Source organism: Pseudoclavibacter sp. JSM 162008 (genome assembly GCF_041366455.1).
In the GTDB taxonomy this organism is placed as follows: domain Bacteria; phylum Actinomycetota; class Actinomycetes; order Actinomycetales; family Microbacteriaceae; genus Pseudoclavibacter.
In genome coordinates this window covers 53,822-166,449 of sequence record NZ_JBEWYX010000004.1, presented here as the reverse complement: position 1 = coordinate 166,449, position 112,628 = coordinate 53,822, and the positions used below count along the sequence as shown (strand labels likewise).

Sequence of the window (112,628 nt, the reverse complement as noted above, 5' to 3'; positions counted from 1 at the left end):
TCGTGCACGCGGCGAGCCCCCTCTTTCTGGGATCGCAGGCGATCGCCGCCGCGAAGCGACGAGGCATCCCGAGCGTCGCCGTCTTCCAGACCGACGTCGCCGGGTACACGAAGCGCAACCGCCTGAGCGCCATGGAGGGCTTCGCCTGGTGGTTCATCCGCTGGCTGCACAACAACGCCGACCTGACGCTCGCGCCGTCGAGCGCGGCGCTCGGCGATCTGCGTCGCGCGAAGATCACCAACGCCACCCGCTGGGGTCGAGGGGTTGATCTCGAGACCTATCACCCGCGGAACAAGCACGAACAGGCCGTCCAGAACAGCCGCCGACGGCTTGGCGCCGAGTCGCGCACGATCATCGGCTACGTCGGCCGACTCGCGCCGGAGAAGCAGGTCGAGCGCCTCGCCTCCCTGCGCGACCTCGACGGGGTGCAGCTCGTCGTCGTGGGCGATGGGCCTTCCGAACCGAGCATCCGCAAGGCGCTCAAGGGCGTGCCCGTGCACTTCGCCGGCAGGCTCGGTGGCCGCGACCTGGCTCTGGCCTACGCCAGCTTCGACGTCTTCGTGCACACGGGAACGGAGGAGACGTTCGGCCAGACCATCCAGGAGGCGCACGCGAGCGGCCTCCCCGTCGTGGCGCCGTACGCCGGTGGGCCGATCGACCTCGTCGAGCACGGCGTCGATGGCTTCCACTTCGATCCGGACCGAGCGGGCGACCTCGACCTCAGGGGCATGCTCGAGCAGCTCGTCGATTCCCCGGGTCTTCGAGCACGCATGGGCGAGGCGGGCCGGCGGCGCGTGCTCTCCCGTTCGTGGACGAGCGTCTGCGACGAGCTCCTTGCGCACTACGCTTCCGTCATGACGGATGTGCGGCAGCCGAGCGTTCTGCCCCACGTCTGAAGGGCCAGGTCCCGCCCACGCGGCCTCGCACGAAGGAAGGTAAACCTTCCCAGCTGAAAAGCGCGGAAGGCGTAGTCTAGGCGGGTATCAACATGCCCAACGCAGTGTAGTTGGGGCCTGCCGCTCATCTTCACCTCCTCGGCGCAAGAGTCCTGAGCGGAGAACGCAACGCGACAGAAGGGCAATCCCGTGTCAGCCGTACAGACACCAGCTCCGGCGGGCTCGACAGCCCCGAAGAAGTCAGCGAAGAAGCCGCATCGCGGCGGCACGCTGTACCGGGGGAACGAGGGCATGTGGTCCTGGGTTCTCCACCGCATCACCGGCGTCTCCATCTTCTTCTTCCTGATCGTGCACGTGCTCGACACGTCGCTCGTGCGCGTCAGCCCTGAGGCTTACAACGCGGCCATCCACACCTACCAGACGCCCATCATGGGCATCGGCGAGGTCGGACTCGTGGCAGCCATCTGCTACCACGCGTTCAACGGCATCCGCATCATCCTCATCGACTTCCTGCCCGGCGGCGCGAAGTACCAGAAGCTCATGTTCTGGATCGTCATCGGCCTCTGCGTCGTCACGATGATCGGCTTCACGCCCCGCCACCTGATCAACGTGTTCAGCCACTAGGAGGGAGCTGCCATGACTATCGAAACCATCGAGTACCCGCGCTCGGCAGCTGCCGCCAAGAACAGCACGAACTGGGAGCGCATCGGATGGGCGTTCATGCGCGTCTCCGGCGTGCTGCTCGTCATCCTGATCTTCGGCCACCTGTTCACGAACCTCATGGTCGGGCAGGGCGTCGCAGCGATCGACTTCGCCTTCGTCGCCGGCAAGATGGCCGACCCGTTCTGGGTCGTCTGGGACACGCTCATGCTCGTCCTTGCGTTCATCCACGGTGCCAACGGCATGCGCACGATCATCAACGACTACGTGTCGAAGGCCAGCACGCGCCGCGCGCTGCAGGTCACGCTGTTCATCGTCACGACGGTGCTCATCGTCCTCGGCCTCCTGGTGATCTACACGTTCGACCCGTGCCCCGCCAACGGCGCCGCCGAGAACCTGCCGAGCTTCTGCCCGGCCTAGCCGCGGCGCTCGGCCACACGACTTCCACCACCTGAGAAAGAAGAGCCACAGACATATGGCAGAGAAGCTCGCTCCGACGCGCACCGTCGACGGCGTCCACTACCACCAGCACGAGATCGTCATCGTCGGCGCCGGTGGTGCAGGGATGCGCGCGGCCATCGAGGCCGCACAGGGCGCAGACACGGCTGTCGTCACGAAGCTCTACCCGACGCGCTCGCACACCGGTGCGGCCCAGGGCGGCATGGCTGCGGCCCTCGCGAACGTCGAGGACGACAACTGGGAGTGGCACACCTACGACACCGTCAAGGGCGGCGACTACATCGTCGACCAGGACTCTGCCGAGATCCTCGCGAAGGAAGCCATCGAGGCGGTCATCGACCTCGAGAACATGGGCCTGCCCTTCAACCGCACGCCAGAGGGCAAGATCGACCAGCGCCGCTTCGGTGGCCACACACGCGACCACGGCAAGGCGCCCGTCCGCCGGGCCTGCTACGCGGCCGACCGAACCGGTCACATGATCCTCCAGACGCTCTACCAGAACTGCGTCAAGCACAACGTGAAGTTCTTCAACGAGTTCTACGCGCTCGACATCGTCATGACCGAGGTCGACGGCCAGGAGGTCCCCGCGGCCATCGTCGCGCTCGAGCTCAAGACGGGCGAGCTGCACGTCTTCCAGGGCAAGGCCTTCATCTTCGCGACGGGCGGCTTCGGCAAGGTCTTCAAGACCACGTCCAACGCGCACACGCTCACGGGTGACGGCATGGGCATCGTCTGGCGCCGTGGCCTCCCGCTCGAGGACATGGAGTTCTACCAGTTCCACCCCACCGGTCTCGCTGGCCTCGGCATCCTCCTCACCGAGGGCGCACGCGGCGAGGGCGCGATCCTGCGCAACGCATCCGGTGAGCGCTTCATGGAGCGCTACGCGCCCACCATCAAGGACCTCGCACCCCGCGACATCGTCGCCCGCTCCATGGTGCAGGAAGTCCTCGACGGTCGCGGCGCCGGCCCGCACAAGGACTACGTCTACCTCGACTGCACCCACCTCGGTGCCGAGGTCCTCGAGACGAAGCTCCCCGACATCACCGAGTTCGCTCGCACGTACCTCGGCGTCGACCCCGTCACCGAGCCCGTGCCCGTGTACCCGACCGCGCACTACGCGATGGGCGGCATCCCCACGAACAACGCCGGCGAGGTGCTCTCCGACAACGAGACCGTCATCCCCGGCCTCTACGCGGCCGGCGAGTGCGCCTGCGTCTCGGTGCACGGCTCGAACCGCCTCGGCACCAACTCGCTGCTCGACATCAACGTCTTCGGCAAGCGAAGCGGCCGCAACGCCGTCGAGTACGTCAAGACCGCCGAGTTCGCTCCCCTGCCCGACGACGCCGCCGCGTTCGTGAAGAGCATGGTCGACGACCTCCAGGCATCCACCGGCACCGAGTCGGTCGCCGGCCTGCGTCGCGAGCTGCAGGAGACGATGGACAAGAACGCCCAGGTGTTCCGCACCTCGGAGACGCTGACCGAGGCGACCAAGGTCATCCACTCGCTGCGCGAGCGCTACACGCAGATCGCCGTCTTCGACAAGGGCAAGCGCTACAACACGGAGCTCCTCGAAGGCATCGAGCTCGGCTTCCTGCTCGACCTCGCCGAGGTGCTCGTCTACTGCGCCCTCAACCGCGAGGAAAGCCGTGGCGGCCACATGCGCGACGACTTCCCGAAGCGCGACGACGTCAACTGGATGCACCACACCATGGCGTACCTCACCGGCGACCGGAAGTCCCCCGACCCCGCCGACCACATCCGACTCGACAAGAAGCCCGTGCGCGTGACGCGCTACGAGCCGACCGAGCGCAAGTACTAGGAAGGGCTTCACAGAATGACTGCTGCAACAACTGAAGCACCCGAGGCGCCCATCGAGGCTCCCAAGCCGTTCACGGTGACGCTCAACGTCCGCCGCTACAGCCCCGAGACGGACACCGAGCCGTACTGGGAGGCGTTCGACGTCGAGATGTACCCGACCGACCGCATCCTCGACGCGCTGCACCGCATCAAGTGGGACCAGGACGGCTCGCTCGCGTTCCGTCGCTCCTGCGCGCACGGCATCTGCGGGTCCGATGCCATGCGCATCAACGGCCGCAACCGCCTCGCCTGCAAGACGCTCGTCAAGGACCTCGACATCTCGAAGCCCATCTACGTCGAGGCCATCAAGGGGCTCCCCCTCGAGAAGGACCTCATCGTCGACATGGAGCCGTTCTTCGAGGCGTACCGCGAGGTGCAGCCCTTCCTGAAGGCACAGGCTGAGCCCGAGAAGGGCAAGGAGCGCTTCCAGTCGATCGCCGACCGCGAGCGCTTCGACGACACCACCAAGTGCATCCTGTGCGCCGCGTGCACCACGTCGTGCCCCGTGTTCTGGACCGACGGCCAGTACTTCGGCCCCGCCGCGATCGTCAACGCGCACCGCTTCATCTTCGACTCCCGTGACGAGGACGCGAAGGTCCGCCTCGACATCCTCAACGACCGCGAGGGCGTCTGGCGCTGCCGCACGACCTTCAACTGCACCGAGGCCTGCCCCCGCGGCATCCAGGTGACGAAGGCCATCGCCGAGGTCAAGCAGGCCATGCTCAAGGGCCGCGTCTAACCGACGAGCATCCACACGCGAAGAGGGGCAGCCGAGTTCGGCTGCCCCTCTTCGCGTGTCGGCCCGTCACGTCGACGTGACTCTTGCTCCCGAGCGCGCGCCCTCCACCCTCGACCCACCGCCCCACCTAGCCTGCTCCTATGACCACACCCGGCTCACCCCACGAGACCAGCGTCGTCAAGGCGCAGACGGCCCCGGATGCGCGGGACCCTCGCAAGCCGGAGGGACTCAAACCGGTTCTCGGCCCAGCCTGGCGGTACATCCTGACGCGCGCCATTCGCGAGTTCCTCCGCGACAAGAGCACGGTGCTCGCCGCCGCGCTCACGTTCTACATGCTGCTGGGGGTCTTCCCCGCGCTGTTGGCGCTCATGTCGGTCATCGGCCTCTTCGGGCTGACGGAGGAGGCGGTGTCGTTCATCGATGAGATGTCGACCTACCTGACCGATCCGTCCTTCGCGGAGACGCTGCGGAACACGGTCGAGCAGCTCGGCGAGTCCAGCGGCGCGGGCACTGCGTTCGTGGTCGGTCTGCTCGGTGCCCTCTGGTCGGCGTCCGGGTACGTGAACTGCTTCTCGCACGCCATGAACACGGTCTACGAGATCGACGAGGGTCGCCCGTTCTGGAAGCTCCGCCCGATCATGATGATCTGGACGATCGTCCTCCTCGTGCTCATGCTGCTGATCTTCGGGATCCTGGCGCTGTCCGGACCCGTAGCCGCTGCGGTCGGCGGCCTCATCGGCCTCGGCGACGCATCGCTCGCGGTCTGGAGCTTCGCCCGCTGGCCCATCGTCCTCGCTGTCGTGATCGTGATGATCGCGGTGCTCTTCTACGGAACGCCCAACGTGAGGCTGCCGAAGTTCAAGTGGATGACGCTCGGCGCGTTCATCGCCCTCTTCGTGACGGTCGTCGCAAGCGGCGGGTTCTTCTTCTACGTCGCGAACTTCAGCAGCTACGAGCGGCTGTACGGCAGCGTCGCCGGAGTCATCATCGCGCTGCTCTGGCTGTGGATCGTCAACCTCGCTCTGCTCTTCGGCGCGCAGTGCGACGCTGAGATCGAGCGGGTGCGGGAGCTGCGCGGGGGCATCGAGGCTGAGCAGAGCATCCAGCTGCCGCCGCGCGACACGAAGGCGAGCGCGAAGAGGCTCGAGCAGATCGACAGGGACATCGCGAAGGGTCGCGAGCTGCGAAACGGTGTCGGGCTCGACTGAGCGTCTCCGCGCCGGGATGCCCACCCCGGGGTGACGGTGCGCGCGCGGCGGAGGGAACCCGCTGGGAGACGCCCGACACGGCACCCTGCGCACGCCTCAGCCGCACAGAGGTCCGCGACCTAGAATCGTGTGGTGCCCATCACTCGCACGCTCATCGACACCGCCGCCCGCTGGCCGAGCCGTACTGCGCTGGCCGGCGACGGCGAGCGCCTCAGCTACAGCGAGCTGTCCCGCTCCTGCGCCCAGGTCCGGGCAGGCGTCGAGACGCTGCTCGGCTCGTCGGAGCCCATCGCGAGCGGCGCGTCCGCCGCCGAGACCGCCGGCGTGCCGATCGTCGCGCTCTCCCTGTCGCGCGCCTTCGACGCCGCGCGCCTTCTGACGGGAGTCCTCAGCTTCCGCGCCGTCGCCGCCGTGCTCGACCCGCACTGGCCGCTCGAGCACCGACTCGAGATCCTGCGCCGCGTCGAACCGGCGCTCATCATCACCGACGACCCGGAGTTCGCCGAGCAGCTCGACGCCGCAGCCTGGGGTGCGACGGTGACGTCGCTGGCGTCGTTCGACCTGGCCGCCGCGGAAGCGCTCGCCAGACGAGGCGAGGCGGCGCCTGGCCCCGAGGTCAGGCCGCGTGACGAGCCCTTCCTGGTGCTCTTCACGTCGGGCACCACCGACCTCCCCAAAGGGTTCCTGCGCACGCGCGGCAGCTGGGACCACAACGTCGGCATCAGCCGACGGTACCTCGGCACCGCCGACGGCCGCTCGACGATCGCGCCTGGCCCACTCTCCTACAGCCTCACGCTGTACGCGCTTGTCGAGGTGCTCGGGACGGGTGGTTCGCTCCACCTGCAGAGCGGGTTCGATGCGCGAGCGGCTTCGCGCACCATCGCGGAGGAGCGCATCGAGCGTTTCGTCGGTGTACCCGCCATGCTGCTCGCCCTCCTCCAAGCAGCACGCCGGAGCGAGCAGTCGCTCGCTTCGCTCGTCGAGGTCATCACGGGCGGAGCCAACCAGCCGGAGCACATCCGCAGCGGCTTCGAAGAGGCCGTCCCGACCGCCCACCTGCGCAGCTACTACGGAGCCTCGGAGATCGGGTTCATCGGGTACAGCGACGAGGGCGACGGCACGAACCTCGCCCCCTTCGCTGGCGTCGAGGTGAGTGTCCGCGATGAAGCCGGGGGCGAGGTGCCAGCTGGCGAGACCGGCACGCTGCACATCCGCGTGGGGTCAGCCGTCGAGCGATACCTTGCGGCGACAAGCGCAGACCGCATCACGGACGCCGAGGGGTGGGCGAGCGTCAACGACCTCGCGTCGTTCGAGGACGGGCGCATCCAGCTGCTCGGCCGCGCCGGTGACGTGGCCGTCTCCGGCGGGCACAAGGTGTCGCTCCCCCAGGTCGAGCGCGCGCTCGCCTCGCTGCCCGGCTGCGAGCAGTGCTGCGCCGTCGCGCTGCCGGACGACGGCCTCGGATCGCTCGTGGCGGTGGTGATCGAGGGCGATCCGGATGCACTCCCCACCAAGGCGCAGATGCTCGGCCACCTGAGGGCACGGCTCGCGCCCCAGTTCGTGCCGCACCGCCTGTACCGCGTGCAGCTCCTGCCGCGCACCGCCGGCGGGAAGATCCGCCGCGCGGCGGCTCTCGAGCTCGTCACCTCCGGTGATGCGGACCGCCTGTGAGGCGCGCGGTCGTCACCGCCGTCGGCGCGGTCACCCCGAACGGGCTCGACGCCGCCAGCACCTGGGCGTCGCTGCTCGCGGGGCGCAGCGGCATCCGACGGATCGAGAGCATCGACGTCGCCGACCTCACCGTGCGCGTCGCGGGCGAGGTCCACGGCTTCATCGCAGCCGACCACCTCCCCAAGCGGGACGTCGCCCGCCTCGATCGGCACGCGCACTACGCTGTGGCCGCCGCCGACGAAGCCATGCGCTCGACGGGCATCACGCCAGGCTCGCTGCCGTTCGACTCGACCAGGTTCGCTGTGACCATCGCGACCGGCTCCGGTCCCGTCTCACTCACTCAGGACGCCGCGCGCATCCTCGACAGCTCCGGGCCTCGCCGCGTGCCACCAGGCGTCGTCGTGTACGGCGGCCCGGACGCAGCCGCCGCCTACCTCAGCGAGCGCTACGGCGCGCGCGGCGCCACCGCCGGGCTCTCCGCGACCTGCGCGAGCGGCACCGTCGCCCTCGGAGAGGCCATGCGCACCATCAGGCACGGGTACGCCGACGCCGTGCTCGTCGTCGCGGCCGACGACTGCCTGAACCGCGTCAATCTCGCTGTCAACGCAACCCTCGGCGCCCTCGCGATCGGGCACGAGGATGCGCCGCACACCGCGAGCAGACCCTTCGACCGCGCGCGCCACGGGTTCGTCATGTCAGCGGGTGCTGCAGCGCTGCTCGTCGAATCGGAGGAGAGCGCGATCGCGCGGGGCGCCGAGATCCTCGGCGAGGTCGCCGGCTACGGCGCCACGTCAGACGCATACCACCCGACGGCGCCCCGCCCGGACGGCAGCGGCGCCCTCGCGGCGATGCGCTCGGCTCTGGACGACGCAAGGCTTGACGCGAGCGAGCTCGAGCACGTCAACGCGCACGGAACGAGCACGCCGCTCAACGACGCCATGGAGACGTCCGCGCTGCGCGAGCTCCTCGGCTCACGTCTTGGCGAGGTTCCCGTGACCGCGAACAAGTCCGCCACGGGCCACCTGCTCGGCGCCGCGGGGGCCCTCGAGGCGGTCATCTCGCTGCTCACGATGCGCGACTCCGTGATCCCGCCGACCCTCAACCTCGATGACCCGGAGTTCCCGGACCTGGACGTCGTCCCGCACGAGGCCCGCCCAGCGCGCATCCGCACCGTGCTGTCGAACTCGTTCGGCTTCGGCGGGCACAACGCGTCACTGCTGCTGCGCGAGTTCAGCGCCTGACCACCGCGCCAAGCCCACGGCTCCACTCCCCGCCGCCCGCGACGGCCACCCGCCCTCTCGTCCGCCCGCGAACGCTCGCCCGCTCGCCCTCTCGCCCGCTCGCCCCCGAACGCTGCCAGCCAACTGGCCCGAATGACGCCCCGAGAAGGGCACATCGACTGGCGGTGATCGCCTCAGCGAAGGCCGCCTGGGACATTTGCCTGGCAGCGATCCGCGACGGTGAACCTGCTCATTAGAAGGCCGGCGGCACGTCCAGCGACTCGAGCGTCTCCCGAACCTTATCGCTCGTGAACGCCTTCTCGAGTGCGGTGATCTCCGGAGTGCCGAGCTTGTCCTCGCGCGTCACGAGCGTCACTGCGAACTGCTCATCCTGCTCGACCGCGAGGCCGTTGTCGACGGGCGTCAGCCCGAGCTGTCGCGCGAACGACGGCAGGTTGAAGACCGCGTCTGCCTCCTCGTAGGCCGTGTTGAGCTGCAGCAGATCGACCTGCGTGATGGCCAGCTCGCGCGGGTTCTCGGTGATGTCCGCCACCTTGGCCGTGAATCGTTCGACTCCTTCATCGAGGGTGATGATGCCGCCATCGGCAAGCAGCTGCAGCGCGCGTCCCGCGTTCGCGCTGTCGTTGGGGATCACGACGCTGCCACCCTGCGGCAGCTCGTCGAGCGAGCCCAACGTCTTGGAGTAGAACGCGACGACCGTCGAGTAGATCGGCGTGACGCCCGCGAGCGACGCGTCGTTCTTGGTGTTGAACTCCTCCATGAACGGCACGAACTGCACGAAGTTCGCGTCGATCTCGCCGTTCTCGACGAGCACGTTCGGCTGCACGTAGTCGGAGACGGGAACGAGTTCGATCTCGTAGCCGTCCTCGATGGCCTCGGCCGCCGCTTCGACGACATCCGTCATGGGCGTCACGGTGGCGGCGACCTTGATGGTGACGACATCGCCACCGCCGCTCGCCCCATCGGCGGTCGGCGCGCATCCCGCGGTGAGGAGGGCGAGGGATCCGACGGCGAGCGCCGCCCCGATCGTGCGGAGTCGAAGTGTCATAGCTGGTGGTTCCTTTTCGGTGCGTTCGCGGGGTGGATGCAGGGGAGAGATGCGCTCAGCGGCGGTCGAGCGCCACCGAGAGCCGGTGGCCACCGGTCTGCAGCAGCTGAACGCACACGATGACGATCAAGATCGTCGTGTACATGAGCGGGTAGTCGTACTCCTGGTAGCCGTAGCGCAGAGCGAAATCGCCGAGGCCGCCGCCGCCGACGACGCCGAGCACCGTCGAGTACGAGAGCAGGCTGATCGCTGCGGAGGTGAGCGCGTAGACGAGCCCGCTGCGCGCTTCGACGAAGAGGAACCGGGTGACGATCTGCCCGGTGTCGGCCCCCATCGACCTTGCCGCGTGCAGGACGCCGGACGGCACCTCGAGCAGGATCTGCTCGACGAGCCGCGCGTAGATTGCGACACCGACGAAGCACAACGGGAACGTGGCCGCCTGCGTACCGAACGTCGTGCCGAACACGAGGCGCGTGAGTGGGATGAGGAAGACGACGAAGAGCAGGAACGGGAACGAGCGCACGACGGTCACGTAGAGGTTCGCTGCCCGCCAGATGACGCGGTTCTCGCGCACTCCGCCGGGGCGCGTCAGGAAGATGACCACGCCGAGCGGCAGCCCGAGCACGATCGCGGCGGCCAGGGAGAAGACGAGCATGTACCCCGTCTCGCCGAGCGCCTGCCAGATGGCGTCGGCGTTGGCTGTGAGAGAGGTCACGATGCTGTCGACGAGCTCCATCACGATCCGAGCACCCGCTTGGCGTGCTCGACGTACGAGCCGCGGTCGTCCCGAGCGCTGTGCTCGACCGCCACGATGCCCTGCAAGTGGCCCCTGTCGAGGATCGCGGCCCGGTCGCAGATCGCTTTCACCGCGGCGAGCTCGTGCGTGACGAGCGCGATGGTCGTACCGAAGTCGTCCCTGGTCGAGGCGAGCAGTCGCAGGATGTCGCTTGTCGTGCGCTCGTCGAGCGCGGAGGTGGGTTCATCGCAGAGCAGCAGCGGGGGCCTCGTCACGAGGGCGCGCGCGATGGCGACGCGCTGCTTCTGTCCGCCTGAGAGCTGCGCCGGGTAATCCCCGCCACGGTCGCCGAGCCCCACGTAGTCGAGCAGCTCGTCGACGAAGGCCGGATCGCGGCGATGCTGCAGCCGAAGCGGAAGCTCCACATTCTGCCAAGCCGTGCGATTCGCGAGCAGGTTGAAGCTCTGGAAGACCATGCCGATGCGGCGGCGCAGAGCCCGACGCTCTCGTTCGCGCATCGCAGACGGGTCGGCGCCCTCAATGAGCACTCGGCCCTCGCTCGGCGTCTCGTCGGCGTCGAGCAGCCGCAGCAGTGTCGACTTTCCCGCGCCCGACTCCCCCACGATGCCGATGATCTCGCCGCGGCGGATCTCGAGGTCGATGCTGTCGAGCGCTGGCACACCCGCTCCGTATCGCACCGTGACGCGTTCGAGAGCAGCCACGGGGCCGGGGTCTGACATGCACACTCCATCGTTTCTGGATTCTGTACAACTATACGCGCCCGGTGCTCGCCGTGCCGATCAAGCGGAGACACTCGCGATCGAGCGTCCGCCCTCGACTCGGGATGGCTTCCTCGCTTCCGGATGGGTTGCAGCCCATCCCGAGGCGCGCAACCCATCCCGAGACCACGGGTCGTGAGCCCGCCCGCGGCTGGCGCGGAGAACGAGCGCACAGCGAAGCGGGGTGCATCCGGAAGACTCCGGATGCACCCCGCTCGGGATCAGCGCGGCCGCGCGGCGACGCGCTCGGCCTCGGATCGAGTGGCTAGACCTCGACGACCGGCACGGCCGTCGTGATGACGCCGCGCGTCGCGAGCGCGTCGATGACGCGGCCCTTCGCGCCCTCTGCCGACTTCGCGAAGATCGCGAGGTGCGCGATCTCCTTCGCCTGCTCGAGCGTGACGCGCTTGAGTGCCGCGCGGACCTCGACGAACGCGGGCGGCGCCATCGAGAGGGAGCGAACGCCGAGCCCGACGAGCACGATCGCGAGGTTCGGGTCGGCCGCGGCCTCCCCGCACACGCCGACATTCTTCTGGTGGTGCTCGCCAGCGTCACCGATGCGCTCGATGAGTCGCAGCACGGCCGGGTGCCACGGGTCCTGGAACGCCGCGACGCTGCCCAGCAGGCGGTCCGCGGCCAGCGTGTACTGCGTCAGGTCGTTGGTGCCGACGGAGACGAAGTCGCTGGTCTCGAGGATCTGCTCGGCGAGGAGTGCCGCCGAGGGAACCTCGATCATGCTTCCCGCGGTCATGAGGCCGTACTCGCGGGCGAGCGACGTGAAGTGCTCGCTCTCGTGCGCGTCGGAGACCATCGGGGCCATGACCCAGACCTTCGCCTCGGTCGCGGCCTGCGCGTTGGCGAGCGCCTGGAGCTGGTCGCGGAGGATCTGCTCCTTCTTCATGAGCACGCGGATGCCGCGGAGCCCGAGAGCCGGGTTCGGCTCGTCGGCCTCGGTGAGGAACGCGAGGGGCTTGTCCGCCCCGGCGTCGAGGACGCGCACGACGACCTTCTTGCCCGGGAAGTGGGCAAGTGCGGCCGTGTAGTCGGCCGTCTGCTTCTCGACCGTCGGGGCGGTGTCGCTGTCGAGGAAGAGGAACTCGGTGCGGAAGAGGCCGACGCCCTCTGCGCCGAGTGCAGCTGCACGCTCCGCGTCGGCCGGCTTGCCGATGTTCGCGAGGATCTGCACGGGTGTGCCGTCTGCGAGCTCGCCGGGCTCGACTGGGGCCGCCTTCATCGCCGCGACGCGGTCGATCTCGGCCTGCGCCTCAGCGATGCGCTCCGCGCTGGGCTCGGTGATGACCTGCCCCTTGGCGGCGTCGACGACGATCGTCATGCCGTCGAGCAGGCTGTCGGCCTCCTTGACGGCGACGACGGCGGGGAGGCCCTTCTCGGCCGCGAGGATGCCCGTGTGCGCCTTCGGGCTGCCGTCGCGCGTGACGAGTGCGAGCACCTTCGACAGGTCGAGCTTCGCCGTGTCGGCCGGCGCGAGGTCGTGCGCGACGAGGATGAACGGGGTGTCGCTCGAGGGGACCTCGGGGGCGGGGACGCCGCGGAGCAGGGCGATGACGCGCTGCGAGACGTCGCCGAGGTCGGTGGCGCGCTCAGCGAGGTAGCCGCCGAGGCTCTTCAGCATCTCGGCGAAGGAGGAGAAGGACTCGAATACAGCGCGCTCGGCGGTCTTGCCGGCTTCGGTGGCCGACTTGATGCTGTCTGCAAGCGACGGGTCCGCAGCCATCATGGCCTGCGACTCGAGCACGTTCTTCGCGGCGCCGTCGACCGTCGCCGCGCGAGCGGTGAGGGCCTCGCCGGTTTCACGGAGTGCCTCGATCGCTCGCTCGTACTCGGTCGCGGCGTCGCCGGTGGCGCGCTCGTCGGCCGGCTCGGGGAGCGGATCAGGCATGCGCAGGACTTCACCGAAAGCGACGCCGGTCCCGACGCCAAACCCCGTGTATTTCATAGCAACTCCTTCGTGCTGGTAACTCAGACAGCGTATCGGCACAGCAACGTAGGCTTCGACCGTGACCGAGCAAAACTCAGGCAAGAGTTCGCGCAGTTCCACGTTCGCGCCGCCGTTTCCGAAGTTCCCCCCGGAGGCGCCGTTCGGCGAGCGCATGAAAGCGCTGATCGCCTGGGCTCAAGCTACTCGCCCTGCCCGAGTCTTCGCTCATTTCGGGGCAAGAAGCGCCTCGGTACTCGCCGGCGGCATGGCGTATTCCGCTATCTTCTCCATCTTCGCGGGTATCTGGCTCCTCTTCTCTGTAGCGGGCATCTTCCTCGCGACCAGTCCGGAGCTGCGCGACGGGCTCATCGGAGTGCTCAATTCCTCGCTTCCGGGCCTGATCGGGGAAGACGGCGCCATCGACCCGAGCCTGCTCGAAAACACCGGCGCATTCGGCTGGGCGAGCGCCATCGCGCTGGTCGGTACCCTCGGCACCGCGCTCGGCTGGCTCGCCCAGGCGCGCACGGGCATCCGCACGATCTTCGACGTACCCGTCGCCACGAAGCGCAACTTCGTCGTGCAGAAGCTCATCGACCTGGGCTTCCTCCTGGCGTTCGCGATCGCGCTCGCCATCTCGGCGGCGCTCACCGTGCTCTCCTCCACGTTCCTGTCGTCGCTGCTCGAGACCGTGGGCATCGATGAGTCGAGCGGCTTCGCGCTGGTCGTCATCCGCATCGTCACGGTGCTGATCCTGCTCGCGTTCGACACCGTCGTTCTCGCCGGTATCCTGCGCATCCTCGCCGGCCTGCGCATCCCGACCCGTTCCCTGTTCTTCGCCGCATTCCTCGGGGCGATCATCATCGGCATCCTGAAGCAGATCTCGACCGCGCTCATCGGCGGCGCGACGAGCAACCCGCTCGTCGCCTCCTTCGCCGTCCTCCTGGGCCTCATGATCTTCCTCAACCTGCTCTGCACGGTGCTGCTGCTCACCGCCTCGTGGGTCAAGGTGACGATGGATGACATCGGAGCGTCTCCGAGGCTCCTCACCGCGAAGGAAGCCAGGGAGGAGTCGACCGACACCATCCTGCGCGCCGAGCGTCAGAAGATCGCGACCGAGGTCATCGAGGCGAGGGAGCGCCTCAACGCGGCGCCGCGCTTCTTCCGCTGGAAGGCGATGGCCGAGTACCGCTCCCTGCTGCGCGAGCAGCGTCGCGTCGAGGCCGAGGCCCAGCGTCGCCGCTTCGAGGGCGGACGGGTCTAGCGTCGGTCGCAGCGACGGCGCCCGGGACCCCGTGTCGGTGGTCGCGTCTAGACTCGAACCCATGCCAAAGACCATTCGCATCGCGTCAGTGAACGTCAACGGAGTCCGTGCCGCCTACAAGAAGGGCATGGGCGAGTGGCTCGCTGAGCGCGACGTCGACATCCTCGCGCTGCAGGAGGTGCGTGCACCCACCGAGGAGCTGCACAAGCTCATCGACACGGCCGACTGGGAGCTGCACGACCACCTGGCCACCGCGAAGGGGCGAGCCGGTGTCGCGATCGCGTCGCGCATCCCGATCCGCGAGGTCCGCACCGACCTCGGGGCGGACGACTTCGACTCGGCCGGCCGCTGGCTCGAGGCCGACTTCGACATCGACGGCACTCCGCTGACCGTCGTGAGCTGCTACGTGAACTCGGGTGAGGCAGACACGCCGAAGCAGGACGAGAAGTGGAAGTTCCTCGACGCCATGAGCGCGAGACTCCCCGAGCTGCAGGCGCACAGCGCGCACTCGCTCGTCGTCGGCGACCTCAATGTCGGGCACACGAAGCTCGACATCAAGAACTGGAAGGGCAACGTGAAGCGAGCAGGCTTCCTGCCGCGCGAGCGCGCGTACTTCGACCGCATCTTCGGGGAGAGCGGTGCCAGCGTCGAGGGTGCGGACGGCTCCACCGGCACCGGGCTCGGCTTCGTGGATGTGGGCCGCCGCCTCTCCGGCGAGGTCGAGGGCCCGTACACGTGGTGGTCGCAGCGCGGCCAGGCCTTCGACAACGACACGGGCTGGCGCATCGACTACCACGTCGCCACCCCTCACCTCGCGCAGCGGGCCGCCACCTACGCCGTCGACCGTGCGGCGAGCTACGACACTCGCTGGTCGGACCACGCGCCCGTCGTCGTCGACTACACGTTCTGAAGCACCTTCCCACTCGCGTCACCAACCGCACGACCCCGAGGAACAACAGATGACCAAGCCCGTGCTCTTCTCCGGCATGCAGCCCTCAGCCGACTCGCTCCACCTCGGCAATTTCGTGGGCGCGCTCAGCAACTGGGTGCCCATGCAGGAGGACCACACGGCCATCTACTGCGTCGTCGACCAGCACGCCATCACGGTGCCGTTCGAGCCGGCGTCTCTGCTCGAGCGCACCCGGGTGACGGCGGCGCAGTACATCGCGGCCGGGATCGACCCCGAGCGCTCGATCCTCTTCGTGCAGTCGGCCGTTCCCGCGCACGCGCAGCTGCAATGGGTGCTCTCCACGATCACCGGCTTCGGCGAGGCCAGCCGCATGACGCAGTTCAAGGACAAGTCGCAGCGCTACGGCACCGACACGACCACCGTCGGCCTCTTCACCTACCCCGTCCTCATGGCTGCCGACATCCTGCTCTACCAGGCAGCCTCCGTGCCGGTCGGTGAAGACCAGCGCCAGCACATCGAGCTGACGCGCAACCTCGCCGAGCGCTTCAACTCTCGTTTCGGAGAGACCTTCGTCGTGCCGGAACCGCACATCATGAAGGAAACCGCGAAGGTCTACGACCTGCAGAACCCGACCGCGAAGATGTCCAAGTCGGCCGAGTCCGACGCCGGACTCCTGCGGCTCCTCGACGACGAGAAGGTCACGCGCAAGAAGATCATGCGCGCCGTGACCGACGCCGACGGCGAGATCCGCTTCGACCGCGAGGCCAAGCCCGGCGTCTCCAACCTCCTCACGATCGCCTCCGTCCTCTCCGGATCGACGATCGACGACGTCGCCGCCCAATACGCTGGTGGTGGGTACGGCGACCTGAAGAAGGGCCTCGCAGAGCTGGTCGAGTCGACCTTCGCGCCCATCCGCGAGCGCACCAACGAGCTCCTCGCCGACCCGGCCGAGCTCGACCGCATCCTCGCCCGAGGCGCTGAGCGCGCCAACGAACTCGCGCTCAGCACGCTCGATCAGGTCTACGAGCGGGTCGGGTTCCCGAAGCCGATCCGCTGAGTCTCCGCACCGCCGGGTCGCTGCATCAGGGCGCTCTGCACAGCTCACGAGATCGCATCATTTCCGGCTCCTCCCCGCGCTAGGATGACGCAATGCCCGAAACGCTCGTCATCATCCCCACCTACAACGAACGCGAGAACGTCCGCTCCATCGTGGACCGCGTTCTTGGTGCCGACTCGCGCATCCATGTGCTGGTCGTCGACGACAACAGCCCGGACGGCACCGGCGAGATGGCCGACGAGATGGCCGCGGCGGATGAGCGCGTCAGCGTGCTGCATCGCGCAGGCAAGCTCGGGCTGGGCACCGCCTACCTCGAGGGCTTCGCCATCGCAGCCGAGCGCGGGTACACCTACGTGTTCGAGTTCGACGCCGACGGATCGCACCCGCCGGAGCGGCTGCCCGAGATGATCGATGCGCTCGACGCCGGCGCTGGCCTCGTCATCGGCACCAGGTGGATGCCGGGCGGACGCACCGAGAACTGGCCACTGCAGCGCCAGATCCTCTCCCGGGGAGCGTCGATCTACGCGCGCGTGCTGCTGCAGAGCAAGATCCGCGACATCACGGCCGGGTACCGCGGCTACCGCGTCGCCCTCCTTCAGGGCTTCGACCTCACCCGCATCAAGAGCGCCGGGTACTGCTTCCAGATCGAGATGGCCTGGCTCTTCGAACGATCCGGCATCCGCGTGAGCGAGGTGCCGATCACGTTCGTCGAACGCCAGGAAGGCGCCTCCAAGATGTCGAGCGACATCATCGTCGAGGCAGTCTGGCGCGTCTTCGCGTGGGGCCTCGGCTACCGACTCGGCGCATTCTCGCGTCTAGCCGCTCGGTAGAACGAAAGCTATTCCATGAGCGATTCCCCAGCGTCCATCACCTTCGAGGCGGAGACCTCGATCCCCACCAGGCACGGCGTGCTGCGCTTCCGTGCCTACACCGATGACGCCAACGGCCAGCTGCACCTCGCGATTATCTCCGGCGAGCCGGAGAACGGTGCCATCGTGCGAGTGCATTCCGAGTGCCTCACCGGGGAAGCCTTCGGCTCGCTGAAGTGCGAGTGCGGGCCACAGCTCGACGCTTCCCTCGAGGCCATCGGCAGAGACGGTGGCATCGTGCTGTACCTGCGCGGCCACGAGGGTCGAGGCATCGGCCTCCTCAACAAGCTCCGCGCCTACGCCCTCCAGGAGCAGGGGCTCGACACCGTGGATGCGAACCTCGCGCTTGGCCTGCCCGCCGACAGTCGCGCCTACACGGCCGCCGCGCAGATGCTCGACGACCTCGAGATCTCCCGCATCCGCCTGCTCACGAACAACCCAGCGAAGGCTGAGGCGCTCGAAGCCCACGGCATCACCGTCGAGGAGCGCGTGCCCCTCGAGGTCGGTCGCGAGGACGCGAACCTGGCCTACCTCACGACCAAGGTCCAGCGCATGGGGCACATCATGAGCGAGCTCCCACAGCTTCCGGGTGACGACGCCGCGAGCTGACCTGCGCCACGCCGTCGCGTCCGGGTGGCCGCGCGCTGGGTAGGGGGCCAGCGAACGCGACGAATGCGGTGTAACCTCTTCTCGGCCGGAAGCCACAAGCATCCGGTCGAACTCGCGTCAGCAGACCTGCAATCAACCGGGCCGGGCGCGTTCCATCCACCGCTGCTCTGAGTTCCTGCACCGCGCAACCCGCACCGAAACCGCGTCTCACCAGCGAGCCAGCTGTCTCAGGAGCAACGTGTCATCCCCCAGCAAGACCACGCCAGGTGCATCGGCCGAGGAGTTCGAGGTCAAGAACTCCCGCGGGAAGGTCCTCACCGCGAGCCTCGTCGGAACTTCCATCGAGTTCTACGACTTCTACATCTACGCGACGGCGGCGAGCCTCGTCTTCCCCGCTCTCTTCTTCCCGAACGACAACGAGACGACGGCGCTGCTCGCCTCGTTCGCCGTCTTCGGTGTCGCGTTCATCGCGCGCCCCATCGGCTCCATCCTCTTCGGCCACTTCGGTGACCGCATCGGCCGCAAGGGCACCCTCGTGGCGACGCTCCTCACCATGGGTATCGCGACCTTCGCGATCGGCCTCCTCCCAACGGCGCTCACGCCGGGCTGGGAGATCCTCGCGCCGACGCTGCTCGTCATCATGCGCTTCTGCCAGGGCCTCGGGCTCGGCGGCGAGTGGAGTGGCGCCGCCCTCCTCGCCACCGAGAACGCACCGGCGGGCAAGCGCGCCATCTACGGCACGTTCCCGCAGCTCGGCGCCCCGATCGGCTTTATCCTCGGCAACCTGCTCTTCGTGCTGCTCTCGCACTTCATGAGCGACGAGACGTTCTTCGCGTGGGGCTGGCGCGTGCCGTTCCTCCTCAGCGCGATCCTCGTCATCGTGGGCCTCTGGGTGCGCATCAGCCTCATGGAGACGCCCGCGTTCGAGAAGGTCGTCCAGGCCGGCGAGGTCTCCAAGGTCCCGCTCTTCGCCGCGTTCAAGAGCAGCTGGCGCCAGATCATCCTCGGCACGTTCATCATGCTCGCCACCTACGTGCTCTTCTACATGATGACGGCGTTCACGCTGTCGTTCGGCACCAAGGCAACGCGCGAGCAGGCTGCCGCGAAGGCGGCCGAAGCCGGGGAGCCCTTCGACCCGAGCACGTGGGTGCCGGGGCTCGGGTACCAGCGCGAGACGTTCCTCATCATGCTCATCGTGTCCGTCGTGTTCTTCGGCATCTTCACGCTCGTCTCCGGCCCGTTGGCCGAGAAGTACGGGCGCCGCAAGATGCTGCTCTGGACAACCGGCGCGATCTTCGTCTTCGGCTTCGCGATGACGCCGCTCATCGGCCTGCACGAGTTCTTCGGCCCGCAGGCGATGCTCATCATCGGCATGACCCTCATGGGCCTCACCTTCGGCCCCATGAGCGCCGTCCTCCCCGAGCTGTTCCCCGCCAACGTGCGCTACACGGGCAGCGCGATCGCCTACAACCTGTCGAGCGTGTTCGGCGCCGGCTTCGCACCCACCGTCTTCATCGCCCTCTGGGCGTTCGGCGACGGCAGCCCGTTCTGGGTCGGCGTGTACCTCGCCGGTGCGGCCGTGCTGACCTTCGGTGCGCTCCTGCTCTCCAAGGAGACCCGCGACATCGCCTACGTGACCAACACGAAGTAGCTCTCGCACCTCGCCGACGGGGCCGCGCATCCATTGCGGATGCACGGCCCCGTCCTCGTCGCTCGCCCGCGCTCGGCCAGGCGAGCCGTTACAGGTCGCGCCGGGTACCCTTGGCGGGTGCGCGCACACGACTGCGCGCCATCGGCGTGCGCGCACTTCAGCGCGCTGCGGGCGAAAGGCCAGGAGTTTGGGCGACAAGACAGTGAGTTCAGCATCGGTCGGCGGCGAGGACACGACGCAGAAGAAGCGGGGTGGCTTCCTCGGGCGTCCACCTCGCGAGGCATCCGGTGCGCCGAGGGCCACGTTCAAGCAGCTCCTCCCCCACCTGCTCGTGAACAAGCCGCTCCTCGCCGGCATCATCGCGATCAGCATCTTCAGCTCGGCGTTGAGCCTCGCGCAGCCGCTGCTCGTCAACGTGCTCATCGGGCAGGTCGAGGTCGGCACGATCGCCGCCTGGGTCGTCTGGGTGCTTGTCGGCGCTGTTGTCCTCGGTGCGATCGCGAACGGCGTCCAGCACTTCCTGCTGCAGCGCACTGGCGAGTCGATCGTCCTCAACACCCGCCGTCGTCTCGTCGCGAAGCTGCTGCGACTGCCCGTCGCGGAGTTCGACGCCCGCCGAACGGGTGACCTCGTGTCGCGCGTCGGCAGCGACACCACGATGCTCCGTGCCGTGCTCACGCAGGGTCTCGTCGAGGCCATCGGCGGTGCGCTCACCTTCATCGGTGCCGTCATCGCCATGATCGTGCTCGACGGCGTGCTCTTCCTCATCACCTTCGCCGTCGTCGTCCTCGCGCTCCTGCTCGTCGTCGGCATGTCGATGCGCATCCGCGAGGCCAGCGCCGCGGCACAGCAGAAGGTGGGTGACCTCACCGCATCCGTCGAGCGGGCCATCTCCTCCGTCCGCACCGTGCGGGCGTTCGGGGCGACCGAGCGCGAGGAGCGCCTCGTCGACGCCGACGCCGTCGGGGCGTACCAGCGCGGCCTCGACGTGGCCCGCATCTCGGCGTTCATCGTGCCCGTCGCGGGCTTCGCCATGCAGGGCGCGCTCATCGCGGTGCTCGGCGTCGGCGGGCTCCGCGTCGCCGCCGGCGACCTCAGCATCGCCAACCTCATCGCCTTCATCATGTTCCTGTTCATGATGATCATGCCCCTCGGCCTGTTCTTCGGCGCCCTCACGGCCGTCAATACAGCGCTCGGCGCCCTGGGCCGCATCGAGGAGATCATCGCCATTCCTGAAGAGGGGTCAGGCGACCGAACCGAGGCCCCGCTTGTTGTCCTCGAAGGGCCGGCGAACGAGCACGGGGCTCCGGATGCGCCCGCCGTCGAGTTCGACGCGGTCTCCTTCCACTACCCAGAGGACGTCGTGCGCGCCCGCGCCGCCCGCGAGCGTGCCGCCGCGAGACTCGAGACGATCCGCCGCGAGGCCTCACGCGGCGGCATGGCAGCGGCCATGACGGGCGCCGCATCCGATCCCGACGCCCGGCTCTTCGCCGAGGACGGCGCGCAGGCACGAGTCGAGGCGCCCCTCGTGCTCGACGGCGTCAGCTTCGCGCTGCGTCGCGGTGAGCGTCTCGCCCTCGTCGGCCCCTCAGGCTCCGGCAAGTCCACAGCCCTCGCCCTGCTGGAGCGCTTCTACGACCCGACGGGCGGAAACATCCGCCTCGGCGGCGTCGATCTGAGGTCCATCGACCGGCAGCAGCTGCGCGCGCAGCTCGGCTACGTGCAGCAGGATGCGCCGGTCCTCGCCGGCTCCCTGCGAGAGAACCTGCTCCTCGGGCGGCCGGACGCCGACGACGTCGCCTGCGAGCAGGTGCTGCGCGAGGTGAACCTCGGCGACGTGCTCGACCGCAGCGACGACCGCCTCGACACCCAGGTCGGCGAATCAGGCGTCATGCTCTCCGGGGGCGAGCGGCAGCGCCTCGCCATCGCGCGCGCGCTGCTCTCAGCCCCGCCCATCCTGCTGCTCGACGAGTCGACATCCGCCCTCGATGGGGCCAACGAGCGACTCATGCGCGACGCGCTCGACAAGGCGTCCGAAGGCCGAAGCGTCATCGTCATCGCCCACCGCCTCTCGACCGTCGTCGACAGCGACGAGATCGTCGTCCTCGAGCACGGCCAGGTGCTCGGCCGCGGCAAGCACCTCGAGCTCGTCGACACCGTGCCGCTCTATCGCGAGCTCGCGCAGCACCAGCTGCTGCTCCCCCGCTGACTCCGCGGCGGCCCGCGCCTTCGCCCCCTCGGCCACGCCCACGCCCACGGTTCCGGGATGGAAAAGTCGCTCCGTGCTGGGAAACTTTCCAGCACGAAGCGACTTTTCCATCCCGAATGCCTGAGGTCGAGACCCGATCAGCGCGCCCGGGGCGGCGGCGCACGCGGCACGAGCGGTGCTCGGCATGCCAGTTTCGGGATGGGTTGCGCGCTTCGGGATGGGGTACAAGCCATCCCGAAGCGTGCAAGCCATCCCGAAATGAGGTGCCTGTCCACGCCGCGGACGCAGATGCAGACGGAGACGCGATCCGTTCCGATCCGACCGCCATACGCCGTCTCGGGATGGGATAGTGACGTCGCTCGGGGAAACTCTCCAACACGAAGCGACTTTTCCATCCCGAAAACCCGGAGGTCGGGACCCGGGCAGTGCGACGAAGAGCCGGCCGCTACTCGACGGTGATGCCGGCGGCGCGGAGCTCTTCGAGGGCAGCCGCACGCGTCTGAGGGCTGACGGCGGAGGTGAGTCCGTCGATGACGCGCACCGCGAGCCCGGCCCGCTGGCCGTCGAGCGCGGATGCACGCACGCAGTGGTCGGTCGCGATGCCGACGACGTCGAGCTCGTCGACGCCGCGTGCGCGCAGCGCGTCGGCTAACGTCTCGCCGTCAGCCGTTGCGCCGTCGAACGCGGAGTAGGAGGGCGTTCCCTGGCCCTTGAAGATGTGCAGGTCGACGAGCTTCGTGTCGAGCGCGGGGTGGTAGTCGGCACCTGCTGTCCCCGCGACGCAGTGATCCGGCCAGCTGTCGACGAAGTCGGGCTGCGCGTGGAAGTGCCCGCCGTTGTCGCTGTCCGCATCGTGCCAGTCTCGGGACGCGGCGACGACGTCGTACTGCTCGCGGCTGCTCGCGAGGTGCTCGGTGATGCCGGCGGCGACGGCCGCACCGCCGTCGGTCTCGAGGGCGCCGCCCTCGGTGAAGTCGTTCTGGACGTCGACGATCAGCAGTGCACGGCTCATGTCACCAGTCTGCCGCAGGCCACCTGGATGGGCCAGGCGCACGGGGACCGCGCACGGCGTGCGTCACCAGTTGGCGAGGGACGCTCCGCACGAGTAGGTGCGCGCGGCGATGGTGTCGAGGGCGTCGCGGTTCGCGGGCGTGACGGCGCCGACGACGAAGAACGCGAACGTGAGCCTGCTGCCGTCCGCGGCGGTCAGGTAGCCGGCCAGGCCGTAGACCTCGTTGATCCAGCCGGTCTTCGCGGTGATCGCCCCCGGGGGCACTCCGAGCGGCGTGAGGCGCGACTGCAGAGTGCCCGTCTGGCCTGATGCGGGGAGGTCGTCGAGCAGCTGGGAGGCGGCGATGTCGGGCTGCGAGATGGTCTGGAGGAGCTCTGCGACCAGCTCGGGCGGCACCCGGTTGTCAGCGGAGAGGCCGGATCCGTCAGCGAGCACGAGTCCGCTCGTGTCGAGGCCCAGCGTCGTGAGCGCCTGGCTCGTGGAGTCCTGGATTGCGCCGAAGTCCGTTCCGACGCCCTGTTCGATCGCCACGAGGCGCGCGAGCATCTCGGCGACGTTGTTGTCGCTGTCGATGAGCGCGTAGTGCACGAGTTCGGAGACGGGTTGCGACCAGACTTCGGCGAGGAGCTTGGCGCCGTCCGGCGCAGACCCGCTCGCTCCCGTGGTCGCGGCACCGAGCCTCGTGGCGAACGCGGCGGCCGCGGCCCCGCTCGGGTCCTCTGTGCGGGGCGAGACGAGGCTCGCCGGGTCCTGGCGTCCGCCGTCGACCATGAGCGCGGAGATGGGGCTGATGTAGCCGTCCGTGCGGTCGGCCTGGGACCAGGAAGGCTGCCATTCGGCGCCGCTGAAGGCGGATTCGTCGACGAGGACCTGGGTGGGCGCCGTGCCGGACAGGCTCGGGTCGTTCGCCCATGCCGTCCGGGTCTGCGCTGCGAGGTCCGCGAGGGTGCCGGTCGCTCCGGAGTAGTAGCTGCCGGCGCCGCTGTCGGTGGAGGCGAGCGTCACGTCTCCCCCGCCGACGATGACGACCGTTCCGGGCTCGCTGCCGGCGTAGACGCGGGTCGGGATGCGGAAGTCGGGGCCGAGCACCTCGATCGCGGCAGTCGTCGTGAGGAGCTTCATGACGGAGGCCGTCGGGACCGCATCCGTCGCCTTCCGCTCATAGACCGTCTCGCCGCTCTGGGTGTCGACGACGACACCGTGGAAGTCGAGGGCCCCAGCGGCACTGGCGACGTCTTCGATTGAGCACGTGCGCACGGGCTCTGCGGCGGCGGCCTCGACGGGGGTCTCCCGGACGGCACCGAGCGTCTTCGGGGCGAGCTCCTGGGCCTCGCCCGCGAAGGCAGGGGCCGCGACGGCGAAGCCGCCTCCTCCCGCGGCGAACCCTGCGCCGAGCGCGAGGACGCCCGCGAGGGTGAAGCCGATCAGGCGGCCAGCACCTGGGCGCCGCGTGCGCGCGCTGCCTGAGCCGGCCATGTCACCTCCGAATGGAACCTGGGCGCCCCGCGTCTCGTGACGCCGCGCCAAGGTGCCAGTCTAGCCAGCGCTCGAGTGCGTGCCGTCTGACGTCGGGCATGCGACCCAGGCCATCGGTCACACAGTGCGATCTCGAGATCGGGTCAGCTGAGCCCGGCCGAGCGCCGGTAGTGGAGCAGCAGCGTGTGATCGCATTCGAGGACCCCGGCGAGGGCGAGCGGATGCTGCGCGAGCGTCTCCGAGTGCGCGATGCGCCCTTCCTGGCCGCCCACGAGCGCGGGCGACACGGTGAGGCAGAGCTCGTCGAACGCGCCCTGGGCGTTGATCTCGCCGAAGAGCGTTGGCCCGCCCTCGCAGAGCACCTCGCTGTGGCCGAGCTCGCGCAGCATGGCGCGCAACTCGGTGACGTCGAGGGTTCCGGGGCGGTCGGGATGCTCTGGCACGGTCAGCACGGTCGCAACCTCTCGGAAGGGCGCGAGCCGTTCCGGGTCGGAGACCGGAGTCACGACGATCGGCGGAACGGCTGCGTCGGCGAACATCTCATGCTTGGGGTCGAGGGCGAGCCGACTCGAGACGATGCCGAGCGTCGGGTGCGCCGGTCGTCCCCGCGCCTCTCGCCACGCGACGGAGGCCTCGGAGACGCGAAGGCCGACGTATCCCTCGTCTCTGAGCGTGCCTGCCCCGACGAGCACGAGGTCGGCGAGGCGGCGCAGCAGCTCGAAGACCCGGTGGTCGGCTGCCGTGCCGAGGCTCCCCGACCGGCCGTCACCGCCCATGGCGGCGCCGTCGACGCTTGCGACGAAGTTCAAGCGGAACGCGCCGTTGGAGGGGTAGGCGTAGTGGGTGAGCAGCTGCTCGTCGTCGAGCCACCCGTGCTCGCCTTCTGGGCCGAGCAACGAGCGGATCGCCGCTGATGGAGCGTTCATGGTGAGAGCATGCCACGGCGACGTGCGCGGCAGTGGTGAGTTGGATGCGAGCGGGGTGGGCGCTAGAGGTTGTGGCGCGTGTACGCGGGAGCGCGCAGTCCGAGGATCGCTTCGGTCATCCTCGTCGCGTCCACCGCTTCTGGGACGTTGTGCATGCGGACGATGCGAGCGCCGAGCAGGATGCACGCGACGGCGGATGCAAGCGAGCCCGAGACGCGGTCCCGCTTCTCCCGATCAAGGGTCTCCCCGATGAAGTCCTTGTTGGAGACGGCGGCGAGCACGGGGAAGCCGATCGATGAGATCTCGTCGAAGCGCCTGGTCAGCTCGAGTGTGTGCAGGGTGTTCTTGTTGAGGTCATGCCCCGGGTCGATGATGAGCTGCTCTTCCCCGACGCCGAGTTCGATGGCACGTTCGGCGCGTGCTGCCAGGAACGCCCGCACCTCGCCGACGACGTCGTCGTAGTGCGGGCGCGCGAGCTCCGCCCTCGGCGCTGCGACGCTGTGCGTGATGACGAGCTGCACGCCGGAGTCCGCCACGACGCTCGCGAGGTTCTCGTCCCGGAGGCCGCTTGTGTCGTTGATGATGCCCGCGCCCGCCTCGATGCAGGCCTCCGCTACGCGCGCACGGTACGTTTCTGCGGAGATCGGCACGCCGGTGCGCTCTCGGACAGCACGGATCACCGGCACGACGCGGGCGATCTCATCCGCTTCCGAGAGCTCCTCGCCTGGCGCGAACGGCTGCCCGCCGATGTCGACGATGTCGGCACCTGCGCGTTCGGCGGCGAGCACCGCGTCCACGGCGCTCTGGAGACCGAACGTCGCCCCGTCGTCGTAGAACGAGTCTGGAGTGCGATTCACGATCGCCATGACCGCGACCCGACGCGAGAAGTCGAACGGCTCCACAGTTCCCAGCTGGTGCACGGGGCTCCGCAGCGGCGGGAACGCGAGAGGCGGGTGCTGATCGGGGTCGTGGTGCCTGCGCTCGAGCATCTGCTCAGCGTACGGGAGGCGGGGCGCCCGAGAAGACAAGAGCCCCTCCGCACCGAAGTGCGGAGGGGCGATGGGGCCGCCTGCGAGAATCGAACTCGCGACCTATTCATTACGAGTGAATCGCTCTGCCGACTGAGCTAAGGCGGCCTGCCTGCAGCTCAACTCCCTGGGGTGCTGAACTCGACACCAAAGCATAACGCACACTTTGCTCAAGTGCACATCGGGGTGTCGCGGTCAGCAGACCAGCCCCTCGGCGGGCACGGTGCCGTCGATGAAGTAGGCGTCGACGGCACCGGTGATGCAGCTGTCGCCCTGCGTGTAGGCGAGGTGTCCCTCGCCCTCGAAGGTGAGCAGCGTGGCCGATTCGAGCTGCTCGGTCACGGCCTCCGCCCACGCGTACGGCGTGGCCGGGTCGCCGGTCGTGCCGATGACGAGGACCGGGTCGGCTCCCGCACCGGTGACGGGTGCGAGCTCGTTGGTGGACGGGAACGCCCACTGCTGGCAGGTCGTGTCTCCGAGCGCTTCGGGTCCTGGAATGCCGATCGGGGTCGACTCTGCGATCTGCCGGTTGAAGTCGGCGATCTTGGCGGGGTCGGTCTCGACCGGGTAGTCGAGGCAGTTGATGGCGGTGAAGGCCTCGAACATGTTGTCGGCGTAGGTGCCGTCTGGCCCGCGACCGTAGTAGGAGTCGCTGAGCGCGAAGAACCCTGCAGGGTCGCCCGCTGTCTCATAGGTGGCGAACGCGTCGCTCAGGTACGGCCAGCTCTGGTTGTTGTAGAGCGCCGAGCTGATGGCCGTGTCGATGACGCCGCTCGTGAGCTTCCGGCCGTCTGCGTTCACGGGGAGGGTGTCATCGGCCTCGGCCATGAGGGTGTTGATCTTCGCGATCGCCTGGTCCACTGTGCCGGTGAATGGGCAGCTCGTCGTGGTCAGGCAGTCTTCGAGGTAGGTGCGGGTGGCTTCACCGAAGGCGCCCTGCTGGGCGAGCACCACCTGGAACGTCGACAGGGTCGGGTCCGTGGCGCCGTCGAGCACGACGCGGCCGACCGTCTCCGGGAACATGTCGATGTACTGGGCGCCGATGTCGGTGCCGTACGAGAACCCGAAGTAGTTGACCTTCGGGTCGCCGACGAGCGCGCGCAGCAGGTCGAGGTCCTGCACGGTGCTCTTCGTGTCGACGAACTCGAGGAGCGGTCCCGTGTTCTCGAGGCAGTCGTCGGCGAACTCCTTCGAGTTCGCGGTGACCTCCGCGATGATCTGCTCATCGGTCGCGGTGTCCGGATCGAGATCTTCGTTGACGCCATAGAACCACTCGTCCATGCCGGCATCGTCACGGCACTCGACCGCGCTCGACTCACCGACACCGCGCGGGTCCCAGCCCACGATGTCGAAATCCTCCATGAGCTCAGGCGTGAAGACGAACTGGGCGCTGTCGCGCACGAACGAGACGCCGGATGCTCCGGGACCGCCAGGGTTGGTGAAGATCGTCCCGATCGGGTTGCCGCTCGACGCGGGTACCTTCACCATGGCGAGCTCGATCTGCTCCGAGGTCCCGTCTGCCCAGTCCATCGGAGCTTCCGCGGTTGCGCACTCGAGACCGCCGCCGCACGCGTCCCAGCCGAGGTCCTGCTCGTAGAACGTCTGGATGCTGGGGTCGAGGCCGGTCGGGATGACGTCGACGTCCTCCGTCTGCACGCCGCCACCGGAGCCTCCGCCGGCGAGCGTCGTCACGAGCGTGCATCCGCTGAGCAGGAAGACGACTGCTCCGGTCAGGAGCGAGGCGCCGATGCTGCGCGTTGCCGCGTGACGGGTGGTCGGTCTGGTCATGATGCTCCCTGCTGCGATGGCGTCCAGCTGATCAAGAATGCCTCGAGGACGAGCGCCACAGGAACGTTTGCGGCGAGTCGTGCTCTGGCTTTGCTCGCCGCGTCGATGCTCGTGAGCACGTCGTCGGAGCTGCGCGAGCTCGTTGCGGATTCCAGTTCGTGCCGCCGGTGCTCGTTGACGAGCTCGACAGGGAGTGCCAGCTGCAGCATGAGCAGGTCTCGCAGCAGGGAGACCGAGTCGGTCAGGATGCGATCGATCGCATCGACCTGACCGCGCTTCGCTCTGCGCTTCTGATGCTCTTCGAGCTCACGGATCTGTCCGCGGAGCTGCCTCGGCACTGCCTGGCCCGGCGTGAGGCCGAGGGACCGGAATGCGGCTGCCCGCTCCTTGTCGTCGCGGTCTGCCGCGTTGGCGGTGGCGTCCTCGTCGGCGATCGCGACGAGCTGTGCTGCCTTCCGGACGGCGTCGCCGGTCGTGCGGATGTCGAGCAGGCCGTCGAGGGACGCGTCACGGCGACCCCACGCGTCTTCGCTCGTGGCGAGTCGTTTGGCCATGCCGACGTGGCTCTGCGCTTCGCGGGCGGCTCGCAGGGCGACTTCCGGCTCGATGCCGTCGCGACGCACGAGCAGCCCGGCGACGTCTCGAACCTCCGGCACCCGAAGCCGCACGCTGCGCACGCGTGAGCGGATGGTCGGCAGCAGGTCGGCCTCGCTCGGCGCGCAGAGCACCCACACGGTTGACTCCGGTGGCTCTTCGATGGCCTTGAGCAGCGTATTCGAGGTGCGTGCGACCATGCGGTCGGCGTCTTCGACGAGGATGACCCGATAGCGCCCGGTCATCGGCGACATGGATGCGCGCTCCACGAGTTCGCGTGCCGTCTTGATGTCGAGCTGCACGGTTTCCGTGACGACGGCCGTGAGGTCGGGGTGCGAGCGGGCGCGCACCTGAACGCAGGACGGGCACACGCCGCATCCGTCGTTCGGGCACAGCAGTGCCGCCGCGAAGGCGTAGCCCATGTTGCTTCGACCGGAACCGGGTGGGCCGGTGATGAGCCACGAGTTCGTCATGCCGCTCGTGTCCACTGCACCGCGTTTGGAGGCCTTCGCCGCGTTCGAGAACAGGGCGATCGCGTCGTCCTGACCGGAGAGGTCGTCCCAGACGGTCATGGCTACTCGACGTCCGGGCGCCGCTCGAGGAGCTCGGCGACGCGGGTGCGGATGCGCTCAGCCACGTGCTCTCGCGGCTGGGTCGCGTCGATCACGAGGAACCTGTCCGGGTCGGCGGCGGCAAGGCCGAGGAAGGCGGAGCGGACGGCGTCGTGGAAATGCTTCGATTCGGCTTCGAGCCGGTCGTAGGTGCCGCGGGTCGCGCCGATACGTCGGCGCCCTTCGTCCGGATCGAGGTCGAAGAGCACGGTGAGGTCGGGGAGCAGGCCGCGCGCGGCCCACAGGGAGAGGTCCCTGACCTCGTCGGCGCCGAGCTCGCGCCCCGTGCCCTGGTAGGCGATCGAGGAGTCGAGGTAGCGGTCCTGCACGACGACGTCGCCGCGTTCGAGCGCGGGCCGGACGATGGTAGCGATGTGGTGTGCACGGTCGGCGGCGTACAGGAGCGCCTCGGCCCTGGCATCCATGTGACCCTTGCGGTGCAGCACGAGTTCCCGGATGTCGGCGCCGAGGTCGGTGCCGCCCGGTTCGCGCGTGCGCACGACCGTCTGCCCGAGGGCCGCCAGCCATTCCTCGAGCAGGGCCGAGTGCGTCGACTTGCCCGCGCCGTCGCCGCCCTCGAGCGTGATGAAGAGGCCCGTCATTCGCTGCTTGCTGCCCCGCTGGCCTTGGCCGCAGGCTTCTTGGCAGGCGCGCGCTTCGCGGCAGGCTTCTTCGCTGCGGTCGTCTTGGTCGCCGCCGCCTTGGAGGCAGCTGGCTTCTTGGCGGCGGGCTTCTTCGCTGCCGGCTTCTTCGCTGCCGTGGTCTTGCGCTTGACAGGACCCTTGGCACGCTTGTCAGCGAGCATCTGCACGGCTTCCTCGAACGTGACGTCCTCCGGGTTGGCGCCGCGCGACACGGTCACGTTGGTCTCACCGTCGGTGACGTACGGACCGAAGCGACCGTCCTTGATCTTGATCGGCTTGCCGCTCACGGGGTCGGCCTCGAACTCCTTGATGGCCGCCTTCGTGGTGCGTGCCCCGTACTTGGGCTGCGCGAAGAGCTCGTGCGCGGCCTCGAGCGTGACGGTGAAGATCTCGTCCTCGCTCGTGAGCGACCGCGTGTCGGTGCCCTTCTTCAGGTACGGCCCGTACCGGCCGTTCTGGGCCGTGATCTCGGCACCCGTCTCGGCGTCGACGCCGACCACTCTGGGCAGCTCGAGCAGCCCGATCGCCTGCTCGTAGGTGACCTGCTCTGGGATCATCGACTTGAAGAGCGACGCCGTGCGTGGCTTCTCGGCAGCGGCGGCCTTCTTGGCGCGCGGCTTCTTGACTGGACGCCCCTCGGCAGCGGCGGCTTTCGCCTCGGCCTCTTCGGCGAGCGCCTTGGCCTTGGCCTCAGCCTCTGCGGCGGCCTCCTCGGCCTCCGATGGAGCCTCGGTCACGTACGGGCCGAAACGGCCGTCCTTCACGACGATGCGCTTGCCGGTCTCGGGGACGACGCCCAGCACGCGATCCGTCTGGATAGGTGCTTCGACGAGCTCGATCGCTTTCTCTGCGGTCAGCTCGTCAGGGGCCAGGTCTTCTGGGACGTTGACGCGCCTCGGGGTCTCGCCTTCCGTCTCCGGAGCGACCTCGAGGTAGGGGCCGTAGCGGCCGATGCGCAGGACGATGCCGTCGGCGAGCGGGGTCGAGTTGATCTCGCGGGCATCGATCTCGCCGAGGTTGTCGATGACGCCGCGGAGACCCTTGTGGTCGTCGGTTCCGAAGTAGAACCCGCGCAGCCAGTCGTTGCGCTGCTCGGTGCCGGCGGCGATGCGGTCGAGGTCGCCTTCCATCTGCGCCGTGAAGTTGTACTCGACGAGGTCGTGGAAGTGCTCTTCGAGGAGACGCACGACGGAGAATGCCGTCCAGCTGGGGACGAGCGCGCTGCCGCGCGGCGCGACGTACCCGCGGTCGATGATGGTGGAGATGATGGATGCGTACGTCGACGGGCGGCCGATGCCGAGCTCGTCGAGCGTCTTGACGAGGCTCGCCTCCGTGTAGCGCGGGGGCGGGCTGGTCTCGTGGCTCTTGGCGTCTGCCGTCTCCGGATCGAGCTTCTGCCCCTTGGTGAGCGGCGGCAGCTTCGCTTCTGCGGTGGTCGAGTCGTCGCGCGCCTCGTCTTTCCCCTCCTCGTAGGCGGCGAGGAAGCCGCGGAAGGTGATGACGGTGCCGGACGCCTGGAACTCGGCGACGCGGCTCGTGACGGTGCCCTGCGCATCGGAGACGTCGATGGGCGAGGCGTCGATCGTGACGGTCGCCGTCTGCCCCTTGGCGTCGGCCATCTGCGAGGCGATGGTGCGCTTCCAGATGAGGTCGTACAGCTTGAAGTCGTTGGGGCTCAGCTTGGGCCGAAGCTCGCTTGGCAGCGTGAACGTGGAGCCGGCCGGCCTCACGGCCTCGTGCGCTTCCTGCGCGTTCTTCGACTTCGAGCCGTAGAGGCGGGGAGCCGATGGAACCGTCTCGGCCCCGTAGAGCTTGGCGGCCTGCGTGCGTGCAGCGTTGAGCGCCTGCGACGACAGCGACGAGGAGTCGGTACGCATGTACGTGATGTACCCGTTCTCGTACAGCGACTGCGCGACGCTCATCGTCTGGCGTGCGGTGAAGCGCAGCTTGCGGGCGGCCTCCTGCTGCAGGGTCGAGGTCGTGAACGGCGCGGCGGGGCGTCGAGTGTACGGCTTGGACTCGACGGAGGACACCGTGACGGGAACCGTGCCGGCCGTGAGCTGCACGGTCAACGTGGTCGCCTCGGCTTCACCGAGGATCACGGACGAGTTCTTGAGCACACCGTGGTCGTCGAAGTCGCGTCCGGTGGCGACGCGCTCGCCGTCGAGCTTCGTCAGACGGGCGACGAAGGCCGACCCCTCCTTCCCCTGCTCGGGCGCGAAGCGGGCTTCGACTCCCCAGTAGCTGGCCTTCACGAACGCGAGACGCTCGCGCTCGCGGTCGACGATGAGGCGTGTCGCCGCTGACTGCACGCGGCCGGCGGAGAGTCCGGGGCCGACCTTGCGCCACAGCACGGGCGACACCTCGTAGCCGTAGAGGCGGTCGAGGATGCGCCTGGTCTCCTGCGCGTCGACGAGGTGCACGTCGATGTCGCGCGTGCGGTCCTTCGCGGCTTCGATCGCCTCGCGGGTGATCTCGTGGAACACCATGCGCTTGACGGGGACCTTCGGCTGGAGCACCTGCAGGAGGTGCCAGGCGATGGCCTCTCCTTCGCGGTCCTCATCAGTTGCGAGGATGAGCTCGTCGGCGTCCTTGAGCGCCCGCTTGAGCTCGGCGACGGTCTTCTTCTTCTGGTCGGAGACCACGTAGTACGGCTCGAACCCGTTGTCGACGTCGACGCTGAACTTCCCGAGGGAACCCTTCTTGAGCTCTGGCGGGAGGTTCTTGGGCTCGATGAGGTCGCGGATGTGTCCGACGCTGGCGAGCACGGTGTAGTCATCACCGAGATACTGCGAGATGCTCTTCACTTTGGTCGGCGACTCGACGATGACCAGTGTGTTGCTGCCTGACACAAGCGTTCCTTGGATGGGTCTGCGTGCTCTCGCACGACGATTCCGGCTGGCCGGAGTTATGTGGGGGCTGTTGCCACCCGTCGGCGCCCATTATATGGATGGGCTGGTACATGGACGGGGTGGCTGGGCGGAAGGCCTCCGACTGCCGGCGGCTCCGCTTCACGGCTTCTCAGTGAGGTGGCGGTCCTGCCCTCGACGGTTCCGAAAAGACGAACGGGCCGGACTCTACACGAACTCGCACAACGGCCTCACGGCCGCTGACCGTGCAGGCTTCGAGCGAGGCACCGTTCGCGGCGACGATGCGGGTGGCTTCGGCGCACGGGTCCCCCGGCTTCAGCCCGGATGCGACGTCGGCCGCGGCCAGCGCGCCCGCGTCGGCTGCGGCGTGCGCGGCCTGTCTTGCTGGGAAGGCGGCGAGCACGCTGACGGCTCCGACGGTGAGTGCAAGAAGGAGGAGCGAGACCGCCAGCACGACGACCCCGCCAGCGCCCCGGTCTCCGCCCAGGCAGCGGAGAGGTGCCGACGCTTCGGCGCTCATCGTCCGCCGCCGAGCGCGCACGCGCGGGCGCCGACATCCACGGGGAACACGCGCTCCCCGAGGATGAGTGGCGTGGACGCCCGCGCACAGACGAGGCCGTCCGCGCGACTGATCTCGAGGTGCGCGTCGGGTACGAGCGAATGCACGTGCTCGCGAGCGATGGCCTCGTCGTCCCCACGTGCGACGAGCCTGACGGCGTCGGCGACGGCGTCCTGCAATCGGACCTGCACGACGACGCCCTGCAGTCCCGTGAGGCAGAAGGCGAGCAGGAGGACGACGGCGGGTGCCACGATGGCGAACTCCGCCGTCGCCGAGCCACGCTGGGAGCTCGCGGGCAGGAGCCATCGGGGCACCCGACGCATCATTCGTCCAGCGTGAGGGCGGTGCGGATGATGTTCTCGAGCAAGCCCCTGACCTCGTCGCTCTGCATGATGACGACGAGGAGCCCCGCGAACGCGACGGCTGCCATCGTCGCGATCGCGTACTCGGCCGTCGCGGCCCCCTCGTCATCGCGCATCCGCTGCCGGAGTCTGCTCAGCAGGCCGCGGGATGCGTCGCCGAAGGTCGTGATCTGGAACATGGGTGTTCCTCTCTTATTACGTATTGACGGTTGAAATGCGGCACGGGCGTATCGGGCGGCTCAGAGCCGCGAGATGGTCTGGGTCACGACGGCGAGGATGAGCGGAGCGACGCCGAGCAGGAGAAAGGCCGGGAGCACGCACAGGCCGAGCGGCAGCATGAGGCGCACGCCGAGTTCGGCCGCTTTCCTGCTCGACGCGGCGCGCGCGTCGCGTCGCTCGAGCGCGGCTTCGCTGCGCAAGAGGGATGCGGCGGGCACGCCGGCGTCGCGGGCGAGCTCCAGCACTCGGTCGACGCGCCCGCCGCCCAGGCCGGTTCGAGCCGCCGAACGCCCGTCGGTTCCGAGCGCCGCGTCGTCGAGCGCGCGTTGCACAAGCGGGCGGACCGCGGCGACGGATGTGCCTCCGAGCATCCCGAGCGCCGTCAGGTCCAGGCCGAGGCCTGGCAGCTGCTCTCGTCGGGAAGCCGCTGAGATGAGTGCCCTGTTCCAGAGGTGCGCGGCGACCATGAGGGCGCCCCCTCCCCCGAGACAGGCGAGGCCGATCGGCGTGCCGAAGAGCATCCCGAGGCTGTCGAAGCCGAGTGCGAGCCCGAGGAGGACTCCGACGGCGGGCAGCGCCATGACCAGCCGCGCGGCGCTGCTCGGGCCCGCGAGCGCGAGTTGCACCTCCCGCTCGGAGGCACCGAAGTCGCGGAACGTCTGGGCCAGTTCGCCGAGGCCCCGGGCAAGCGGGGCCCCCGTGGTCTCGGCGAGGGACCAGGCGCAGCCCAGGGCTCGCCAGCTCGGCTCATCGTGCTCCCGGAGCATCACACCGACTCGCCTGCCAGCGCGCACGCCTCTCGCGATGGTGAGCTCGACGGGATCGCTGGTGGCGGCGCGCCACCGCGCGGGGCGAGGAATCCTCAGGCGGAGCCTGCCCTCTACCCAGGATGCGAGCCGCCTCCAGGCGATTCGTCCGGACCTCGGTGATTCTTCGGAGGCGGCGAAGCTCGCCACGTGCTGCCACGCGGAATCCGCTGTGGTGCCGCCTGCGAGCAGGGCTGCGAGTCGCTCGACGACCACCGCGGTGCGCTCGGCAGCGTCGACATCGTGCTGGGTCATCGCCGGCCGAGACCTCGGTGACCCGGATCGTGTCGGCGGTCATCTCCGCGACGGACATCAGCCTCGCCGGCGGTGGCAGACGCGAGGGCCGTGACGTTCTCCGCCTGGCCAGATTCTCGACGCAGGACCGACGCGATGGCCAGGTGCCCGGCCTCATCGAGGCAGAACTCCCCGATGTCGGCGAGCCGCCGATGCCCGACGGACGTGCGCTCGACGTGCATGACGAGGTCGATGGCGCTCACGGTCTGCCTGGCGACCGCATCCTGCGTCATGCCGGCAAGCGCGCCAAGCGCCTCGAGGCGCGAGGGCACATCGGCGAGGGAGTTCGCGTGGAGCGTGCCCGCGCCGCCGTCGTGCCCCGTGTTGAGTGCGGCCAGGAGCTCCCGGAGTTCGGCCCCGCGACATTCGCCGAGCACGAGCCTGTCCGGGCGCATCCGCAGCGACTCGCGGACAAGACGCTCGAGCGGCACGCTCCCGGCCCCCTCGATGTTCGCCTGTCTCGCCTCGAGCGAGACGCTGTGGGGATGTGCGATGCGCAGCTCGGCGACGTCCTCGATCACGACGATGCGGTCGCGGGGGTCTGACTCCGAGAGGAGCGCGGACAGGAACGTCGTCTTCCCGCTTCCGCCGGCACCCGTGATGAGCACATTGGCACGAGCCCGCACCGCTTCCCGGACGAGCTCCTCCGCGCCAGGAGAGAAGAACGCCTGCCGGTCGAGCTGCTCGATGGTGAGCTGGCGGACCCGCGGTGCCCGAATGGACAGGAGCGTGCCGGAGATCGACACCGGAGGCAGCACAGCGTGCACGCGGATGCCGTCAGCGATGCGCACGTCGACGCACGGCGCGGATTCGTCGAGGTGCCTGCCGCCGGCAGCGACGATACGGACGGCCAGTTCGCGCAGCGCCCGCTCGCTCGGCGCCACCCAGGAGTCTTCCCGCTCCGCGCCGCCGCCTCGATCGACGAAGAGGCCGTCGGTGCCGTTGACGAAGAGGTCCGTGACCTCGCCATCGGCGACGTACATCGCCAGGGGACCGAACGCGTCCGCCTGACCTCGAGTCAATGTCCGAACGGATCGCGGCGTGCTCTCCGCGGTGCGCGGCGGCAACGGCAGCGAGGCCGCGCGCTGCGAGGCCGGACGAGCGACGAAGCGCTGGCCTGATGTCGATTCGAGAGCTGAGCCGTGTGCCATGCACGAAGCGTACGAACGCCGGAGGCCCACGCGTCCGATGGCCGTCGCGCCTGTGCATGGGCCACTGTGCACAGGGCACACGACGACGGAGTCGCGCCGGACCGAACCGGGGCCGCGGGAGAATTGGAGAGGCGCCCGGACAGGGGGATATCCGAGCGCCTCAGCTCATGCAGCGTTCAGGGGGGGTTGATTGCTGCAGAGCGACGATAGTTGCGACAGAGAGCGAAACCATCGAGGTCCATGGTAGTGCATATTTCGTCCGGAAAACTAGCCGCTCGGCTGTCTATCGAAAAATGTTCGGCTACAGCCCGCACTTCCGCGCGAGATCACGGTTTACGCCACATTTTTCACCCCCGACACGCCGGGCACTCACGCCTGCGCGTGGCATGGACTGCGCCACGGCTGGCACAAGTTCGGACTCACGTGCTCCCCGAAGCGAGGTGGCCCCGGGAAGCCCGCGGACATTCCCCCCGAAAGGCGGGAGTCGCGGCACATGCTGGCTCCGTAGACTTCTGGCACGCTGCGCCGCATTGAGGCGGTGCCGGATCGCAATGACGCGAAAGGACCTGTGGTGGCTGACAAGATCGAACACCTCCTGGAAGACCTCGAGACCTTCCCGCCAAGCGACGAGTTCACGGCCTCCTCCCCCGTGCCAGCAGACCTCGCGGCGCGGGCCGAGGCGGACAGGCTCGGCTTCTGGGCCGACCAGGCCAGGGAGCTGCACTGGTCGACCCCCTTCACGGAAGTCCTCGACTGGAGCGACGCCCCGTTCGCGAAGTGGTTCGGCGACGGCACGCTCAACGCCAGCTTCAACTGCGTCGACCGCCACGTGCTCGCCGGCAACGGCGACCGGGTCGCGATCTATTGGGAGGGTGAGCCCGGTGATAAGCGCACCATCACGTACTCGGACCTCCTCGGCGAGGTCAAGCGCGCCGCGAACCTCCTGGAGAGCCTCGGTGTCACGGCAGGGGACGTCGTCGCGATCTACATGCCGATGATCCCCGAGACCGTCGTCGCAATGCTCGCCTGCGCGCGCATCGGCGCCGTGCACTCGGTCATCTTCGGCGGGTTCAGCGCCGACTCCATCCGCAGCCGCGTCGAGGACGCGAACGCCAAGCTCGTCATCACGAGCGACGGCAGCATCCGCAAGGGCCGCATCTTCCCGCTCAAGGAGACCGTGGATGCGGCGCTCGAGACTGAGGGGCACACCGTCGAGCACGTGCTCGTCGTGCGTCGTGCCGACAACGAGGTCTCGCTCACGCCGGGCAGGGATCTGTGGTGGGACGAGGAGATCGCGCAGGTCGGCGCCGAGCACGTTGCGAAGCCGTTCCCCGCCGAGCATCCGCTGTTCATCCTCTACACCTCGGGCACCACGGGGAAGCCGAAGGGCCTCCTGCACACGACGGGCGGCTACCTCACGCAGACCTCGTTCACGCACCGCACGATCTTCGACCTCAAGCCGGAGCAGGACGTGTACTGGTGCTCGGCCGACGTCGGCTGGGTGACGGGGCACAGCTACTTCGTCTACGGGCCCCTGGCCAACGGCGCGACGCAGGTCATGTACGAGGGCACGCACGACACCCCCGACCTCGGCCGCTGGTTCGACATCATCCAGCGCTACGGGGTCACGATCTTCTACACGGCGCCGACGGCGATCCGCGGCTACATGAAGTCGGGCAGGCAGATCCCCGCCAAGCACGACCTCTCGTCGATCCGCCTGCTCGGCTCGGTGGGCGAGCCGATCAACCCTGAGGCGTGGGCCTGGTACCGGGAGGTCATCGGCGGCAACCGGGTGCCGGTCGTCGACACGTGGTGGCAGACGGAGACGGGGGCCATCATGATCTCCGCGATCCCCAGCCAGGTGGCGCTCAAGCCCGGTGCCGCCCAGGTGCCGGTGCCCGGTGTTGTCATCGAGGTCGTCGACGATCAGGGCGAGCGGGTCGACCCGGGCGAGATGGGGCTGCTCACGATCACCGAGCCGTGGCCCTCCATGGCGCGCGGCATCTACGGCGACCGCGAGCGGTTCATCGAGACGTACTGGTCGCAGTTCCCCGGGCGCTACTTCGCGGGCGATGGCGCGGGCGTCGACAAGGACGGCCACCTGTGGCTGCTCGGTCGCGTCGACGACGTCATGAACGTCTCCGGGCACCGACTTTCGACCACGGAGATCGAGTCGGCGCTCGTCGACCACCCGTTCGTCGCCGAGTCGGCGGTCGTCGGAGCGAGCGACGAGACGACAGGCCAGGCGGTCGTCGCGTTCGTCGTGCTCAAGGAGAGCAAGAAGGCCGAGATCGAGGCGGCGGACGCACCCCAGGTGCTGCGCTCGCACGTCTCGACGAAGATCGGCGCGATCGCCAGGCCGCGCCAGGTGTATGTGGTCGCCGAGCTGCCGAAGACGCGTTCCGGCAAGATCATGCGCCGCCTGCTTCGAGACGTGGCGGATGGCAAGGCCGTGGGCGACACAACAACGCTGACGGATGCGTCCGTGATGTCCGCGATCTCCGCGGGTGTCGCATCCGGGACCGCCGACGACGACTGATCCGCACGGCGAGACGAGCGAAGCCCTGCACCTCTCGGAAGAGGGATGCAGGGCTTCGTGGTGTGCGGATGCTCGCGAACGAGCTCGCTACTCGTAGGCGACGATGAGGTCGACCTCGACGGGCGAGTCGAGCGGCAGGACCGCGACGCCGACCGCGGCGCGGACATGCTTGCCGGCGTCGCCGAACGCGAGGCCGAGCATCTCGGAGACGCCGTTGGCGACCAGGGGCTGCTCGGTGAAGTCCGGAGCGGAGGCGACGTAGACCGTCACCTTCACGACGCGCGTGACGCGGTCGAGGTCGCCGATGACGGACTTGATGGCGGCGAGCGCGTTGAGGCCGGCGAAGGCGGCGAACTCGATCGCATCGTCGCGCGGGACCTCGGCGCCGACCTTGCCCTTCTCGGGGATCGCGCCCTCGATGAACGGCAGCTGGCCGGACGTGTAGACGAGACCGCCGTGCTCGACCGCCGGGACGTAGTCGGCGACGGGAGCTGCGACGGGCGGCACCGCCATCCCCATCGCGCCGAGACGCTCTTCGACCTGGCTCATGACTGCTCCCCCGCGATCGGACGCTTCATGTAGGCGACGGAGCCGCCCTCAGCATTGGTGGAAACCTGGACCAGTTCCCAGCCCTGAGCACCCCAGTTGTTGAGGATGACAGTGGGGGTGTGCAACGGGAGCGGGGTGATGAAATATTCCCACTTCTGCATGGACGTCCTCCTGTGCGTGAGCGCTCAGGCGCTTCATGGGGTTCTCATTGAACACTCCTGAAGACGCCGAGAGCGGGTGTGACTTACCCTTGATCCTATGTCTGTCACGAATCCAGGGGCGCCCAAACGCAACATTCTGGGCGGCCTCCTAGGGCTGCTCGGTATGAGCGGAGTCGCGGGCGTGCTCGTCACGGCCATGATCACGCCGCTCATCGCCGTCACCGGTGTGGCCGCGAACAGCACCATCTCGCTGTTCGAGAACCTCCCGACGTACCTCGAGATCGGCTCGCTGCAGCAGAAGACCGAGCTGTATGCCTCCAACGGACAGAAGTTCGCCGAGTTCTACAACCAGAACCGCGAGGAGGTCTCGCTCGACCAGATCTCCCCGTACGTCGCAGCAGCGGCCATCTCGGTGGAAGACCCGCGCTTCCGTGAGCACGGCGGCGTCGACGTCATCTCCGCGGCACGAGCTCTCGCGCAGTCCGTCATCGGCGACGGCGCGGCGGGTGCATCCACGATCACCATGCAGTACGTGCGCAACGTGCGCGTGCAGACGGCCGAGGCGATCCCGAACCAGGAGGAGCGCGACAAGGCCTACCTCGAGGCGACCGAGACCACCACGGGCCGCAAGCTCCAGGAGATGCGCCTCGCGATCGGCGTCGAGAAGCAGTTCTCGAAGGACGAGATCCTGCAGGGCTACCTCAACATCGCCCTCTTCGGCGGAACGACGTACGGCATCGAGTCGGCGGCGCAGCGCTACTTCGGCAAGTCGGCGCTCGACCTGAACCTGCAGGAGTCGGCGAGCCTCATCGCCATCGTGCAGGAGCCCAACGCCTACCGGCTCGACGTGCCAGAGAACATCGAGGCGAACAAGATCCGCCGCGACTACATCCTCATGCGCATGATGGAGGAAGGCGCGATCGACCAGGCGACCTACGAGGCGACCATCGCGACGCCCGTCGAGCCCCGCCCGACCGAGCCGAGGCACGGTTGCGGCGCGGCCGAGGGCAACGCGCAGTACTTCTGCGACTACGTCCGGCTCATCATGGTGCAGGACCCGGCCTTCGGCGAGACCTACGAAGAGCGGCAGTTCAACTTCCAGACCAAGGGCTACCAGATCAAGACGACCCTCGACCTCGACATGCAGGCGCAGGGTCAGGCCTCGATGGCCTCCGCGGTTCCCGCGTACGTCGAGGGCATGGACATGGGATCAGCTGCCTCGATGGTCGAGGAGGGCACGGGCCGCGTGCTCATGATGGTGCAGAACACCGCCTTCGGTGACACCGAGGAGCTTGCTGCCCAACCCGGCTACACCTCGGTCAACTACAACACCGACTACGAGTACGGCGGCTCCACCGGCTTCCAGGTCGGGTCGACGTACAAGATGTTCACGCTCGCCGAATGGCTCGCGTCGGGCAAGTCGCTCAACGCGTCGGTCAACGGCAAGGACCGCGCCTTCAACCTCATCAACTTCCAGAACTCGTGCCTCGGCGCCGACGGCGGCTCCTGGTCCCCGACGAACGACGGTGGCCAGAAGGTTAACAACGTCTCGGTGAGGCAGGCGACGTCTTCCTCCATCAACACGGCCTACGTGGCGATGGCTGAGCAGCTCGACCAGTGCCGCATCCGCGACACGGCCATGGCCATGGGCGCGCACCGCGCCGACGGTGCGGTCAACGAGTCGAACCCGGCAGCCGTCCTCGGCACGAACACCATCGCGCCGCTGTCCATGGCGACCGCGGTAGCCGGCTTCGCGAACGGCGGCGTCACGTGCTCGCCCATCGCCATCGACAGCATCACGCTGCGTGACGGCTCTGCCCTCGAGGCGCCGAAGTCGACGTGCAACCAGGCGGTCACCCCCGAGGTCGCCGCGGGAGTCACCTCGGCGCTCCAGGGCGTTGCAAACGGCGGTACCGGCAGCGCGTCCAACCCCGGCATCGCACCGCTGATGGGCAAGACCGGCACGACGGACAGCGGCCTCCAGACGTGGATGGTCGGCGCGACCTCGAAGGTCGGCCTCGCCGTCTGGGTCGGCAACGCGAGCGGCCAGGTGCCCATGTACGGCGTTGACCTGCCCCGCGCCGTCGGCAGCCAGACCCGTCACGTCATCTTCAACGACGTCATCGCGCAGGCGATGCGCGTCTACGGGGGCGACTCGTTCCCCGAGCCCACCGGCAGCGCCGTCCAGAACGAGCAGGTGACGGTCCCAGACCTCGCCGGCAAGTCGACGGCAGAGGCGAAGACGTCGCTCGAGGGGCTCGGCTTCAGCGTCTCGGTCGGCAACCCCGTCGAGTCCGACCAGCCCGAGGGGACTGTCGCGAGCACGCTGCCGAGCGCCAACACGCGCGTCACGCAGGGCACGACGATCACGATCAACCCGTCGCGCGGACCGGACACCGCGCCGACGTCGGACGCCCTCGCCGCCCCCGACCTCGCGGGCCAGACCCAGGAACAGGCGCAGTCGACCCTCTCCCAACTGGGGTTCAACGGCACGATGGCGATCCTGACCGAGAAGAGCGCGACCGTTCCGAGCGGGCAGGTCATCCGCACCGACCCGGCCCCCGGCGCGGAGCTCGAGCGCACCGGGTCCATCCAGGTCTACGTCTCTTCCGGCCCCTAACGGGTCATCGCACTGACTGAAACGAGTTCCACCATGGCGAATCCTGTCGCCACCTCGAGCTCCGGGAGACCTTCCCGACTCGGACCAGGCTCTTCATCTCTCGGAGCCGCAAGCGCCGTCGCCCTCACCCTTCTCGGGGTGGGGGCGGCGACCGCCGTCTACGGCACGATGATCGAGCGCCGGGCCTTCCGCCTGCGCCGCGTCGAGTCGCGCATCCTGCCGCCAGGCTCGGCCCCCTTGCGTGTACTGCACCTCAGCGACTTCCATGTCGCGCCGTGGCAGCGCAAGAAGCAGGACTTCGTGCGAGGCCTCGCCGCGCTGAAGCCCGACCTTGTCGTCGGCACCGGCGACAATCTGGGTCACGTCGACGCCATCCCCACGGTCGCGCACATGCTGGAGCCGTTCGAGGGCATCCCCTCGGTGCATGTCTACGGCTCGAACGACTACCTGGGCCCCGTGCTCAAGAACCCGTTCACCTATTTCGGACGCTCCGCGCACGTCGCGAAGAAGGCCCCGCACCTCGACACGAAGACCCTCACCGGGCACTTCAATCGCCTCGGATGGACGCCGCTCAACAACATGGCGGCCGTGCTCGAGGTTGCCGGCAGGCGCATCCGCTTCTTCGGTGTCAACGACCCGCATATCGAGGCCGACGACTTCGCGGCGGCGGGCAAAGCACTGCGGGAAGCGTCGGAGGGCCAGGACTGGGACCTCACCATCGGGCTCGCGCACGCCCCGTACCAGCGGGTGCTCAGCGGCCTCGTCGACCTCGGCGCGGATGCGATCTTCGCCGGTCACACCCACGGCGGCCAGGTCTGCGTGCCCGGCTACGGCGCACTCGTCACCAACTGCGACATCCCACGCGAGCAGGTCAAGGGCCTGAGCGCCTGGACCTCGCGCGGCCGCACGGCCGCACTCCACGTCTCCGCCGGCCTCGGCACGTCGATCTACGCTCCCGTGCGTTTCGCGTGCCCGCCGGAAGCGACCCTCCTGACCTTCCTACCCCGGGTATCGTGACGCCATGGCAACAAAGAAACGTGGAAGCTGGAAGCGCGGTCCGTTGACGCGCGTCCTCGGCCTGGTCGGGGTGAGCGGCCTCGCCGCCGTCCTGATCACCGCGCTCGTGACTCCGCTCGTCTCCGTCGCCAACATCGCGGAGAACAGCTCGATCAACCTCTTCGAGAGCCTCCCCGACTACCTGGAGATCAACGAGCTCCAGCAGGTCACCGAGCTCTACGCGAAGCAGGGCGGGCAGGACGTGAAGTTCGCCCAGTTCTACAACCAGAACCGCGTCGAGGTGCCGCTCGACAAGATCTCGCCATGGGTTCCGCTCGCGGCGATCTCGGTGGAGGACCCGCGCTTCCGTGAACACGACGGCGTCGACGTCATCTCCGCGGCCCGCGCGCTCGTCACGTCCGTCATCGGCGACGCCTCCGCAGGCGCCTCCACCATCACCATGCAGTGGGTCCGCAACGTGCGCGTGCAGGAGGCCGAGGCCATCCTCGACCCCGCCGAGAGCGAGAAGGCCTACATCGAGGCGACCGACCCGAACACGGGGCGAAAGCTGCAGGAGATGCGTCTCGCCATCGGTGTCGAGCAGCAGTACTCGAAGGACGAGATCCTCCAGGGCTACCTCAACATCGCCCTCTTCGGCGGCACCACGTACGGCATCGAGTCGGCCGCCCAGCGCTACTTCGGCAAGCCGGCGATCGACCTGAACCTGCAGGAGGCCGCAAGCCTGATCGCCATCGTGCAGGAGCCGAACGCCTACCGCCTCGACCGCGAAGAGAACATCGAGGGCAACAAAGAGCGCCGCGACTACATCCTGATGCGCATGATGGAGGAAGGCGCGATCGATCAGGCGACCTACGAGTCGACCATCGCGCTGCCTGTCGAGCCGAACGTCAAGGACCCGAACCACGGCTGCGAGTTCGCGGAGGGCAACGCCAAGTACTTCTGCAAGTTCGTGCAGCTGTCCGTGCTCCAGGACGAGGCGTTCGGCGCCACCGAGGCTGAGCGCAACTTCAACCTCGCCGGCAAGGGCTACAAGATCTACACGTCCCTCGACCTCGACATGCAGAGCGTCGCGACGCAGTCCATGCAGAACGCGGTGCCGTCGACCTACCCGGGAACCGACCTGGGCGCCGCGGCCTCCATGGTCGAGAACGGTACGGGACGCATCCTCGCGATGGTGCAGAACACCCAGTTCAGCGAGGTCGCAGAGAACCAGGAGCAGCCCGGCGTCACCTCCGTGAACTACAACGCGGACTACGAGTACGGCGGCTCGACGGGCTTCCAGACCGGATCGACGTACAAGATCTTCACGCTCGCCGAGTGGATCGCGTCGGGCAAGTCGCTCTACTCCTCGGTGCCCGGCCAGAACCGCACCTTCTACCTGGAGAACTTCTCCAACACGTGCGAGGCCGAATCCGACGGCCCGTGGGCACCGACCAACGACAGCGGCCAGCGCGTCGGCACCGTCTCCGTGAAGTCGGCGACGGCGTCGTCGATCAACACCGCCTACGTGACGATGGCCGAGCGCCTCGACCAGTGCCGCATCCGCGACACCGCGATGGCACTCGGCGGCCACCGCGCTGACGGGGCCATCAACCAGTCCGTTCCCGCCGCCATCCTGGGCGCCGCCAACGAGATGGCGCCGCTGTCCATGGCGACCGTCATGTCCGGCCTCGCGAACAACGGCGTCTCCTGCTCCCCCACGGGCATCGACCGCGTGACGCTGCCCGACGGCACGGAGGTCACCGGGCCCAAGTCACGCTGCATCCAGGCTGTCTCCCCGCAGGTCGCGGCCGGCGTCGACGAAGCCCTTGCTGGCGTCGTCAACGGGGGCACCGGCTCCCGGTCGAACCCGGGCATCGTGCCGCTCATCGGCAAGACGGGCACCACCGACAACGGCCTGCAGACGTGGATGGTCGGAGCGACGACGAAGGTCGGCCTCGCTGTCTGGGTCGGCAACGCCAACGGCCTCCTGCCGATGTACGACGTCGACCTGCCGCTCGCGGCGGGAAGCCAGACACGTCACGTGCTCTTCAACGACATCATCGGGCACGCGATGAGCACCTACGGGGGTGGAGACTTCCCCGAGTACGTCGAGGATGAGGACGCCCTGGTTCTCGCCACGATCCCAGACCTGACGGGACGCTCCACGGAAGAGGCGCGCCAGGTGCTCGAGAGCCTCGGCTTCGGCGTCTCGATCGGTCCTTCGGCCGACTCGGACCAGTCGCCTGGAAGCGTCGCGAACACCCTGCCGACAGCAAACACGCGTGTCGACAAGGGGACGACCGTCACCATCCACCCCTCCGCGCTCCCCGATGATTCGACGACCGGCCTGCTGGCTCCGGACGTGACCGGGAAGACGCAGGACGAGGCGACCTCGCTTCTGGCCGGTGCAGGGTTCACCGGAACAGTGACCGTCATCTCCGAGGCGAGCGCCACCGTTCCGAGCGGCCAGGTGATTCGCACGGATCCTGCAACGGGTACGCCGATCGAGCCGACCGGGCAGCTTCGCCTGTTCGTCTCGTCTGGCCCCTAGAAGTTTCCGTGGCTCGCGCCCTCGGTTGGCGGCGCGAGCCAGCTTCGGGTACTCTTGGGGAGTTCGCCGCTCGGCGGTGAGCGATCGGGGTGTGGCGCAGTTTGGTAGCGCGCTTCGTTCGGGACGAAGAGGTCGTGGGTTCAAATCCCGCTACCCCGACAGATTGGTCCGAGTTCGCAGTGCGAACTCGGACCTTTTTTGTGCGCGCGTCAGCGTATGCCTTGGCGGTCCGCGTCCTGGCAGTTCGCCAGCGCGAATCAGGTCATCTCCGGCGGAGCGTCCGGTTCCGTTCGACACGATCGGATCCGGCGGCGAGCTGGCGTTGCAGCATCCAGACGAAGGCGGCGGCGACGCCGATCCCAGGCACGTCGCGGAGGACGCTCATGCGAGACAGTCGGTCCAAGAGCTCCGCGATCTCGTCTGGGCTGTGGCCGGGTGCGTCCAGCTGCGCTTGGAGCGGGAGTGCCATGGCCGCGGTGACTCCGCAGATCGCGAGCTGGGCCGCGAAGGTGGCGACCACCAGGCCGCGCGGGACACGGGTCGGGCACCAGCGGATGAGAAGGCCGTTGAGCGCGGTAGCGGCCAGCAGCGGCACGGGCAGCCATGGGATCAGCCGCTTGCCGAAGTCTGCGTGGTAGGCCGCGAAGTCGTCGATGGCGATCAGGTTGTACCAGGAGGGGTAGGTGACATGACCCTCGAAGAGGCCGATGCCGGTCACGGCGAAGGTGAGCGTGAGCGCGCGCGGTCGAACCGGACCTGGACGAGCAGAGCGTGCTCGATCTGGTCTGGGTGCTCAACTCGCCCGAGGTCTACCTCCTCCAGGTCCGCGAGAACGGACTCACAGACGAGCAGTACCGCAACTGGCTGACCCAGACGCTGTTGGACAGCCTGACCGACCGACGCGGGACCGGTTCGGCAGGATGACCCTCGCCTGACCCGCGATGGCCTCCGGATGCGCTCGCCAGAGCCCCTCGGCGGCCATGGTGTAGCTTCGGCGCATGTCGAACGCGTGGGCGAAGTGCTGATTCCGGACGACCTCGTGCGGCGCCTCTCGGGGCGGCCCGCGGACATCGGAGATGACGGCGACGCCTGGCTGCGCCGACTGCCCTCGCTCATCGACGAGCGGCTCGACGCCTGGGATCTCTTGGTGGCTGGTGATACCCGCAATGGGCACAACGCGATCGTCATCCCGGTCACCCGGCGCGGTGAGCCGCAGATGCTGAAGCTCAGCTGGCCGCACCGGGAGGCGGCGTCCGAGCACCTCGGCCTGCGTCACTGGAACGGTGGAGGCATCGTGCGGCTGGCGGCCGCCCACCCCGCGGACTTCGCGCTGCTTCTCGAGCCCCTCGACTCCGATCGGAACCTGCACGGGATCGAGACCGATGACGCGTGCCTCGTGATCGGCGGCCTGCTGCGTCGGCTGAACGTCGCTCCCCCGCGCTCCGTTCCCGACTTCCGCGCGGAGGCGCGCGGGTGGATCGAGCCGCTGCGTGCGCATCCGCCGTCGGTGCCCCGCCGCTGGGTGGACCGGGCGCTCGACACGTTCGACGCCAGACCCTACGAGCCGAGGCTGCTGCATCTGGATCTGCACTTCGGCAACGTGCTCGCGGCGGGTCGGGAGCCGTGGCTGGCGATCGACCCGAAGCCCGTGGCGGGTCCGGCCGGCTTCGAGGTGTACCCCGCGCTGCGCACCCGCGTCGAGGACTACCGCGGCGGGTCGCTCACGCACGCCGAGGTGCGAAGCCGAGTCGAGCTCATCTGCGGCGAGGCCGGCATCAACCTCGACGATGCGAGAGAGTGGTGCATCGCGCACGCCGTGCTGAACGCCCACCAGGTCGCCGAGGAGGGATGGCCGACGCTCGTGACCATGCACCTGGCCATCGCGAAGGCGCTGTCGGACCTCTGAGTGCGCGCACCGCCCGCAGATGGGTCGTTCTCGCCCCGTTTCGAGCGTCGAAACGGGGTGAGAACGACCCATCCGGAGAGGATGCGCCGAGCGCAACCTCAGCCGCGCAGGATCCCTGCCGCGTAGGCGGCCTGACCGATGTGCTGGGCCGCGTCGTCGATGATGCTGACGAGGCGGGCGGCTCGCGTGACGGGCGGGTCCCAGTCCTCGTCGATGACCTCGCCGAGGGCGTCTGCACTGAGCGAGCGGATGTGCGCGCGCAGCGCATCCGTCGCGGCACGCAAGTAGTCGAGCAGCAGCGCCGCGTCGTCGACGGCCACGGCCCGCGCCTCGGCGGGCGTGTGCCCGTATCCGACTGAATCGCCCAGCTCGCCGAGCCCGAAGCGGGTGTCGAATCCTTGCGAGGACCAGACTTCCTCACCCTCGGTGAGCCCGGCGACCTGCGCGTCGATCTCGCGTCCCGTGTGCCAGAGCAGCCAGGCGATCGAGTTGTCGTGCCCGCCCGGGTGCGCGTTGAGCGCGTCGGGGTTCAGCTCGCTGGCGAGTCGCTCCGCGGCCTCGAGGGGGCGCCCGGCGAAGTCGTCGAGCACGTCGACCACGGACGCGCTCATGCGTGGGACCGCCCGAGGTGCACGAGGTCGTGGCCCGCTTCGATGGGCTCGAGGTTGGGTCCCGGAGGGGTGCCGTCGCCGAACGGGGAGCCGCCGAGCTGCTCGCGGAAGTGCGGCAGGTTCCAGTTGTGCAGCTCTGGGCCCGCTGGCACGATGCCGCTCGGATTGATGTCGCGGTGCACCTCGTAGTAATGGCGCTTGATGTCGACGAAGTCGGTGGTGTCGCCGAAGCCGGGGGTCTGGAAGAGGTCCCGCGCGTAGGCCCACAGCACCGGCATCTCGCTGAGCTTCTGCCGGTTGCACTTGAAGTGGCCGTGGTAGACGGCGTCGAAGCGGGCGAGCGTCGTGAAGAGTCGAACGTCGGCTTCGGTGATGGTGTCGCCCATGAGGTAGCGGCGGGTCTCGAGCCGTTCGGAGACGATGTCGAGCGCCGAGAAGAGCCGGTCGTAGGCCTCGTCGTAGGCCTCCTGCGAGCCCGCGAAGCCGCACCGGTAGACGCCGTTGTTGATCTCCGTGTAGATGTGCTTCATGACGGCGTCCATCTCGTCGCGCAGCGGCTCCGGGTAGAGGTCGGGCGCCCCGTCGCGGTGGAACTCGGTCCACTCGGTCGAGAAGTCGAGCGTGATCCACGGGTAGTCGTTGGTGACGACTCCGCCGCTCGGCACATCCACGATCGCGGGCACCGTGATGCCGCGCGGGTAGTCGGGGAAGCGAGTGAGGTAGGCGTCCTGGATGCGCGGGATGCGGAGCACGGGGTCGAGACCGTCCGGGTCCTTGTCGAACGTCCAGGAGCGCTTGTCGTGCACGGGTCCGCAGACGCCCATCGAGATCGCGTCCTCGAGGCCGAGGAGGCGGCGGACGATGATGGCGCGGTTCGCCCAGGGGCAGGCGCGGGCCACGACGAGTCGGTAGCGGCCGGCTTCGACGGGCCAGGTCTGGATGCCGTCGCCCACCGGGCGTGCGTCCTTCGTGATGCGGTCGCCGATGTAGTTCGTGTCGCGGTCGAAGGGCTGACCCGCTTTCGAGTACACGCCCTGCTCTGCCGCTTCTTCGCGGGCTTCTTCGCCGTCTGGCCGTGCATCCTGCGTCGCCTGAGTCATGTCGCAATCCTAGGAAGCGGATGTGGATGCTCCCTGGGGGCGAAAGTGCGGGGTGGTAGGGCGTCAGGCTGCGGGAATAATTTCACTGGCCCAAGACATAACTAAAGTGTCGTCCTGCGCCTGCCGGGCGATGCGATTCAACGAAGGAGCAGCATGTCCCGGTTCACCAACAAGGTCGTTCTGATCACTGGCGGAGGGTCCGGCCTCGGCCGCGCGACCGCCGTCCGCGTCGCGAGCGAGGGTGGGAAGCTCGCGCTCGTCGACATCTCCGAGCAGGGTCTCGAGGCGAGCAAGGCCGCCATCCGCGAAGCTGCGCCAGACGCCGAGGTCTTCACGACGACCGCGGACGTCTCGAGCGAAGCCGAGACCGAGGCGTACGTCGCGGCCACCGTGGAGCACTTCGGCCGTATCGACGGCTTCTTCAACAACGCCGGCATCGAGGGCCGCCAGAACCTCACCGAGGACTTCGGCGCCGAGGAGTTCGAGCGGGTCGTCTCCATCAACCTCCGCGGCGTCTTCCTCGGTCTCGAGAAGGTGCTCAAGGTCATGCGCGAGCAGGGCTCCGGCTACGTCGTGAACACGGCTTCCGTCGGCGGCATCCGCGGCGTCGGCAACCAGTCCGGCTACGCCGCCGCGAAGCACGGAGTCGTCGGCCTGACCCGCAACTCGGCCGTCGAGTACGGCCAGTTCGGCGTGCGCATCAACGCCATCGCGCCCGGCGCGATCTGGACCCCGATGGTCGAGAACTCCATGCGTCAGCTCGACGCCGAGAACCCCAAGAAGGCGGCAGAGCAGTTCATCCAGATCAACCCGACGAAGCCTACGGACAGCCGGAGGAGATCGCGTCCGTCGTCGCGTTCCTCCTCTCGGACGACGCGAGCTACATCAACGCGGCAGTCGTGCCGATCGACGGCGGGCAGTCCGCGAAGTACTAACCGGGCGCTGATCTCGGAACGGGGCGGCGGGCCCGACCGTCAGCAGGCCACGGGTCTACGCTGACGGCATGACCGCCGCCCCGTCCCCAGATGTCGACGCCTACTTCGCCGAGCTCGAGCATCCGCAGAAGGACGTCGCGGTTGGCCTGCGCGAGTTGCTTCTCGACGCGCATCCCGCCGTCGTCGAGAGCATCAAGTGGAAGGCACCGAACTACGAGGTTGCCGACGACTTCGCCACCCTCAACCTGCGGCGCCCGAGCGCCGTGCAGCTCGTGCTCCACACGGGCGCGAAGGTGAAGCCGGAGCATCCGGAGATCGTGGTTTCCACTCCCCCGAAGCTGCTCACATGGCCCGGCCGGCACCGGGCCGTCGCGTCGTTCTCGAGCCTCGCCGAGTTCGAAGACGCCCGCGAGGCGCTGGCCGGCATCGTGCGGTCCTGGGCCGAGCAGGTCGAGGCCTGACCGACCGCGGACCCTGCAGCGTGCGGCCCCAGAGCACCGCCGCTCAGCGCGCCGAGGTGTAGCTGTTCCCCGCGGCCGGGACGCCGCCGAAGATCTGGTCGATGGTGACGAGCACGAACCCTCGGTCGTGCAGGCCCGTGAGGATCTCGGGCACCGCATCCACCGTCGAGTCGTGGATGTCGTGCATGAGAATGATCGAGCCCGCCTCGGCTTCGTTCGCTCCGCGGTCGACGATCGTCTCGTGCGGCGGCCCCTCCCAGTCGAGGGTGTCGATGTCCCAGAGGATCGAGGGCATGCCGACTTTCGTGAGCACACGCGCGTCGACGTCGCCGTACGGGGGCCGGAAGACGCTCGGCCGCTCGCCGGTCGCGGCGAGGATGGCGTCGTTCGTCTTCTTGACCTCTTCCTCGATCTTCTTGTCGTCGAGGGTCGTGAACTGCGGATGCGACCACGAGTGGTTGCCGAGCTGGTGCCCGTCGTCGTCGATCTGCCGTGCGATCTCCGGATAGCGCTGCACGTTGGGGCCGACGAGAAAGAAGGTGGCGGTCGCGTCCTGCTCGCGGAGCTGCCCGAGCAGGGTCTCCGTGATCGGCGCTGGTCCGTCGTCGAAGGTGAGGGCGACGCACGCGAACAGCTCGCAGTTGACATCGCGCTCCCCCGCCGGCGGCCGTTCGCCAGCGAGCAGCGGTTGCGGCGTCGCGGAGGCCGCGACGAGCTCGCGGCCGAGGTCGGTGAGCATGGGGGCCGCCGCATCCGGTGCGATGTGGATGCTCGGGAAACGGTGCGAGATCGGCTCGCCGACCACCAGCGTCGTCTCACCGTCCGGGGAGACCGGCGGGGCCGCGTCCGCGCCGCCGGACACATCCATCTCGGGGGTGAGCAGCCCGGCGGGGATGCCGATGCGCAACCCGCCGTCTGGCGTCGGCGTGACGTCGGCGAAGCCCTGCGCGAGCACGGCGGCGTTGGCCTCGCTCGGCGGCGCGACCTGCGTGTCCCAGAGCGCTCCGAGCTCGCGGCGCGCGGCGAGCACGAGCTCGTTCCAGATCGAGAGCGCCGCGTCTGCCGTGATGACGTCGGCCCCGCCTGCTTGCTGCGCCGTGGCCGTGTCGGCGAAGAACACGAAGCTCTCGTCGCGGGTCACGGCCGGCGTCGCGCCGACGGTGCCCTCGACGACGCGCACGCGCTCGCCGAACTCGCTGCCACTCGCCACCACGATCTCGCAGGTGATGACCAGCGCCTCCCCTTCGGCGGCGCCTCCCTGCGCGAGCACTTCCGCCGCGGGGGTACTGCTCGAACCTGCTTCGCAGCCGCGGCTGCCGAGCCCGGCACCGGCCGCGGCGGCCTCCGGCTCGTAGACCGTGCCGAGACGTGATGCGAACGCGCCGACGGTGTCGATGACGAGCAAGCGGATGCGCGTGTTCAGGTCGGTCTGGCCCGGCACCTCCGTCCACCTCGCGTCCACCGCCGGCGCCGAATCGCGGATGCGGTAGTGATCGAGCGGGGTCGCGCCAGCCTCCGCGCCGGCGACGTCGCCGGTGGTCTCATCGAAGCTCGTGACGGCGGCGCGCACGGGCGGCTGCCAGGCGAGATCGGGTGCTGGCGTGCAGGCCGCGAGCGCGAAGGTGGCCACGCCGAGCATCGCGACGCCGAGCAGGCGCCGGACAGGGCGGCGCTTGGAGCGCTGTCGGGATGCATCCGTCATGCGACCGGCCCGCCGATGCTCTCGAGGATCTGGGCGATCGCCGGACGGTAGCGGTCGAGGTCGTCGGCGCTGGCGCTGAACTGCACCGACGCGTTCGGCGAGACGGCGCCCGGGCTCGACACGGCCGCGGCCCCGACCATCACACCGGGTGCGCCCTGCCCCTCGGCGGCGGGCTGCCCGTACTCGTAGCTGCCGTGGCGAACCGAGAGCCCGTCCTTCGGGGCCTCGTCGATCCAGAACAGGCTGCCGAGCCCGGAGGTCAGGGCCCCCTCGGGCACCTCGCCGTCGCGCACGAGCGATTCGGCGGCCTCCCCGGCTGCGGCGTCGGAGGCATCCACCATGGACAGCGGCTGCGCCGGCACCCGCAGGGTGATCTCGAGGCGCGCATCCGGGCTGCGAAGCGTGACGACGTCTGTTCCGAAGTAGTGGGGCACGATGACCCACCCGGTCGGCGCGACGACCGAGACTCCCGTCTCCCCTCCGCCCACGGCGACCGTCTCGTCGGCTTCCGCCGCTCGGCTCGTCATCTGCGTGAGCAGCGAGCCTCCGAAGAAGAACCCGAGCACCGCGAGCGCAGCGACCAGCACGACGCCGAGCGCGACGTACAGCCAGGGGCTGCTGCGCGTGCGCTCGGGGGCTGCGTGATGCGGGGTCGTCATCGGAGGCTCCGGACTGTCGGGGGGCGCGGACGGATGCACCCAGGCTACTGACTCGAGAGCGCTTCCGATCGGCTCTCACGCGGAAGTTCGTGCCTCTCGCTGCGCCGGGGGCGGACCTGTGGTCGCTTCACCGGCGCGGGAGCAACCACAACTCAGTCCTGGTCTCGCAAGGGGAGGCGGTCTCGGAGCGCGGCGAGGAGGACATCGAGGGCCAGCTCGAACGAGCGCTCGACGCGTTCAGAACCCGATCGGGAGGCAGCGAGGAGCTTCCCGAAGAGCTGGGTGGGTGCCTCCGGCTGCCAGACCTGTTCCGGCGAGGCCAGCTCCAACCCGAAACCGAGGGCGAACGCGTCGATCATGCCGACGAGGGTGAGGATCTCGTCGTCGGGGAATCCGCCGGACTGCAGCGCCACGGCGAGGTCGTCGTAGGCGTCGATCACCGTTGGGCTCGTGATGGTCTTCCCGATGAGGAAGGGGAGGAGTGCCGGATGGTCGGCGTACATGCGCCGCTGTCGGCGCACGACATCCTCCACGAACGCGTCCCACGGTTGATCGGCGGGCAGCGTGCGATACCGCTCGACGAGGCGGCCACGCATGAGCTCGACGATGTCGTCGAGCCCGGAGACGTGCTTGTACAGCGAGGACGGCCGCACGCCCAGCTTGCGGGCGATGGCGTTGACGCCGAACGGCTCGCCTCCCTCGACCAGCTCGAGGCCGGCGTCCGCGATGAGGGTTGGCGTGAGGCCCACGATCCTGCGTCCGTCCATCCACTCGCTCCTTCGCGCGCCGCGACGTTGTGCATCCGATTCGGGCATTCGAGGAAAATGTTCGGGATGACTACCGCTCGAGCCCGTCTCCGTGCATACTAGCGAACACCATTCGCTGGCGAATGGTGTTCGCCAAACGTTCGTCTCAACGACGCATCACGACTTTGCACGCAGCGACCCGGCCCCGGCCGAGCCCAGACCCCACTGGAGCCCCATGACAACTGCAGCCGAACTCAGCACACGGGTGCCCCTGCGCTTCGCGCCGGCCTCCGCGACGTTCGCCATCGCGATCGCGGGGTACCTCGCCGTGAACCTGTCGCCCTACATGATCAGCGCGGCACAGGAGGCGATCGGCCTCGATGTGCTCGCCGCGAGCTGGCTCGTCACGGGCACGCTCCTCCTGACCGCCGTCGCGGGCCTTGCCGCCGCGGGCCTCTGCGCCGGGAGGCGTCGGCACCTGGTCGCCCGCATCGGGCTCGGCATCGCGACGCTCGGCTTCCTCGCTGCGGCCCTCGTCCCGGCGCTCACCATTCCCGGCCTGCTGATCGGCGGCGTCGGAGCGGGCGGCGCCGTGGCCTCCGCCGGAGCGGCGATGGCGTCGTTCCGGAACCCGGATCGTGTCGCGGGATGGAACGGCTTCGCGAACCGAGGCGTCATCACGATCGTCCTCGCAGTCCTCCCCATCCTCGGACTCGCGCCCCTCAACGTCTTCGGCGCGCTCGCGCTCTTCTCAGCCATCGGCCTGGTCGTGACGACGTGGCTCCCCCGCGCACCCATCCTCGACCAGGGCGCCAGCCTCGGAACGGCAGGGGCCGCGACGGGCGAGGCCATGCCCATCGAGATCCCGCCGACCGGCGCGATCCGCACCCAGAGCGCCGCGCCCTCGCGCCTCCTCACGATCAGCGGCTTCGTCCTGCTCATCGTCTTCGCCCTCTGGGCCGCGAGCGAGGATTCGCTGTGGGCCATGATCGGCATCATCGGCGCGGAGACCAGCGGCCTGACGCCGGAGGGGCTGGGCATCGCCCTCTCCGGCGCCACCGCGGGCGGGCTCCTCGGTTCGCTCGCGCTCATGGCGGTCGGCAACCGCCTCGGCCGTGCCGTCCCGCTTGTTGTCCTGCTGGTGCTGGGCGGCATCCTCAAGATCGTGCAGGGCACGCTCACCGACGAGACGGCGCTCATCGTGGCGTTCGTCGCCTGGAACTCGATCTACGCCGTCGCGTTCATGTACTTCCTGTCGACGGCGGCGGCGCTGGATGCTCGCGGCCGCTGGTCGGGACCGCTGCTGTCGGTGTACCTCGTCGGCTCGGCCCTCACGCCCCTCATCGGCGCCAGCCTGAGCGAGCTCCTCGGGGCGCAGGGCTTCACGCTGGCGCTCGGCATCACGAGCTTCGTCCTCGCCGTGCCGACCGGCATCATCGCGGCCATCTCCACTCGCACCGAACGATCCATCCCGAACACCGCGGAGGCACTCGCATGACCACCACCCTCTACCTGAACGGCCGCGTCTTCCAGGGCACCGCATCCGCTGATCCCATGGATGACGTGGACGCGAGCGCGTTTGTCGTGCGTGACGGCGCGTTCGCGTTCGTCGGCGACGAGGCGGATGCGCGTGCCTTCGCTGCGGAGCCAGACGTGACCGTCGACCTCGGCGGGCAGCTGGTGCTCCCCGGCATCACGGATGCGCACACGCACCTCGTCATGATGGGCGAGGCACTTGGGCAGGTCGGGCTCACGGACGCGCGCGATCTCGCCGAGGTTCAGCGCCTGCTCGCGGAGGCTCGGGCCGCTGACCCGGATGCGAGGGTCCTTCGGGGTCGGGGTTGGCTTTTCGACTCGATCCCCGGCGGCGCCCCGACAGCGGCGATGATCGACGAGGTCGTGGCCGATGTGCCCGTGTACCTCGACGCCAACGACTACCACTCGTGCTGGGTGAACAGCGCGGCGCTGCGCGAGCTCGGCATCACTCGTGAGACGCCGGACCCGAGCGGCGGACGCATCGAGCGCGACGCCGACGGGGAGCCGAACGGCATGCTCTACGAGACCGCCGCGGTCGAGTACGCGTGGGTGCAGCGCGACCTCGCGATGACCGACGCCGACCGCGACGCCGCTGTTGAACGCGTGCTCGCCGCCTACAGCGAGGCCGGGGTGACGGGAGTCGTCGACATGGCGCTCAACGAGGTCGCCCTCGATGCGCTGCAGCGCGCCGCCGACCGCCGTGAGGGCCAGCTTCCACTGCGGGTCGCCGCGCACTGGCTTGTGTCCAATGCCGACGACGATGTTGCGAACCTCGAGCAGGTCGAGCGCGCCAGGGCGCTCGCGGAGCAACACACGTCCCCGTGGCTGCGGGTCGTCGGCATCAAGCTCATCCTCGACGGCACGATCGACGCCTGCACGGCGGCCATGAGCCAGCCGTACTCGGACGGCTCGAACGCCGACGCCATCTGGCCTGTGGAACGTCTGTTCCCCGTGGTCGCGGCCTCTGATGCGGCTGGCCTGCAGGTCGCGATGCACGCCATCGGAGACGCCGCGAGCACGATGGCGCTGGATGCGCTCGAGCACGCGTTCGAGGCGAACGGCGCCATCGAGCGCCGACACCGCATCGAGCACCTCGAGTACGCCGCGCCCGGCACGGCGGAGCGCATGGCTGACCTCGGCATCACCGCATCCATGCAGCCCGTGCACGCCGACCCGGCGATCCTCGACAACTGGATCGCGCAGCTCGACGACGACCGTGTGGAGCGCGGCTTCGCGTGGCACGAGTACGAAGACGCGCAGGCGACGCTCGCGTTCTCGACGGATGCGCCCACCGCCCCCTACGGTCCGCTCGCGAACCTGTACGTCGCGGCGACCCGCGAGTCGGCGCTCGACCCGAGCTTCCCTGCCGCGCAGATACTTGGCCGCACGGTGCCGATCGAGCGCGCGATCGTGCACGCGACGAGGGATGCGGCCGCCTCGGTCGGCGACGCGGACTGGCGTGGCGAGATCCGCGAGGGACTCGCCGCCGACTTCTTCGTCGTCGACACGGACGTGCTGAGCGAGCCCGCCGCGAGCCTGCTCACGGCACGGACGGTGCTGACGGTTGTCGCCGGGCGGGTGACGTTCGAGGCCGGACGTCGCGCCTAACCGAGGACAGGTGATCGCGCAGAAACGGGGTCAGGACCACACGGGAAGCAGCGCTGGCCGCCCCAAGTGTGCGCACAGGAGCGAGTACTCGCCCCGCCTACTTGTCGTAGACCTCACGCCGGTGGCCAGCGTGAACGATCACCACGGTCAAGACGTCGTCCTGAATGCGATACAGCACGCGGTAATCACCGGTCCGAACGCGCCACTCAGGGCGTCCGGTGAGCTTCTTCGCGGCAGGTGGTCGTGGGTCCTCCGCGAGCAGCTCGACCGCGGCCTGGATGCGACGCTTCGCCTCCGGCGGGAGCTTCTTGATGGCTCTGGCCGCCGCCGGGAGGACCAGGATCTGGTAGCTCACAGAGCGAGGCCGAGGTCACGCTTGACGGCATCCCACGGAATCGGCTCCTCCCCCAGCGCCTCGGTCTCTTCCCACGCAGCGTCCACTGCTCGAATGTCCGCGAGTTCCTCTGCGTCCTCGAGGAGCTGCTGCAACTGGGCGGCGTCGATCACGGCCGCGACGGGCCGGTTCCGCCGAGTCAGGTACACGGGCTCGAGGCGCGCGTCGTCGATGATCGAGGCCAGGCGAGCACGGGCATCGGTGATAGCGATCTGACTCATGGGGACAGCGTACGTCGAATCGAAGAAAACGTACAGAGTGCGCGATAATGCACTAAAAGTTCGAGACCTGGGAGGCGATCTGAGGTTGCCCCTACCCGAGCAGTTCCACACCCGCCTCCGCGACAACCGCCCGCACCTCGTCGAGGTACCGCTGCGCCTGCTCGGTGAGGGGGATCGCGGAGTGGCCGATCCAGCCGATCTCGATACGTTCATCCACCTCCAGGGGCACGGCGACGATGCCAGGGTCGAGGTCGTCGCTGATGATGCCGGTCGAGATGGTGTAGCCGTCGAGGCCGATCATGAGGTTGAAGATCGTCGCCCGGTCGGAGACGCGGATCTCCCGTCTGCTCGACAGGGTCGAGAGGATCTCCTCGGCGAAGTAGAACGAGTTGTTCGCGCCCTGATCGAAGGTGAGGCGCGGCAGGTCAGCCAAGTCGTCGAGCGTCGCACGCTTCCGGGACGCGAGCGGGTTCCGCCGCGAGACGAAGATGTGCGGCTGCGCGAGGAACAGCGGATGGAACACCAGACCTGAATCCCGCAGCAGCTTGTCGATGACGTTGCCGTTGAAGTCGTTCCGGTAGAGGAGACCGAGCTCGCTGCGGAGCGTCCGCACGTCCTCGATGATCTCCCACGTGCGGGTCTCGCGCAGCGAGAACTCGTACTCGGCCGCCCCGGTCGCCTTCACCATCCGCACGAACGCATCCACCGCGAACGAGTAGTGCTGCGCCGACACCCCGAGCAGACGCCGCGACGGCGGACGGCCCAGGTACCGCTGCTCGAGGAGTGCCATCTGCTCGACCACCTGCTTCGCGTACCGGAGGAACTCGGTGCCGTCGGTGGTGAGCGAGACGCCGCGCGCCGACCGGACGAGGAGGGCGCGACCCACGCGCGCCTCGAGGTCCTTCATCGCCGCCGACATCGTCGGCTGGGCGACAAAGAGGACGTCGGCGGCGGCGCTGATCGAGCGCTCCGCGGCGACCTCCACGAAGTAGTGGAGCTGCTGCAGGGTCACGCCGTTCGATCGCCGACTCATAGCCCAAAACTATAGTGACGAATAGTTGCGACGGATTACCCGATAGCCGGCGCCCGCCTGCACAATAAATGCATCCACGCCCACAGGCCTGCCGGCCTCACGACTCCCGGATTGGCCTCACATGGCGAACGACATCACGTTCAACATCACCACCACGCGCTTCGACGAGCACTACGCGCCGTCGGACAGCTCCCGCATCACCACGAACTTCGCCAACCTGGCACGCGGCGAGCACCGCCAGCAGAACCTCCGCAACGCCCTCACGATGATCGACCGGCGCTTCAACGACCTCGCCCGCTGGGACAACCCCACCGGCGACCGGTACACGCTCGAGCTCGACATCATCTCCGCCTCGCTGCAGTTCGACGACGACGGCGACGACCGGGAGTTCCCACTCCTCGAGGTCCTCGACATCGGCATCGTCGACCAGCAGACCGGCAAGCGCCACCAAGGCATCGTGGGCAACAACTTCTCCTCCTACCTGCGCGACTACGACTTCAGCGTGCTGCTGCCAGCCGCGAACGCGGGCGGCATCGGGTTCACCCTGCCGGACGGCTTCGGCGAGTTGCACGGCAAGCTCTTCCAGCACTTCCTCGACTCCCCCGCCTACCGGCAGCGGTTCCACAAGTCGCCCGTCATCTGCATCAGCGTCTCCACGAGCAAGACGTACACGCGCACCGACAACCACCACCCGGTCCTCGGCGTCGAGTACCGACAGGACGACTACTCGCTGACCGACCAGTACTTCGGCAAGATGGGCCTGCAGGTCCGCTACTTCATGCCGCCAGGCAGCGTCGCGCCCCTCGCGTTCTACTTCCGCGGCGACCTGCTCAGCGACTACTCGCTCCTCGAGCTCACCGGCACGATCAGCACGATGGAGGCGTTCCAGAAGATCTACCGCCCCGAGATCTACAACGCCAACTCAGCCGCCGCGAACGTCTACAGCCCCACGCTCGACCAGCAGGACTTCTCCCGCACCGAGATCGGCTACGACCGCGAAGAGCGCAGCCAGCTCGCGAAGACACAGGGCGCGTACACGGCCGAGCACTTCGTGAAGCCGCACGGCGACGTGCTGGATGCGTGGGCCGCCAACTACTCCGTCTCCGCCCGATGACCGACGAAGGATCGACGATCATGAACACCCTCCTCCCCGTTGCCAGCGTAGGCAGCCTCCCCAAGCCGTCATGGCTCGCCAAGCCCGAGGTCCTCTGGTCTCCCTGGGAGCTCGAGGGCGCGGCGCTCGTCGAAGGCAAGCAGGATGCGCTGCGCATCGCCGTGCAGGAACAGCGCCGACGCGGCGTCGACATCATCAGCGACGGCGAGCAGACCCGCCAGCACTTCGTGACGACGTTCATCGAGCACCTCGAGGGCGTCGACTTCGAGAACCGCGAGACGGTCCGCATCCGCGACCGCTACGACGCGAGCGTCCCCACGGTCGTCGGAGCCGTGAGCCGCAAGCAGCCCGTCTTCCTCGACGACGCGAAGTTCCTGCGCGCGCAGACCGACCAGCCCATCAAGTGGGCGCTCCCAGGGCCGATGACGATGATCGACACCCTCTCCGACCGGCACTACAAGAGCCGCGAGAAGCTGGCGTGGGAGTTCGCGACCATCCTCAACCAGGAAGCCAAGGAGCTCGAGGCGGCCGGCGTCGACATCATCCAGTTCGACGAGCCCGCCTTCAACGTCTTCTTCGACGACGTGGCGGACTGGGGAGTCGCAGCCCTCGAGCGCGCGGCAGAGGGCCTGCGCGCCGAGACGGTCGTGCACATCTGCTACGGCTACGGCATCAAGGCGAACAACGACTGGAAGGCGACGCTCGGGGCCGAGTGGCGTCAGTACGAGCGGACGTTCCCGCTCATCCAGAAGTCCTCCATCGACATCGTGTCGCTCGAGAGCCACCACTCCCATGTGCCGACGGACCTCGTCGAGCTCATCCGCGGCAAGAAGGTCATGCTCGGCGCCATCGACGTGGCAAGCGAGCAGATCGAGACGCCGGAGGAGGTCGCCGACACGCTCCGCAAGGCCCTCCAGTTCGTGGATGCAGACAAGCTCATCGCGAGCACCAACTGCGGCATGGCTCCTCTGCCGCGCGACGTCGCCTACGGCAAGCTGAGCGCGCTGTCTGCGGGAGCTGCCATCCTCCGCGCGGAGTTGGGCGAGCAGGCCTGACCGCTAGACCGAGATGAACGCGACGGGGTCGGATGCGCCGGTCAGATGCGACCTAGACGCGCCCGGCCCCAAGGCGTCCGTGCGACGCTTCGAGGTAGCAGTTGCCGCACATCGACTCGTAGCTGACCTCGCCCTGGTCGATCGCGACCTGGCCACCGTCGAACACGAACTCGCCCGCGACGCGGCGGCCGTTGAAGATCGCTTTCCGCCCGCAGCGGCAGATCGTCTTGAGCTCCTCCAGCGAGTGCGCGATCTCGAGCAGCCGCTGGCTGCCGGGGAATGCGATCGTCTGGAAGTCGGTGCGGATGCCGTACGCGAGCACCGGGATGCCGTCGAGCACCGCGATGCGCAGCAGCTCATCGACCTGCCAGGTCGTCAGGAACTGCGCCTCGTCGACGAGCAGGCACGAGATGGGCTGCCCGTCGGCGACCAGCGCCGCGAGCTGCTCGCGGGGACTGTCCTCGGCACCCACCAGGATCTCGACGCGCCTCGTCATGCCGAGGCGAGAGGCGATCTCGCCCTCAGCCTTCGTGTCGACCGCGGGCTTCGCGAGCACAACCCGGTGCCCGCGCTCCTCGTAGTTGAACGCCGCCTGCAGCAGCGCCGTCGACTTGCCCGAGTTCATCGCCCCGTAGCGGAAGTACAGCTTGGCCATGGTCCTCCTCGTTTCAGGGCTGAGCCCGGTCGATCGTACCCGCCCGCAACGGCATGCGCCCACCCCGCGGCACCGACCCCAGCGTGCGACGTCAGAGCCGCTTGACCATCTCCAGCTCCCGCTTCCGCCGGTTCAGGGGGTACGGAATCGTGGAGCCCGTCGCGACGAACCCGCGCCGCTCGTACGCAGCCCGAGCCCGCGCATTGTCCTCGTGCACGTGCAGCATGAGACCGGATGCGCGCGACGACGCCCACGCCTCGACCTCGCCGAGCAGCGCATCCGTCACCCCCGCCGCCGGGCCCCGGTAGCCCTCCGCCACGTAGACGCTCACGAGCATGGGCCACGGCTCGTCCCTGAAGGAGACGCAGCCCATCGTGCCGACCCAGCTGCCGTCTTCGAGCTCGGCGACGAGCGAGATGCCGTCGGCGGCCGCGCCCCGCGCGCCACGCCTGCGCCACTCCCGCTCATCATGGCTGAACGCCTCCGCGAGGGTTTCCGTGTACGCGATCGGGGTGTCCTTGAGCATCTCGATCCTGATCGCCCGCACCGCCCGCCAGTCGTCTGGCGTCGTCGCACGAATCGTGAACTGAGCTTCGGTCATCGCACGAGCGTACTCGCCGCGCGGCGTTCACCTGCCGCCTCTATCGTCACCTCGACAGCACGGTGGCACGGACGAGGTGGGGTAGCGGATGACGACAGGTGCGGGGCCGAGGAAGATCGGCACGGTCGGCGCGACGGCCATCGGCGTCTCCGCGATGCTCGGCGCCGGAGTCTTCTCCGCCTTCGCCCCGGCGGCACAGGCTGCGGGCGGCTGGCTCCTCCTGAGCCTCGCGGTCGCGCTCGCCGTGGCCGCGAGCAACGCCGCCTCGACCGCGCAGCTCGCGCGCCAGCATCCGGGAGCAGGCGGCGTGTACCTCTACGGCCGCGAGCAGCTCGGCGAGTGGCCGGGGTTCCTCGCCGGCTGGGGGTTCGTGATCGGCAAGACGGCGTCGGTCGCCGCCATGGCCATCACCGCCGCCGCCTACCTCGTGCCCGAACCCTTCGCCCGGCCGGTCGCGCTCGCCGTGCTGCTCGCCGTCACGGCGGCCGGGATGCTCGGCATCACGCGCACCGCCGCCGTCGCGACGGTCATCGGCAGCGTGGTGATCGCTGGGCTGATCTGCGTCATGATCGTCGCGCAGGTCTCTCCGCCGATGTTCGGGTCAGCGAGCGGCGACGATGCCCTGTTCTCGGCGCACGGGGTGCTGCAGGGGGCCGGCATCCTGTTCTTCGCCTTCGCCGGTTACGCCCGCGTCGCGACGCTCTCCGAGGAGGTGCGCCATCCAAGGCGCACCGTCCCCCGGGCGATGCTCCTGTCGTTCGTGATCGTGAGCGCCCTGCTGGCCGCACTCGGCTGGGTCCTCCTCACTACGCTCGGTCCAGGAAGACTCGCGCTCACCCCGGCCCCGATCGCGGCGCTCGTCGAGACCCAGCCGGTCGCGGTCGCCGCGGTCAGCGTCCTCGCCGCCGTCTCGTCGATCGGCGCGCTCTCGGCCGTCCTCGCAGGCAGCTCCCGCACCGCCATGGCGATGGGTCGTCGACGTGACCTCCCCGGTGCGCTGGCGCAGCAGCATCCGTCGACCGCGGTGCCGAGAGCCGCAGTGCTGGCCGTCGCGGTCGGCGCCGCCCTGCTCATCTGCGTCGGCGACATCCGCGAAGTCATCGGCTTCTCGAGCGCCGGCGTGCTGGTCTACTACCTGGTCGCCAACCTCAGCGCCCTCACGCAGGCGCGGGAGCACCGCAGCGCGCCCCGCGCCGTGTCGCTCTTCGGTGCCGCGGGCTGCGTCGCCCCTGTCATCACCCTGCCACCGCTCGCCCTGGTGTCTGCCCTCGCGGTCTTCCTCGTCGGCGTCTTCGCGCGCCTCGTGCTTCGGGCGAGACGCGGCTGACCGAGCGCTCGCAGCCACGTGGCGCGTGGCGCGTGGCGCGGTTGTGCCCGCGTGGCGCGTGGCCGCGGCAACGCGTCCGCGTGCCCCGTGGCGCGGCAACGCGGCCCCGCCATGGCGGCCCGCGACACGAACGGACTCGACGCGGACAGTCACGGTGACGAGGCGACGAACATCGCCGTCTGATGCAGCATTTTCGACCTCACGTCACCTTGACTGGCACATGAGGTGTCGACAACGACGCAGACCCACATCACCATGACGCCCTGGCGCGGTGAGAGCTCGAAGGCCCCAGCGCGCCGCACGCCACCGAGGCCGCCCCGCTTGTGCGGGACGGCCTCGGTGGCGTGCGGCGGCGGCGGGCCGGGGTGCTGCCCCGGCCGAGGCCCCTAGTGCGCGTTCAGCTCGAGCGCCTTGGCGCTGGCTGACTGCGTCGAGTCTGCGAGCTCCGCCGACGCGTTGACGTCGGTGCCGAGGCTCGGAACGAGCGCCTCCAGCTTCGGTGCCCACTCCGCCTTCTTGTCGGGGTAGCAGCGGCCGAGCAGGTCGATCATGACCGGGACGGCGACGGATGCGCCGGGCGAGGCGCCGAGGAGGCCGGCGATCGAGCCGTCCTTCTTCGCCACGACCTCGGTGCCCATCTGCAGGATTCCGCCGCGCTTCGGGTCCTTCTTCATGACCTGCACGCGCTGACCGGCCGTGATGAGGCGCCAGTCGGCGGAGTTCGCCTCGGGGAAGAACTCCTTGAGCTGCTCGAACTTCTTGTCCTTGCTCGCGAGCACCTGACCGACGAGGTAGGTGACGAGGTCGAAGTTGTCCTTCGCGACGGCGAGCATCGGGATGAGGTTGTGCGGGCGCAGCGACTTGATGAGGTCGAGGTAGCTGCCCGTCTTGAGGTACTTGGGGCTGAAGCCCGCGTACGGCCCGAACATGAGGGCGGGCTTGCCGTCGACGACGCGGGTGTCGAGGTGCGGCACCGACATGGGCGGGGCACCGACCGATGCTTTGCCGTAGACCTTCGCGAGGTGCTTCTCGACCACCGCGGGGTTGTCGGTGCGCAGGAACTGTCCGGAGATCGGGAAGCCGCCGTAGCCCTTGATCTCCTCGATGCCCGACTTCTGGAGGAGCGGGAGCGCCCCGCCGCCAGCTCCGACGAACACGAAGCGCGCGCGGGTGACGTTCTTGCGGCCCTTCTGCTCGCCGGCGAGCTGCTGCGTCGCGATCTGCCAGATGCCGTCGCGCTGCTGGCGGAGCGCGATGACCTCCGTGTTGAGGCGCAGCACGGCGCCGCGGTCGACGAGGCCCTGCACGAGCTTGTGGGTGAGCGAGCCGAAGTCGACGTCGGTGCCCGCGGCAACGCGCGTCGCCGCGATCTTCTCGCCTGCCGGTCGGCCATCGACGAGCGTCGGAGCCCAGGCCTGGATGACCTCCGGGTCGTCCGAGAACTCCATCGTCGAGAAGAGGGGCTCGGTCTTGAGCAGCTCGAAGCGGCGGCGCAGGAAGTCGACGTTCTCGGCCCCACGCACGAACGTCATGTGCGGCACGGAGTTGATGAAGCCAGACGGCTCGGGCAGCTCGCCGGCCTCGACGAGCGTGGCCCAGAACTGGCGCGACACCTGGAACTGCTCGTTGATCTGGATCGCCTTGGACGCGTCGATGACGCCGTCCTTCTCAGGCGTGTAGTTGAGCTCGCAGAGGGCGGCGTGGCCCGTGCCTGCGTTGTTCCACGGGCTCGAGCTCTCCTGAGCGAGCCCGTCGAGTCGCTCGATGATCTTGATGCTCCACTCGGGCTCGAGCTTCGAGAGCAGCGAGCCGAGGGTGGCACTCATGATGCCCCCGCCGATCAGAACGACGTCGTAGATCTTCTGTGAATCAGTCACCGAATCAGTCTACGACGGGGGCGGATGCGCATCCGCTTCACGTGGGTGGTGCGGCCTGCACATTCGCCCGTTTTTGCTGTTTTCGAATGCCCCACGCCCGAAACAGGGGCCGGGCCACCCCGACCACGACCGGGAACGCAAAAACGGACGCCCGCGACGGGCGTCCGTTCTTGTGCGTGCGAGCTCGGCGGTTACACCTTCGCGGCGACGAGCTCCGCGATCTGCACCGCGTTGAGCGCGGCGCCCTTGCGGAGGTTGTCGTTCGAGATGAACAGCGCGAGGCCGCGGTTGCCGTCGACCGACTGGTCCTGGCGGATGCGGCCGACGAGGCTCGGGTCGGCCCCGGCTGCCTGCTGAGGCGTGGGCACGTCGACGAGGGCGACGCCGGGTGCCTGTGCGAGGAGCTCTCGGGCGCGGTCGGGCGTGAGCGCCTCGGCGAACTCGGCGTTGATCGACAGGGAGTGGCCGGTGAAGACGGGCACGCGCACGCACGTCCCGCTCACGCGCAGCTCGGGGAGGCCGAGGATCTTGCGGCTCTCGTTGCGCAGCTTCTGCTCTTCGTCGGTCTCTTCCGTGCCGTCGTCGACAACCGAGCCGGCGAGCGGGATGACGTTGAACGCGATGGGCGCGACGTACTTGTCGGGGGCCGGGAACTCGACGGCCGAGCCGTTGTGCACGAGCCCGAGGAGCGCATCCTCGCCCTGGCCGACAGCCACGACGGCCTGGCCGGAGAGCTCGCGGGCGCCCGCGAGGCCAGAGCCGGACGTGGCCTGGTAGGTCGACACGATGAGGCGCTCGAGGCCAGCGGCCTCGTGCAGCACCTTCAGCACCGGCATGGCGGCCATGGTCGTGCAGTTCGGGTTCGCGATGATGCCCTTGGGGGGCGCGACGATCTCTTCCGGGTTGACCTCGGAGACCACAAGCGGCACCTCGGGGTCGCGGCGCCAGGCGCTTGAGTTGTCGATGACGAGCGCGCCGGCGGCGGCGAAGCGCTCGGCCTGCGCCCGCGACGTGGTGGCTCCGGCGGAGAAGAGGGCGATGTCGATGCCGCTGACATCGGCGACGGCGACGTCTTCGACCGTGATGTCTTCACCGCGGAACGGGAGGGTCGTGCCGGCCGAGCGGGCCGACGCGAAGAAGCGGATGCTCTCGACTGGGAAGTCGCGCTCCTCGAGGAGGGCGCGCATGACGGCGCCGACCTGGCCGGTAGCGCCGACGACGGCGACGTTCAACTTGGTGCTCATGAGTGCTCTTTTCTGCTCAGCCGCGTCAGCGGCCGGTGCCTGCGTAGACGACTGCCTCGGCGTCGCCGTCGAGGTCGAACGCGGTGTGGATGACGCGGGTGGCCTCGGTGACGAGGTCGGCCTGCGTGATGATCGAGATGCGGATCTCGGAGGTGGAGATCATGTCGATGTTGATGCCGGCATCTTTCAGCGCCGTGAAGAGCTTCGCGGTGACGCCGATGTTCGTGCGCATGCCGGAGCCGACGAGCGAGATCTTCCCGATGTCCTCCGTGAGGCGCAGCGACGCGTAGCCGATCTGCTCGCCCTCCGAGGCGATGGCGTCGAGCACCCGCTGCGCGTCCGCCTTCGGCAGCGTGAACGAGATGTCGGTGACCTTCGTGTCCTGCTCGGACACGTTCTGCACGATCATGTCGATGTTCGCGCCCTGCTCGGCGACGATCGTGAAGATCGCAGCCGCCTTGCCTGGCACGTCAGGGACGCCCGCGATGGTGATCTTGGCCTGGCTCAGGTCGTGGGCGACCCCCGCGATCATTGCTGCTTCCACTTCGTACTCCTCTGCCCGATCTGGGTTGTAGACGATGGTGCCCTCGTGGTCCGAGAACGACGAGCGGACGTGGAGCGTGACTCCCTGTCGGCGTGCGTACTCGACGGCGCGGATGTGCAGGACCTTCGCGCCGGAGGCGGCGAGCTCGAGCATCTCCTCGCTGGAGATGTAGTTCAGCTTGTGGGCTTTCGGCACGATGCGCGGGTCGGCGGAGAAGACGCCGTCGACGTCGGTGTAGATCTCGCAGACATCCGCACCGAGGGCGGCCGCGAGTGCGACGGCGGTCGTGTCGGAGCCACCGCGGCCGAGCGTGGTGATGTCTTTCGAGTCGCGGTTGAAGCCCTGGAAGCCGGCGACGATCGCGATGGCGCCTTCGTCGAGCGCCTCGCGCACACGCACGGGGGTGACGTCGACGATGCGAGCGTCGCCGTGCGTGGAGTCGGTGATCATGCCGGCCTGGCTGCCTGTGTAGCTCCTGGCGTCCATGCCGAGGTCCTTGATGGCCATCGCGAGGAGGGCCATGGAGACGCGCTCGCCGGTCGTGACGAGCATGTCGAACTCGCGTGCGTCCGGAATCGTCGCGATCTGGTGTGCCAGGTCGATGAGGTCGTCGGTGGTGTCACCCATTGCGGAGACCGCCACGACGACGTCGTTGCCCGCGTTGCGGGTCTCGACTACTCGGCGGGCCACTCGCTTGATGCTCTCAGCATCCGCGACCGATGATCCGCCGTACTTCTGGACGATCAGACTCACGTGTCTTGTCTCCTCCGGTTCAGGATGCGCGTCGAGCTGTGCCCGCGCGCCACAAGCTCCCATCCTATCCGGCGGGGGCATGCCGTTCCTAGCGCGGGCCGCGTTCGTTTCCGTTGATTGCAGGCCCGTGGCCGAGTGGCGACATCCCGGTGGTCGGTGAGGGCGGCGGGTGTCGTGAGCCGGTCAGTCGATGGCGCGGCGTCCGGAGAAGGCGCGGCCGAGGGTGATCTCGTCCGCGTACTCGAGGTCGCCGCCGACGGGGAGGCCGGAGGCGAGCCTCGACACGGGGACGCCGATGCTCGTGAGGAGCCTGCTCAGGTAGGAGGCCGTGGCGTCGCCTTCGAGGTTCGGGTCCGTCGCGACGATGACCTCCTTCACCTCACCGGACTCGAGCCGGGCGAGGAGGGTACGGATGTTCAGGTCGTCGGGCCCGATGCCCTCCATGGGGTTGATGGCGCCGCCAAGCACGTGGAAGAGCCCGCTGAACTCGCGGGTGCGCTCGATGGCGGCCACGTCCTTCGGCTCCTCGACGACGCAGATGACGGTGCGGTCGCGGCGCGGGTCGCGGCACACGTTGCACTCCGGCCCCTCGCTGACGTTGCCGCAGACGGTGCAGAACTGCACCCGCTCGCGGACGGTCGCGAGGATCTGCGCGAGCCGCGACACATCGAACGACTGCGTCTGCACGATGTGGAACGCGATGCGCTGCGCGGACTTGGGGCCGACGCCTGGCAGCCGACCGAGTTCGTCGATGAGGTCCTGGATGATGCCTTCATACATGGGTCAGAGTCCCCGGCCTTCGGATGATGCTGCAGACACGGCTCAGTAACCGCCGTCTTCAGGTGGTGGTGGTGCGGAGAAGTCGTCTTCGGGTGGCAGCTCGACCGCTTCGGGCTCGGGCACGATGATGTCTTCGCCGATGAAGCGGGCACCGAGTCGCTCGCGCACGATCGCCTCACCGTAGCGCTCGACGCCGGGAATGACGGGCGCGCTCGCGACGCGCTGGGTGTGCTTCGGGGCGGGCGGCGCCGCGGGGACCTGGGCTTCGTCGGCCGCTGCGGTCGGTGTCGCGACGGGTGTCTCGGCGGGCGTCGAGGCCACGGCGGTTGCAGCTGGCGCGGATGCTGCGGGTGTCCGCGTCGCGGAGGCCACGCCCTGCGCGGTCCCCGACCCCGGGATCGCGGCGGTCGCCCATCCGGAGCCCGGCCCGTCGTCGGGGAGGGATTCCTGGCCGGGGATCTTCGCGACGGTCCAGTTCAGGCCGCTCGAGGAGCCGGGGGCCGAGGGAGCCGCAGTGGCCTGCCCAGCCTGCGAGGCGGGTGTCTTCGCGTTCGCCGCCGGGGTCACTGCAGGGCGTTCACGCTGCGCGGACTGCCCGGTCTGCGGCCGAGGCGCCGTCGCGTCCCCGGACGCTCCCTGCGCGCGGGCCGCGGCTGGCTGTTGACCTCGCGCCGGGTCGGGCTCCGCGGGGGCTGGCGCGGGCTCGTCGGTGCGGTTGGGCGCCTGCGCGCCACCCGCCCCACCGGTCGCTGCCCCGCCAGGACGCTGCGGCTGGAACTTCACGGTGATGCCGAACATCTCGTTGATCGCGGTGCGGAGCACGGCGCTCGGGGAGTCGGTTGCGCCTCGCTCGCCGCGGAACTGGTCGAGCACGGCGCGGGACGGCACCTCGAAGACGAGCAGGTCGCCGACGAGATCCCGCGGGTGCACGGACTGCGCGACGCTCCACGCGTGGGTGCCGCCGAGGTCGCGCATGCGCTCGAGCAGCGTGGGCCAGGCGTCGCGCAGCTGCGCGAAGACGGGTGGCTCAGCGGATGCGCGTGCCGCCGTGGCGTGCGGGACCGGAGCGGAGTCGGCGGCCTGGCCGGGCGCCGCCTCTGACGCAGGTGCAGGTTCCGGCGCCGATGCGACGTCAGGAGCAGACGCAGGTTCCGGCACTGAAGCGGCTTCAGGTTCCGGAGCGGATCCCAGTGCTGACGAGAGGTCTCGCGCCGACCCGAGTTCGGCAGCTTCGACCTCCGACGACGATGCGGCTCCGGATGGCGCCGCGACGTCCGACGCAGGTGCGCCGTCCGGGGCTGAGTCCGCGACGGAGTCCGCGACGGGCGGGGCGACGGGCTCGTCCTCGGCGGGAGCGTCGGCGTCGGTCGGCGCTTCGCTGCTGCCCGGAGCGAGGACAACCGGTTCCGGCGCAACCGCGGGCGGCGCAGACACGGGCGGGGCAGACACGGTCGGGGCAGACACGGTCGGCGCAGACACGGTCGGGGCAGACACGGTCGGGGCCGGTGCAGGCGTTGCCGGCGCAACCCCGGAGCCGGGAGTCGCCGCGGCCCACGATGCGGCGGCCAGGCGCGCGGCGGAGGCGGTGTCCGGCTCCGCGGCTGAAGGGACAGAGGGAGCAGCCGGAGCGACGGGAGGCGCTTGGCGCTCGCTCGGTGCCGAGTCGGCAGCCTGCACCGGACGCGGCGCGGACTGTGTCTCGGGCTTTCTCTCCGGGGAAGCCTCCGGGGAGGGCTCCGGAGCCGACGCGGGCGCGGACTCCTGGACGGGCGCGGCAACCACGGGCGCGGGTGCAGTAGCGGGCGCGGAAGCGGGTGCCGCAGCCGCGAGTCGCATCGGCGACGTGCCTGGCGCATCCGCCACCGCGAGCAGCGTGCCGCTGTCGATGAAGTCAGCACGCGACGCGACGAGGATGCGCGCGACGAGCAGCTCGAGGTGGAGCTTCGGCGAGGTGACGCCGCTCATCTCGGTGAGCGTCTCGTTGACGAGGTCGGCGATGCCGGTGAGCGCGGCGGGCGAGAACCGGCCAGCCTGCACGCGCAGGGCCTCGACCTCATCCGCCCCGAGGCCGCGCAGGACCGCACCGGCGCCTGGCCCTGTGGCCTTGGCGACGATGAGGTCGCGCAGACGCTCGAGCAGGTCCTCGACGTAGCGGCGCGGGTCTTGGCCAGACTGGATGACGCGGTCGACGGCCGTGTAGGCCGCTGCCGGGTCAGCGTCGGCGAAGGCGTCGATCGACTCGTCGAGCAGCTCCTGGCCCGTGAACCCAAGCAGCGCGGCGGCGCGCTGGTAGCCGAGGAGGCCAGTCTCGGAACCGGCGATGATCTGGTCGAGCAGCGAGAGCGTGTCTCGCGCCGAGCCACCGCCTGCGCGCACGACAAGCGGGAGCACGCCGGGCTCAGCCGTGACGCCCTCGCTCGTGCAGAGCTCTTCGACGTACTCGAGCATGAGGGCCGGCGGGATGAGCCGGAACGGGTAGTGATGCGTGCGCGAGCGGATCGTGCCGATGACCTTCTCGGGCTCAGTCGTCGCGAACACGAATCGCACGTGCTCCGGCGGCTCCTCGACGACCTTGAGCAGGGCGTTGAAGCCGGCCGAGGTCACCATGTGGGCCTCGTCGATGATGAAGATCTTGTAGCGGTCGCGGCTCGGCGCGAGGATGGCGCGCTCGCGCAGCTCTCGCGCATCCTCGACGCCACCGTGGCTGGCGGCGTCGATCTCGAAGACGTCGAGCGAGCCTCCGCCATCGCGCGCCAGTTCGACGCAGCTCTGGCAGACGCCGCACGGGGTGTCGGTCGGTCCCTCGGCGCAGTTCAGGCAGCGGGCGAGGATGCGTGCCGAGCTCGTCTTGCCGCACCCGCGTGGGCCGGAGAAGAGGTAGGCGTGGTTGACGCGACCGGTGCGGAGCGCGGTCATGAGGGGCTCGGTCACCTGCGACTGCCCGATCATCTCGGCGAAGTTCTCAGGCCGATAGCGGCGGTACAGGGCTGTGGCCATGCGCTCCATCGTAGACGGCACCACCGACATCCCGCGTTGCCCCGTCACCACCTGTGGGCGTCGCCGAGATCGCACTGCCCGCAGACCCCATCACTGCCAGCGATCGCCCCGGTGGGACGAGCATGGGCGGCGCGCGCCGGGCTCAGGCGATCGCGGCCAAGCTCTGTCGGGCGATCTCGAGCTCCTCGCTGGTGGGGACGACCAGCACCTCGATGCGCGAGTCGTCGGCCGAGATGCGGCGCGCATCCCGTGACGCCGACTCGTTGCGCTCCGGTGACAGCTTCACACCCAGCCAGTCGAGGCCCTCGAGCACCTCGGCGCGCAGCTTGGCGTCGTTCTCGCCGATGCCCGCCGTGAAGACGATCGCGTCGGCGCCGCCGAGCAGCAGCATGTACGCGCCCAGGTAGTGGCGGATGCGGTGCGCGTAGACCGCGAGGCCGAGCTGCGCGCGCTCGTCGCCCGCGTTGGCCTTCTGCCGCACGTCGCGCATGTCACCGGAGCCCGTGAGGCCGAGGAGCCCCGACTTGCGGTTGAGGAGGTCGTCGAGCTGATCGATCGTGTAGCCGCCTCGACGCGACAGGTGCACGAGGACAGCGGGGTCGAGGTCGCCCGTGCGGGTGCCCATGACGAGCCCCTCGAGCGGCGTCATGCCCATGCTCGTCTCGACGGAGCGCCCGCCATCGACCGCGCACATGCTCGCGCCGTTGCCGATGTGGAGCACGATCGCCTTCAGGTCGGCGAGGTCGCGCCCCAGGAAGCGTGCCGTCTCCTCGGACACGAACTTGTGGCTCGTGCCGTGCGCCCCGTACTTGCGCACGCGGTGCTCCTTCGCGACCTCCGCATCCAGCGCATACAACGACGAGGCCTCGCTCATGGTCGTGTGGAACGCGGTGTCGAAGACCGCGACGTGCGGCGTCTCGGCGAACACGTCGCGCGCGCCCATGATGCCCTCGAGGTTCGCGGGGTTGTGGAGCGGAGCGAGCGGGATGAGGTCTTCGATGTCCTGCAGCACCTTGCCGTCGATGACGGCCGCGTTGAAGAAGCGTCGCCCGCCGTGCACGACTCGGTGACCCACGACCACCGGCGGGAACTCGGTGAGGCTCGGCCCGTGCTCCTCGAACCCCTCGAGCATCGCCTCGAAGCCACGAGTGTGGTCGGGGATGTCCGCCTCGCGGGTGAAGGTCGCTCCCCCGGTCTTGTGGGTGACGCTCGCGACGCCCTCGCCGATGCGCTCCACGAGGCCGGACGCGAGCGTCTCCTCACGGTCCATGTCGATCAGCTGGTACTTGAAGGACGACGAGCCGGAGTTGACGACCAGGACGATGCTCATGGGCACCCTTTCTCGAGACCCGCGGGAAGCGGGCAGAACGTGCGTCGTAGGCTCTACGAGCCCTGCGCCTGGATCGCTGTGATGGCGACGGTGTTGATGATGTCGGAGACGAGCGCACCGCGGGAGAGGTCGTTGATGGGCTTGTTGAGGCCCTGCAGGATCGGGCCGATCGCCACGGCGCCGGCGGAGCGCTGCACCGCCTTGTACGTGTTGTTGCCCGTGTTGAGGTCGGGGAAGATGAAGACCGTCGCGCGGCCGGCCACCTGGCTGCCCGGCATCTTCTTGCTCGCGACCGCGGCATCCGTCGCCGCGTCGTATTGGATCGGCCCCTCGACGAGCAGTTCTGGCATGCGCTCGCGCACGATGCCGGTCGCCGTGCGCACCTTGTCGACGTCGGCTCCGGAGCCAGACTCGCCCGTCGAGTAGGAGAGCATGGCGACGCGAGGCGCGATGTCGAACTGGCTCGCCGTCTCAGCCGAGGAGATCGCGATGTCGGCGAGCTGCTCCGCCGTCGGGTCCGGGTTCACGGCGCAGTCGCCGTACACGAGGACACGGTCGGCGAGGGCCATGAGGAACACGCTCGAGACGACGGAGACGCCAGCCTTGGTCTTGACGATCTCGAAGCCGGGGCGGATGGTGTGCGCGGTTGTGTGGGCCGCGCCCGAGACCATCCCGTCCGCGAGGCCGAGGTGCACCATGAGGGTGCCGAAGTAGCTGACGTCGCGCACGCGCTCGGTCGCCGCCTCGATGGTGACGCCCTTGTGCGAGCGCAGTCTCGCGTACTCCTCGGCGAAGCGCGCGACGTAGTCGGGGTTGCTCGTGCTGAGCACGTGGGCGGCGGAGATGTCGACGCCGAGCGCGGACGCACGGCCACGCACCTCCGACTCCTCACCCAGGATGGTGATCTCGGCGACCTCGCGGGCCAGCAGAGAGCCGGCGGCGACGAGGATGCGGTCGTCGCTGCCCTCAGGGAGCACGATGTGCTTGCGGTCCGAGCGTGCGCGGTCGAGGAGCGTGTTCTCGAACATGAGCGGCGTGACGACCAGCGACTGCTTCACGTTGAGGAGCGCCACGACCTCGATGGCCGGGATGTGCTGCTCGAACTTCGCGAGGGCGAGGTCGATCTTGCGGCGCGAGATTCCCGCCGCCGCGAGTCGACCGCGCGTCTGCATGATGCGCTGCGCCGTGTCGTAGGTTCCGAAGTTGGTGCGGATGATCGGCACCTCGACATTGAGGCCGTTGATGAGCCGCTCGATGGCCGGCGGGAACTCGAACGGGCCGTTCACGACGATGCCCGTGAGGGACGGGAAGGTCTCGGCGCGCTGCGCGAGGAGCACGGCGAGCAGCACCTCGGTACGGTCGGCCGCGATGACGACCACCGCGCCCTCCTTGAGGCGTTCGAGGACGTTCTGCATCGACATGCCCGCGAGGACGATGCCGAGCACCTCGCGGCCGAGCAGCTCGCGGTCACCGTAGACGAGCTCGCCGCCCACCGCGTCCAGCAGCTGCGAGAGCGAGGGGGCCATGAGCAGCGGCGTCTCGGGGATCGCCCACACGGGAACCTTGTGGCCGAGCTCGCGCAGTGCACGCTCGGCGACAGCGAGACGCACCTCGTCCGTGGCGTTCTCGTCGGCGCGGTTGATGGTGATCGCGAGCAGCGTGGCGTGCGCGGCGTCGAGCTCGGGCAGGGTCACCTCGAGCGCCTGCGCGAGCTGCTCCGGGGTGCGCGGCTGGCCCTTATCGGCGTCGAGTCCGGTCAGGACGAGAAGGACCGGCGCGCCGAGGTTCGCGGCAACCCGTGCGTTGAAGCCCAGCTCGGCCGGGTTGCCGACATCGGTGAAGTCGCTGCCCACGATGACGACGGTGTCGCAGCGGCGCTCGAGCGCACGGTACCGGGTGACGATGCGGGAGAGCGCCTCATCGGGGTCGGCATGCACGTCGTCGTAGGTGACGCCGAAGCCGGACTCGTATTCCGGGCCCCGGTTCTGCGGGTCGAGCTGCGAGAGGAGCAGTTCGAGGATGTCGTCGCGCACCTCGGCGCTCTGCACGATGGGCCGGAACACGCCCACCCGCCCGATCGAGCGGCTCAGGGCGTTCACCACCCCGAGCGCGACGGCTGACTTGCCAGAGTGACCCTCTGATGACGTGATGTAGATGCTTGTCCCCACGCCTGGCAATGCTAGTCGGGTGATCAGTCAGCGGGCTGTCGCGATCCTGCCAATTGCGGATGCACCGGATTCGCGTCTCGCGCCCATCGCGCTATGATGGTCGACGGCTCCTCGCGTGGCGCCATCCAGGCCAACTCCCCCAGGGCGGAAACGCAGCAAGGGTAACCGGGCTCTGGCGGGTGCGCGGGGGGTCTTTTCTTTTCTCCGCCGAACTCGGCCGCGCGGCACCCCTGGCAGATCGCCCGCCGCGAACGCTCGCCTCGAACTCAGACTCACCAGCTTGACTGGCTGGCATGAGAATCGCAGTCATCGGTGGAAACGGTCAGATCGCACGCCTTCTTACGACCCAGCTCCTGCAGCGCGGGCACCGCGTCACGAGCGTCGTTCGGAACCCGGAGCACGTCGACTCCCTCAAAGAGCTCGGCGCGGATCCCGTGATCGCCGACCTCGAGCAGAGCACGACAACGGACCTCGCGAAGCAGCTGGGGCATGTGGACGCGGTCGTCTTCGCGGCAGGTGCGGGCCCCGGCAGCACGGCGGAGCGCAAGCTCACCCTCGACCGCGACGGCGCGATCCTGTCGGCGGATGCAGCCGAGCTCGCGAACATCCGCAGGTTCGTCGTCGTCTCCGCAATCGGCACGGACACCTTCGACCGGGACTCGGACGACGTCTACCAGGTGTACCTCCGCGCGAAGAGCGAAGCCGACGCCAACATCCGCGGCCGCAGCGCGAAGCTCGACTGGACCATCGTCCGCCTGGGAGGGCTCACCGACGACGACGCCACGGGCAGCGTCAAGGTCGGCGAGCAGGTCGAACGCGGGTCCATTCCCCGCGCTGACGTGGCAGCGGTGATCGCGGCCCTCCTCGACCGCCACGCCGGCATCCACAAGCAGTTCGAGGTCGTCTCCGGCGAAGAAGAGATCGGCTCAGCAGTCAAGAAGCTCTAGCGGAGGGCCCGCCGGGCCTCCCTCTTGGGGCAATTCGGCGCCCGCGTTCACGAACGGTCGCGGGAACCGGTATGCTCTTTCGAGGTGAGCGTCTGGCGCTCCCGTGGAGGATTCGCCTAGTGGCCTATGGCGCACGCTTGGAAAGCGTGTTGGGTGAAAGCCCTCAGGGGTTCGAATCCCCTATCCTCCGCCATGTGCACGCAAGCCCCGACCAGGGATCCCAGGTCGGGGCTTTCGTCATGCGCCCGCCGGCGGGCGCATACATCTGGGCAAGACATGCTCGTGGCTCGAGGAAGCTGCATTTCCCGCATGTCTGTGGTGAGCCGGCGAATGCAGGGCAGGGGCGGACGAAGGCGAGCGGATGCGGGGCGAGCGCGCGAAAGAGGGCGCCACCCGAAGGTGACGCCCTCTCAGCAGAGCTCGGTGAGCTACTAGGCCTTCTTGGCTGCCAGGCGGCGAGCGACGAGCACGCCGGCGCCGGTCGCGAGCGCGAGGAGGCCGATGCCGGCCGCACCGAAGACGTCCTCAGCACCCGTGGTGGCGAGCTCAGGCGTCGTGTGGCCCGTGTTCGTGCCACCGTTGCTGGCAGGAGCTGCGGTCGACGTGGGCGCCGTCGTGGTGCCAGGCGTCGCCTCGGCGATCAGGAACGTGAACGTTGCAGACAGGCCGCTCGACTGCGAGAGCGTCACCGTGTACTCACCGACGGGCAGCGGGACACCCGACTGGTTGATGAGGACGCCCGGGTAGGTGCCGTCCTCGGCGACGACGGAATCGTCGGTCGGGTCGACCGTGACCGAGGATCCGTCCGGGTAGACGACGGTGATGTCGAGCGCGAGGCCGGGCGTGAAGTTCTGCGCCGTGTACGTGATGTTGTCCGTGGGGAGGAAGCTGTCCGCGTTCGCGTAGGCGACAGGAGCTTCGACCGTCGGGGTCGGCTCAGCGGTCGGCGTGGGCGTTCCCGTGGACACCGCCGCGACGTTGAAGCCGAACGTGACGACGTTCTGTGCGGGAGCGCCAGCAGCGTCGACGTAGTCCTGGGTGACGGTCACCGAGTAGTCGCCTTCGTCGAAGAGCGCCGTGTTGGTGATCTCGCCGGCGTAGGACCCGTCTTCTCCGACGTCCCAGCTGTTGCCGGCGCCCGCGGGCACCGCCTGTGCGGTTCCGTCGGGGAACGTGAGCGTGATGCTCGAAAGCGGAGCCTCGGGCGCCAGGCCTGTGAGGACGTAGGTGATGCCCTCATCCGGCGTGAAGCTCGGCTTCGTCGCCGCGCCCGCAGCGGCCGGAGCCTCTGCCGTCTCGGTGGGCTCGGCCGGCGTCGACTCGTCCGGGGTCGACGTCGGCGTCGACTCCTCGGTCGGGGTCGTCGTGGCCGGGGCCGACTCGGTGGGAGCCGTCGTCTCGGTCGGCGTCGCCGATTCGGTGGCGGCCGGCGTCTCGGCGGGCGTTGCTGGCGGCGTGGTGGTCGCTGCGAATGCGGGAGCAGCGGTCAGCACGGCGCCGCTGGCGAGCACACCGAAGGCGATCGTGAGGGCAGAAGCGCGCTTGCGCGACGAAGAGAATGAGGAAGCCATACCCCAAGACTGGCCTGACTCACAGGTGATGTCCAGAAGGCTCCACACGATTTTGGTGGACGGCGCCCGGATCAGAACTGCCGCCTACGGGAGAAAGCCCAGATAAGCGTCGCTTTTTGCGGCCAAACATGGACCGGTTTCAGTTGTGGGGACTTCTTCCCAGTTGGTTGAATAATCATAAAAGATCACCCCGGCCTGAACGCAGCAGTGGGGCTGGCACCGTATGGTGCCAGCCCCACTCAGCGTCAGTCCAGGTCGTGCGGTCGTCAGCTCTCGCGACGGCGGCTCAGGAAGCGCGCTCCCGTGACGGCCGCCGCGCCGAGCCCAAGGACCAGGAGGCCGATGCCAGCGGCACCGAACGCATCCTCAGCGCCCGTCGTGGCGAGGGACTTGCTCTGGGCCTTGCCCTTGGTATCCACGGTCCCGCTCGCGTTGCCGGTACCGCTATTGCCCGCCGGCGCGGCAGTCGAGCTCGGGGAAGGTTCGGAAGTCGCGGGCGTCTCACCGGTGACGGCGAAGGACGTCGTTGCCGTCTGCTCCCCTGCCGGCTCATCGGCCTCGAACTCGACCGCCGCGGACGACTCCGCCGGGGCAGTCAGATCGGACTCCTCCTGGACGATCAGCGGCACGCCTCGCGCAGAGTCGGCCGCCGGAGCGTCGGTCTCCTCGCCAGCGGCAGGGCTGATGCTCGTCAGGGTGATGCCGTAATCGCCGGCAACCCAGGCACCGTCGTGGGTGATGATTCCCGCGTAGTTGCCATCCGCATCCGGAACGATCGGCTCGGCCGACTCGAACTCCGCAGTCGTCTTGTCGGGAAGCAGCAACGTGAGGCCGAGCTCGACACCAGGAGTGAAGCCGGTAGCGACGTAGGTGATGCCCTCGGCCGCCTCTTCCTGCGTGTAGCTGGCCTGCTCGGTGGCGACGGCCGGCGCAGCGACGGGCGCTTCGGTCTCGGTCGGCTCCGGAGTCACCGTCTCGGTGGCTGTGGGTGGGATGCTCGCCGTCTCGATCGGCTCGAGCGTCGGCTCTTCGGTGAGCGTAGGCTCTGGCGTCTCCGTGGAGGTTTCGGTCGGCTCAGGCGTGGCCGTCTCGGTCTCCGTCGGCTCAGGCGTGGCCGTCTCGGTCTCCGTCGGCTCAGGCGTGGCCGTCTCGGTCTCCGTGGGCTCAGGCGTCGAGGTCTCGGTAGGAGCCGCTGCCGAGAAGGCCGTGGAGGCCTGCACGTCGTCCGACTCGAAGAGCACGACCGAGTAGTCGCCCTCGCTCCAGTCCTCGTCGCTGGTCAGTTCGGCGCTGACGGCGCCTGACGCGTCGACTTCGTGTGACTCGGTACCCCAGGACCAGTTTGTCTGGCCCTGTGGTCCGACGACTCGCACGTACACGAGGTTGCCCGGCGTGAATCCCGAGCCGGTGACCGTGAGGCCGGGGGCATCAGCGGAGATCGAGTCCGCAGAGACCGATGCGGATGCAGTGCTGGTCTCACCATCGACGCTCGCGTCTACCTGGTCGCCGTTCGCGGCGAACGAGGGCGCTGCCGTGACGGCGACTCCACCGGCAACGACGCCGAAGGCGATGACGAGGGCCGTGGTGCGAGCGCGAGCGCTCTTGAAGGTGTCGGAAAGCATGAAGGGACGCTAACACGGCAGATTATTGTGCGTCGAGGCCGAAAACGGGTCAAGCGACACGCGGAAAGTCGCGATTCTCCGTCGACACACCAGTCACATTCGTCACACTGACCTCAGAAATCGCATCTTCAACAGGGATTTCGCGGGGAAACGGAACGAGGCACCGCATCCGGAAACCGGATGCGATGCCTCGTGAAAAAAGTTCCTTCGGCGTGTCGGAACACGCCGCGAAGAACAGCTACGGGATGACTACTTGACGGTCACCGAAGCGCCGGCAGCCTCGAGGGCGTCCTTTGCCTTGTCAGCAGCTTCCTTGTTGACGCCTTCGAGAACGGGCTTCGGAGCGCCGTCAACCAGTGCCTTCGCCTCACCGAGACCGAGGCTCGTGAGGGCGCGCACCTCCTTGATGACCTGGATCTTCTTGTCGCCAGCACCCTCGAGGATGACGTCGAACTCCGTCTTCTCCTCCTCTTCGGGTGCGTCAGCTGCTGCAGCAGCAACGCCTGCAACTGCAACGGGAGCAGCAGCGGTGACCTCGAAGGTCTCCTCGAACGCCTTGACGAACTCGGAGAGCTCGATGAGCGTGAGCTCCTTGAATGCTGCGATGAGCTCGTCAGTCGTGAGCTTTGCCATGTGTTTTCTCCTTGTGTGTTGTTCTAGCCGCGAGATCCCGGAGGACTAGTTCGCGGACTCCTGCTTTTCGCGCAATGCCTCGACCGTGCGAACAGCCTTGGCTGCAGGCGCGGTGAACAGGTATGCGGCACCGAACAGCGAGGCCTTGAAGGCGCCGGCAAGCTTGCCGAGCAGAACTTCGCGGGACTCGAGGTCGGCGAGCTTGTTGACCTCTTCTGCGCTGAGAGCGTTTCCGTCGAAGAAACCGCCCTTCAGAACCAGCTGAGGGTTGTCCTTGGCGAAGGTACGAAGACTCTTCGCGACTGCGACGGGGTCGCCGTGCACGAACGCGATTGCGCTCGGTCCGGCCAGCTCGTCGTCGAACGCGGTGATTCCGGCGTTGTTCGCCGCAATCTTCGTCAGCGTGTTCTTCACCACGGCGTAGCTTGCGTGCTCACCGATCGTGCGACGCAGCGCCTTGAGCTGCGCAACAGTGAGACCGCGGTACTCAGTCAGCAGGACGGCGGTCGAGTTCTGGAACAAGTCCTGAAGCTCGGCAACAGTTGCTTCCTTGGTCGCCATGGCACTCCTCTCTCTCTTGCACGTGAATCACGTTTGTCATTCACGCACCGCAGGCGCATCTTCGATGCACAACACACAAAAAACGCTCCGGCCGCAGATGGCCGGAGCGGAGAGGATGCGATTGCTCGCACGACAACTTTGCTTCGTACACCTGCGCGGGACGTTCTTGCGAACTCTTCGTTCGTGTACGTTCTCACGCACAACGAAGACCTGCGGTCTTGGGCTTCGGTAAGCGTACATCCTCGTGGGCATCTCGTCAACGCGGGTCGCGCACTCCGTCACCGCGGCCCGCGGAGGCTGTCCACGAGCAGGTGCGCACTCGGGTGGGAGCGCTGAGCTTCCACCGCGTGGAGCTCGGTTCGAGGCGACCCCAGCAGGGGGCGCGTGATCACTCCTGGCATGTGGAAGCGCGCGACCGACGCGGGCAGGATCGATGCGCCGACGCCAGCTGCGACGAGACCGAGCACCGTCTCCTGGTGGATGACGCTCTGCACGATGCGCGGCACGGCCTGCGCTTCCCCGAGCCAGGACATGACGGCGGACACGAAGCCGGGCATGAGCTCGAAGGGAAAGAGCACAACCTCTTTCTCGTGGAAGCTCGCGGGTGCCACGGTCGACTCTGCGGCGAGCGGGTCCCCCGCCGGAAGCACCGCGACCAAGTCCTCGCCTTCAAGGAGGGTCGTACGCAGCCCGGGCACCGCAAGAGGGTCGCGCAGGATCCCCACGTCGAGCTCACCCTCGAGCAGGAGCGTGATCTGCTCAGCGCTCGTGAGCGACCGAGGCTCGAGGCGGATGCGCGGCCTGAGTTCCTGGAACGCCTGCAAGCCCCTTGGCAGCACGCTGTAGCTCGCGGAGCTCACGAATCCCACGCGCAGCCTGCCGGCGGTCCCGGCCGCGACGTCGCCGAGGTCGGCCACCGCGGCGTCAAGGTCTTCGAGGACCACGCCGACTCGCTGACGGAACGTGCGACCGGCCGCCGTCAGCGAGACGCTCCGAGTCGTGCGCTCGAAGAGCTGCACGCCGAGCTCCTCTTCCAGCCTGCGCACGGCGACTGTCAGGGGCGGCTGGGTCATGTGCAGGCTCGCGGCGGCACGACCGAAGTGCAGTTCGTCGGCGACGGCGACGAAGTACCTGAGCTGACGGAGCTCCATGAGATCCATTCGAGAGAGCTATCAAAGCGTCCCTCAATGATATTGGACACGACGCCCAGTGAGTGGGGTAATCGAAGCACAGCAGCATCCGGACAACCTCTCGAGGAGCGGACATGACCGACACCATCGTCATCGGCGCGGGACTCGCGGGCGCAGCAGCGGCCTGGCAGCTCGCCGAGCGCGGGCACCACGTGACCGTGCTCGAGCGCACGACGCCCGCCAACGAGCACGGCAGCTCTCACGGGTCCGCGCGCATCTTCCGCTACGCGTATCCCGAGCAGACGTACACTGACCTCGTCGTGCGCTCGAAGGCAGGGTGGGACCAGCTGCAGCGCACGACCGGAACCCAGCTCATCCGGCCGACGGGTGCGCTCGACCACGGCGACATCCGCGACCCCACCGGCCTCGCGACCGTGCTGGAGGCAGCCGGCGTCGAGCACGAGCTCCTCAGCGCAGGCGAGGCGTGTGCGCGCTGGCCGCAGTTCCGCTTCGAGACGGACGTGCTCTGGCACCCTGGGGCCGGCGTGCTCGACGCGGGCGGCACTGTCGACGCGATGCTGGCCGCCGCGTCCGCGACCGGGAGGCTCGAGGTTCGGACCTCGTGGCCAGTCGCTCGAGTCGAGCGCCGAGGCGCGGGCTACCGCGTGCACTCGGCGGCCGGCGAGATCGCCGAGGCGGACGCGATCGTGGTCGCTGCCGGCGGCTGGCTCCCCGCACTCCTCGGAGAGCTCTCACTGCCGAGCGCATTCCTCGATCAGTTCCCAGCGCTCGAGGTGCGGCAGGAGCAGGCCTACCACTTCCCCTACCGCGAGGCGGGGGACGCCGGGGCTGACGCCGACCCCTGGCCCACCTTCATCTTCAAGTCGCGCGAGCTGCAGACCTACGGACTCCCCGGTGGCCGGGACGCGGGCTGGCGAGGGCAGAAGGTCGCGCAGTTCAACGGCGGCAAGGTCATCGACTCCGCGCTCGCGCAGGACGGGGTCGTGGATGCGGCCAATCGGCGCGCGCTCGTCGCCTACGCCGAGGCGTTCCTGCCAGGCGTGGAGCCAGAACCCTACGCGGAGACCACCTGCCTCTTCACGACGACGCCGACAGAGGACTTCGTGATCGACCGAGTCGACAACCTCGTGGTCGTCTCCGCCTGCTCCGGGCACGGCGGGAAGTTCGCCCCGCTGCTCGGGGAGCTCGCGGCCGACCTGCTCACGGGAGCCGGAAGCGTGCCAGCCGAATTCCGCGTCGCGGCCCAGGCCGGTGCACGCGCATGAACGGGGAGAGCATCATGGAGAGCATGGAAGCGACCAGCAAGGCCCAGCAGCCGACGAGCGTCTCCTCGCTCATGCGCGAGATCCAGCACCTGGGCCGCGATCGAACGCGCGGCGGCTACAGCAGGCCCGTCTACTCGCATCCAGAACTCGAGCTGCGCGAATGGTTCCTCGCCGCAGCCCAGGCTCGAGGCCTCGACATCGAGGTCGACGCCAACGGCATCATCTGGGCCTGGTGGGACCGACCAGACGGCGACCGCTCCGGCGCGCTCATCACGGGGAGCCACCTCGATTCCGTCCCGGGCGGCGGTGCGTTCGACGGGCCCCTCGGCGTGACGGCGGCCCTCGCCGCGATCGACCTGCTGCGCAGCGAAGGGCGCGCGCCGAGCGTCGCCGTCGCGATCGCTGTCTTCCCCGAAGAGGAAGGGTCACGCTTCGGCGTCGCCTGCCTCGGGTCCAGGCTCCTCACGGGCACCATCGACCCGGACCGCGCGCGCTCGCTTCGGGATGCGGACGGCACGACCTTCGCCGAGGCTTCCGCCGCGGCCGGCTTCGACCCAGCGCACCTCGGTCCCGACCCCGCTCGGGTCGCGCAGTTCAGCGCGTTCATCGAGCTGCACGTGGAGCAGGGCCGCGGCCTCATCGACCTCACGGGCCCCGTCGCGATCGGATCCTCCATCTTGGGCCACGGCCGCTGGCGCGTGAGCTTCACCGGCCAGGGCAACCACGCCGGCACCACGCTCATGGCCGACCGCCGCGACCCCATGGTGGCCGCGGCGCGCCTCATCGTGGGTATCGAGGAGATCGCCCGATCTGTGCCAGGAGCCCGAGCGACCGTCGGGCGGCTCGAGCCGGTGCCAGGCGGAACGAACGTCATCGCCTCTCGCGTCGACGCGTGGCTCGATGTCAGGCACCCCGACGACGAGGTGACCGCCGCCCTCGTGGAGCGCATCCGCGCCCGAGCGACGGAGGTGGCCGCTGAGCAGGGATGCGAGGCGACGCTCGTCGAGGAGTCGCTCTCCCCCACCGTGTCCTTCGACGCCAGCCTCCGAGACACGCTCCAGCGCGCACTCCCGGACGCGCCGGTGCTCGACACCGGCGCCGGCCACGATGCCGGCGTGCTCGCCGCGCACCTGCCGACCGCGATGCTGTTCATCCGCAACCCGAGCGGCATCTCCCACTCGCCGGAGGAGTACGTCGAAGACGTGGATGCGGACCACGGTGCGCGCGCGCTCGCCACGGCCATCATGGCGACAGGTGCGGCGAAGGCCTGAGCCCGACCAGATTTCGGCGAGATCGGCGCTTGGTACCGCGACTGTCGGTGGTGTGGGAAACAATAGACAGATGGTCATGTTCCGCCCGAGCCACGACGTCGACGAGACGTCCTGGTTCGGCGAACCCCAGGAGGCACCGAAGTCGCGCCGCCGTGACCGCGAGCTGTACGGCCCGGCCGCACTGATGGACTACGCATCGGCACCCGCGCCGACATCGGCACCCAGAGTGGAGTCCCTGCCGCGCTTCTACACCTCGGAGACCAGGACCGCGCCGGCAACGACGCCGCTCTCGGCGAGCGAGGTCGGCGTGTGGCGCGCCCGCGGCCCGGCCTCGGCCGAGACATCCGCCATCGAGCTTCCCGCGACCCCGGAGGTCGAGGCCATGAGCGCGCACCTCCTGCGCGTCCTCGCCGACTCCAACGACCGCGCGGCCTGGCTCAAGGCCCGCGCCGACGGCGTCACGGCCACCGATGCGGCACGCCTCGCAACACCGTCATCGGTCAAGCAGGTCGTCAAAGACAAGGTCATGGGCAACTCGTTCAACGGAAACGCCTACACCGACTTCGGACGTCAGCGCGAGCCGGAGATCGCCAGGTGGGTCCTCGAGCGCCACGGCATCCCGGCAAGCGGGCTCCTGTTCCACGCCGAAGCGTCCAAGAGCCACCTCGCGACCCCCGACGGCCTGCACTGCGACGAAGAGGGCCGCATCCTCCTCGCCGAGATCAAGACCACGAACAAGGTGTGGAAGCGCATCCCCCGGTCCTACATGCGCCAGATCTGGTGGCAGCAGTACGTGCTCGGCGCCGAGCGCACGCTCATGGTGTGGGAGCGACACCAGGACTTCATCGTCGTCGACCGCGAACCGAAGTTCGTGTGGATCGACCGCGACGAGAAAGAGATCGCCAAGCTCGTGACCCTCGCCAACGAGGTGCTCAAGGACGTCGAGAAGTACCGGGGCGAGTTCGCCCAGTACTCGACCGGCAACGCCCAGCCTTTCCAGGGATACGGAAACACGCACAGCAGCAGCGACTACACGCAGTCGTTCTACGACGCCGAGACCTACGCGTAGCGAGCATCCTCCCGGCCACGCCCATCTGTTCCACGCGAGTCTCATCTCGTCCGCGCGAGTCTCATCTCGTCCGCGCGAGAATGGCAGCTATGACTGAAGCCGCAGACCTCCAGCCGACCTCCGACACCATGCGCGCCGCCCTCCTCACGGGCATCGGCGGGCCAGAGATGATGCAGCTCGACGAGACCGCCGTGCCGTTCACCCTCAACTCGGACACGCTCGTGCGCGTCAAGGCGGCGGGGGTGAACCCCATCGACGGCAAGACCCGCTCGGGTGCCGGCGCGGCGAAGGCTATCACCAGCTTCCCGTCGACCCTCGGCGGTGAGTTCTCGGGCGTCGTGGTGCGAGCTTCCTACGAGCTCGCCCCCTTCCAGCCCGGCGACGAGGTGTACGGGATGCTCCTCTTCCCCCGATACTCGGGCGCGTACGCCGAATACGTCTCGGTCCCCTTCATGAGCCTCGCGAAGAAGCCCAAGAACCTGTCGTTCATCGAGGCCGGCGGCGTTCCGCTCGCCGTGCTCACCGCCTGGGCCGCCGTCGTCGAAGCAGGCGGCGTCTACACGGGACAGCGCGTCCTCATCCACGCTGGCGCCGGCGGGGTCGGCCATTTCGCCGTGCAGCTCGCGAAGTACTACGGCGCGCACGTCATCACCACGGCCTCCGAGCGCAACCACGAGTGGCTGCGCGAGCTCGGAGCCGACCAGGTCATCGACTACCGCAACGAGCGCTTCGAGGACGTCATCAGCGAGCCCGTCGACGTCGTCATCGACCTCATCGGCAACGTCAAAGACCAGACCGGCAGTCGGTCCCTTCGCGTCCTCCGCGACGGCGGCACGCTCATCAACGTGCCGACCGGCAGCTACCCGGACCTCTTCGACGAGGCCGCCGCCGAGAACCGGGGCATCGTCGCCTCCACGCTCAAGCTCTCGCCCGAGGGGCGCATCCTGCAGACCATCACGCAGCTCTTCGAACAAGGGGCACTGCAGACGCACGTCGACCGTGTCTTCCCCCTCGCCGAGGCCGGCGCCGCGCAGGAGCTCATCGCCGACGGCCACGTGCGCGGCAAGGTCGTCCTCGACATCGACGCGTAGTCCGCGGCATCCCCGACGCGGCTAGCCCGTCCTCGTTTTGAGCTCGAGCAGGTGGTCCCGAGTGAGGGCGGCGGCCGTCGGAGCGTCCTGTGCCTCGATCGCATCCAGGATGCGGAGGTGGACGTCGTGGTCGGCGTCGCTGCCGAACTCGCCGCGAAGGCGCAGCATGCCGATCATCGCCCCCCTGCTGCGGGGCGCGAAGCCGTCGAAGAGCTCCGTGAGGATCTCGTTGTGAGCCGCGATGACGATGCTGCGGTGCAGCGCGATGTCCGCGTCGACATGCGCTTCGATACTCGTGCGCTGCGCGATACGGACCTTGGCGGCGCGGACCATCGCCTGAAGCTCCGCGGTCGTGCGCCGTTCGGCCGCGAGCCCTGAGGCTTCCACTTCGATTGCGATGCGGGCCTCGATCACCCTCTCGATGTCCGCGCGCATCACGATCGAATCCAGGGGCTCAGCCGCGTCCAGAGCGGTGACGAACACCCCAGCACCCTGCCTGGTGGCCAGCACGCCGCTCCCAGCAAGCTGGCGGATGGCCTCGCGGATCGTCGACCGACCGACCCCGAGTTGGGGCGCGAGGGTCGTCTCGCCCGGCAGCTTCTGCCCCAGTTCCCATTCGCCACCGCGGATTCGCTCGAGGAGCAGCTGGGCAGCCTGCTCGGCAAGTGGTTCACGGCGAAGTGCGCTCATGCACCCATCATCCCCCACATTGCATACTCCTCTACTTGTCTGAGGAGTTGTGATAGGTTCTGGCACATGCTCCCCGCATCACTCCTTCTCCTTCGCCGCCACGACGGGTCCTAGTCTGACCGGCTCCCCGTCGTGGAGCCGAAGCGCGCGCCGGTCGTCACCCCCCACGCGACCACCAAGGACAAGAACATGCACAGCACCGAATCCAGAATCTCCACACCCGCCGGCCCCGTTCCAGACCAGGCACCGCACTGGAACCGCCAGCGGCACTCGCAGATGCCCTCCCACCGCTACCTCGACGTGCACTCCCGAGTGGACGTGCCGCTCACCGAACGGGACTGGCCCGCGAATCGACTCACGACCGCGCCCCTCTGGGTTCCCGTCGACCTGCGAGACGGAAACCAAGCGCTCTCGGGGCCCATGGATCCCGACCGAAAGCGCCGGTTCTTCGAGCTCATGATCCGCATGGGATACAAGGAGATCGAAGTCGGCTACCCCTCCGCCTCCCAGACCGACTACGACTTCGTGCGCCTCGTCGCGACTACCGAACTCGCACCGGAGGACGTCACGATCGTCGTGTTCACGCCCGCGCGCCGTGACCTGATCGAACGAACAGTCGCCGCCATCCAGGGGATCAGGAACCCGGTTGTCATCCACCTCTACACGGCGACAGCTCCCGCCTGGCGCGACGTGGTCCTCAGGAAGAGCAAGCAGCAGCTCAGGGAGCTGATCCTCGCTGGTGCGAGCGACGTCCTCGAGCTCGCCGGCCACCTGCCGAACGTGCGATTCGAGTTCTCACCTGAGGTGTTCAACCTCACTGAGCCCGACTACGCCCTCGACATCTGCAACGCCGTCACGGAACTCTGGATGGCGACCCCCGAGCGGCCGGTCATCCTGAACCTCCCCGCCACCGTCGAGGTCGCGACCCCGAACATCTACGCGGACCAGATCGAATACATGCACAAGCACCTGGCGCGACGCGACTCCGTGGTCCTCTCCGTGCATCCCCACAACGATCGAGGGACGGGAGTCGCCTGCGCAGAACTGGCGGTGCTCGCGGGCGCGCAGCGCGTGGAAGGGTGCATCTTCGGCAACGGCGAGCGCACGGGCAACGTCGACATCGCAGTCCTCGCGCTGAACCTGCACGCGCAGGGCATCGACCCCATGATCGACTTCTCCGACATCGACGAGATACGCCGCACCGTCGAAGACAGCAACCGCCTCGAGGTCCACGCGAGACACCCCTACGTGGGAGACCTCGTCCACACTGCCTTCAGCGGCACGCATCAGGACGCCATCAGGAAGGGGTTCGCCGAGCAGCGCTCCCGCGCCGCGCACGAGGGGCGTCCGGAACGTGATGTCGAGTGGCGGGTCCCCTACCTGCCCATCGACCCGGCGGACATCGGCCGCAGCTACGACGCCGTCATCCGCGTCAACTCGCAGTCGGGCAAGGGCGGTATCGCCTACCTGCTCGAAACCGACTACGGCATCGAACTGCCCCGGCGCCTCCAGATCGACTTCGCTCGACGCGTTCAGGAGCACACCGACGCGAACGGCGAAGAGGTGGGGGCCGCGCAGCTGCTCGAGCTCTTCGAGCGCAGCTACCTGCGCGGCTCGTCTCCTGACGTGGAACTGCTCCAGCTCAGCGTCGAGACCCGCGCGGAGACCTCACGCACGAGCATCCACGTTGGCATCGACGGCACCGAGCACAGCGGCACCTTCGACGGCATCGGTCCAGCAGAGGCCGTCACGAAGCTGCTCGCAAGCGCGGGTGTCACCGTCGACATCCTCTCGCTCCACCAGACAGCACTCGGGTTGGGCAGCAGCAGTGAAGCGCTGACGCTCCTCGAGTACCGGGACCCCTCGGGCACGCATTGGGTCGCCGGCCGAGACCGGTCGGTGCTGTCGGCAACCGTCACCGCGATCCTCAGCGCAGCACGCGACAGCGTCTCGACGCGCGTGCACACACCCGCGTAGTCGGGGCGGCGAGGCCCGACGGATGCGCTCGCCGGGAACGCACGAACGGCCCAGTCCGAGGACTGGGCCGTTCGTGCTGGCGGATGCGCGCATCCGCCTGAGCTCTGCAGCTCGCGACAGACTAGATCGCGTTGACGTCCAGCGGGATGCCGGGGCCGAAGGTCGTCGAGACGACAGCCTTCTGGATGTAGCGACCCTTCGAGCTCGACGGCTTGAGGCGGACGACCTCGTCGAGGGCTGCGCGGAGGTTCTCTCCGAGCTGCTCCGACGTGAACGCCGACTTGCCGACGATGAAGTGCACGTTGGAGTGCTTGTCGACGCGGAACTCGATCTTTCCGCCCTTGATCTCGGTGACAGCCTTCGCCGGGTCGGTCGTGACCGTTCCGGTCTTCGGGTTCGGCATGAGGCCACGGGGTCCGAGGACCTTTCCGAGGCGTCCGACCTTGCCCATGAGGTCAGGGGTGGCGACTGCGGAGTCGAAGTCGGTCCAGCCGTCTGCAACGCGAGCGATGAGCTCGTCGCCGCCGACCTCGTCGGCGCCAGCAGCGATAGCCGCCTCAGCCTTGTCACCCGTCGCGAAGACGATGACCTTGGCCGTCTTGCCGGTGCCGTTGGGCAGGCTGACGGTGCCACGAACCATCTGGTCAGCCTTGCGCGGGTCTACACCCAGGCGAAGAGCGACCTCGACGGTGCTGTTGAACTTGGACGAGCCGGTCTCGCGTGCGAGCTCGACGGCCTCGGCGAGACCGTAGAACTTGTCCTCGCCGATCTTCTCTGCCGCGGCACGGTATGCCTTGGACTTAGCCATGTTGTTCTCCTTCAAGAGTTGCGGTTGCGAGCCTGGCCGGCTCTCCCGCGATGTTCAATGCCGCGCCCGAGGCGCGACGTGTGGTGTTGGGAGCGGGAAGGCCTTAGCCCTCGACCGTGATTCCCATGGAGCGAGCCGTGCCGGCGATGATGCGCGACGCCATGTCGAGGTCGTTCGCGTTCAGGTCGGACTGCTTCGCCTCCGCGATCTCGCGGACCTGGGCGGCGGTGAGCTTGCCGACCTTGGCCGTGTGAGGCGTCGGGGAGCCCTTCTTGACGCCGGCAGCCTTCTTGATCAGCTCGGCAGCAGGAGGGGTCTTCAGGATGAAGGTGAACGAACGGTCTTCGTACACGGTGATCTCAACGGGGATCACGTTGCCACGCTGCGACTCGGTAGCCGCGTTGTAGGCCTTGCAGAACTCCATGATGTTGACGCCGTGCTGACCGAGCGCGGGGCCGATAGGAGGAGCCGGGTTAGCGGCGCCAGCCTGGATCTGAAGCTTGATCAGACCCGAGACCTTCTTCTTGGGTGCCATGTCTTTTCCTTCTTTCGATTCGAACTCCGCGCAGACGCGCGGTGCTCTCCCGGTGGCCCGGCGGTTCCGGACTCCGGTGGTTTAGGGGCAGTCGCTTGCTGGGAGCGAGTGCTAGAGCTTGGTGACCTGGTCGAAGCTGAGCTCGACGGGGGTCTCGCGCTCGAAGAGCGACACGAGCACGGTGAGCTTGCCGCTCTCCGGCTTGATCTCGCTGATCGAGCCGGTGAGCCCCTCGAAGGAGCCCTCCTTGATCGTGATGGTCTCGCCGATCTCGAAGTCGATCTCTGCGATCGGCTGGCGCTTCTGCACGCCACCCTGACCTGAAGCGTTCGCCTTCGCGGGTGCTTCTGCGATCTCGACAAGACTCTTCAGCATCTCAAATGCCTCGTTGAAGCGCAACGGGGTCGGGTTGTGGGCGTTGCCCACGAAGCCGGTGACACCCGGGGTGTGGCGCACGACGGACCAGCTGTCCTCGTTGAGCATGAGGCGCACGAGCACGTAGCCGGGGATGCGGACGCGCGTGACCATCTTCCGCTGGCCGTTCTTGATCTCGACCACGTCTTCCATGGGAACTTCCACCTGGTAGATGAAGTCGCTCATGTTCATGGACTCGGTGCGCTGGTGCAGGTTCTGCTTGACGCGACGCTCGAAGCCGGCGTAGGTGTGGATGACGTACCACTTGCCTGGCTTGAGGCGCAGTTCGCGCTTGAAGGTCTCGTACGGGTCGACGTCAGGGTCTTCCTCGCGAGCCTCGACCTCTTCATCTTCGGTCGCGGCGGCCGCAGCCGCCTCTTCCTCGCTCGTGTCGATCTCGAGGACATCGTTGACGATCGCGTCGACCTCTGGGTCGACGACATCGGCGCCTTCTCCGTCGTCGAGGTCTTCCTCGGTCACGACCTCGTCGGACTCTTCGATCTCGTGGGCCTCTTCGAACTCTGCGTCGATGTCGCGGTCACCCTCCTGGGCCTCTGCGACTTCGGAGTCCTGCTCCAGCGCGGTCTCGTAAAGACCGTTCGGGTCGGCGACGTTCGGGTCTGACACGATTCCTCATCTCGATTGTGTGGTGCGGGGCTGCTCGCCCTTTTCGGTGGAGGCTCGGAAGCCGGAGCGGTGCGACTATTCCGTCGGAACGGGCGTCGCCGCCGGCTCACTCGGGAAGAGCGAGCTGCCCTGACCGAACACCCACGATGCGCCCCACCCGAAGAGCAGGTCGAGCACCGTGACGAGCAACATCATGAAGATGACGAAGACGAGCACGACACCCGTGAACTTGAAGAGCTCGGCGCGGGTCGGTGTGACGACCTTCTTGAGCTCGCCCATGACCTGGCGGAAGAAGAGAGCGATGCGGCCGACAAGACCGCGCTTGGGCTCGGAGCCTCGCTTTGACTCGGCGACGTCGGTCGCTTCGTCGGACTTGCTTGGACTCACGCGCTCTCCCTTTCGATGGTTGAGACCTTCGATGGTGGGCCCCGTAGTGGGTGCGTTCAGCACCGAAATGCAGGGCGGACAGGACTCGAACCTGCAACCTGCGGTTTTGGAGACCGCTGCTCTACCAATTGAGCCACCGCCCTTTGCGTGAACACCGGATGCGTGCATCCGTTCACCCTGATACCGTCTGCAGCCGCTCCATAGGGAACGGTTTCAGGCGCGGTTCAGTATGTCGCTTTCGGCAACCAGGAAAGCATACGACAGGTGCGCGCCGGAAGTCCAACGCGGGTGCAACTCGCGGACGGCGACGCGCCTCCGGACCTAGACTCAAGGCCATGGTTTCCGACTCACGTCTCTCTCCTCGCATCGCCGCGATCGCCGAATCCGCCACCCTCAAGGTCGACGCGAAGGCCAAGGGCCTCAAGGCCGCCGGCCGACCCGTCATCAGCTATGCAGCGGGCGAGCCCGACTTCCCCACGCCGCAGCACGTCGTCGAGGCTGCGCTCGTCGCCGTCAGCGACCCCAAGAACCACCGCTACACGCCCGCAGCCGGCCTGCCGGAGCTCCGCGAGGCCATCGCCGAGAAGACCAAGCGCGACTCCGGCTGGAATGTCCCCGCCTCGCAGGTCATCGTCACGAACGGTGGCAAGCAGGCCGTCTACCAGGCCATCAACACGGTCGTCGGCGCCGGCGACGAGGTCCTCCTCCCTGCCCCCTACTGGACCACCTACCCCGAGGTCATCCAGCTCGCTGGCGGCACGACCGTTCCCGTCTTCGCCGGAGCCGACCAGGAGTACAAGGTCACCGTCGACCAGCTCGAGGCCGCGCGCACGCCCGCCACGAAGGCGATGCTGTTCGTCTCGCCGTCCAACCCGACCGGCGCTGTCTACTCCGAAGAGGAGACGCGGGCCATCGGCGAATGGGCTGCCGAGCACGGCATCTGGGTCATCGCCGACGAGATCTACCAGAACCTCACCTACGACGGCGTCCGAGCCGTCTCCATCGTCGAAGCGGCCCCTGCTGTCGCCGACCGCACCATCCTCGTCAACGGCGTCGCCAAGTCGTTCGCGATGACCGGCTGGCGCGTCGGTTGGATGGTCGGCCCCGCCGACGCCATCAAGGGCGCGGGCAACCTGCAGTCGCACCTGTCGAGCAACGTCAACAACATCGCCCAGCGCGCGGCCATCGCAGCCCTGACGGGGCCGACCGAGCCCGTCGAGGAGATGCGCCTCGCCTTCGACCGCCGCCGCAAGACGATGGTCGAAGAGCTCAGCAAGGTCAACGGCTTCCGCGTCCCGACGCCCGAGGGCGCTTTCTACGTCTACGCCGACGTGCAGCAGCTCATCGGCACGGAGATCGAGGGGCGACAGATCTCCTCGTCGCTGGACCTCGCCGACCTCATCCTCGACGTCGCCGAGGTCGCCGTCGTGCCAGGTGAGGCGTTCGGGCCGTCCGGCTACCTGCGCCTCAGCTACGCCCTCGGCGACGACGCGCTGCTGGAAGGCGTGCAGCGCCTGCAGAAGCTCTTCGCCGGCGTCGAGCTCTAAGCACGCGGCGGCTCGGCACGCATCCGCTCGCCGCGCATCCGCTCGCCGCGCGTACGCTTCGCTGAAGAGGCCAGTTTCACCTCATCCTGACGCTCAGGACGGGGCGGAACTGGCCTCTTCTCGCGGTTCTCGGTCCGCGGGCGCGCAGGGCCCGCGAGCAGGCGTGACTACGGCGTCGTGAAGCTGATCTCGGCGACCTTCTGCGAGATACGCGAGTTGGGGTCGTCGAGCTCGCCGCCCCACGCATTCGCCAAGATGGTGATCTTCGTGCCAGTCGACGGCATGTAGCGGGTCGCCATCATCCCCTCGGACCCGTCCGACCAGCGCAGGCGCTGCGCGAGCAGCTCCAGCTCGTACCCGCCCTGCCCCTTGAGCACCAGCGGCACGGGATCACCGATCGGCTCGGGCTTCGCCGTGAACTGCAGCGAGGCCGAGTTCAGCTCCGACCGCGTCATGTCCTCGTCGCGGTACTCGCTCTTGTGCAGGTTCTCCTGCGCCACCGAGAAGTACGCGCCGGACTGCGGGTCGCTCAGGATGTACAGGTTGGGCTGGCGCTCGGAGACGTCCTGCTCCCAGCCGCCGACAGGCGGGTTCACGACCGTGATGCCGTTCGGGAACACGACGTCCGTCGTGATCGGGATGTACCCGGCGACCGCGTCCTGGGGCGCGGCGGGCATGAGCGTGCTCGTCGGGACGGGCGTCGACGTCGGAGCCTGCGGGTCAGCGCCCCCGACGGGGATGGTGGGGTCGTTCGGCGAGGTGAACGCCATGAAGAGGCCGACCACGAGGGCGACGATCGCGACACCGCTGATGCCGATGCCGACGAGGAGACCGACCGGACGCTTGCGCTGCTTCTGCAGTTCCGGGTCCTCCCCCAGCTCGCGGCGCCTCGGCTGCGCGGCAGTCTGCTGCTGCGGCGCGAACCGGGGCGGCGGAACACCGGCGGGAAGATTCGCGGGAGGCCCCTGCACGAACGGGGGCTGCCCTGGGACACCGGCACCCGGCTGCCCCGGGCCCTGCACAGGACGTGACATCGGAGCCTGCGACGGGAGATTGCCCGGCCCAGGGAAGAAGGCGTTCGCGGGGCGCTGCCCGTTCGCGGGGTACTGGGCCGGCGCGGGGTACTGGGCCGGCGCGGGCGCCTGGCCCGGCGCGGGGAACTGCCCTTGCCCCGGTCCGGCAACGCGCGGTGGTGCGGAGAACTGTCCAGGCACTCGAGGGTGCCCCTGCGGCACGCCAGCCGACGGCACGCCCCACGGGGTCTGCTGACCGGCACCCTGCGCGGGTGGCACGGGTCCACCTCCGCGCGGCCGATCCCGGCGTCGGTCCTGGCCGCCGTTCTGGCCCGGCGGTGGTGTGATGGGCGGTTGCGTCATGCCTGCGAGAGTACCGCCCGCGTCAGGCAGTCGCCTTGGCGCGGGCGGTACTCACCGAGAGAGCTGCGACTCAGTCGAAGATGCGGCGAAGCAGGTTCGTGTCTGCGAGGTCGACGAGCTCGTCACCGCGCCCGGACAGGACGGTGCGCAGGGCGTACAGCGTGAATCCCTTGACCTGCTCCGCTGAGATGGTCGGGGGAATCGACAGCTCCTGCCTCGCCGTCACCACATCGATGAGCGCCGGTCCGTCGTGCGCGAACGCCTCCCGGAGGGCACCCTCGAGGTCGTTCGGGTTCTCGACCCGCTGCCCGTGGATGCCGACCGCCTTCGCGACGTCTGCGAAGTTCGGGTTCTCGAGGTCGGTGCCGTAGTTGACGAAGCCGGCAGCCTTCATCTCGACCTCGACGAAGTTGAGGGAGGAGTTGTTGAAGACGACGATCTTCACGGGGAGCTTGCTCTGCCTGAGCGTGAGCAGCTCACCGAGGAGCATCGCGAGTCCGCCGTCACCCGCGAGCGCCACCACCTGGCGATCGGGGAATGCCGACTGCGCACCGATGGCCTGCGGCACGGCGTTGGCCATCGTGCCGTGGCTGAACGAGCCGATGAGCCTCCGCTGCCCGTTCATCTCGAGGTAGCGGGCGGCCCAGACGACGGGTGAGCCAACATCCGGGATGAACACGGCGTCTTGCGTCGCGAGCTCGCTGACGAGTCGGGCCACGTACTGCGGGTGGATGGGCGTGCGCCCGTGGTCGTTGTCCGCGAGCGAGTCGAGCTCCTTGCGCGCCTTGCGGTAGTGCTTGACGGACGACTCGAGGTGCTTGCCGCTCTTGTCTCCCGCGAGGAGCGGGAGCAGCGCGTCGAGGGTGTCCCCGACGTCGCCGACCAGTCCCAGGTCGAGCGGCGTGCGCTTGCCGAGCTGCTCGCCGCGGATGTCGACCTGGATGATCTTCGCCTTCGATGGGAAGAACTGCTGGTAGGGGAAGTCGGTACCGAGCATGAGGAGCGCGTCGCAGTCCTCGATGGCGCGGTAGCCGGACGAGAAGCCGAGCAGCCCCGTCATGCCGACGTCATAGGGGTTGTCGTACTCGATGAACTCCTTGCCGCGGAGCGCGTGGACGATCGGGGCCTGGAGCGCCTCTGCCGCTGCCAGCAGCTGCGCGTGCGCTCCCTGCGTGCCAGCGCCGCCGAGAATCGTGACCTTCTTCGCCGAGTTGAGGATGTCCGCGGCCCTCGCGAGGTCCTCGTCCGTCGGGCGCACCACTGACCTGGTGGGGAGGATCGGTGCGGACTTGCGCCGCCCGGCGCTCTCCTTCAGGAAGATCTCCCCCGGGATCACGACCACGGCCACGCCCTGCTTCTCGACAGCAGCGCGCATGGCGATCTCGAGCACCCGTGGGAGCTGCTCGGGTACGCTGACCATCTCGCAGTAGACGCTGCTCTCGCGGAAGAGCTCCTGCGGGTGCGTCTCCTGGAAGTAGCCGCTGCCGATCTCGGCGGAAGGGATGTGGGCGGCGATCGCGAGCACGGGCACGCGGCTGCGGTTCGCGTCGTAGAGGCCGTTGATGAGATGCAGGTTGCCCGGCCCGCAGCTGCCAGCGCAGACGGCCAGGTCCCCGGTCAGCGCGGCGTCTGCCGAAGCCGCGAAGGCCGCGGCTTCCTCGTGCCGCACATGCGACCAGGCGACGCGCCCGTTCCGGCGGATGGCGTCGGTGAATCCGTTGAGCGAGTCACCGGGAAGCCCGTAGACCCGCTCGACTCCGGCATCGTGGAGGATATCGACGATCGTGTCAGCGACTGTAGTCATGGCGCGATCTTCTGCCTCGAACCGGGGAGACAGCCGAGCAATCGACAGCCTGTCACCGCGAGACCGTGCTAGGCGTTCCCGCTAGGCCTGGCTGACCCGCACGAGGTTGCCCGAGGGGTCGCGGAATGCGGCGTCGCGCACGCCCCAGAACTGGTCGGTCGGCTCCTGCAGCACCTCGACCCCGCCCGCCGCCTGCACCTTCTCGAAGAGCGCGTCGAGGTCGCTCGTGCGGAAGAGGAGTCCGGGCAGCTCGCCCTTCGCGAGCATCGCGGAGAGCATCTCGCCGTCTTGCTCGGAGCGACCGGCCTTGGGATGGGAGAGCACGATCTCGAGCTCGGGCTGCTCCTGCGTCGACAGGGTGATCCAGCGGAAGCCCTCGTTCGGAACCTCGCTGCGCACCTCGAGGCCGAGGGCGTCTCGATAGAACGCGAGCGCCGCATCCGGGTCATCGGCGAACACGTGCACATGGCTGAGTGAAAGTGTCATGGTCCCGATGCTAGGACCGGCCACCGACATTCACTTCTCGGAAACTGCTCGAAGCCTCGACGACCGGTACGGCAGCCAGTCTCCCGCCCTTCTCGGCGCGCTCATGGACGCGCCTCGGCCGACCCCAGATCTGCGAGGTGCAGCTCGGGATGACGACGCTCTCGCGGTGATCGCGCGCCCGGTAGGCGCTCGGTGACTCCCCCACGATCTCCGTGAAGCGACTGCTGAACGAACCGAGGCTCGTCGCGCCGACTGCAGTGCACGCATCCGTCACGCGCACATCGCCTCGGCGCAGCAGCGCCTTCGCCCGCTCGATGCGCCTCGTCATGAGGTGCGCATACGGGGTCTCGCCGTAGGCCTCCCGGAAACGGCGGCTGAAGTGGGCCGTCGACATGTGCGCCGCCTTCGCCATGGCCGGAACGTCGAGCGGCCGCGCGTACTCGCGGTCGATGAAGTCGCGCGCGCGTCGGAGGCGGCGAAGCTCGTCGAGGTCGGTCGAGGCCATACCTCCAGTATGCGCGGGCGCCGTCGTGGGTTCGGTCACCGAAGTTGGCGGGCCCGCGCCTCCACCGATCGGTGGAGGCGAATCAGCCGGTCGGGCCCTGCCGCTGCGGGCAGGCTCAGTGTTGGATAGGAGCATGAGCACACAGGCAGCCATAGAGGTCACCGACCTCGTCAAGCGCTACGGAGACCGCGACGTCGTCGACGGCCTCTCCTTCGAGGTCCGCCACGGCGAGACCTTCGCCCTGCTCGGTCCGAACGGGGCCGGCAAGAGCACCACCATCGAGATCCTCGAGGGCTTCCGCACGGCGACGTCCGGCAGTGCGCGTGTGCTCGGCCATGACCCGGCACACGGGGACGCTGGATGGCGCGGCCGCATAGGCGTCGTCAGCCAGTCGAGCGCCGACATCGAGCGCTACTCGGCGCGTGAGGTGCTGCGTCACTTCGCGAGCCTCTACCGACAGCCTCGCGATGTCGCCGAGACCATCGAGCGCTGCGGGATCGCGCCGTTCGCGACGCAGCGCGTCGGTCGCCTCTCCGGCGGCCAGAAGCGCCGTGTCGATGTCGCGCTCGGCATCATCGGCAACCCGGAGGTGCTGTTCCTCGATGAGCCGACCACGGGCTTCGACCCCAACGCCCGCCGCGAGTTCTGGGGGCTCATCCAGCAGCTGAAGGGCGAAGGCATGACGATGGTGCTCACGACGCACTACCTCGACGAAGCGGAGCATCTCAGCGACCGAGCCGGGATCATCGCGGCGGGGAAGCTCGTGGAGATCGGCGACATCACGACGATCGGTGGGCCTGCGTCCCGCACTCCGCGGGTGCGCTGGCAGGAAGCCGACGGCCGATGGCGAGAGCAGAAGACCGATGCGCCCGCCCAGCTCGTAGCCGCGCTCGCGGACAGGCTCGGCCCGGAGCCCGCCGGCCTCACCGTCACCCGGCCCTCGCTCGAGGACGTCTACCTCGAGATCATCGGCGAGCATCCGGCCGCCAGCCCGGCGCATCCGGCGCATCCGGCAGCCGACACCCCCGCAGCACTCACTCCCGCACTCCTCGGAGGCACGAAATGACTCAGATCTCAGCACTCGGCACCGCTGGCGACAGCACGCAGGACGCCCCGACGTCTGGGCTGCGCGCGGCAGGCCGCCCGTCCAAGCCCAAGCCCAAGCCCAAGCCCAAGCCCAAGACGACGATCGGCAACGGGCTGCGGCGCATCTCCTTCGAGCTGCGGGGGTACTTCCGTCAGACCGATCAGGTGTTCTTCGTCTTCCTGTTCCCTCTGGTCATGTTCGCGCTCTTCGCATCGATCTTCAGCGGTGAGACGGTCGTCGACGACCCGAGGTTCGCCGACGTGACGATGTCGCAGTACTACCTGACGGGCATGCTCGCGATGGCGATCCTCCTCTCGGGCATGCAGTTCCTCGGCATCGACATCGCCACCGAGAAGCATGAGGGCGGCCTCGCGCGCCTCGGCGCGACCCCGCTCAGCCCCGTCTCGTTCTTCATCGGGAAGATCGGGCTCGTCCTCCTCACCTGCACGGTGCAGCTCGCCCTGCTCATGGCCCTGGCGGTCATCGCGTTCGACATCACGCTGCCGGACTCGGGCGAGCTGTGGACGCGGTTCGCGTGGCTGTCGATCCTGGGCATCTTCTGCTTCGCCGCCCTGGGCATCGCGATCTCCGCGATCCCGCGGTCTGCCAGGTCGGCATCAGCGATCGTGCTGCCACTGGTGCTCGTTCCTCAGTTCCTCTCGGGCATCTACGTGCAGTTCTCGGTCCTGCCCGAGTGGATGCAGCAGGTCTCGAACCTCTTCCCCCTCGCTGGTCTCGTTCGGGGCATGCGCAGCGTGTTCCTTCCTGACGCATTCGCGGCGGCGGAGGTCGGCGGCACGTGGGGCCTCGGCGACGCGGCGATCACACTCGGCGTCTGGACGGTCATCGGTCTCGTCGCGAGCCTGCTGACGTTCCGGTGGAGCCGCGGCCGCAACTAGGTGCGAGCGCAGGTGGGCGTCGTTGTCGGTGGGTCGCGAGAGGATGAGCACGTGATGGATTTCCTGGTTCGCAACGGCCGCTGGTGGCACCTGCTGATCGTGGGCACGGCGCTCGCGAACGCGGTGGTCGCCGGCTTCGTCGCGGTCACGGCCCGGACTGCCGCCGAGCGCGCGGAAGGCCTCATCGCAACGGAGGCACTGCTCCTCATCCCCGTCGTGTGGCTGGTCTTCGGAGTGAAATCCTTCGGGGACCGACGCCGGGGCGCGGCGCTCATCGTGCTCATGACGCTCCTCGTGACGGTGGCGATGGTGCTCGTGCCCTGGACCGGGTTCGTGCAGACCCTCATCTACCCGCTTGTCTGGCTCGTGTGCGTGAGCGCGCGGCGCAGCATCCTCGTCTCGATCGCCATCGCGTTCGGCATCGGCGCCGCGTCGGCGCTCCACAACGGTGTCGAGGAGATCCCGAACATCCTCCCCGGCCAGCTCTTCAGCGTCGCGGCGACCTGCGGTATCGGACTCTCGATCAGCTACGCCTGGCGGGTGGCGGACGAGCGGCGGGAGCTGCTCGAGCAGCTCACCGCCGCTCAGGGTCACGTTCTGGAGCTGTCGCGGCAGAGCGGCGCATCCGTTGAGCGCGAGCGCATCTCCCGCGACCTGCACGACACGCTCGCTCAGACCCTCGCGGGGCTCGCCATGCTCGCCGACAGGAGCGCGAAGGACATCTCCCGCCTGCGCGACGAGGAGGGGGCTGCCGGTGAGGCGGCGCAGGCGGCGCTCCTCGCCCAGGAGGAGCGCGCCGACCTCATCGCGTCGCTTGCCCGCGATGCCCTGGCAGAGGCCCGGGTGCTCATCGCCGAGAACGCGCCGGTGCGGTCGGCCGACCCCGCCGTCGCCACCTTTCCTGATGCTGTCGCGCGCCTCGTCGAGCGGTTCCGGCGGGAGACGGGGGTGCTGGCTGAGGCGCAGATCGAGGTCTCACCCGGCGCTCTCGACCGCGAGAGCGAGGTGGTCCTCCTCCGGTGCGCGCAGGAAGCGCTCTCGAATTCGAGACGGCACGCGCACGCCTCGAACGTGCACCTGTCCGTGACCCCGCTGGGCACCAGCGTCCGCCTGCAGATCGAGGACGACGGCCGCGGATTCGCGCTCGACGCCGAGCCCGCCGGCTTCGGTCTCGCCAGCCTCCGCGACCGCGCAGCGGCCATTGGCGGCCTCGTGTCCATCTCCAGCGAACCGGGCCGTGGCACGATCGTGACCGTGACGATTCCGGCGAGGGCAGGTGACCGCGCGTGATCCGCATCCTGGTCGCCGATGACCACCCCATCGTCCGCGCGGGCCTGGTCGGCATCTTCGAGGACGAAGCCGACATCGAGGTCGTGGCCGAGGCGGCAGACGGCGCCGCGGCGGTGACCCGGGCGCTCGCGACGACACCAGCGGTCGTCGTCATGGACCTCCGGATGCCGGTCACCGACGGCGTCTCGGCGACACGACAGATCCTGGCGGCCCTCCCGAGCACTCGTGTGCTCGTCGTCACGACGTACGACAGCGATGATGCGATCATCGGCGCCATCGAGGCCGGCGCAAGCGGCTACCTCCTCAAGACCGCGAGCGGGGCGGAACTCGTCGAAGCCGTGCGTCGCGTTGCTGCCGGCGAGCTGGCCCTGGCGCCCTCCGTGACCGCGAAGCTGGTCGCGCAGACCCGGGCGGCTGCTGTCGCAGCGTCCGGCGGTCCTGGTACCGCGCATCCGCCCGCCGGTTCGGCCGACGCCGCGCCCGCGCTGAGCGAGCGTGAACTGCAGGTGCTGCAGCTCGTCGCCGACGGACTCTCGAACCCCGAGATCGCGGTTCGCCTCCACATCGGGGAGGCGACCGTGAAGACCCATCTCGGCAAGGTCTTCGTCAAGCTGAACGTCAACTCGCGAGTGCGCGCCGTGACGCGCGGCCTCGACCTCGGCCTGCTCCGGCGAGGTGAGACGCCGGAGCATCCCAGGCGCCAGTCCTAGAGTCGGGGTCATGAAGTCTGCGCGTCGGGCCCTGCTCACCCTCCCCGTGATTGCGGCGGCGGCGCTCGCCCTGAGTGGATGCGCGGACGCGTCCATGCCGACGAGCGTCGCGACCGACAGCTACGGCGGTCTGCCTCCCGAGCACAGCGGCGACGTGGGCGCCGGAGACATGGAGGGGCCGCTCGTGCTGTGGCTCGACGAGGGCAGCTCGATCTCTGTGACCACGTGGGGAAGCTCGGGGTGCCCGGCGATCCTCACCGAGGTCAGCGTGGTGGACGCGCAGACGCTCGACCTGCAGTACGCGGACACCACCGCCTACGCCGACCAGGTGTGCACGGCGGATTATGCGCCGCACACGAGCGAGATCGACCTGCCGGCAGAGATCACGGGCGCGCCGCTGACCGTCGCGGTCAGCTTCGACGGCGAGGAGCCGCGCGCCTCCGTCATGCTCGACTGAGCCCGACACGAAGGGGTCCCGTTTCGGTCGTGCTGAGGTTCACCTCTCATTCGGGTTGCGTCCCTCACCCGAGACACGATTGACGGGCAACCGCGGTATCGGTAGGGTCGCAGCACACGCCTAGCCAGAGAGGAGTCCCGATGATGCGCACGATCACGTTCAGCAAGCAGCCGCCGGTGACCCGTCTGCTGGGCGCCCACATCTCCTAAGCTCCGCGTCGCGGGTGGACTCTGTCCCCACTCAGCCCGGATGCGCCTCGGCACAGGAGCCGAAGCCTCCCCATGCCGCCCCGGCAAGCACCATCGCCGTGCCATGCCCGCGCAGCGCCGCTCCTTCGCGAGCCCCTTCTTCGCACGTCTTCTTCAAAAGAAACGCCTCTCATGCACCACGTCATGACCACCGTCCAGACCCCAACGCCGAGCACCGTGCTCGTCACCTTCGCACCCACCACGACGACGTCCTCGCTGCTCCAGCGCCTGGAGCTGCGAGTCGCTCTGTGGCTGCTCCTGCGCACCGCGCGACGTCAGGACCCCGAGCCGAACCACGCTGAACAGCATCGCCGCCGTCGCAACAGCGCGGCGCGGGCCCAACGCGAGCAGGCTGCGCTCCGCGCCTGGTGCGTACAGTGCATGCACCACTGAATCGAGTCCGAGGGGAACGATTTCAGCACCACTAGGAAAAGCCCCGAAGCGCTGACAGCGCTTCGGGGCTTCCGCCTCACGGGGTCTTGCGGGCTCTAGAGCTCGAGGCCGACGAGGACGGGCTCGTTGACGAGCCGCACGCCGTACTCGGCTTCGACGCGGGCGCGCACGTAGCGGGCGAGCTCCACGATCTGCTCCGCCGTCGCTCCCCCTCGGTTGGTGATCGCGAGGGCGTGCTTCGACGAGATCGCCGCGTTCGAGCCCGGCAGGGAGAACCCCTTCTTCACCCCTGCGTGGTCGATGAGCCAGGCGGCGCTGAGCTTCACGAGCGGCGCGCCGTCCTCGTCCTTGCCCGCGTCGAACTTCGGCATCTCGGGAAGCTCACTCGCGAACGACGAACGCACGATGGGGTTCATGAAGAACGAGCCAGACGAGACGGAGTCCTGGTCGTGCGCATCCAGCACCATGCCCTTCGACGCCCGCAGTCGGACGACGGCATCGCGCACGACGCGCACGGGCATCCGCTCACCGAGGGGCACACCCAGGGCGCGGGCGAGCTGGTCGTAGCGCACGGGTTCGCTCTGGCCTTCCGGCATCTCGACGAGGTCGAGCTCGACGCGGGTGACCACGCCCCGCAGCTCACCGCGTTTGATGGCGGACGTGCGGTAGCCGAGGCTCAGGTCGGCGGCGTTGATCCAGCGCACGGTGTCGAGGTCGGCGTCGTAGAACTCGACGCGCGCGAGCACGTCGGAGAGTTCCTGGCCGTACGCCCCGATGTTCTGCACGGGCGTCGCGCCAACCGAGCCGGGGATGCCGGCGAGGGCCTCGATGCCGCTCCAGTTGCGGGCGACCGCGTAGTCGACGAGCGCCGTCCACGACTCCCCCGCATCGACGCGTACGCGCGCCTGACCGACCTTGTCGACGGGGCCGTCGAGCTGATGGATGCCCCGCGTCACGACGTGGAGGACAGGTTCGTCGATGCGGTCATCGGTCGCGATCGTGTTGGACCCGCCGCCCAGGACAAGCGGCTGCTCGTAGTTCGCGAAGAGCTTCCTGGCAGCGTCGACCAGCTCGTCGCGGGTCGCCGCGGCGACGAGGTTCGTCGCCTCACCGCCCACCTGCGTGGTCGTCAGCTCGGAGAGCCTCGTCACGCGACGATCTCCTCAGGGAGCCCCGCGGGCACCTCGCCCTGGAGGTTGGCGCGCACCTGCGACTTGGCGAGCACCGTCTGTCCGCCGCAGGAGACGACGAGATCGATGCGGCCGATACCGTCTTCACCTGCGAGCTGACCGATTTTCGCGACGATCGACACCTCGGCGCCGTCCTGCGGGTCGACGACGACGGGGCGCGTGAACCGCACCTGGTAGTCGACGACGCGGCCAGGGTCGCCGAGCGCGTCGACGACCGGCTGCAGCGCGACGCCCATGGTGAGCATCCCGTGCGCGAGCACCCCGGGGAGACCGACCTCTTCGGCGATGTCGTCGCGGTAGTGGATGGGGTTGAAGTCGCCGGATGCGCCGGCGTAGCGGACGAGGTTGTCCCGCGTGAGCGTCACCGTGCGCTCCGCGATGACCGTGCCCACCTCGAACTCCGTGAAATCGGGGCGAGGGAGCTTCGCGATGGCAGTCGAATCGGTCATGCGGCTACTCGCTCTCGTTGGGGGTGGCGCGGACGACGAGGGTGGCGGAAGCCGTGACGACCGTCTCGCCCGCGGCATCCGTCAGCACCGTCTCGGCGGTGATCATCGAGTTGCCGCCGAGCGACTTGACGCTCCTCACCTCGAGGGCGGCGCGCAGCTCGTCGCCGGCGACGATGGGGCGCGCGTACGTGAAGCGCTCGTCGCCGTGCACGATGTGCGAGAGCTCGATCTGGGCTTCAGGGTCGGAGAGCAGCAGCTGCAGCCCCGCGTCCTGCAGCACGGCGGGGAACGTGGCGGGCGCGACGAGGTCGGCGTAGCCAGCGGCCTGCGCGGCGGCCACGTCGAAGTGCGTCGGGTGCGAGGCCAGCACGGCCTTCGCGAACGAGCGGATGTGCTCTCGGCCCACGAGGTACGGCTCGGGGAGCTCGTACCGGCGGCCGGCAAGTTCAGGGTTCACAGACACGGTCGCCAGTCTACGGGGCGGCACCGACACTGGCATGAGGCCGCCTGCGCGCAGACCGCCGGGGAGTTCTGCCCTTTTCAGTGTCGGTGGCTCGTTCTAGGGTGCCGATGACGGCGTTCGGGGGAAGGACGCCGCTGCACCAAGTTCATGGGGGTTCCGCCTTGTTACGCACACAACGACCGCCGAGCGGCGCGAGGAAGCCGAGAGCTGCGGCGATGAGGGCCTTCGTCGTCGCGGCCACGCTCACGTCGGCACTCGCCCTCGCCGGCTGCACCGCGCCAGGAGGCTCCGAGGGTGGGACTGACGGGGGCTCGGGGCAGGCCCAGGCCACGCAGGGAGGCAGCGGGCCAGGCGCGACCGGGACGCCCGGCGTCGAGTCGATGGAGAAGGGCGACATCGTCGCTACGCAGGAGGTGACGCTGCCGGGCGACCGCGGAACGGCGACGGTTGAGATCGAGGCGCTGCGCGTCGACGGCCAGGTGCAGACGCTCACGATGTTCGTCACCCCGCATCTCACCGACACGAGCGGCAACGCCGACAAGCTGGACCTCTTCCACTTCCTCGACATGCACAACTTCCGGCCTCGGCTCGTCGACAAGGCCAATCTGAAGGAGTACAGGACGCTCGAGAAGGGTGGCGCGGAGTGGGCGAGCGACCCGCTGGCCACGGAGGCTGGTGACGGCGAGACGTTCAAGGCGTGGGCGGTCCTCGCGGCGCCGGAAGACGGCGCGACGAGCTTCGACGTGACGATCTCCGACATCTACCCGCGCTTCACCGACATCCCGGTGGTCTCGTGAGCACCGTCGGCGCGATCGGCGCGCTGACTCTCGCGACGGTGCTCGCGTTCGGCGGCGCGCATCCGCTGACCGTCGACTCGCCTGACGACCTGCCGGAGCCGACGCAGGAGATGCTCGACGCGTCCGTCACCCGATGGAACCCGGAGGGCTCGGTCACGCAGTGGTCGCTCGACGGCAGCGTCGACGAGCTCTCCAAGGAAGTCGATGAGGGGCCGAACACCGTGGTGACGCTGAAGAGCGACATCCTGTTCGACTTCAACAGCGCCGCCGTGCCTGACACCGCTGGCGTCGCGATCGCCGAGGCAGTCAAGGACGCCCCTCAGGGGGCCGCCGTCACGATCGGTGGCCACACCGACGGCGTCGGCGACCCGGCGTCGAACCTGACACTCTCCCAGCAACGCGCCGATGCCGTGGCCGCGGTCATCCGCGCCGAACGCCCCGACCTGCAGATCACGGCGACCGGCTACGGCGACACGCAGCCGGTCGCCGAGAACACCACCGGCGGCGAAGACAACCCAGAAGGGCGCGCGCAGAACCGCCGCGTCGAGATCACGTACGCGAAGGCCTAGAGCACCACCATGAGCAGAACACGCATGACAGCCCTGGCCAGCATCTTCCTCGTCGGCACGCTCGCGCTGAGCGGATGCTCGCTGCTCGGCGGAGGCACCGACGACGGCACGCAGCAGACCGACGGCACCAACAGCTCCTCGCAGGCAGACGGCTCGCAGGGGCAGGCCTCTGGAGAGCCTGGGGTCGTCGCCTACGACGAGTCGAAGGTCGTCGCGACGCAGGAGGTGACGATGCCGAACGGCCTCGGCACCGCGACGGTCGAGATCTACCCGCTCAGAGTCGAGGGCAAGACGCAGATCATGACGGCGTTCATCACGCCGCACCTGGCGAATGCGGATCCGAGTTCGCCGACGTACACGGACTTCAGGCTGTATGACTTCAACGGCGAGCGCAGGTGGGAACCTGTCCTCATTGACCAGGGGAACCTCAAGCAGTACTCACCCCTTGAGAGCACCGGTCAGGATTTCTGGACCACCGACTACGTAACGGCGATCGGCACTGACGGCGTCCCGATGCCGGTCTGGGCCGTGTTCGCGGCGCCGCAGGACGGCACGACGAGCTTCGACGTGGTCATCGGCGAGAGCTACCCGCGCTTCGAGAACATCCCCGTCGAATAGCGGCCCCGCCCGCCGGGCAGTGCTGCTCGCCCGAGGACGGCTGGATCGCTGCAGCTCGCGCCGTGAGATCTTCCTCATGAACGGGTCATGAACGGTTTATGAACGGCGACCAGTGTCGTACTCACGCCGCAGCGATTGGCGCTGTGGCCTCGAGGAGGTCGGCGAAGATGACACAGGTTCCAGGACGCATTCTGGTTGCCCCCAGCGGGTTCAAGGAGAGCCTCTCGGCAGAGCAGGTCGCGGACGCCATCGCGTCCGGTGTGCGCCGGGTGCTCCCCGGTGCGGTGATCGACCGCGTACCGGTTGTCGACGGCGGCGAGGGGTCGGCGCGGACGCTCGCGGCTGCCACGGGAGGTCGACTCGTCGAGCGCACGGTCACGGGCCCGGTCGGGCACCCGGTGTCCGCCGTCCTCGCCCTCCTCGGGGGTGACGCGAAAGGTACCGCGGTCGTCGAGATGGCCGAGGCCGCGGGGCTCCGCCTCGTGCCGCAGGACCTGCGGGACCCGGGCGCCACGACGACCTATGGTGTCGGTGAGCTCATCCGCGCCGCCCTCGACGAGGGCGCCAAGCGCATCCTCGTCGGCTGCGGCGACTCCGGCACCTGCGATGGAGGGGCCGGCGCGCTGCAGGCACTCGGCGCGAGCATCACGGATACGGCCGGCGCCGAGATCGGTCCGGGAGGCAACTCCCTCGCGGACGTGGCGGCTCTCGACCTCTCCGGACTCGACGGTCGTCTCTCGAGCGTCGATGTCTTCGTCGCCTGCAACCCGCACAACGTGCTCACCGGCCCCCGCGGCGTGGCCCGCGTCTTCGGCCCGCAGAAGGGGGCGACGCCCCAGCAGGTCGACACCCTCGACGCGGCGCTCGAGCGGTGGGCCGGCGTGCTGAGCCGCGACGGCGTGCAGCCGAAGTCGTACGACCTCGCCACGGGCAGCTGCACCGGCGCATCCGGTGGTCTCGGGGCGGGCCTGGCCGGCGGCATCGGAGCGCGCCTCATGCCGCGGTTCGAGGTCATGCTCGACCACATCGACCTGGATACCCTCGTGCGGCAGGCAGACCTCGTCATCACGGCCGAAGGGTCCATCGACGAGCAGACACCTCACGGCAAGGTGCCCGCCGAGGTCGCGCGACGGGCCAAGGAGCAGGGGAAGCCCGTGTTCGCGCTCGCCGGCACCATCGGCCGGCACGCGCGAGACGTGCACGACATCGGCATCGACGCGATCGTGTCGATCGTGCCGCTTCCTCTGACCCTGGAGGAGTCGATCGCCCGCTCGCCGCAGCTGCTCACCGACGCGGCCGAACGCTCCATGCGGCTCATGATGATCGGCTGCCAGCTCGGGCAGGTCGAGCGTTCCGAGCCGGTGCCGCTGCTGCGGAGCGTGTCGTGAGCGCGCGGGCTACGGCCGACCAGGAGCAGGCACACGACCGGGATCAGGAGCGCGAGCCGCGGCAGGAGCTTGGGGCAGAGCAGAGCACCCAGCACCGCAAGCGCTCACCGATCTCCTTCCGCGCGCTCCTCGCCGCTTGGACTCGCCTGCCCATCCGCACGCGCTGGGCCATGGCCCTCATCGCGGTCACCGGGGCAGTGGTCTGCCTCCCCGGCGAGCTCCCGGCGGAGGTGCGGTTGGCACTGTTCGCCTTCGGCTCCGCCACGGTGCTGTGGACGCTGACCGACCTCGAGCCCGGCTACGTCGCGCTCGGCGCTGGCCTGCTGGCATGCATCCCGACGGGGCGCCAGGAGCAGTTCTTCTCCGCACTCGGCAACGACGTCGTGTGGCTCATCATCGGGGCGTTCATCATCGGCGGGGCCACGGCGGGCTCCGGTCTCGCCGCTCGCCTGACGAGCGCGATCGTCGGGCGGGCACGGACGGTGCGCGGACTGATGTGGATGGTCACCGCGGCCGTCGTCCCGCTGTCGTTCCTCGTGCCATCCACCTCGGGTCGCGCTGCCGTGCTGCTGCCCGTCTACCGCTCGCTGACGGAGCGGCTGGGCGACGCGCGGATCGCGAAGGCCCTCGCGCTGCTGATGCCCACGGTCGTGCTCGTCTCGACGACGGCGACGCTCGTGGGCGCGACATCGCACCTCGTCGCCGTCGACCTCCTGCAGCAGACGACCGGCGACACCATCTCCTACCTGCAGTGGGCGCTCTGGGGCGCACCGTTCGGTATCACCGCGAGCGTCGTGGTGTGCGTCGCCGTGCAGGCCCTCTTCCTTCGCCGAGACGAGCGTCGCCGGCCAATCGCGCAGCAGGTGTCCCTGCAGCCGTCAGGGCGGTCGCCGCTCACGCGCGCGGAGCGCATCGTGGCCGCGGTCGTCGGCCTTGCGCTTGTCGGCTGGCTGACGGAGCCGCTGCACGGGCTCGGCATCGCGGCCGTCACGATCATCGCCGCCATTGTGCTCTGCGCCCCGGGCATCGGTGTGATGAAGTGGAAGGAAGGCGTGACCGCGGTGTCCTGGCCGCTTGTGCTGTTCGTCGCCGGGGCGCTCGCGCTCGGCGGAGCGCTTGTGGAGACGGGGGCAGGCGACTGGATCATCTCCAGCCTCTTCGCGGTGAGCGACATCGAGGGGCTCACCTCTGCCTTCGCGCTGGTGGTCGTCATCGCGGCGCTCTCAGTCACCGCGCACCTCTACGTCACATCGCACACCGTGCGCGCGATCGCGCTCATCCCGCCGTTCCTCGCGCTCGCGGCGACGGCCGACCTCTCCCCCGTCGCGGTGGTGTTCATCGTGAGCATCGGCCTCGACTACTGCCTCACGCTGCCGGTCAGCTCGAAGGCCCTGCTCGTTTTCACGGATGCCGACGGTGACGGCCAGGGGCTCGACCCGCGCGACCTGCTCCGGCTCTCGCTCGTGGTGCTCCCCGCCTACGTCGCGCTCATGGTCGTCACGTACGAACTCTGGTGGAAGCACACGGGCCTGGCCCTGTAGGCCCGCGCTTCAGCTCGGTGCGGGGACGCTCTCGGGATGGGAACCTCGCTTCGTGCTGGAGAACTTCCCGCAACGAAGCGAGGTTTCCATCCCGAGACCCTGCGGGCGGGGCCCGCGAAGCAGGGCAGACCGAGGCGAGGCTCGCGACTCAGACGGCGACGAGACGCGGCTGAGCGGATGCCGTGGCCACGGCTGCCCCGGACACCGAGGCGCGCGCCTCGGCTGCGCTCGAGAAGAGCGCGCGCTGCGTGAAGTCGAGCGAGTCGAGGGCGACGCGCGAGATCGTGTCCTCGGGAACCGAGGTCCAGCCGGCCGTGTCGATACCCGTCGACGAGAAGACGGTGGTGCCGTCGGCCGCGCGGAGCATGCTGAGCCGGTAGTACTCGTCGGTGTGCCCGTTGGGCAGCGTGGATGCGTCGATGCCGTACCGCGCGAACGTCTCCTCGGTGACGTGAGCGGTGCTCGAGGCGTGGACGACGACGAGCTCGTCCGCGGAGAGGATGGTCGCGTTGAGGCTCGATTCGGGGAACTCGGCGCGCAGCACGCGCACGGCGGCAGCGGCCGCGTCCTCGAGCGAGAGCCCGTCGCGGACGCCCTGGCGCACGAGACCGAAGTACAGCTCGCTGTCGGTGTCGCCAGCGATGGTCGCGCGGATCTCCGGGCGAAGCAGGTCGTCGAAGCGCCATGTGGGAACGATCGACCCGTTGTGCGCGAAGGCGAGGCCATCCGACACGAACGGGTGCGTGTTGACCTTGGTGCGCTTGAAGTCGTCGGTCGCGAGGCGCAGGTGCACGATGCGGGCGTTGGAGGGCGCGTCCGCGAGCAGCGTCGACAGCAGCGGGTCGTTCTGACCCGGCGTCGAGACGCGCAGCGATTCGATCTCGCGCTCGGTCTCGCCGAACCCGGCGGCGAGCCAGGCGGTGCCCCAGCCGTCGTTGTGCACGCTGGTCATGCGCTGGAAGGCGTCGCTGTTCATGTCTCCGATCACCTTCGTGACGGTAGTGTCACGTGGGGCTGCGTAAGCGAGCAGACGGCACATGTGCGAACTCCTTCCCAGTTGTCGAGCTTGCTGTCGGGTGTTGTTCGGAGCCGAGCGGCTCACGAGCATCTGACAATCCTGTGACAGACGTGTCGCCGGGTCCACCTTCGCGACGCTGTATGACGGACGATTGCGGCGGCCTACGCGCTCCCTGCCCGCGGTGCCTGTCCAACATGAGTGCGATGTGCGGCCAAATCGGGTCCGCACGGACGCCGCGGCTTGACGAGACCCGCCTCAGCTCCGCGACGACCTCGCGAAGGCACGACGCAGGGCACTCGCCTTCAGCTCCACTTCGAGCGTCTCGGCCTCCGGGTCGCTCGCGAGCACGATCGCGCCGCCTGCCCCGATCGACCAGCCTCGGGCATCACGAACGGCCGTGCGGATGACGATGCTCAGCTCGGTCGAGCCGTCGGCGCCGAGCACGCCGAGTGCGCCCGAGTAGACGCCGCGGTCGCGGCCCTCGATGTCGCGCAGCAGCTCGACGCTGCGCAGCTTGGGGGCACCCGTCATGGACCCGCCGGGAAAGAGCGCCCGCACGACGTCGAGCGGCGGCACGCCAGGCGCCGAGCCGCGAACCGTGGTCACGAGCTGGTGCACGGTCGCGTACGACTCGACGGCCATGAGGCTCGGCACGTGGACGGTGCCGGGCGCGCAGACGCGGCCGAGGTCGTTGCGCAGCAGGTCGACGATCATGAGGTTCTCGGCGAAGACCTTCGGGTCGTTCGCGAGCTCGCGGGCGGCTGCCGCATCGAGCAGCGGGTCGGATGCGCGGGCGGTGGTGCCCTTGATGGGCTTCGTCTCGTAGTCGCCGTCTGAGGTGCCACGCAGGAACCGCTCTGGCGAGGCGCTCACGATCGCGCCGCCGTCGAACTCGAGCAGCGCGGCGTAGGGGGCCGGGTCGGAGGCGCGGAGCTCGAGGAACAGATCGAGCGGGTCCGGGTCGGCGTCCGGCCTGAACTCGTTGGTGAGGCACAGCTCGTAGGAGTCCCCGGCGAGGAGGCGCTCGCGGCACCGGGCGATGTCGGCGGCGTACTGGGCTCTGGACGTGTGCCAGGTTCCGGCGACGAGGGTGTCCTGGCGGCCAGGGCTGGCGGATGCGCGGGGCGAGCTGGGCACGTCGACGAGCGTCGTTCGAGGCTTGGCATCGAGCGCGTCGCGAACGACTTCCGCGAAGCTGTCTGCCGCTGGTTCCGCGAGCGCGAGGGTCGAGGCCGTCGCGACGACCGTGACCGCGCCGGTCGCGCGGTCGACGATGACGGCGCGGCGCGGGTCGAGCCACCACGCGTCCGGGAGGTCGGGCTCGGCGGCGTCACCCCGTGGGGGCAGCGCACCGAGCATCCGGACGCCGAGTTCGTAGCCGAAGTAGCCGAGCAGTCCGCCGCGGAACGCGAGGCCCTCGCCGCCGACGGGGAGCCTCCGCTCGAGCGTCTCCTGCACGGCCTCGAAGCTGCCATCGCCGAACAGCCGCAGCACTCGGGCCGGTTCGCTCGCCGTGCCTCCGTCCGAGATGGCGGCGTCGTCCGCGAGGATGCTCCACCGTGCTTGCCTGCCCGCTTCGTCCGGCACATCGACCCACACGCTCGCGGATCCCTGCCGCAGCACGTCACGGTAGATCTGCGTGGCGGCAGCCTCGGCGGCCGCACGCCCGTCGCTCTGCGGCCCGCGCACGACGCGGCTCGCGACGAAGAGGTCGCGCGCCGGCGGAGCGACCGCGTCGGGGCCGTGGGCGGGCGCACCGCCCCGTTCCGGCTCGCGTCCGGCTGGCTCCCCCCGGGGAGGTGCGACCCGGCGAGCCGCATCCACTGCCGCCACGAAGTTCGCGAGCATCTGTCGTCCGTGCTCGCTCGCGATCGACTCCGGATGGAACTGCACACCCCAGACGGGTCTGCCCTCGATCTCGAGGCCCTGCACGACGCCGTCCTCGCTGCGAGCGGTCACCCGCAAACCTGTTGGTAGCGGCTCGCGAACGGCGAGCGAGTGGTAGCGGGTGACCAGCGTGCGCTGAGGGATCCCGGTGAAGGGGCCCGTGCCGTCGTGCTCGAGTGGCGAGCGCCAGCCGTGTCTCGCCTCGGGTGCGGCGACGACCTCGCCGCCGAAGTGGAGGGCGATGCCCTGGTGCCCGAGGCACACCCCGAAGACGGGCAGGTCCACCCCTGGCGCGAGGGCAGCATCCAGCACCGCGGCCGACCCGTCGAAGTCGGCGGCGTTGGCCGGATGCCCTGGCCCGGGCGAGATGAC

102 protein-coding genes, 4 tRNA genes, 1 other RNA gene and 1 pseudogene (2 of these 108 running past the window's edge) are annotated in these 112,628 nt (G+C 68.8%); 50 read left to right on the top strand and 58 right to left on the bottom strand.

All coding sequences use genetic code 11. The features are described from left to right. The 8 genes from ABVF28_RS04980 to ABVF28_RS04945 form a co-directional block, all read left to right on the top strand. A protein-coding gene (locus tag ABVF28_RS04980) for a glycosyltransferase family 4 protein (protein WP_371029688.1) crosses the window boundary here: on the top strand, positions 1-896 show its 3' portion. Its footprint begins 250 nt before the window's first position; only the last 896 of its 1,146 coding nucleotides appear in the window; its start codon lies off the left edge, out of view; it ends in the stop codon at positions 894-896. Between the two features lie 291 nt (positions 897-1,187). Beyond that, complete coding sequence (sdhC, locus tag ABVF28_RS04975; RefSeq protein WP_104252310.1) at positions 1,188-1,520, top strand: succinate dehydrogenase, cytochrome b556 subunit; 333 nt, start codon at positions 1,188-1,190, stop codon at positions 1,518-1,520. Positions 1,521-1,532: 12 nt separating this feature from the next. Continuing rightward, the gene (sdhD, locus tag ABVF28_RS04970) at positions 1,533-1,976 is read left to right on the top strand and encodes a succinate dehydrogenase, hydrophobic membrane anchor protein (RefSeq protein ID WP_179557903.1); all 444 of its coding nucleotides are present in this window, start codon (positions 1,533-1,535) and stop codon (positions 1,974-1,976) included. 55 nt (positions 1,977-2,031) lie between these two features. Beyond that, positions 2,032-3,834 (top strand): succinate dehydrogenase flavoprotein subunit, encoded by a 1,803-nt coding sequence (sdhA, locus tag ABVF28_RS04965; protein ID WP_104252203.1) that lies wholly within the window; start codon positions 2,032-2,034, stop codon positions 3,832-3,834. Between the two features lie 15 nt (positions 3,835-3,849). After that, a complete protein-coding gene (locus ABVF28_RS04960) occupies positions 3,850-4,611 on the top strand; it encodes a succinate dehydrogenase iron-sulfur subunit (RefSeq protein WP_104243064.1) in 762 nt (253 codons plus the stop codon). A 140-nt stretch (positions 4,612-4,751) separates the two neighbouring features. Then, complete coding sequence (locus tag ABVF28_RS04955) at positions 4,752-5,819, top strand: YihY/virulence factor BrkB family protein (RefSeq protein ID WP_371029687.1); 1,068 nt, start codon at positions 4,752-4,754, stop codon at positions 5,817-5,819. A 132-nt stretch (positions 5,820-5,951) separates the two neighbouring features. Continuing rightward, positions 5,952-7,490: a class I adenylate-forming enzyme family protein gene (locus ABVF28_RS04950; protein WP_371029686.1), complete on the top strand. Its 1,539-nt coding sequence runs from the start codon at positions 5,952-5,954 to the stop codon at positions 7,488-7,490. Beyond that, positions 7,487-8,731 (top strand): beta-ketoacyl synthase, encoded by a 1,245-nt coding sequence (locus ABVF28_RS04945; RefSeq protein WP_371029685.1) that lies wholly within the window; start codon positions 7,487-7,489, stop codon positions 8,729-8,731. The genes ABVF28_RS04950 and ABVF28_RS04945 overlap by 4 nt, the downstream gene beginning before the upstream one ends. A gap of 232 nt (positions 8,732-8,963) precedes the next feature. On the opposite strand, the gene ABVF28_RS04940 is transcribed toward ABVF28_RS04945, so the two are convergent. From ABVF28_RS04940 to ptsP, 4 genes are all read right to left on the bottom strand, one after another. After that, entirely contained in the window at positions 8,964-9,779 is an 816-nt protein-coding gene (locus ABVF28_RS04940) for a MetQ/NlpA family ABC transporter substrate-binding protein (protein ID WP_371029684.1), read from the bottom strand. A gap of 55 nt (positions 9,780-9,834) precedes the next feature. Then, positions 9,835-10,494 carry a methionine ABC transporter permease gene (locus ABVF28_RS04935; RefSeq protein WP_371029683.1) on the bottom strand — a complete coding sequence of 220 codons (660 nt, stop codon included), beginning with the start codon at positions 10,492-10,494 and terminating at the stop codon, positions 9,835-9,837. Positions 10,495-10,514: 20 nt separating this feature from the next. Further along, on the bottom strand, positions 10,515-11,255 hold the full coding sequence (locus tag ABVF28_RS04930; protein ID WP_371029682.1) for a methionine ABC transporter ATP-binding protein: 741 nt from the start codon (positions 11,253-11,255) through the stop codon (positions 10,515-10,517). 304 nt (positions 11,256-11,559) lie between these two features. Next, positions 11,560-13,251, bottom strand: a complete 1,692-nt coding sequence (gene ptsP / locus ABVF28_RS04925) for a phosphoenolpyruvate--protein phosphotransferase (protein WP_371029681.1) — start codon at positions 13,249-13,251, stop codon at positions 11,560-11,562. Positions 13,252-13,405: 154 nt separating this feature from the next. On the opposite strand from ptsP, the gene ABVF28_RS04920 reads away from it, so the two are divergent. From ABVF28_RS04920 to ABVF28_RS04890, 7 genes are all read left to right on the top strand, one after another. Continuing rightward, on the top strand, positions 13,406-14,494 hold the full coding sequence (locus tag ABVF28_RS04920) for a YihY/virulence factor BrkB family protein (protein WP_371029740.1): 1,089 nt from the start codon (positions 13,406-13,408) through the stop codon (positions 14,492-14,494). A 61-nt stretch (positions 14,495-14,555) separates the two neighbouring features. Next, positions 14,556-15,404: an exodeoxyribonuclease III gene (locus ABVF28_RS04915; RefSeq protein WP_371029680.1), complete on the top strand. Its 849-nt coding sequence runs from the start codon at positions 14,556-14,558 to the stop codon at positions 15,402-15,404. 49 nt (positions 15,405-15,453) lie between these two features. Continuing rightward, on the top strand, positions 15,454-16,461 hold the full coding sequence (trpS, locus tag ABVF28_RS04910) for a tryptophan--tRNA ligase (protein WP_371029679.1): 1,008 nt from the start codon (positions 15,454-15,456) through the stop codon (positions 16,459-16,461). Between the two features lie 92 nt (positions 16,462-16,553). Beyond that, complete coding sequence (locus ABVF28_RS04905) at positions 16,554-17,291, top strand: polyprenol monophosphomannose synthase (RefSeq protein WP_104252191.1); 738 nt, start codon at positions 16,554-16,556, stop codon at positions 17,289-17,291. A 15-nt stretch (positions 17,292-17,306) separates the two neighbouring features. Further along, positions 17,307-17,939, top strand: coding sequence for a GTP cyclohydrolase II (gene ribA / locus ABVF28_RS04900; RefSeq protein ID WP_151424117.1), 633 nt, complete (start codon positions 17,307-17,309; stop codon positions 17,937-17,939). A gap of 238 nt (positions 17,940-18,177) precedes the next feature. After that, positions 18,178-19,590, top strand: coding sequence for an MFS transporter (locus ABVF28_RS04895; RefSeq protein WP_104312855.1), 1,413 nt, complete (start codon positions 18,178-18,180; stop codon positions 19,588-19,590). Between the two features lie 202 nt (positions 19,591-19,792). Beyond that, the gene (locus ABVF28_RS04890) at positions 19,793-21,799 is read left to right on the top strand and encodes an ABC transporter ATP-binding protein (protein ID WP_371029678.1); all 2,007 of its coding nucleotides are present in this window, start codon (positions 19,793-19,795) and stop codon (positions 21,797-21,799) included. A gap of 445 nt (positions 21,800-22,244) precedes the next feature. Here the strand turns inward: ABVF28_RS04890 and ABVF28_RS04885 are convergent, their stop codons facing one another. The 14 genes from ABVF28_RS04885 to ABVF28_RS04820 form a co-directional block, all read right to left on the bottom strand. Further along, the gene (locus tag ABVF28_RS04885) at positions 22,245-22,811 is read right to left on the bottom strand and encodes an isochorismatase family protein (RefSeq protein ID WP_371029677.1); all 567 of its coding nucleotides are present in this window, start codon (positions 22,809-22,811) and stop codon (positions 22,245-22,247) included. A gap of 63 nt (positions 22,812-22,874) precedes the next feature. Further along, complete coding sequence (dacB, locus tag ABVF28_RS04880) at positions 22,875-24,287, bottom strand: D-alanyl-D-alanine carboxypeptidase/D-alanyl-D-alanine-endopeptidase (RefSeq protein ID WP_371029676.1); 1,413 nt, start codon at positions 24,285-24,287, stop codon at positions 22,875-22,877. A gap of 143 nt (positions 24,288-24,430) precedes the next feature. Then, entirely contained in the window at positions 24,431-25,213 is a 783-nt protein-coding gene (locus ABVF28_RS04875) for a dihydrofolate reductase family protein (protein WP_371029675.1), read from the bottom strand. Between the two features lie 62 nt (positions 25,214-25,275). Then, a complete protein-coding gene (folP, locus tag ABVF28_RS04870; RefSeq protein WP_371029674.1) occupies positions 25,276-26,202 on the bottom strand; it encodes a dihydropteroate synthase in 927 nt (308 codons plus the stop codon). A 71-nt stretch (positions 26,203-26,273) separates the two neighbouring features. Next, positions 26,274-26,349, bottom strand: a tRNA-Thr gene (locus ABVF28_RS04865). An 87-nt stretch (positions 26,350-26,436) separates the two neighbouring features. After that, on the bottom strand, positions 26,437-28,029 hold the full coding sequence (locus ABVF28_RS04860) for an alpha/beta hydrolase (RefSeq protein ID WP_371029673.1): 1,593 nt from the start codon (positions 28,027-28,029) through the stop codon (positions 26,437-26,439). Continuing rightward, a complete protein-coding gene (locus tag ABVF28_RS04855) occupies positions 28,026-29,195 on the bottom strand; it encodes a DNA polymerase III subunit delta' (RefSeq protein ID WP_179557889.1) in 1,170 nt (389 codons plus the stop codon). Before ABVF28_RS04855 ends, ABVF28_RS04860 begins: the two co-directional genes overlap by 4 nt. 2 nt (positions 29,196-29,197) lie before the next feature. After that, positions 29,198-29,836 (bottom strand): dTMP kinase, encoded by a 639-nt coding sequence (tmk, locus tag ABVF28_RS04850; protein ID WP_371029672.1) that lies wholly within the window; start codon positions 29,834-29,836, stop codon positions 29,198-29,200. Next, positions 29,833-32,730 (bottom strand): type I DNA topoisomerase, encoded by a 2,898-nt coding sequence (topA, locus tag ABVF28_RS04845; RefSeq protein WP_371029671.1) that lies wholly within the window; start codon positions 32,728-32,730, stop codon positions 29,833-29,835. The genes tmk and topA overlap by 4 nt, the downstream gene beginning before the upstream one ends. Before the next feature lie 169 nt (positions 32,731-32,899). Beyond that, positions 32,900-33,268: an Rv3654c family TadE-like protein gene (locus tag ABVF28_RS04840; protein ID WP_104312865.1), complete on the bottom strand. Its 369-nt coding sequence runs from the start codon at positions 33,266-33,268 to the stop codon at positions 32,900-32,902. Then, a complete protein-coding gene (locus tag ABVF28_RS04835; protein WP_371029670.1) occupies positions 33,265-33,621 on the bottom strand; it encodes a TadE/TadG family type IV pilus assembly protein in 357 nt (118 codons plus the stop codon). The genes ABVF28_RS04840 and ABVF28_RS04835 overlap by 4 nt, the downstream gene beginning before the upstream one ends. An 8-nt stretch (positions 33,622-33,629) precedes the next feature. After that, entirely contained in the window at positions 33,630-33,848 is a 219-nt protein-coding gene (locus tag ABVF28_RS04830) for a DUF4244 domain-containing protein (protein WP_179557887.1), read from the bottom strand. Between the two features lie 60 nt (positions 33,849-33,908). Further along, entirely contained in the window at positions 33,909-34,949 is a 1,041-nt protein-coding gene (locus ABVF28_RS04825) for a type II secretion system F family protein (protein ID WP_371029669.1), read from the bottom strand. Continuing rightward, complete coding sequence (locus ABVF28_RS04820; RefSeq protein WP_371029668.1) at positions 34,946-36,139, bottom strand: TadA family conjugal transfer-associated ATPase; 1,194 nt, start codon at positions 36,137-36,139, stop codon at positions 34,946-34,948. The genes ABVF28_RS04825 and ABVF28_RS04820 overlap by 4 nt, the downstream gene beginning before the upstream one ends. Before the next feature lie 571 nt (positions 36,140-36,710). Here ABVF28_RS04820 and acs point away from each other — a divergent pair. Then, the gene (gene acs / locus ABVF28_RS04815; RefSeq protein WP_371029667.1) at positions 36,711-38,678 is read left to right on the top strand and encodes an acetate--CoA ligase; all 1,968 of its coding nucleotides are present in this window, start codon (positions 36,711-36,713) and stop codon (positions 38,676-38,678) included. A gap of 87 nt (positions 38,679-38,765) precedes the next feature. Here the strand turns inward: acs and ABVF28_RS04810 are convergent, their stop codons facing one another. Both ABVF28_RS04810 and ABVF28_RS04805 read right to left on the bottom strand, forming a co-directional pair. After that, positions 38,766-39,227, bottom strand: a complete 462-nt coding sequence (locus ABVF28_RS04810; protein WP_104312868.1) for a RidA family protein — start codon at positions 39,225-39,227, stop codon at positions 38,766-38,768. Then, positions 39,224-39,388 (bottom strand): hypothetical protein, encoded by a 165-nt coding sequence (locus tag ABVF28_RS04805; protein WP_167516566.1) that lies wholly within the window; start codon positions 39,386-39,388, stop codon positions 39,224-39,226. Before ABVF28_RS04805 ends, ABVF28_RS04810 begins: the two co-directional genes overlap by 4 nt. Before the next feature lie 97 nt (positions 39,389-39,485). Here ABVF28_RS04805 and ABVF28_RS04800 point away from each other — a divergent pair, with 97 nt between their 5' ends. The 4 genes from ABVF28_RS04800 to ABVF28_RS04785 all read left to right on the top strand — a co-directional run bounded on the left by ABVF28_RS04800 (position 39,486) and on the right by ABVF28_RS04785 (position 45,717). Then, positions 39,486-42,008 carry a transglycosylase domain-containing protein gene (locus ABVF28_RS04800; protein WP_371029666.1) on the top strand — a complete coding sequence of 841 codons (2,523 nt, stop codon included), beginning with the start codon at positions 39,486-39,488 and terminating at the stop codon, positions 42,006-42,008. 33 nt (positions 42,009-42,041) lie between these two features. Continuing rightward, positions 42,042-43,025: a metallophosphoesterase gene (locus tag ABVF28_RS04795; RefSeq protein ID WP_146080837.1), complete on the top strand. Its 984-nt coding sequence runs from the start codon at positions 42,042-42,044 to the stop codon at positions 43,023-43,025. 4 nt (positions 43,026-43,029) lie between these two features. Then, a complete protein-coding gene (locus tag ABVF28_RS04790) occupies positions 43,030-45,558 on the top strand; it encodes a transglycosylase domain-containing protein (protein ID WP_371029665.1) in 2,529 nt (842 codons plus the stop codon). 85 nt (positions 45,559-45,643) lie between these two features. Beyond that, positions 45,644-45,717 (top strand) — tRNA-Pro (locus ABVF28_RS04785). 103 nt (positions 45,718-45,820) lie between these two features. On the opposite strand, the gene ABVF28_RS04780 is transcribed toward ABVF28_RS04785, so the two are convergent. Next, positions 45,821-46,276, bottom strand: a complete 456-nt coding sequence (locus ABVF28_RS04780) for a hypothetical protein (RefSeq protein WP_371029664.1) — start codon at positions 46,274-46,276, stop codon at positions 45,821-45,823. A gap of 53 nt (positions 46,277-46,329) precedes the next feature. Between ABVF28_RS04780 and ABVF28_RS04775 the strand changes: the two genes are divergently transcribed. Next, positions 46,330-46,482, top strand: coding sequence for a hypothetical protein (locus ABVF28_RS04775; RefSeq protein WP_371029663.1), 153 nt, complete (start codon positions 46,330-46,332; stop codon positions 46,480-46,482). Between the two features lie 85 nt (positions 46,483-46,567). Then, positions 46,568-47,464, top strand: a complete 897-nt coding sequence (locus ABVF28_RS04770) for an aminoglycoside phosphotransferase family protein (RefSeq protein WP_371029662.1) — start codon at positions 46,568-46,570, stop codon at positions 47,462-47,464. A 98-nt stretch (positions 47,465-47,562) separates the two neighbouring features. On the opposite strand, the gene ABVF28_RS04765 is transcribed toward ABVF28_RS04770, so the two are convergent. Next, positions 47,563-48,075 carry a DinB family protein gene (locus ABVF28_RS04765; RefSeq protein ID WP_371029661.1) on the bottom strand — a complete coding sequence of 171 codons (513 nt, stop codon included), beginning with the start codon at positions 48,073-48,075 and terminating at the stop codon, positions 47,563-47,565. Next, positions 48,072-49,175, bottom strand: a complete 1,104-nt coding sequence (locus ABVF28_RS04760) for a glutathione S-transferase family protein (protein ID WP_371029660.1) — start codon at positions 49,173-49,175, stop codon at positions 48,072-48,074. Before ABVF28_RS04760 ends, ABVF28_RS04765 begins: the two co-directional genes overlap by 4 nt. Positions 49,176-49,328: 153 nt before the next feature. On the opposite strand from ABVF28_RS04760, the pseudogene ABVF28_RS04755 reads away from it, so the two are divergent. The 3 genes and pseudogenes from ABVF28_RS04755 to ABVF28_RS04745 form a co-directional block, all read left to right on the top strand. After that, positions 49,329-49,871: pseudogene (locus ABVF28_RS04755) on the top strand (SDR family NAD(P)-dependent oxidoreductase); the annotation flags it as partial. A gap of 29 nt (positions 49,872-49,900) precedes the next feature. Further along, the gene (locus ABVF28_RS04750; RefSeq protein ID WP_371029739.1) at positions 49,901-50,110 is read left to right on the top strand and encodes an SDR family oxidoreductase; all 210 of its coding nucleotides are present in this window, start codon (positions 49,901-49,903) and stop codon (positions 50,108-50,110) included. A 68-nt stretch (positions 50,111-50,178) separates the two neighbouring features. Then, entirely contained in the window at positions 50,179-50,571 is a 393-nt protein-coding gene (locus ABVF28_RS04745; protein ID WP_371029659.1) for a DUF1801 domain-containing protein, read from the top strand. A gap of 43 nt (positions 50,572-50,614) precedes the next feature. Here the strand turns inward: ABVF28_RS04745 and ABVF28_RS04740 are convergent, their stop codons facing one another. From ABVF28_RS04740 to ABVF28_RS04730, 3 genes are all read right to left on the bottom strand, one after another. Next, complete coding sequence (locus tag ABVF28_RS04740; RefSeq protein ID WP_371029658.1) at positions 50,615-52,273, bottom strand: polysaccharide deacetylase family protein; 1,659 nt, start codon at positions 52,271-52,273, stop codon at positions 50,615-50,617. Further along, positions 52,270-52,932, bottom strand: a complete 663-nt coding sequence (locus ABVF28_RS04735) for a hypothetical protein (RefSeq protein WP_371029657.1) — start codon at positions 52,930-52,932, stop codon at positions 52,270-52,272. Before ABVF28_RS04735 ends, ABVF28_RS04740 begins: the two co-directional genes overlap by 4 nt. 152 nt (positions 52,933-53,084) lie before the next feature. Further along, the gene (locus ABVF28_RS04730) at positions 53,085-53,699 is read right to left on the bottom strand and encodes a TetR/AcrR family transcriptional regulator (RefSeq protein ID WP_371029656.1); all 615 of its coding nucleotides are present in this window, start codon (positions 53,697-53,699) and stop codon (positions 53,085-53,087) included. A 214-nt stretch (positions 53,700-53,913) separates the two neighbouring features. Here ABVF28_RS04730 and ABVF28_RS04725 point away from each other — a divergent pair, with 214 nt between their 5' ends. Further along, on the top strand, positions 53,914-55,176 hold the full coding sequence (locus ABVF28_RS04725) for an MFS transporter (RefSeq protein WP_371029655.1): 1,263 nt from the start codon (positions 53,914-53,916) through the stop codon (positions 55,174-55,176). After that, complete coding sequence (locus tag ABVF28_RS04720; protein WP_371029654.1) at positions 55,173-56,822, top strand: amidohydrolase; 1,650 nt, start codon at positions 55,173-55,175, stop codon at positions 56,820-56,822. Before ABVF28_RS04725 ends, ABVF28_RS04720 begins: the two co-directional genes overlap by 4 nt. Before the next feature lie 97 nt (positions 56,823-56,919). Here ABVF28_RS04720 and ABVF28_RS04715 read toward each other — a convergent pair whose 3' ends face one another. The 3 genes from ABVF28_RS04715 to ABVF28_RS04705 all read right to left on the bottom strand — a co-directional run bounded on the left by ABVF28_RS04715 (position 56,920) and on the right by ABVF28_RS04705 (position 58,470). Then, the gene (locus tag ABVF28_RS04715) at positions 56,920-57,177 is read right to left on the bottom strand and encodes a type II toxin-antitoxin system RelE/ParE family toxin (protein WP_104252160.1); all 258 of its coding nucleotides are present in this window, start codon (positions 57,175-57,177) and stop codon (positions 56,920-56,922) included. Then, positions 57,174-57,437 (bottom strand): type II toxin-antitoxin system Phd/YefM family antitoxin, encoded by a 264-nt coding sequence (locus ABVF28_RS04710; protein WP_104252159.1) that lies wholly within the window; start codon positions 57,435-57,437, stop codon positions 57,174-57,176. Before ABVF28_RS04710 ends, ABVF28_RS04715 begins: the two co-directional genes overlap by 4 nt. Positions 57,438-57,528: 91 nt before the next feature. Then, positions 57,529-58,470 (bottom strand): LysR family transcriptional regulator, encoded by a 942-nt coding sequence (locus ABVF28_RS04705; protein ID WP_271984368.1) that lies wholly within the window; start codon positions 58,468-58,470, stop codon positions 57,529-57,531. A 121-nt stretch (positions 58,471-58,591) separates the two neighbouring features. Here ABVF28_RS04705 and ABVF28_RS04700 point away from each other — a divergent pair, with 121 nt between their 5' ends. Next, positions 58,592-59,584 (top strand): DUF1852 domain-containing protein, encoded by a 993-nt coding sequence (locus tag ABVF28_RS04700; RefSeq protein ID WP_371029653.1) that lies wholly within the window; start codon positions 58,592-58,594, stop codon positions 59,582-59,584. A 20-nt stretch (positions 59,585-59,604) separates the two neighbouring features. After that, positions 59,605-60,639: a methionine synthase gene (locus ABVF28_RS04695; RefSeq protein WP_104252304.1), complete on the top strand. Its 1,035-nt coding sequence runs from the start codon at positions 59,605-59,607 to the stop codon at positions 60,637-60,639. Between the two features lie 52 nt (positions 60,640-60,691). Here the strand turns inward: ABVF28_RS04695 and ABVF28_RS04690 are convergent, their stop codons facing one another. Next, positions 60,692-61,294 (bottom strand): thymidine kinase, encoded by a 603-nt coding sequence (locus ABVF28_RS04690; protein ID WP_104252157.1) that lies wholly within the window; start codon positions 61,292-61,294, stop codon positions 60,692-60,694. Positions 61,295-61,385: 91 nt separating this feature from the next. Beyond that, positions 61,386-61,895, bottom strand: coding sequence for an N-acetyltransferase family protein (locus tag ABVF28_RS04685; RefSeq protein ID WP_371029652.1), 510 nt, complete (start codon positions 61,893-61,895; stop codon positions 61,386-61,388). 88 nt (positions 61,896-61,983) lie between these two features. Here ABVF28_RS04685 and ABVF28_RS04680 point away from each other — a divergent pair, with 88 nt between their 5' ends. Further along, positions 61,984-63,222, top strand: a complete 1,239-nt coding sequence (locus ABVF28_RS04680) for an APC family permease (protein WP_371029651.1) — start codon at positions 61,984-61,986, stop codon at positions 63,220-63,222. A 386-nt stretch (positions 63,223-63,608) separates the two neighbouring features. Here ABVF28_RS04680 and ABVF28_RS04675 read toward each other — a convergent pair whose 3' ends face one another. From ABVF28_RS04675 to pta, 7 genes are all read right to left on the bottom strand, one after another. Beyond that, complete coding sequence (locus ABVF28_RS04675) at positions 63,609-65,099, bottom strand: malate:quinone oxidoreductase (RefSeq protein ID WP_371029650.1); 1,491 nt, start codon at positions 65,097-65,099, stop codon at positions 63,609-63,611. A gap of 191 nt (positions 65,100-65,290) precedes the next feature. Continuing rightward, positions 65,291-66,343, bottom strand: a complete 1,053-nt coding sequence (locus ABVF28_RS04670; RefSeq protein WP_371029649.1) for an aspartate-semialdehyde dehydrogenase — start codon at positions 66,341-66,343, stop codon at positions 65,291-65,293. Positions 66,344-66,368: 25 nt separating this feature from the next. Beyond that, a complete protein-coding gene (locus ABVF28_RS04665) occupies positions 66,369-67,640 on the bottom strand; it encodes an aspartate kinase (protein ID WP_104312891.1) in 1,272 nt (423 codons plus the stop codon). A gap of 183 nt (positions 67,641-67,823) precedes the next feature. Then, complete coding sequence (recR, locus tag ABVF28_RS04660) at positions 67,824-68,420, bottom strand: recombination mediator RecR (protein ID WP_068476612.1); 597 nt, start codon at positions 68,418-68,420, stop codon at positions 67,824-67,826. Between the two features lie 42 nt (positions 68,421-68,462). Next, entirely contained in the window at positions 68,463-71,417 is a 2,955-nt protein-coding gene (locus ABVF28_RS04655) for a DNA polymerase III subunit gamma and tau (RefSeq protein ID WP_371029648.1), read from the bottom strand. 142 nt (positions 71,418-71,559) lie between these two features. Beyond that, on the bottom strand, positions 71,560-72,747 hold the full coding sequence (locus ABVF28_RS04650; RefSeq protein WP_371029647.1) for an acetate/propionate family kinase: 1,188 nt from the start codon (positions 72,745-72,747) through the stop codon (positions 71,560-71,562). A gap of 53 nt (positions 72,748-72,800) precedes the next feature. Further along, positions 72,801-74,915: a phosphate acetyltransferase gene (gene pta, locus ABVF28_RS04645; RefSeq protein WP_371029646.1), complete on the bottom strand. Its 2,115-nt coding sequence runs from the start codon at positions 74,913-74,915 to the stop codon at positions 72,801-72,803. Between the two features lie 102 nt (positions 74,916-75,017). Here pta and ffs point away from each other — a divergent pair. From ffs to ABVF28_RS04630, 3 genes are all read left to right on the top strand, one after another. Beyond that, positions 75,018-75,114, top strand: an RNA gene (ffs, locus tag ABVF28_RS04640) — signal recognition particle sRNA small type. Positions 75,115-75,208: 94 nt separating this feature from the next. Then, entirely contained in the window at positions 75,209-75,862 is a 654-nt protein-coding gene (locus tag ABVF28_RS04635; protein ID WP_371029645.1) for an SDR family oxidoreductase, read from the top strand. A gap of 105 nt (positions 75,863-75,967) precedes the next feature. Then, positions 75,968-76,055: transfer RNA gene (locus ABVF28_RS04630), tRNA-Ser, on the top strand. Positions 76,056-76,293: 238 nt separating this feature from the next. Here ABVF28_RS04630 and ABVF28_RS04625 read toward each other — a convergent pair. The 5 genes from ABVF28_RS04625 to ABVF28_RS04605 form a co-directional block, all read right to left on the bottom strand. Next, positions 76,294-77,433: a hypothetical protein gene (locus tag ABVF28_RS04625; RefSeq protein WP_371029644.1), complete on the bottom strand. Its 1,140-nt coding sequence runs from the start codon at positions 77,431-77,433 to the stop codon at positions 76,294-76,296. 266 nt (positions 77,434-77,699) lie between these two features. After that, a complete protein-coding gene (locus tag ABVF28_RS04620; RefSeq protein WP_371029643.1) occupies positions 77,700-79,055 on the bottom strand; it encodes a hypothetical protein in 1,356 nt (451 codons plus the stop codon). A 249-nt stretch (positions 79,056-79,304) separates the two neighbouring features. Then, complete coding sequence (gene rplL / locus ABVF28_RS04615; RefSeq protein ID WP_104252146.1) at positions 79,305-79,688, bottom strand: 50S ribosomal protein L7/L12; 384 nt, start codon at positions 79,686-79,688, stop codon at positions 79,305-79,307. Positions 79,689-79,733: 45 nt separating this feature from the next. Next, positions 79,734-80,249: a 50S ribosomal protein L10 gene (rplJ, locus tag ABVF28_RS04610; RefSeq protein WP_371029642.1), complete on the bottom strand. Its 516-nt coding sequence runs from the start codon at positions 80,247-80,249 to the stop codon at positions 79,734-79,736. Between the two features lie 278 nt (positions 80,250-80,527). After that, positions 80,528-81,400, bottom strand: coding sequence for a LysR substrate-binding domain-containing protein (locus ABVF28_RS04605; RefSeq protein ID WP_371029641.1), 873 nt, complete (start codon positions 81,398-81,400; stop codon positions 80,528-80,530). Between the two features lie 113 nt (positions 81,401-81,513). Between ABVF28_RS04605 and ABVF28_RS04600 the strand changes: the two genes are divergently transcribed. The 4 genes from ABVF28_RS04600 to ABVF28_RS04585 all read left to right on the top strand — a co-directional run bounded on the left by ABVF28_RS04600 (position 81,514) and on the right by ABVF28_RS04585 (position 86,096). Beyond that, a complete protein-coding gene (locus ABVF28_RS04600) occupies positions 81,514-82,665 on the top strand; it encodes an FAD-dependent oxidoreductase (protein ID WP_371029640.1) in 1,152 nt (383 codons plus the stop codon). Between the two features lie 23 nt (positions 82,666-82,688). Next, on the top strand, positions 82,689-83,936 hold the full coding sequence (locus tag ABVF28_RS04595) for an allantoate amidohydrolase (RefSeq protein ID WP_371029639.1): 1,248 nt from the start codon (positions 82,689-82,691) through the stop codon (positions 83,934-83,936). A 76-nt stretch (positions 83,937-84,012) separates the two neighbouring features. Beyond that, positions 84,013-85,005: a YqaJ viral recombinase family protein gene (locus ABVF28_RS04590; RefSeq protein ID WP_371029638.1), complete on the top strand. Its 993-nt coding sequence runs from the start codon at positions 84,013-84,015 to the stop codon at positions 85,003-85,005. 89 nt (positions 85,006-85,094) lie between these two features. Next, positions 85,095-86,096, top strand: a complete 1,002-nt coding sequence (locus ABVF28_RS04585; RefSeq protein ID WP_371029637.1) for an NADP-dependent oxidoreductase — start codon at positions 85,095-85,097, stop codon at positions 86,094-86,096. A gap of 21 nt (positions 86,097-86,117) precedes the next feature. On the opposite strand, the gene ABVF28_RS04580 is transcribed toward ABVF28_RS04585, so the two are convergent. Further along, positions 86,118-86,786, bottom strand: a complete 669-nt coding sequence (locus ABVF28_RS04580) for a FadR/GntR family transcriptional regulator (RefSeq protein WP_371029636.1) — start codon at positions 86,784-86,786, stop codon at positions 86,118-86,120. 276 nt (positions 86,787-87,062) lie between these two features. On the opposite strand from ABVF28_RS04580, the gene ABVF28_RS04575 reads away from it, so the two are divergent. Further along, positions 87,063-88,763: a 2-isopropylmalate synthase gene (locus tag ABVF28_RS04575; RefSeq protein WP_371029738.1), complete on the top strand. Its 1,701-nt coding sequence runs from the start codon at positions 87,063-87,065 to the stop codon at positions 88,761-88,763. 121 nt (positions 88,764-88,884) lie between these two features. On the opposite strand, the gene rplA is transcribed toward ABVF28_RS04575, so the two are convergent. The 5 genes from rplA to ABVF28_RS04550 form a co-directional block, all read right to left on the bottom strand. Next, a complete protein-coding gene (rplA, locus tag ABVF28_RS04570; RefSeq protein WP_068482355.1) occupies positions 88,885-89,571 on the bottom strand; it encodes a 50S ribosomal protein L1 in 687 nt (228 codons plus the stop codon). Positions 89,572-89,674: 103 nt separating this feature from the next. Continuing rightward, on the bottom strand, positions 89,675-90,106 hold the full coding sequence (rplK, locus tag ABVF28_RS04565) for a 50S ribosomal protein L11 (RefSeq protein ID WP_104252140.1): 432 nt from the start codon (positions 90,104-90,106) through the stop codon (positions 89,675-89,677). A gap of 111 nt (positions 90,107-90,217) precedes the next feature. Then, entirely contained in the window at positions 90,218-91,147 is a 930-nt protein-coding gene (gene nusG, locus ABVF28_RS04560) for a transcription termination/antitermination protein NusG (protein WP_104312899.1), read from the bottom strand. A gap of 75 nt (positions 91,148-91,222) precedes the next feature. Further along, on the bottom strand, positions 91,223-91,534 hold the full coding sequence (gene secE, locus ABVF28_RS04555) for a preprotein translocase subunit SecE (RefSeq protein WP_104252138.1): 312 nt from the start codon (positions 91,532-91,534) through the stop codon (positions 91,223-91,225). A gap of 70 nt (positions 91,535-91,604) precedes the next feature. Further along, positions 91,605-91,677, bottom strand: a tRNA-Trp gene (locus ABVF28_RS04550). 192 nt (positions 91,678-91,869) lie between these two features. Here ABVF28_RS04550 and ABVF28_RS04545 point away from each other — a divergent pair. Next, on the top strand, positions 91,870-93,081 hold the full coding sequence (locus ABVF28_RS04545) for a pyridoxal phosphate-dependent aminotransferase (RefSeq protein WP_371029635.1): 1,212 nt from the start codon (positions 91,870-91,872) through the stop codon (positions 93,079-93,081). Between the two features lie 167 nt (positions 93,082-93,248). Here the strand turns inward: ABVF28_RS04545 and ABVF28_RS04540 are convergent, their stop codons facing one another. From ABVF28_RS04540 to ABVF28_RS04525, 4 genes are all read right to left on the bottom strand, one after another. Beyond that, complete coding sequence (locus tag ABVF28_RS04540) at positions 93,249-94,457, bottom strand: hypothetical protein (protein ID WP_371029634.1); 1,209 nt, start codon at positions 94,455-94,457, stop codon at positions 93,249-93,251. 70 nt (positions 94,458-94,527) lie between these two features. Continuing rightward, entirely contained in the window at positions 94,528-96,261 is a 1,734-nt protein-coding gene (poxB, locus tag ABVF28_RS04535; protein WP_371029633.1) for a ubiquinone-dependent pyruvate dehydrogenase, read from the bottom strand. 81 nt (positions 96,262-96,342) lie between these two features. Continuing rightward, positions 96,343-96,747, bottom strand: coding sequence for a VOC family protein (locus ABVF28_RS04530; RefSeq protein WP_179557856.1), 405 nt, complete (start codon positions 96,745-96,747; stop codon positions 96,343-96,345). Positions 96,748-96,757: 10 nt separating this feature from the next. Then, positions 96,758-97,252, bottom strand: a complete 495-nt coding sequence (locus ABVF28_RS04525) for a helix-turn-helix domain-containing protein (protein ID WP_371029632.1) — start codon at positions 97,250-97,252, stop codon at positions 96,758-96,760. A 133-nt stretch (positions 97,253-97,385) separates the two neighbouring features. Between ABVF28_RS04525 and ABVF28_RS04520 the strand changes: the two genes are divergently transcribed. The 6 genes from ABVF28_RS04520 to ABVF28_RS04495 all read left to right on the top strand — a co-directional run bounded on the left by ABVF28_RS04520 (position 97,386) and on the right by ABVF28_RS04495 (position 102,336). Continuing rightward, positions 97,386-98,318 (top strand): ABC transporter ATP-binding protein, encoded by a 933-nt coding sequence (locus ABVF28_RS04520; protein WP_371029631.1) that lies wholly within the window; start codon positions 97,386-97,388, stop codon positions 98,316-98,318. Next, complete coding sequence (locus ABVF28_RS04515) at positions 98,315-99,238, top strand: ABC transporter permease (RefSeq protein WP_371029630.1); 924 nt, start codon at positions 98,315-98,317, stop codon at positions 99,236-99,238. Before ABVF28_RS04520 ends, ABVF28_RS04515 begins: the two co-directional genes overlap by 4 nt. Positions 99,239-99,292: 54 nt before the next feature. After that, positions 99,293-100,528, top strand: a complete 1,236-nt coding sequence (locus tag ABVF28_RS04510) for a sensor histidine kinase (protein ID WP_371029737.1) — start codon at positions 99,293-99,295, stop codon at positions 100,526-100,528. Then, positions 100,525-101,238 (top strand): response regulator, encoded by a 714-nt coding sequence (locus ABVF28_RS04505; protein ID WP_371029629.1) that lies wholly within the window; start codon positions 100,525-100,527, stop codon positions 101,236-101,238. The genes ABVF28_RS04510 and ABVF28_RS04505 overlap by 4 nt, the downstream gene beginning before the upstream one ends. A 10-nt stretch (positions 101,239-101,248) precedes the next feature. After that, positions 101,249-101,695 carry a hypothetical protein gene (locus ABVF28_RS04500; RefSeq protein ID WP_371029628.1) on the top strand — a complete coding sequence of 149 codons (447 nt, stop codon included), beginning with the start codon at positions 101,249-101,251 and terminating at the stop codon, positions 101,693-101,695. A 392-nt stretch (positions 101,696-102,087) separates the two neighbouring features. Then, the gene (locus ABVF28_RS04495) at positions 102,088-102,336 is read left to right on the top strand and encodes a hypothetical protein (protein ID WP_371029627.1); all 249 of its coding nucleotides are present in this window, start codon (positions 102,088-102,090) and stop codon (positions 102,334-102,336) included. A gap of 95 nt (positions 102,337-102,431) precedes the next feature. On the opposite strand, the gene ABVF28_RS04490 is transcribed toward ABVF28_RS04495, so the two are convergent. Genes ABVF28_RS04490 through ABVF28_RS04480 form a run of 3 tightly spaced genes read right to left on the bottom strand, consistent with a single transcriptional unit; the run spans position 102,432 to position 104,432 of the window. Next, positions 102,432-103,487 carry a UDP-N-acetylmuramate dehydrogenase gene (locus ABVF28_RS04490; protein ID WP_371029626.1) on the bottom strand — a complete coding sequence of 352 codons (1,056 nt, stop codon included), beginning with the start codon at positions 103,485-103,487 and terminating at the stop codon, positions 102,432-102,434. Continuing rightward, positions 103,484-103,975, bottom strand: coding sequence for a MaoC family dehydratase (locus ABVF28_RS04485; protein ID WP_371029625.1), 492 nt, complete (start codon positions 103,973-103,975; stop codon positions 103,484-103,486). Before ABVF28_RS04485 ends, ABVF28_RS04490 begins: the two co-directional genes overlap by 4 nt. Positions 103,976-103,979: 4 nt before the next feature. Then, positions 103,980-104,432 carry a MaoC family dehydratase N-terminal domain-containing protein gene (locus ABVF28_RS04480; protein WP_371029736.1) on the bottom strand — a complete coding sequence of 151 codons (453 nt, stop codon included), beginning with the start codon at positions 104,430-104,432 and terminating at the stop codon, positions 103,980-103,982. A gap of 221 nt (positions 104,433-104,653) precedes the next feature. On the opposite strand from ABVF28_RS04480, the gene ABVF28_RS04475 reads away from it, so the two are divergent. The 5 genes from ABVF28_RS04475 (at position 104,654) to ABVF28_RS04455 (ending at position 109,351) form a co-directional block, all read left to right on the top strand. After that, positions 104,654-105,235 (top strand): hypothetical protein, encoded by a 582-nt coding sequence (locus ABVF28_RS04475; RefSeq protein ID WP_371029624.1) that lies wholly within the window; start codon positions 104,654-104,656, stop codon positions 105,233-105,235. Next, positions 105,232-105,804 carry an OmpA family protein gene (locus tag ABVF28_RS04470; RefSeq protein WP_371029623.1) on the top strand — a complete coding sequence of 191 codons (573 nt, stop codon included), beginning with the start codon at positions 105,232-105,234 and terminating at the stop codon, positions 105,802-105,804. The genes ABVF28_RS04475 and ABVF28_RS04470 overlap by 4 nt, the downstream gene beginning before the upstream one ends. Before the next feature lie 9 nt (positions 105,805-105,813). Next, positions 105,814-106,422, top strand: coding sequence for a hypothetical protein (locus ABVF28_RS04465; protein WP_371029622.1), 609 nt, complete (start codon positions 105,814-105,816; stop codon positions 106,420-106,422). 167 nt (positions 106,423-106,589) lie between these two features. After that, positions 106,590-107,810, top strand: coding sequence for a glycerate kinase (locus ABVF28_RS04460; protein ID WP_371029621.1), 1,221 nt, complete (start codon positions 106,590-106,592; stop codon positions 107,808-107,810). After that, positions 107,807-109,351 carry an SLC13 family permease gene (locus ABVF28_RS04455; protein WP_371029620.1) on the top strand — a complete coding sequence of 515 codons (1,545 nt, stop codon included), beginning with the start codon at positions 107,807-107,809 and terminating at the stop codon, positions 109,349-109,351. The genes ABVF28_RS04460 and ABVF28_RS04455 overlap by 4 nt, the downstream gene beginning before the upstream one ends. 148 nt (positions 109,352-109,499) lie before the next feature. On the opposite strand, the gene ABVF28_RS04450 is transcribed toward ABVF28_RS04455, so the two are convergent. Beyond that, positions 109,500-110,390, bottom strand: a complete 891-nt coding sequence (locus ABVF28_RS04450; RefSeq protein WP_371029619.1) for a class II glutamine amidotransferase — start codon at positions 110,388-110,390, stop codon at positions 109,500-109,502. Between the two features lie 234 nt (positions 110,391-110,624). Then, positions 110,625-112,628, bottom strand: the 3' portion of a protein-coding gene (locus ABVF28_RS04445; RefSeq protein WP_371029618.1) for a chorismate-binding protein. The gene runs 159 nt beyond the window's last position; 2,004 of the gene's 2,163 nt are visible here — the last part of the coding sequence; its start codon lies beyond the right edge, outside the window — the gene reads right to left on this strand; its stop codon occupies positions 110,625-110,627.

What these genes read in the sequence shown, in the direction of transcription:
- sdhC (WP_104252310.1), top strand. Translation starts at nt 1,188, where the DNA reads ATGTGGTCCTGGGTTCTCCACCGCATCACCGGCGTCTCCATCTTCTTC.
- sdhD (WP_179557903.1), top strand. Translation starts at nt 1,533, where the DNA reads ATGACTATCGAAACCATCGAGTACCCGCGCTCGGCAGCTGCCGCCAAG.
- sdhA (WP_104252203.1), top strand. Translation starts at nt 2,032, where the DNA reads ATGGCAGAGAAGCTCGCTCCGACGCGCACCGTCGACGGCGTCCACTAC.
- ABVF28_RS04960 (WP_104243064.1), top strand. Translation starts at nt 3,850, where the DNA reads ATGACTGCTGCAACAACTGAAGCACCCGAGGCGCCCATCGAGGCTCCC.
- ABVF28_RS04955 (WP_371029687.1), top strand. Translation starts at nt 4,752, where the DNA reads ATGACCACACCCGGCTCACCCCACGAGACCAGCGTCGTCAAGGCGCAG.
- ABVF28_RS04940 (WP_371029684.1), bottom strand. Translation starts at nt 9,779, where the DNA reads ATGACACTTCGACTCCGCACGATCGGGGCGGCGCTCGCCGTCGGATCC.
- ABVF28_RS04930 (WP_371029682.1), bottom strand. Translation starts at nt 11,255, where the DNA reads ATGTCAGACCCCGGCCCCGTGGCTGCTCTCGAACGCGTCACGGTGCGA.
- ptsP (WP_371029681.1), bottom strand. Translation starts at nt 13,251, where the DNA reads ATGAAATACACGGGGTTTGGCGTCGGGACCGGCGTCGCTTTCGGTGAA.
- ABVF28_RS04920 (WP_371029740.1), top strand. Translation starts at nt 13,406, where the DNA reads ATGAAAGCGCTGATCGCCTGGGCTCAAGCTACTCGCCCTGCCCGAGTC.
- ABVF28_RS04915 (WP_371029680.1), top strand. Translation starts at nt 14,556, where the DNA reads ATGCCAAAGACCATTCGCATCGCGTCAGTGAACGTCAACGGAGTCCGT.
- trpS (WP_371029679.1), top strand. Translation starts at nt 15,454, where the DNA reads ATGACCAAGCCCGTGCTCTTCTCCGGCATGCAGCCCTCAGCCGACTCG.
- ABVF28_RS04905 (WP_104252191.1), top strand. Translation starts at nt 16,554, where the DNA reads ATGCCCGAAACGCTCGTCATCATCCCCACCTACAACGAACGCGAGAAC.
- ribA (WP_151424117.1), top strand. Translation starts at nt 17,307, where the DNA reads ATGAGCGATTCCCCAGCGTCCATCACCTTCGAGGCGGAGACCTCGATC.
- ABVF28_RS04885 (WP_371029677.1), bottom strand. Translation starts at nt 22,811, where the DNA reads ATGAGCCGTGCACTGCTGATCGTCGACGTCCAGAACGACTTCACCGAG.
- dacB (WP_371029676.1), bottom strand. Translation starts at nt 24,287, where the DNA reads ATGGCCGGCTCAGGCAGCGCGCGCACGCGGCGCCCAGGTGCTGGCCGC.
- ABVF28_RS04875 (WP_371029675.1), bottom strand. Translation starts at nt 25,213, where the DNA reads ATGAACGCTCCATCAGCGGCGATCCGCTCGTTGCTCGGCCCAGAAGGC.
- folP (WP_371029674.1), bottom strand. Translation starts at nt 26,202, where the DNA reads ATGCTCGAGCGCAGGCACCACGACCCCGATCAGCACCCGCCTCTCGCG.
- ABVF28_RS04860 (WP_371029673.1), bottom strand. Translation starts at nt 28,029, where the DNA reads ATGACCAGACCGACCACCCGTCACGCGGCAACGCGCAGCATCGGCGCC.
- ABVF28_RS04855 (WP_179557889.1), bottom strand. Translation starts at nt 29,195, where the DNA reads ATGACCGTCTGGGACGACCTCTCCGGTCAGGACGACGCGATCGCCCTG.
- tmk (WP_371029672.1), bottom strand. Translation starts at nt 29,836, where the DNA reads ATGACGGGCCTCTTCATCACGCTCGAGGGCGGCGACGGCGCGGGCAAG.
- ABVF28_RS04840 (WP_104312865.1), bottom strand. Translation starts at nt 33,268, where the DNA reads ATGAGCGCCGAAGCGTCGGCACCTCTCCGCTGCCTGGGCGGAGACCGG.
- ABVF28_RS04830 (WP_179557887.1), bottom strand. Translation starts at nt 33,848, where the DNA reads ATGTTCCAGATCACGACCTTCGGCGACGCATCCCGCGGCCTGCTGAGC.
- ABVF28_RS04825 (WP_371029669.1), bottom strand. Translation starts at nt 34,949, where the DNA reads ATGACCCAGCACGATGTCGACGCTGCCGAGCGCACCGCGGTGGTCGTC.
- ABVF28_RS04820 (WP_371029668.1), bottom strand. Translation starts at nt 36,139, where the DNA reads ATGGCACACGGCTCAGCTCTCGAATCGACATCAGGCCAGCGCTTCGTC.
- ABVF28_RS04810 (WP_104312868.1), bottom strand. Translation starts at nt 39,227, where the DNA reads ATGAGCCAGGTCGAAGAGCGTCTCGGCGCGATGGGGATGGCGGTGCCG.
- ABVF28_RS04805 (WP_167516566.1), bottom strand. Translation starts at nt 39,388, where the DNA reads ATGCAGAAGTGGGAATATTTCATCACCCCGCTCCCGTTGCACACCCCC.
- ABVF28_RS04800 (WP_371029666.1), top strand. Translation starts at nt 39,486, where the DNA reads ATGTCTGTCACGAATCCAGGGGCGCCCAAACGCAACATTCTGGGCGGC.
- ABVF28_RS04795 (WP_146080837.1), top strand. Translation starts at nt 42,042, where the DNA reads ATGGCGAATCCTGTCGCCACCTCGAGCTCCGGGAGACCTTCCCGACTC.
- ABVF28_RS04790 (WP_371029665.1), top strand. Translation starts at nt 43,030, where the DNA reads ATGGCAACAAAGAAACGTGGAAGCTGGAAGCGCGGTCCGTTGACGCGC.
- ABVF28_RS04765 (WP_371029661.1), bottom strand. Translation starts at nt 48,075, where the DNA reads ATGAGCGCGTCCGTGGTCGACGTGCTCGACGACTTCGCCGGGCGCCCC.
- ABVF28_RS04760 (WP_371029660.1), bottom strand. Translation starts at nt 49,175, where the DNA reads ATGACTCAGGCGACGCAGGATGCACGGCCAGACGGCGAAGAAGCCCGC.
- ABVF28_RS04745 (WP_371029659.1), top strand. Translation starts at nt 50,179, where the DNA reads ATGACCGCCGCCCCGTCCCCAGATGTCGACGCCTACTTCGCCGAGCTC.
- ABVF28_RS04740 (WP_371029658.1), bottom strand. Translation starts at nt 52,273, where the DNA reads ATGACGGATGCATCCCGACAGCGCTCCAAGCGCCGCCCTGTCCGGCGC.
- ABVF28_RS04735 (WP_371029657.1), bottom strand. Translation starts at nt 52,932, where the DNA reads ATGACGACCCCGCATCACGCAGCCCCCGAGCGCACGCGCAGCAGCCCC.
- ABVF28_RS04730 (WP_371029656.1), bottom strand. Translation starts at nt 53,699, where the DNA reads ATGGACGGACGCAGGATCGTGGGCCTCACGCCAACCCTCATCGCGGAC.
- ABVF28_RS04725 (WP_371029655.1), top strand. Translation starts at nt 53,914, where the DNA reads ATGACAACTGCAGCCGAACTCAGCACACGGGTGCCCCTGCGCTTCGCG.
- ABVF28_RS04720 (WP_371029654.1), top strand. Translation starts at nt 55,173, where the DNA reads ATGACCACCACCCTCTACCTGAACGGCCGCGTCTTCCAGGGCACCGCA.
- ABVF28_RS04710 (WP_104252159.1), bottom strand. Translation starts at nt 57,437, where the DNA reads ATGAGTCAGATCGCTATCACCGATGCCCGTGCTCGCCTGGCCTCGATC.
- ABVF28_RS04705 (WP_271984368.1), bottom strand. Translation starts at nt 58,470, where the DNA reads ATGAGTCGGCGATCGAACGGCGTGACCCTGCAGCAGCTCCACTACTTC.
- ABVF28_RS04700 (WP_371029653.1), top strand. Translation starts at nt 58,592, where the DNA reads ATGGCGAACGACATCACGTTCAACATCACCACCACGCGCTTCGACGAG.
- ABVF28_RS04695 (WP_104252304.1), top strand. Translation starts at nt 59,605, where the DNA reads ATGAACACCCTCCTCCCCGTTGCCAGCGTAGGCAGCCTCCCCAAGCCG.
- ABVF28_RS04690 (WP_104252157.1), bottom strand. Translation starts at nt 61,294, where the DNA reads ATGGCCAAGCTGTACTTCCGCTACGGGGCGATGAACTCGGGCAAGTCG.
- ABVF28_RS04685 (WP_371029652.1), bottom strand. Translation starts at nt 61,895, where the DNA reads ATGACCGAAGCTCAGTTCACGATTCGTGCGACGACGCCAGACGACTGG.
- ABVF28_RS04680 (WP_371029651.1), top strand. Translation starts at nt 61,984, where the DNA reads ATGACGACAGGTGCGGGGCCGAGGAAGATCGGCACGGTCGGCGCGACG.
- ABVF28_RS04670 (WP_371029649.1), bottom strand. Translation starts at nt 66,343, where the DNA reads ATGAGCACCAAGTTGAACGTCGCCGTCGTCGGCGCTACCGGCCAGGTC.
- recR (WP_068476612.1), bottom strand. Translation starts at nt 68,420, where the DNA reads ATGTATGAAGGCATCATCCAGGACCTCATCGACGAACTCGGTCGGCTG.
- ABVF28_RS04655 (WP_371029648.1), bottom strand. Translation starts at nt 71,417, where the DNA reads ATGGCCACAGCCCTGTACCGCCGCTATCGGCCTGAGAACTTCGCCGAG.
- ABVF28_RS04650 (WP_371029647.1), bottom strand. Translation starts at nt 72,747, where the DNA reads ATGAGCATCGTCCTGGTCGTCAACTCCGGCTCGTCGTCCTTCAAGTAC.
- ABVF28_RS04635 (WP_371029645.1), top strand. Translation starts at nt 75,209, where the DNA reads ATGAGAATCGCAGTCATCGGTGGAAACGGTCAGATCGCACGCCTTCTT.
- ABVF28_RS04625 (WP_371029644.1), bottom strand. Translation starts at nt 77,433, where the DNA reads ATGGCTTCCTCATTCTCTTCGTCGCGCAAGCGCGCTTCTGCCCTCACG.
- ABVF28_RS04620 (WP_371029643.1), bottom strand. Translation starts at nt 79,055, where the DNA reads ATGCTTTCCGACACCTTCAAGAGCGCTCGCGCTCGCACCACGGCCCTC.
- rplL (WP_104252146.1), bottom strand. Translation starts at nt 79,688, where the DNA reads ATGGCAAAGCTCACGACTGACGAGCTCATCGCAGCATTCAAGGAGCTC.
- rplJ (WP_371029642.1), bottom strand. Translation starts at nt 80,249, where the DNA reads ATGGCGACCAAGGAAGCAACTGTTGCCGAGCTTCAGGACTTGTTCCAG.
- ABVF28_RS04605 (WP_371029641.1), bottom strand. Translation starts at nt 81,400, where the DNA reads ATGGAGCTCCGTCAGCTCAGGTACTTCGTCGCCGTCGCCGACGAACTG.
- ABVF28_RS04600 (WP_371029640.1), top strand. Translation starts at nt 81,514, where the DNA reads ATGACCGACACCATCGTCATCGGCGCGGGACTCGCGGGCGCAGCAGCG.
- ABVF28_RS04595 (WP_371029639.1), top strand. Translation starts at nt 82,689, where the DNA reads ATGGAAGCGACCAGCAAGGCCCAGCAGCCGACGAGCGTCTCCTCGCTC.
- ABVF28_RS04590 (WP_371029638.1), top strand. Translation starts at nt 84,013, where the DNA reads ATGTTCCGCCCGAGCCACGACGTCGACGAGACGTCCTGGTTCGGCGAA.
- ABVF28_RS04585 (WP_371029637.1), top strand. Translation starts at nt 85,095, where the DNA reads ATGACTGAAGCCGCAGACCTCCAGCCGACCTCCGACACCATGCGCGCC.
- ABVF28_RS04580 (WP_371029636.1), bottom strand. Translation starts at nt 86,786, where the DNA reads ATGAGCGCACTTCGCCGTGAACCACTTGCCGAGCAGGCTGCCCAGCTG.
- ABVF28_RS04575 (WP_371029738.1), top strand. Translation starts at nt 87,063, where the DNA reads ATGCCCTCCCACCGCTACCTCGACGTGCACTCCCGAGTGGACGTGCCG.
- rplA (WP_068482355.1), bottom strand. Translation starts at nt 89,571, where the DNA reads ATGGCTAAGTCCAAGGCATACCGTGCCGCGGCAGAGAAGATCGGCGAG.
- rplK (WP_104252140.1), bottom strand. Translation starts at nt 90,106, where the DNA reads ATGGCACCCAAGAAGAAGGTCTCGGGTCTGATCAAGCTTCAGATCCAG.
- ABVF28_RS04545 (WP_371029635.1), top strand. Translation starts at nt 91,870, where the DNA reads ATGGTTTCCGACTCACGTCTCTCTCCTCGCATCGCCGCGATCGCCGAA.
- ABVF28_RS04540 (WP_371029634.1), bottom strand. Translation starts at nt 94,457, where the DNA reads ATGACGCAACCGCCCATCACACCACCGCCGGGCCAGAACGGCGGCCAG.
- poxB (WP_371029633.1), bottom strand. Translation starts at nt 96,261, where the DNA reads ATGACTACAGTCGCTGACACGATCGTCGATATCCTCCACGATGCCGGA.
- ABVF28_RS04530 (WP_179557856.1), bottom strand. Translation starts at nt 96,747, where the DNA reads ATGACACTTTCACTCAGCCATGTGCACGTGTTCGCCGATGACCCGGAT.
- ABVF28_RS04525 (WP_371029632.1), bottom strand. Translation starts at nt 97,252, where the DNA reads ATGGCCTCGACCGACCTCGACGAGCTTCGCCGCCTCCGACGCGCGCGC.
- ABVF28_RS04520 (WP_371029631.1), top strand. Translation starts at nt 97,386, where the DNA reads ATGAGCACACAGGCAGCCATAGAGGTCACCGACCTCGTCAAGCGCTAC.
- ABVF28_RS04515 (WP_371029630.1), top strand. Translation starts at nt 98,315, where the DNA reads ATGACTCAGATCTCAGCACTCGGCACCGCTGGCGACAGCACGCAGGAC.
- ABVF28_RS04510 (WP_371029737.1), top strand. Translation starts at nt 99,293, where the DNA reads ATGGATTTCCTGGTTCGCAACGGCCGCTGGTGGCACCTGCTGATCGTG.
- ABVF28_RS04500 (WP_371029628.1), top strand. Translation starts at nt 101,249, where the DNA reads ATGAAGTCTGCGCGTCGGGCCCTGCTCACCCTCCCCGTGATTGCGGCG.
- ABVF28_RS04495 (WP_371029627.1), top strand. Translation starts at nt 102,088, where the DNA reads ATGACCACCGTCCAGACCCCAACGCCGAGCACCGTGCTCGTCACCTTC.
- ABVF28_RS04485 (WP_371029625.1), bottom strand. Translation starts at nt 103,975, where the DNA reads ATGACCGATTCGACTGCCATCGCGAAGCTCCCTCGCCCCGATTTCACG.
- ABVF28_RS04475 (WP_371029624.1), top strand. Translation starts at nt 104,654, where the DNA reads ATGAGGGCCTTCGTCGTCGCGGCCACGCTCACGTCGGCACTCGCCCTC.
- ABVF28_RS04465 (WP_371029622.1), top strand. Translation starts at nt 105,814, where the DNA reads ATGAGCAGAACACGCATGACAGCCCTGGCCAGCATCTTCCTCGTCGGC.
- ABVF28_RS04460 (WP_371029621.1), top strand. Translation starts at nt 106,590, where the DNA reads ATGACACAGGTTCCAGGACGCATTCTGGTTGCCCCCAGCGGGTTCAAG.
- ABVF28_RS04450 (WP_371029619.1), bottom strand. Translation starts at nt 110,390, where the DNA reads ATGTGCCGTCTGCTCGCTTACGCAGCCCCACGTGACACTACCGTCACG.